Genomic DNA, 115,343 nt, shown 5'->3' with positions numbered 1-115,343 from the left:
CCAAGACCCGTTCGCTGCATCGATCGACGATCCCGGGCAGCTTACGGTTCGCCTTAGCGGACCGGTAGGCATATCGGTAGACGCCACGGACTTGTTCAAGGGCGCAGACGTATCGTTGATGATCGCTACCGTATTGCTCGTCCTCATCCTATTGCTGCTCATCTACCGGTCGCCGATTCTAGCTATTATCCCGCTTGTCGGCGTTGGATTCGCTTATTTGGTAACAAGCCCGTTGCTCGGCTGGATGGCAGGCGAAGGATATATCACGGTTGACGCGCAAGCGATCTCTATAATGACCGTACTCCTGTTCGGGGCAGGCACAGATTATTGTTTATTCCTCATTTCGCATTACCGTCAGGAGTTGACGCGCGAGAAGGATAAGGGGCTGGCATTGAAGCGTGCCTTCAAGGATGCGTCCGGCGCTATAGCAATGAGCGGTTTCACGGTCGTCTTGTCCCTGTTCGCGCTACTGGCTGCCAGGTACGGCGCTTATGACCGCTTTGCGGTTCCGTTCAGCTTATCGATTCTCATTATGGGCATCGCCAGCTTGACGCTAGTACCCGCGCTGCTCGCGATTTTCGGCCGCGCTTCCTTCTATCCGTTCGTTCCGCGCACCGAGGAGGAGCATCAAGCTCGCGCTGCAAGACGCGGCAAAACTTACATCAAGCCGGATGCAAATAAGAAGCTTGGCATGAAGGTCGGCAAGCTCGTCGTCACGAAGCCGTGGACAGTCGTCCTCGTATGTATTATTTTGCTTGGCGCGTTAGCAACGTTCTCGACTCAGATCAAGTATACGTATGATTTGCTGTCATCTTTTCCAAAGGATATGCAATCGAGGGAAGGCTTCGACGTCATCTCCGCTTCGTTCACGCCAGGCGATCTTGCTCCCGTCACCGTAGTCGTGAATACGGATGGCAAGCAGGTCGATGTCGCTTCCAAGCTGCAGTCGCTTGAGCATATCGATCATGTTGCAGAGCCGCAGGTTAGTTCGGAAGATCCGAATCTGCTTGCCTACTCGGTGGTGCTCGATATTAATCCGTATTCGCAAGAAGCGATGGCGCTCATTCCGGCCATCAAGGAAGCGGCAAGCGATGCTCTTTCCGATGCCAGTATTGGGGATTCKGGCGAAAAAGTATGGGTCGGCGGTCAGACGGCTGCCCAGCATGATTCGAAGGTGCTGACCGATCGTGATAACACGGTTATCATCCCGCTTGTGACGATCCTAATCATGATTTTGCTCCTGATCTACTTACGCTCTATAACCGCAACGCTATATCTGATTGCTACAGTACTCCTATCCTATGGAGCGGCATTAGGTCTCGGGTGGATCATCTTGCATTATTTCATGGGCGTCGACGCCATACAAGGCGCAATTCCGCTATACGCCTTCGTATTCCTTATCGCGCTTGGCGAGGATTACAATATCTTCATGATCTCGAGCATTTGGCAGAAGCGCAAGATAATGCCGCTTAAGCAAGCGATTCAAGAAGGGGTTGGCGAGACAKGGGGCGTTATTACTTCGGCTGGCCTCATACTGGCTGCAACGTTCGCTGTTCTTGCGACGCTTCCGATTCAAGTGCTTGTCCAATTTGGACTGATCACTGCAATCGGTGTGCTCATGGATACGTTCATCGTTCGTCCGTTCCTTGTTCCCGCAATTACGGTGTTGCTTGGCAAAAAAGCATTTTGGCCGGGTAAAGCAGAACTGATCGAAGAGCCGAAGACAAAATCGGCTGCGGCAACACGTCCATAAAACATATTGATGCCTCGGCAGACATTTGGTGTCGCCGGGGCATTTTCTTTTGCCAAATTCCCACTAAGAAATAGGAGCACTTGAAACAATTTTCCATACTCAAACGTTATATAGGGAATAGAGAATTGGTTTAGAGACACTAGAAAACGGGGGAGTAAAGATGAAGAGAACAAAATGGGTTTGGTTGATGTTGGTAGCAGCAATGCTTGTATCCGGCGGATTATTGTCCGCTCCGCAGATGACGTATGCCTGTTCATGCGCGGAAATTGGTGATGTAAGGGCCGCAAGTGACCGTAATGATGCCGTGTTTGAAGGAACAGCTGTGTCGGTTAAGCAATCCGGCTTGCCGTTGTTCCAATCGTCTGCAGATGCTGTCAAAACAAATTTTCATGTCAACGAGGTATGGAAAGGACTTGTAACATCCAATATTGCGGTCGTATCCGCTAACGGCAGCGATAGCTGCGGATTCGAATTCAAGAGCGGGCAGCGGTACGTCGTATATGCCCGCGATACGGGCAAATCATTGGAGGTAAGCTTATGCAGTCGAACAGCGCTGTACAGTGATGCAGGTGATGACTTAGCTGCGCTGGGCAAAGGCTCTATACCGCCAGTACCTCAGAATGGGCTTAATAACGAAGGAAGCAGCAGCTATATGATCCCGCTCATACTGCTGCTGCTCACTATAGGGACGATAGCTTTACTATACGTTAGGAAGAAGAAACGACTTAAATCAAGAACATCGCAACAATCGTCGTAACGGTAAGTCCGAGCAGTACCGGCTTTAAGTTGCGGCGAGCGAGCTCGAAGGGGCTTACGCCGCAGATGGCCGCTGCCGGAATGAGCGCCCAAGGAATGATCGTACCGCCGCCGACCCAGATGGCGGCGACTTGCCCAAGCGCGGTCAGAGTCGCTAGACCTGATCCGATCGCGTGGCCGAACAGCTGGGCGATAGAGCCGGCAAGCGAAATGCCGGAGAAGCCTGAGCCGTCGAGTCCGGTAATCGCGCCAACGACAGTCAACGTTACAGATCCCACTGCGCCATTAACGGGCATGACGTGCGCGAGAGCAAGGCCAAGGTCATTGACGATGCCTAGAGAGCCGTCAGGCAGCTTCTCGCCGAACAAGGACAGGAAGCCCGAATCGCCAAGATAGAAGAATGCGGCAATCGGAATGACAGGGCCGAATACCTTGAAGCCGAACAAGAAACCTTCTATTAAATAGCTGGTCGTCTTCTCAAGCCCTTTGCCACGATGCGACAGCATCGTGATCAGCAGCATGATCAGGATGGAGGTGCCGCCGATCAGCGCAGTAGCTTCACCGCCTTGGAGATCTAACAGGAACATCGTTATGACATCAATCGCGAACAAAACGGGAATAAGGACAGCGAGCACTTGCTTCGTACGCAGCGACAGACTGGCAGCCCCTTCGGCCTGGTCCTTGCTGTCTGCCTTGATCTCCTCCGGTGTCGCGGCGACAAGCCCGTCATTCCACTTGCCGAGCCGCTGATCGCGACGCATCATCCAATAGGCTGCAACGGTCGTCACGACGCCCATTACGATAACAAGCGGTATGCTCGCCTGCATCACTTCGCTGACTGGCAATCCTGCAGCGTCAGCTGTCAGCTTAGGCGCGCCTTGAATAATATAGTCGCCTGACAAGGCAATACCATGCCCGAACAGGTTCATAGCTACGGCAGCGCCGAGAGCCGGCAATCCGACGCGAATGGCGACTGGCAGAAGCACTGCCCCAACCAACGCGACGGCTGGTGACGGCCAGAAAAACCATGACGTCACCATCATGATGATGCCGATTCCCCAGAAAGCAAGCGCCGGCGTTTTCATGAACCAAGTGAATGGCGAGATCATGATCTCATTTATTCCGGTGCGTATAAGCACGCGGCTCATGGCAACGATGATAGATATGATGAGTATCGTGCCTATTAATTCTTTGATGGCAAAAATAAAGCTATCGAAAATACCGCTTACCGAGCCGCTTGCCGATGTGGTTGCAAGCAAACCGATGCCGAGTATGCCCGCGATACAGATTAACGTCGTATCGCGTCTCATTAGCATGAATCCAATAATGGCGACTATGAAGCCTAGATATACCCAGTGCAGCGCCGTTAATTGAATAACCATCCAAACCACCCTCTCATGGGATACACGAAACCGAGCTGTGCCGGAATCGTATTGTAATGTATGCAAGGGGCTGGATAGGCGTTCATCATGAATCTCCTATACGGTTGCAAGCTGATTAGAGGCTATGCTATTCTACTTAAGCATGGTTATAAGGAGAGGTTTACTGATGATGAGAAGGAGCTTAATGCTGATTGTAGTCGCAGCTATGGTATTTGCCGCTGGATGCGGCATTATCGAGGAAGCAACCCAAACCGTCAATTTCGCCGCAGAAACAACGACCTATTTGCAGTCGATTACGAACTTCGGACAAAACATRCAGACAATGGCAGAACAAGCAGTGAACGATTTGAATGCAAGAACCGATCTGAAGGAGCAATTGCTGGCGCTCAAGCAGCAGATCAAGGAATACGGGGCATTGACCGTTCCGGATTATGCGAAGGATCTGCATCAGTCGATTACCGAATATAATGCGCAATTGAATCTGAGCATCGATAAGGCGCTGACGAATATCGAGCAAGGCCGGGCAGCGTTCGAAGCGACAGGAATTCCTGATACGATTAATAAGATCAATGAACTGCTCAATCAATTAAATCAACTAACACCGCAATAATGACAGTTACAATGCCGAGAGGAAGACATTTGAACATGCAAATTACGATTTTGAACGCGGAGATGACGTACTCGAAGGAAGATGGGTATGTCGGCAAAGTACAGTTTGAAGCAGAAGGGCATAGCAATCAATACGAGATCACTCTTGCGAGCAAGCGCGGTACTAGAGATTGGGGCTACGGGTTGTTCTTCCTTCATGAATCGGGCAAGGAAGAAGAGCTTCTGGCCTTGGAGGATCAGCTTGAGGAAGACGATGAGCTGTTCGACCTGCTAGTCGATACGGCAAAGGCGAAGCTGGAAAAATAATGATAATAAAAAACGCGTGCACTCTGAAATCTTGATATCAGAGTGCACGCTTTTTTTATTTAATGATCACTTGATGAGGTTAAGCCCGTCCTATGAATGATCGTTTGGCTTTCTTCGTTAAGTCCGATAAACGATACTTGCTTTCCCAGCAGCTCATACTTTGCTTTCACCTTCGTCATCGCGGTTACGGCTGATTGGTCCCAAACATGCGAGCCGCTGAAGTCCAGCACAATCGCTTGCGGGTCATTCATGTAATCGAATAGGTTGACGAAGCTGGTCGTCGTACCGAAAAACAACTGACCGCGGAGCGTGTATGTCTTAACGTTCGCTCCATCCAATTTGACTGATGCTTTAATCTTAGCGATCTTCCAGGCGAAGAACAGGGCGCTAAGCACAACGCCGGCCATAACGCCTTTGGACAGATCATGTGTCACTAATACGATAATGACGGTCACGATCATAGTGAACGCATCCGTTCGCGGTGCACGATGAAGATGAAGCACCGACTTCCAATCGAAAGTGCTGATCGCTACCATGATCATGACGCCGACAAGGGCTGCCATTGGGATCGCGCGAACCATATCACTAAGCGCGAGAATGAGGAACAGCAGGAATGCCCCGGCAACAAGCGTTGACAGCCTTGTCCGACCGCCGGATTTCATGTTGACGACCGATTGCCCGATTAATGCGCAGCCTGCCATGCCCCCGAAGAAACCTGTGACGATATTCGCAATCCCTTGTCCTCTTACTTCACGGTTTTTATTACTGGTCGTATCCGTGATCTCATCGATAACCGAAGCCGTTAATAATGACTCAAGAATGCCGACAATGGCTAACGAGAACGAATATGGGAATAGGATGGCTAACGTATCGAAGGAGAGTAGGACGTCAGGCAAATGAAAGAACGGCATGACGCTCTCGATTTTGCCCATATCGCCAACGGTCTTCAGATCTGCGCCTATCGCAATCGCGATCAACGATACGATAATGATCGCCGCAAGCGGCGACGGAATGGCTTTCGTATACTTCGGTAAAATATAAATGATGAGCAGCGTCAAGCCGACGAGCGCGTACATGATCCAGCTTGCGCCTACAAAGTGAACGAGCTGCGTCGTAAATATAAGAATGCCTAATGCGTTCACGAATCCGAGCATGACGGAATGCGGAACGAACTGAATGAAGCGGCCAAGCTTAAGCGCACCCATGATGAACTGCAGCACACCTGCTAATATGGTTGCGGCGAACATATACTCGATGCCATGCTTATCAACAAGGCTAACCATAATAAGCGCCATTGCGCCAGTCGCTGCTGAGATCATGCCGGGACGGCCGCCTGCGAAAGCCGTAATAACGGCAATGCAGAACGATGCGTAAATACCGACCATCGGATCGACGCCAACCATAAGAGAGAAGGCGATCGACTCTGGAATAAGTGCGAGAGCGACTGTAATACCGGATAAAATATCGTTGCGGGTATTGGAAAACCAGGTTTGTCTAAGGTTGAAAAGCAAAACAAATATACCTCCTAGGAAAATGATAGGACTTTCCACTTTCAGAAAAGTCGGGGCCGATGTGCACTAATCGTTATTATACTTGATCGCATGAGTAGGAATCTTTGATCGCGATCATCAAATAAGCGCTTACATTAGACTAAATCTCCCTAATCCTTCTCTTTGCTTCGTAATAGGCAACAATTAAAAAAAGCATCGCTTATTTGCGATGCTTCTCCTGTGTACCACGATGTTCATGCTCACATCGTACGTTCGACGTTCTCTTTGCTCATTCTGCGCTGCTTCGTAATCCGGAATCCAAGGTAGACAGCTGCGGCTGCCGCAAGCGCAATAACAATCCATATACCATATTGATAAATCGCATTGGCGATATTTTGGACTTGCTCGCCGACTAAAGTGCCGATAATGAAATAAATGAGCGTCCAGACAAACGCCGAAGGATAAGCGAACAAGATGAAACGTTTGAACGGCATTTTGTTAATACCCATTACGTAAGGCGTCACATGTCTTAGGAATGGCAGACAGAGGCTTAGACTGATTGCATAACCGCCGTACTTGCCGCTCAGCTCTTCCGCTCGCGTAACGAAGCGATTAATATTTTTTTTGCTGCTGAACCAGTTGGACAACCGGCTGCCGGCGAACCTTCCGATACTATAACCGAAGCTCATCGCGGAGCATATGCCAAGGCAAGTCATAATAAAGGCTGGAATCGGAGAAAGGACTCCGGAAGCTGCTAATGCGCCGCCGGTCATAACAACCGCCTCGTTCGGAATAGGCAGTCCGATTAGTCCAAGACATAATACAAGAAATAAGGCCGCATAGCCAACCTGTTCAATAATTGATAATAATAAGTCATAGGCACCCATTATAAACGCATCCTATCGTTCATATATTTGTTCCAAATAATTACATCCGAATTATTCATCTAACCGTTAGCTTATCATAATGACTCATGAATGGATACCTATTATACGTTGGCAATAGAGGCAGGATTCAACTTTAACCTTTTCGTAACTAATTCCTTTCAAGACTGAGCTACAATAGTTGCAGAAGATTTTGGCAATAGGTCGAAAGGCGGCTGTTAGGATGCTTGGTTTTGAGCAAAAGGTTGAATATTTACGGCGATACGAGACGCTCGTATTTACGATATGCATCAAGCTGCTCGCTGATGAGCTTGCAGCATGCAAGGCAGCGGAGCTGCTGATGTGCCGCTTATTCCGCGATACAGGCTTCTGGGCGGCTTGCGAAGCGGAACGGGGCGATTATTTGGTAAAGGCAACGAAAGCGGAATGTCTGCGCTTCTGGAGAGAGAACCTTCTGCAAACTTCGTAATGACCATTCATATTTACGCACGGTAAAGAACAGAATAGATTATAGTATAGAGAGACGACTGGTAGAAGGAAAGGGTGAAGCATGCAAGCACAACAAAATCGAAAGCAAGTGACGATCGCTTTGTTCGTCGCTACTTTCCTTGCCGCAATTGAAGGAACGATTGTCAGTACCGCAATGCCAAGCATTACAAGCGAGCTTGAAGGGATTAGGCAGTATAGCTGGATTATTTCTATTTATTTGCTGGCAACGGTTATTACAACTCCGGTATACGGCAAGCTATCCGATCTATATGGACGCAAAAAGATTTTTATAATTGGAGCGCTTATTTTTCTAGCCGGCTCCATGCTGTCGGGCGTGGCGCAATCGATGAACCAGCTCATTTGGTTTCGCGCGCTGCAAGGACTTGGCGCCGGGGCGTTAACGACGATACCCTATACGATTATAGGCGATCTGTACCCGTATGAGATGCGGGCCAAGGTACAGGGCTGGATGTCCAGCGTATGGGGAATAGCAGGCATATCGGGACCTTTGCTTGGCGGATTGCTCGTTGATTACGTCTCTTGGAGAGCGATCTTCTACATGAACTTGCCGTTTGGTATCGCAGCGATTTATTTGCTTTCTGCAGCGCTTCGCGAATCATTCGTAAAGAAGAGACGCCATATCGATTACATAGGCATTGTATTATTCACGATTGGCATGTTCGCCTTCCTATATGGGATGACGCTGCTGCGCGATCAAGATGCAAACGGCATTTCCACGCTTGCTATCGGCATGCTGTTCGCAGCTTCGGTTGTGTTCCTGGCTTTATTYGTTGCGGCATCAAGAAGGTCGCCAGAGCCGATTATTCCCTTCGAATTGTTCAGAAGCCGCATTATTAGCGTTGCGAACTTGGCTGGCTTTCTAATTTGCGTTGTAAACGTCGTTATTATTTTTTATTTGCCGTTATGGATTCAAGGGGTATATAACAAGCCGGCAACTTATTCGGGATTAGTTATGATTCCGCTTTCTATTGCTTGGCCGCTAGGTGCTATATTGGCAGGCAATTGGATTGCAAAGCTAGGTGTCCGCCTCATTACGGTTACAGGTGCTATCTTGTTGCTTATAAGCGGGATTGGCCTGGCGTTGATGAACGCGGAGACGCCGTTCTTTTGGTTCATCGTTTACACGCTGTTGTCAGGCTTGTCATTCGGTTTGTCGCTGACTTCGTTGACCGTTACCGTATCTTCTGCCGTCGGGTGGGAGCTGCGCGGCTCGGCGGTTGCCAGCAATAATTTCATACGTACGCTAGGTCAGACGATTGGCATTACCGTATTCGGCATGCTTCTTAATACCGGCAGTACGAATAGCATCGATGCCCATCTTCTTGAAAGCAGCCTGCATACGATCTTTATTTGGGTAGCACTAATTTCGGTTGTTATATTGCTTGTCTCGACGGTATTGCCTAATCGACAATCGGCCGCAGAGCAGCAAAGCAGCGTTTCGTAGAGGAGAGTCTGAAGCAGCATGAGCATGAAATTACATAGCAGGCTTGAGTCGTTGGACGATCAGCTTCGCGCTTGGAAAATGAATACGGTCATCGTTCTTCATAACGGCGAGGCAGCAGCGGAATGGTATGAGCACGGAACGGATACAATGGGCAGTCTCTATTCATGTACCAAGAGCGTATTGTCATGTTTGATTGGCATGGCCATTGATGAAGGTCAGATTGGCAGTGTTGACGATCCAATCGCAGATTATTTGGACCATCCAGCTGCGGCGCGATTGGCGGCTTCAAGCGAGGCGGCAATACGGATTAAGCATCTGCTGTCGATGACGCCGGGATTTCAGTGGCCGGACTTCGATAAGCCGTACCGGGCTTTGCGGGCAGCCAGTGATCCGATCGGGTTTGTGCTGGAGAAAGCGATCATTTCGCCGCCTGGACAAGCCTATACTTACAATTCGGGGGCATCGCATCTGTTATCAGCCATATTAACGAAGGCTGTTGGCGTGCCTGCGTTGGATTATGCAAGCAGGAAGCTATTCCAACCGCTTGGGTTCCGCAAGGCGAGATGGACCGAGAGGGATGGAATCAATGAAGGCGGCACCGGACTAAGCTTATTTGGCATGGATTTGGCGAAGTTCGGTCTGTTGTATAAGCTAGGAGGCGTCTGGGAAGGAGAGAGGCTGCTGTCATCCGAGTGGATTGATCTCTCCACTAAGATGCATCATCGCGGTCTGCTGCATTACGAGCCGCCGATTTACGGAGAATACGGTTATCATTGGTGGCGCACTCCGGCAAGCCATAACGGAAACACGGATTGTTACTTTGCTTTTGGACACGGCGGACAATATTTGCTCGTCGCACCCGAACAAGAGCTCATTATCGTCATACGCAAAACGGTCACGAAGCGGAATGATGCCGATCTGTCGAGGCGACTCATCTTCGAGGAGCTGCTGCCTATGTTCAGCTCGATTGCTCAATAACGCGCGTAATAGAAAGGGCTTCGACTTCGGTCGAAGTCCTTTTCTATTTCTACGGCTGATCCATCGTCGGCTTCAAAATCGATCCTCATTTGGTGTAATATATGCGTGAGGTAAATCCGTCGCTTTGTCTCGATATGACCTGATTCCTAATGAAATGTATTGCCATAAGCCAAATCCTAATATATTATGTTAGATAAACTAACATAAATGCTTACGTTTTGCTTGAAAGATGGGATGCTTGAACAGGTGATAGGGAGCAGCAATCATTCGAGAGCGGGGTGTGTCGATTGCATATGACCGTCGAGCAAGCTTTATCGGTGTATCCGTTATCGGAAGGGAAACTGATTGCCGGTATCAAAGGGAAGGATAAAATTATTACATCCGTCAATGTGATGGATGCGCCCGATATTACGGATTGGATTAAGGAAGGCGAGATGCTGCTGACTACTGCGTATCTCATCAAGGATCATCCGGAGGACGCTTGTCAATTGCTGCGAACGCTGCATGAACGCGGATCGGCGGCGCTTGGCATTAAGCTGGGGAGATTCTGGACGGAGGTGCCGCAGCAGTTGATCGACCAAGCGAACGAGCTTGGATTTCCGATTATCGAGCTGCCATACCCGTTCACCTTCTCAKACCAAATGAATGGATTGTTCCGGGCAGAGATGAAGCGAAGCACCGGTGTACTGACCGATGTCGTTAATAAACAAATCCAATTGATGCGATTCGCGTTGAAGCCGAATCCGATTCAACAAATGTTCGACTCGATTGCCGAAGTAGTGGAAATTCCGCTTGCCGTGGTTGGATCGCGCGGACAGATTGTTTATAACGGCACTATATTGTCTGCCGAAGAGATCGCATGCGGGATGCAGGGGCAACGAGCAGAGGGATGGATCTCCTGCAAGCAGGTCGAGGCGCTTCGCATTCCGCTCATCAAGCATACGCCTGATTCCGGTTGCGTGTTGTTCTTCCAATCGGAGCTGCTTGTAACGCCAATTGAGGAAGGTTTATATTATCAAGCCGCTGAGCTGATTGCCTATCATATGAATTTTAGCTATGAGGATTATTTCGAACTATCGGTGCAGAAGGATTTCGGACTGCTTATCAAACGGTTTCTATTGAACGGCCTTCCTGTCGAGACAATAGAAGAGTATGCGGAGCGCTTCGAGATCGATCTGTTCCGCCCGTGGTATCGCTGTGTGCTAACGGATTTCAGTGGGCTGATCCATAAGGAGCTGCGGACGGAGAAGCTGGAGCTGCTGAAGTCGGAATATCTGTGTAATTCGAGTATTCAACAATTAAAGGGCACTCATATCGTAATGGAAGAAGGACTGCTGTCGGTGTTTCCTGCCGACGCGGACAATGGCGATGAAGCAATCGCTTCGGCGCTTGCTCCATTTTTTGCTTCGGTGAAAACGAAAGGCGGCTATGAGATCAGAGCCTCTATTAGCAGTGCGAAGAAACGTGCTAACCAGCTTGCCGAAGCGTTCGAGGAATGCAAAGAGACGAATCGCCTATCAGCGGAATGGGGCGGCGGCAGCCGAATCTTGAGCTACGAGACAATGGATCTCGCGCTTATCTTCGAGCATGTGACCAAAGAACGAATGGAGACGTTCTGCAAGCGCTGGTTGGGTTCGTTGTTGAACAAAGAACCGGAATACGCCTCCGAGATGCTGCGCACGCTTGAAGCCTACTTGGAAAACGACGGACAATTAAATGAGACGGCCAAAAAGCTGTTCATTCATCGCAACACTGCGACATACCGTATTGAGAAGATAAGCGAGCTGCTGGAAGTTGATTTGAAGAAGATGAATGATTTTATGCGTCTGAAAATTGCGTTTATTTTTCGCCGTATGCTTCATAACCAGCCTTTCGCAACGAGCGGCAGCGTTCAAGTCAAAGAGACGCTGCGTGTCGGAAAGCAATAAAGGAGAGATAGCCGTGGCTACAATATGGATTCGCAATGCCGTTATTATGACAATGAACGAACAGCATGACATTGTAGAAGGCGATCTTTTAATAGAAGGAAATGTAATAAAGCAAGTAGGCGGCGTCATCGACGCCCCGCATGCAGACCGAATAATCGATGCGGGCGGTAAAGTGCTGCTGCCGGGGTTTATTCAGACGCACATCCATCTATGCCAAACGTTGTTCCGCGGACGTGCGGATGATCTTGCTTTAATTGATTGGTTGAAGGAGAAAATATGGCCGCTTGAAGCGGCGCATAGCGAGGATTCTGTATACTACTCAGCCATGTTAGGCATCGGCGAACTCATTCGAAGCGGAACGACGACGATTCTAGATATGGAGACGGTTCATTATACGGAATCTGCGTTCCAAGCTATTATGGAAAGCGGTATACGAGCGGTATCCGGCAAGGTAATGATGGATCATGGCTCGGAAGTGCCGCTGCCGCTGCAAGAGAATACTGCCAAGTCGCTGCAGGATAGCGTCGATCTGCTCGAAAAGTGGCACGGCGCTGCGAATGGGCGAATACAGTATGCGTTCTGTCCGCGTTTTGTCGTCTCGTGCACGGAAGAGCTGCTTGTGGGTGTTCGTGACTTGTCTGCTCAATACGGTGTTATGGTTCATACTCATGCATCGGAAAATTTAGGGGAGATCGAGATGGTGGAGGCAGAACGCGGCATGCGCAATGTCGTCTATCTTGACCATATCGGTCTGGCGCGTCCTAATCTGATTCTCGCTCATAGTATATGGCTGGATGAAGAAGAGAAACGCATTATTCGCGATCGCGGCGTCAAAGTGACGCATTGCCCGGGCTCGAACTTGAAGCTGTCATCAGGTATTGCCGAAGTTCCGCTGCTCCTTGAGCAAGGAATTGCTGTAGGTCTTGGCGCAGACGGAGCGCCGTGCAACAACAACCTTGATATGTTTCAGGAAATGCGGCTGACTGCTTATATTCAAAAGGTGAAACATGGTCCGACGGTCATGAATGCGAGACAAGTGTTGCGGCTCGCAACGATCGGCGGAGCGCGAGTGCTTGGTATGGAGGAGAAGATCGGCAGCATTGAGGTCGGCAAGCTTGCCGATATACAGCTGCTTGATCTAGAGGACTTCCACGTCTATCCATCATTCGATGCGGATTGGTATTCCCGCGTTGTCTATGCGGCGACTAGAGGCGATGTCGATACGGTCATTATTGACGGTCAAGTGGTGATGGAACAGAAGCTTGTGAGGACGATTGACAAAACGGTCGTACTGAAGGAAGCGGATCAATCGCTTCGCCGTCTTATCGCTAGATTATAATCGTCTATCCATGAAGATACGGACAAATGGTCCGCTAGAATAGGAGGAACGGCATATGGATGTGCATCGGCTATTGCAATCGATTGTGGATAGCGAAGAACCGTCCGTGCTCGCTACGATTATCGATGTGAATGGACATTCCTATCGTAAGCCAGGCGCATGTATGCTGTTCAAGCTTGACGGTGAGCAGATTGGCACCATAAGCCCGGGGTGTCTAGAGCATGATTTGCTCGAACGCACAGAACGKGTATGGTTGTCGGGCGAAGGTCAATTCGAGATTGCGCAATATAATATGAACCCTGAAGAGGATGCGATATGGGGAGAAGCGCTCGGCTGCGGAGGCGAGATAAGGGTACTGCTGGAGCCGGTAACGGGCCTGCTGCGTGAGCTGCTAATAGAAGCTGCTGCCATTGTTGGCGGCGGACGAAGCGTAACCTTGGAGCGGCGGTTGGTTCATTCGGATATCACGTACCGTATTCGAGAGCGTGTGAATGATACCGCCGAGCCTATCCGCTTCACAGAGATTGATAATGTGCCTGATCGATTATTCTTTACCATCAGACCGCGGCCAAGGCTCGTATTGTTCGGTGCAGGCAAGGATGCTGAGGCTATTTATTCAATAGCTAGAAATGTCGGCTTTCAGCTTGTTATAGCAGACTGGAGAGCCGGTATATGCACGAATGAACGTTTCCCGGAGGCGCTGATTGTCATTGGCACTCCAGCGGAGATAGTGGCTGAGCTGGCGATGAGCCGCAATGATTATTTGATTATTTGCAGTCATCAGCTGCAGCAGGATAAAGAGCTGTTAGGGATCGCTCTTCCGCTTGGGTTAGCCTATATCGGTGTCATGGGATCGAAGAAGCGAATACGCATGCTGTTCGAAACCTTCTTGATGCCGTCGAACGTTAGAGCTCCTATCGGCTTATCGATCGGTGCCGACGGACCTTATGAGATTGCGGTGAGCGTTGTTGCGGAGTTAATCGCTGTGCGGGCAGGCCGAACCGAACGCGCGCGGAGAGGGGCGAGAGCTGATGGTCATATCGGCTATTTATTTGGCGGCTGGCCGGAGCAAACGAATGGGACGGCGCAAGCAGGAATTGGAGCTGATGCCGGGGATGACGCTCGGCAGCATGGCTCTTCATGCGCTGCTTCAATGCAGCGTTGAGGAAGTCGTCGTTGTTGTACATCCAAGCGATCCTCTAAATTGGTTGTCTAAGGAGTTTGATGAGAGAGTCTTGGGCCAGCCGTCTCAAGACTCTCCTTCCGTTCGGATTGTAATTAGCGAAAGAGCGGATGACGGAATGGCTTATTCATTGCGAACGGGATTAGAGGCGCTGCCATGGATTCAACCTAATGGGGAGCATGCGTTGCCGGATGCAATCCTTGTTATGCTGGCTGATCAGCCATTTGTTGATAAGACTCATTTAGAGCGGCTTATGGATCGTTATAGCAAGCAGTCTAACTTGGATTACGTTGCAAGCTCATCATGGAATGAAGAGAATGGGACCTATGCGTTGATGCCGCCTGCAATTTTGTCGAAGTCGATGTTTGCGGCTGTAACTAAGCTGGAAGGTGACACGGGGGCGCGTAAATTGTTTGCAGACGCTCGCTATCGCGGAGAAGCTGTATCTGCACGGTCGAATGGAGTGTTGCTAGATGTGGACAATCCAATAGATTTAGAGCTTGCGTTTGCGTTCAATAGGTCCGTCCGACCGTGAGACACCTCTTTTATGTAAGGTAATATAACGCAACACAATTCATTTAGTGCATGACGCACAATGGACAACGTTGTTTTTAGACACCCGACCAATATAATGTCATATATATTGACGTCATCATGACGTGAATATATATTGAAGTTACATCTCGAACAAAGTTGAGAGATGAAAAATAGAGAGTCGGGGTGGAACGCAATGAAGCAACGCAACAGAGTATTGTCCGTAAGCTTGGCCCTCATCTTAACGCTCGTACTCGTATTATCCGGTTGTTCCAGCAATAACAAAAACGATCCGGCAGAAGGCGGTAACAATGGCGCGACGAACGCACCGACCGATAAAGCTTCGGACGGAACTGCGACAGATACGCCTGCAGAGCTTCCTAAAGTTGCTTTCGTCTACATCGGCCCTCCAGGTGATGGCGGATGGACATTCGAACACGATAGAGGCCGCAAGTACATGGAGGAGAAGTTAGGCATCAAAGCGGATACGGTTGAGAACGTGCCGGAGAGCGCGGATGCAGAGAGGATCATAACAGAGCTTGCTCAGAATCACGACATCATCTTTACGACAAGCTTTGGCTACATGGACCCTACGCTGAACGTTGCCAAGAAGTTCCCAGATGTGAAATTTTTGCACGCCGGCGGCTACAAGACGAATGACAACATGAGCACTTACTTCGGCAAAAACTACGATGCCAGCTACCTAAGCGGTATTGCGGCAGGCAAAGTAACGAAGAAGAACTTGATCGGCTATGTAGGCGCGTTCCCGATACCAGAAGTTATCTATAACATTAACGCTTTCACGCTCGGCGTACAAAGCGTGAATCCGGATGCTACGGTGAGCGTCGTATGGACGAACACGTGGTACGATCCAACGACGGAACGTCAAGCGGCAGTCAGCTTGCTGGACAAAGGCGCAGACGTGCTGCTCGCTTATCAGGATTCGCCGGCAACGCTTCAAGCGGCTGCTGAACGAGGCGCAATGGCAGGCGGCAACGACTCCGATATGACACGCTTCGCTCCAGAAGCGTACTTGACCAACCCGATTTGGAACTGGGGTCCGTATTATACGCAGGTCGTACAATCGGTTATCGACGGCACTTGGAAGAGTGAGCAATTCTCCGGATCGCTCTCCGATGGCATGGTCGATCTCGCCCCGATGGGGCCTAGCGTTCCGGATGATGTGAAGAAGCTGGTTGACGAAACGAAAGTGAAATTGACTAGCGGCGAAATGAGCGTATTCAAAGGACCTATCGTTGATCCGACGGGCGCAGTCAAGGTAGAAGAAGGCAAAACGCTGACTCTCGAGGAAATTCTAGTCATGGATTGGTTTGTGAAAGGCGTAGACGGCACGATCCCGAAATAAATAGCAGCTTTGATAGCTTGTATGTTCTTAAATAACAGTCAATCAACAAATCCCTTCCCTAAGGGATTTGTTGATTTATAACCGTATTATTTTCAAGATGAGGCGATTCAAAGGAAAGATTTATTGAGAGGAAGAACGCCTATGGAGTCCATATACTCGGTAGAGATGCAGCAGATTGTGAAGCGGTTCGGCTCGGTCGTAGCCAATGACAACGTCGATTTCTATGCCAAACCCGGCGAGATTCATGCGCTGCTTGGAGAGAATGGAGCAGGCAAAAGTACGATGATGTGCATGCTGTCGGGCGTTTATCGACCTACGAGCGGAGAAATCCTGATCCATGGCGAGAAAGCTCGTATTCGCTCGCCGAAGGACGCGATGAAGCTTGGCGTCGGTATGGTGTTTCAAAACTTCCGTCTCGTGCAGACGCTGACGGCGGCGGAAAATATTATTTTGGGCGAGAAATCGTCGTTTTGGCGCGGGGCGAAGTGGCTGCGCGATAAGCAGGAGGAAATTGAAGGCATTGCAGATCGATTCGGGCTTGCATTCCCGGTTGACCGCCCGATCTGGCAGCTGTCTGTCGGCGAGCAGCAGCGCGTCGAGATCGTGAAGACGCTGTACAGAGGCGCCAGCCTTATTATATTGGATGAACCTACATCCGTATTGACGCCAGGCGAGGCGGAGCAGCTCTTCGAGACGCTGCAGCATATGAAGCGGGAAGGCAAGACTGTTATCCTGACTACGCATAAGCTGAAAGAAGTCATGGCGGTATCCGACCATATTTCGGTTATGCGTAAAGGAAAGATGATCCATTCGATGGCCAAAAGCGAGACGAATGAACGAGATCTCGCGAAGCTGATGGTCGGCAAGGAAATCGGAGAAGCTCGCCCGCTTGCGCCGCGTCAGCCAGGCAAGCCGTTGCTTACGGTTCAACAGGTTGACGTATTCGCCGATCATGGGCGCAAGACGCTTGACGGCTTCACGCTGCATGTGAATGAAGGTGAAATTGTTGGCGTTGCTGGCGTTGCCGGCAACGGGCAGAAGGAGCTGGCCGAGGTATTGACCGGGCTTCGCAGTTGGAAGCGCGGTACGATTCATTTTAATGGAGAAGCATTAAAGAATGGATCGGTCAAAGGAGCCATCGAGGCTGGTATCGCTCATGTGCCGGAGAACCGGATGAAGAGCGGGTTAGCCGGGAGTCTCGGCGTTGTTGATAATCTATTATTCAAGTCATATCGATCGGAGGAACGTTCGCGCTTTGGCTTCTTGCGCACCGGTCACAATCGCGAATGGTCGCAAAGTCTAGTGGAGCAATTCGACGTGAAGACGCCGAACCTGGACACACCGGTCCAGCAGCTCTCGGGAGGCAATCAACAGAAGCTGCTGCTTGCCAGGGAGGTTCACCAGCAGCCGCTGTTGATGGTAGCTGTGCATCCTACACAGGGACTGGACGTCGGCGCGACGGAAGGCGTTCATCGGCTGCTGACCGATATGCGTGGGGAAGGCAAAAGCGTGCTGCTAATATCGGAGGATCTGGATGAGGTTATGCAGCTGTCCGACCGGATATTAGTCATTTACAACGGACAGATCGTTGGCGAGCTTCCTCGCTCGGAAGCGAATCGCGAAACGATTGGCATGTATATGGCCGGACTGCGGGTAGTGGACGCCCAGAAAGAGGAGGCGGCAGTATGAGCGACAAAGCGGCCTTAACTAGCACGAGCGTCGGTACACCTCCACCGGGTAAATCCAGAGCACCGAAGGGCGTGAACCTGTTCGCCTATCGGATCGAGATCGATCCTTCGAAGAAAGGCAACGCCTGGTGGATCCCGTTCGCTTCTGTTCTGCTTGCGTTAATCGCCTGCGGCATCTTCATAGCAGCGAACGGCATGAACCCCATTCCTGTGTACCGCAAAATGTTCACGGGCGCTTTCGGCACCGAATACGGCATCACGGAGACGCTCGTCAAATCTATACCGCTATTGCTTTGCGGTCTCGGCGTTGCGATCGCTTATCGCATATCGGTATGGAATATCGGCGCAGAAGGCCAATTCGCCGCAGGAGCGATGGCGGCTACAGCAGTAACGATCTATATGCCGAACCTGCCGGGCATTCTGATCATTCCTGCGATGATTGTTTTAAGTATCGTCGCTGGCGGAATATGGGGACTGCTGACCGCAATTCCGCGAACGTATTTCCAAGTTAACGAGCTGGTCAGCTCCTTGATGTTAAACTATGTGGCGCTTCTCGCGATGGACTATTTCGTCTTCGGTCCGTGGAAAGATCCGGAAGGAATGAACTTCCCGGGTACGCCGATATTCACAGAGGCGCAGTCGCTGCCTGTACTCGGCGATACGAGACTTCACCTTGGTCTTGTGTTCGGTATAATCGCTGTCATTCTATACTTCCTGTTCATTAAGTACACGAGATGGGGCTACGAGCTTCGTCTGATCGGCGCCAACCCAGAGGCCGCGCGCAATGCGGGCATTCGAATCAGCAGACATATACTGCTCGTTATGCTTATTAGCGGGGGGCTTGCCGGTCTAGCGGGTATGGCAGAAGTGTCAGGTGTCTCGCATAGACTAATGTACGGCATATCGCCTGGTTACGGATATACAGCGATTATCGTTGCTTGGTTAGCCAAGCTGCATCCGGTTGGACTCATTATTTCGTCATTTCTGTTCGGCGGGTTAATTGTCGGCGGCTACAGCGTTCAGACGATAGGACTGCCGTCTTCCATATCGGAAATGCTCCAGGGAGCCATCTTATTTTTCTTAATTGCCGGCGGTACGATCAGCAAGTTCCGAATTCGCAAGAACAGTTACTAGAGGAGCGGATCAGACATGGATATTGTTATACAAATGGTGCTGGCGGCTATCTCTTCCGGTACGCCGCTCCTGTTCGCGACACTCGGAGGCATATTGATTGAACGCTCGGGTATTATCCAGCTTGGAGCTGAAGGTCTCATGCTAATGGGGGCTGTAACAGCTTGCTTGACTTATTTGCATACGGGCAGCTTGACGCTTACGCTGCTTGCAGTCTGCGGCGTCAGTATGGCGCTTGGATTCGTGCATGCATTTCTTAGCGTCTCGCTTCGAACGAATCAGATCGTGAGCGGACTTGCAATGACGTTGTTCGGTGCGGGGCTTAGCGCATACCTGGGCAAGCCGATCAGCGGTCAGCCTGTGAATGGCGCTGTGCCGAAGCTCGATATGCCGTGGCTCGAGTCCATTCCGTTCATTGGTCCCGTGTTCGCGCATCTCGATGTGCTGACTTGGTTCAGCTTCGTCCTTGTTATTGTCCTTCATCTCTACATTCATAAGACATCAGCAGGATTGCATCTGCGAGCGATCGGTGACAATCCGGCAACAGCTGACGTAATGGGCATTCGCGTACAACTGCTTAGATATGCTTATATCGTCGCTGGATCTGCACTTATTGGCTTTGCGGGTGCCGATCTGCTGCTCGTGTACTCGCCAACCTGGACGGAAGGGATGACCTCCGGACGCGGATGGATTGCGGTTGCGCTTATTATTTTTGCACGATGGAATCCGGTTCGGGCATTGTTCTGCGCCTATTTCTTCGGTGCGCTCGATATGCTCGGCTTCCGCATTCAGCTTATTGGCAGTGAAATACCTTCCTATTTCTTGAAAATGATTCCGTATATCGTAACGATTCTTGTACTTATGTACTTGGGATGGCGCAATCGCAACAAACCGTCGGGCTCGCCGGAATCGCTCGGTGCGCCGTATATAAGAGAACAACGATTCTAGCAGTAGCAGGAGGGGAACAGCATGGGTACAAACGCAAACGCACGGGCACAGGGGACCATAAATTCTCCTCTTGTATGGCATCCGCAATCTGCGGCGGATGCATGGCAATTGAAGCAAAATTACGGAGCAGACGCCGTCTATACGGCGGGAGGCACGCTGCTCCGTACGCAATGGGAATCGGGGTTGGCCAAGATGCCTGCCCATCTTATTGACGTCAGCGGAATAAGCGGACAAGCGGAGTCGATTCGAGGGAATGAAGCGGGTATCGCGATCGATGCCTCGACATCGCTGGCTGTATGCAGAAGCCATGAGCTAATCGCGCAGAAGCTGCCGTTGCTTACGGAGGCGATCAAACAGATCGCCGCCCCGTCCGTTCGTCAGCTTGCGACGATTGGCGGCAACATAAGCTCATTAGTCGGCGATTCGTTGCCTGCTCTGCTCGTCTACGATGCGCAGCTACATCTGTTCGGCGGAGCAGGAGAGCACTGGGAGGAGCTGTCCGATTGGCTGGCCGCAATCGAGGAATCAACGCCTTCTACACCAATGAGCGGTCGTCTTCTGCTTGGTATTTCCGTTCCTCAGCATGGTGCAACGGACGTTATGGATTCGAATGCGAAGCACTTCGGCGCTTATTATAAAGTCGGACGCCGCGAGGCGTTCACGCCGTCCGTCGTTACGGCAGCTGTTAGCGGTACGATTAACGCCGCAGGTGTATTGGAGCATTTGAAGCTGGCCGTCGGCGGCGGCCAAACCGTTCCTCGCCGTTTGAAGGAGCTGGAAACTTCCTTTGCGGACTCTGAGCTTAACATTGCTACTCTTAAGCGAATATACGACGGTGTGCTTGATGTCTTCGAGCCAAAAGGCGATCAATTCGCATCTGCGGACTATCGCAAGTCAACAGCCGCTAATTTGATTGTGACGGAGCTGTGGAAATCGGCGGCAGAAGCTGTTAACGGGGGAAGGTGAGGATATGCTGTTAAACCGAGACGGAAGCGGAAGCYGTTGGCGCATTAGACCGGACGGACCCGCTAAAGTAACTGGACAATTATCGTATTTGACGGATATGACGGCAGAAGGGATGCTGTATGGCTTAGTGCTTCGAAGCGAACACCCTCACGCCCGCATTGTATCGATAGATACCGAAGCGGCAAAGCAAGCGCCAGGCGTACGGGCTGTTCTTACTTATTTGGATGTGCCGGGTCTTAACGCATTCGGAATTGCACATCCTGATCAACCGGTGCTATGCGAGGATCGCGTTCGTTATGTAGGCGATGCCGTAGCGACGGTCGCCGCAGATTCATTGGAAGAGGCGGAATATGCCATAACTCTTATTCATGTGGATTACGAGTTGTTGCCCGTCGTGGACGATGCCGAAGCAGCGCTCGCTCCTGATACGGTTCAGTTGCACGATAAAGGCAATCTGCTTCATCACACTGGATATAGCAAAGGCAGCTTAGCTGAAGGATTCCCGCAATGCGTTCACATTGTGGAGGAGACATACTATACGCCGAGACAAATGCACACTTATATGGAAACAGAGGGCGGCTTGTTCATACCTGGCGAGGACGGACGGTTGACGGTATATGCGCCGACGCAGCACGGCTTCATGGATCGCATGCAGCTGTCGCGCATCCTGGATATGCCGCAGCAGCAAATTCGCATCGTATCGAGCCCTATCGGCGGCTCCTTCGGCGGCAAGGACGAGCTGAACGTTCAGCCGTACGGCGCATTGCTAGCCCTCCGAACAGGAATGCCGGTTAAGTTCCACAATTCAAGGTGGGAATCGGTACGAGCGGGATTGAAGCGGCATCCGATGAAAATAACGATGAAGACCGGCACGAATGCGGAAGGCAAGCTGATCGCGCATGAAGTGCGAATCGTGGCCGATACGGGTCCTTATTCAACGCTCGGCGCTGAAGTGCTTAACTTTGCCGTTGAGCATGTCATCGGCCCCTATGTGTATGAACATTTGGATGTGAACGGATATTCGGCTTTCACGAATAATGGAATGTCAGGAGAGTTCAGAGGATTCGGCGGCAATCAGGCGATCTTTGCCTTGGAAGGCCAATTGGATCGGCTGGCGGAGCTGCTCGGTATGGATTCCTGGACGTTCCGCAAGCTCAATATGAGACAGCTGGGCGATGCCGGTCCATTCAATCAGCCGATTGCGCAGACAGATGGCGCGGACCAGGTGTGGAACGTTATTGCGGGAAGCGACCTATGGAAAACAAAGGATGCGGTTCCTGCTGTTAACGTACCGCCTTGGATCAAGACGGGCGTCGGCGCGGCTTTCACGATGCATGGCGCCGGACTTGGCGTTGGCATCCCCGATCCGGCGGGAGGGCGTCTGCAGCTCGCGAAGGATGGCAAGATTGAAGCCGTATTCGGCTACGAGGAATTCGGTCAAGGGCTGATCGCTTCGCTGGAACTGATGCTGATCGAGCAATTCGGCTTCGCCGGCGGGGATGTCAGGATTATCATTGGCGATACGGATGTCGTGCCGGATAGCGGTTCAACGACCGCGTCGAGAGCGACAGCGATGATGTGGAAGTCTTTGCAGCGCATGCGAGCTCCATTCGAGGAGGCGATTCTCGGTCGCGCAGCGCAATCGGTGAATGTAGCTGCGGATCAATTGCGATTGGGCGAAGGCGGTGTGATGAGGAAGGACAGCGAAGTTATGGTTATCTCCTATGAGCAGCTTGCACAGCTCGATGGCGAGCCGATCAAATGCGAGACATCGTTCCACTTCCCGACATCACCGGTGGAGCGTGTTGGCGCACACTTTATGTACACGTACTCGGCCGTAGCGGTCAAAGTCGAAGTTAATACGTTAACAGGCAGAGTGAATGTATTGAATCAACTGCATGCGGTTGCTGCAGGACCGGTCGTTAATCCGCAAGGTTTCCTCGGACAGATCGAGGGCGGAAGCAGCATGGCGCTTGGCTTCACGCTTACCGAAGATGCCGTTATGGACAATGGTTATTATATGACTCGTAACCTTGACACTTATCTCGTGCCGACGATTGCAGATCAGCGCGGTGAAGTAGAGGTAGTTGCCATTGAGCAGCTGCCGGAAGGTGATACTTACGGGCCGCGCGGCATCGGTGAAGTAGGCTCCGTAACGCTTGCCCCTGCTATCGCGTCGGCCATTCGCGCAGCGACGGGCAAATGGGTGACGAAGCTTCCGGTTCAGCCGTCGTTTTTGCAGGAGCAGCCGGCATTTTTGCAGAAGGCGGTGAAGTGAAGATGGGGGAACTTAATCAAGCAGCAGAAACATCAACGGCGTATAAGCTTGCTTGTACGCTAAATGGCAGAACAACAGAAGTAGATACGGCGCCTGCTAGAAGGCTTCTCTCTATATTAAGGGATGACCTGGAGCTAACCGGTACCAAAAGATCCTGCGAGATCGGGCGGTGCGGCGCTTGCATGGTGCTTGTAGACGGCAAAGCTGTCAACTCTTGTCTGACGATGGCTTATCAGTGCGAAGGCAAGTCGATTGAAACCGTGGAAGGCGTATCGGCCGGCGGCATAGATCCGATCCAACAAGCCTTTCTAGAGGAAGGCGGTTTCCAATGCGGCTACTGCACACCTGGCATGATTATATCGGTAAAAGCTTTATTGGACAGCAATTCCGATCCAAATGATGATGAGATAGCCGAAGCGCTCTCAGGCAATATATGCCGATGTACCGGTTACGGGGGCATATGGAGAGCGGTAAAGCTTGCAGTTGAAAGGAGACGTCATACGTCATGAGTCACAATCATACGAATAGAAGCAATCCTAGTTATCATATTCCTTATTTACAAAGATGCGTAGAAATATCGGCAATGGCCCGGGGAGCAGGCAATACACCGTTTGGTGCTCTGCTCGTCAATCGCGAAGGCGAGATTGTGCTAGAGCAAGGCAATATCGAAATTACGGACTCCAATTGCACCGGGCATGCAGAAACAACATTAATGGCTGCGGCGTCCAAAAAGTTCACGAAGGCGGAGTTATGGGAATTCACGCTGTATACGTCAGTTGAGCCGTGCGCGATGTGTTCGGGTTCGATTTATTGGGGCAATGTCGGTACGGTCGTCTACGGCATCTCGGAGAAAAAGTTGGCCGAGATGACCGGTGATAACGAGCAGAATCCAACGCTCGATCTGCCGTGTCGTGTTGTTTTTGCACAAGGAAACAAACCAATTCAGGTCATCGGACCGATTCCTGAGGTGGAATCGTCCGTTATTGCCGTTCACGAGGGGTACTGGTTATGACAACGATAAATGAAATTAACGAACTTGATCGACAAGCATTCGTTGCAGTGCTAGGAGAAATTTTCGAGCATTCCCCGTGGATAGCAAGCTCGGCATGGGAGATGCGGCCGTTCGTCTCGAAGGAGGCGCTGCATGAAGCGATGGCTAACGTTGTAAGAGAAGCGTCGAACGATCAACTGATTGAACTGTTTCGAGCACATCCCGATCTAGGCACGCGGCTTGCGGTTGCGCCGTATTCGGCCAAAGAGCAGCAGGGTGCAGGACTTAACCAGCTCACTAGCGAGGAATTCGAGGTGTTCTCCGAGCTGAACCGCAAATATGTGGAGCAATTCGGCTTTCCATTCATCCTGGCCGTTCGCGGCAAGACGAAGGAACATATATTGACGGCTATGGAGTCGAGGATTCATCATAGCATGCAAGAAGAGACGACGCAGGCGTTGTCGGAAATCGAGAAAATAACGAAATTCCGCATTCTGGATCTCATCACGGGCTAGAGAAGGGACGGATGACGATGTTGAAGCTTCGAGGCGGCAGAACGCTTTATTATGGCAAAGGAGATGTGCTGAGCTATCGCACCTACGCTTCTCCGCTTGCCGTAAGCGCAATTCCTGAATCGACGTACACAGGCTGCAGCAACGTTATTTTCGCGCATAATATAAAGTTCTCGGTAAGCGGCGAGTCGTTGCTCACCTCCTTCACGGAAGGGGATAACACGCTTGTTGTAGCGACGGACTCGATGAAAAACTTCATTCTTCGGCAGACAGCCGAATACGAGGGGAGCACGACGGAAGGACTTGTCGCATTCATCAGCGAGAAGTTTCTCGAGCGTTACCCGCATTTGGATGCGGTTGAAATCAGCGCGGATCGGCTTCCGTTCGATGCCGTCACCGTAAGCGGCAGCGATGGGAGCTTCGCGCCGAGCGAGCTTGTCTATCGACGTTCACGCAATGAGCATGGGAGCGCGACGATGACGTGGCAGCGTAATGGCGAGACGGTAGAGCTTGTCGCGCATGAGAGCTCCTTATCTCATATTCAGCTCATCAAGGTGCATGGCAGCTCTTTCCACGGCTTTGTGCGGGATGAATTCACGACGCTGCCCGAGAGCTTCGACAGGCCTTTATTTATTTTTTTAACGATCAATTGGACTTATGAGGAAGCCTCGAATGCGATCAATGGCGACCGCGGCCGATACGTATCGGCTGAGCAGGTTCATGATATCGCCCACACAGTGTTTCATGCAGAGAATACACCGTCGATCCAGCATTTGATTTATAAAATCGGGCAACGAATATTGACGCTGTTCCCGCAATTAGCCGAGGTTCGATTCGAATCGAATAATCGGACATGGGAGACGATTGTTGAGCCTGCTGCGCCGACATCGGCTGGCGTGTATACGGAGCCGCGTCCGCCATATGGCTTCCAAGGCTTCACCATGACACGCGATGACTTATGAGAATAAAGGAGCGAATGATAGATGGGTGGACGGATTTCGACACATGTGCTGGACACGGCAGGCGGCAAGCCGGTAGAAGGACTTGTCCTTACATTAACCTACTTTGGCGATGGGGAGACGGACGAATACGCTAAGGTTGTGATCGGGACGTACAAGACGAATAGTGACGGTCGTGTGGATCAGCCGCTGCTGGAAGGGGAGGCATTGAAGCGCGGAACTTATGAGCTGCTGTTCATGGCCGGCGATTACTTCCGCAGCGCTCCGCATCTGTCGCTCGTGTCCGATCCGATATTCGATGCCATACCAATTCGATTCAAAGTAACTGACGAGACGGGACATTATCATGTGCCGCTGCTCGTTGCCCCTGGGGGATTCAGCACCTATCGCGGAAGCTGACGACCGCGCACCAATAAGTAAAGCAAGCTCACGTATACAAGCAGCGCAAGATGTGTATGAATAGAGCAATAAAGGGGGATTCGATGATGAATATGATTAACCAATCAGATGAACCTTCAATTGATGACACGCTGCGCCGAATGCCGAAGGTAGAACTGCACGTCCATCTTGATGGAAGCGTGAAGGCATCCACGATTCGTGAGCTAGCTGAATCAGATGACCATTCATTGCTGCCTGAGAGCGAGGATGAGCTGTTAGCTCTGATGCAAGCGGATCCCGATACGACAAGCTTGACGCAATATTTGAGCAAGTTCAGCTTTGTTCTTCCTTATATGCAGACGGCGGAGGCGATCGAACGGATCGCTTATGAGTTAGTGGAGCAAGCGGCGGAACAGCAAGTCCGTTATGTCGAGGTCCGTTTCGCTCCTTGGCTTCATACGCACCAAGGCTTGTCGATCGAAGATGCCATCCGCTGTACGGTAAACGGATTACGAAGGGGAGAAGCCGCTTTAGGTACAATAGCGAGAGTGATCGTTATCTGTATGAGAAACCATTCCTTCGATCACAACATGAAGGCTATCGAGGCAGCGTCGCGCTTCTATGCGAAGGGAGTCGTAGCGGTCGATCTGGCAGGTGACGAGGCCTCCTATCCTGCGCATCAATTCGCGCCGCTCTTCGAGAGGGCAAAGACGCTTAAGCTGCCGATTACGATCCACGCAGGGGAGGCTGCAGGCGCATTCAATGTGCGGGCAGCCATTGAAGAGTTGGGCGCGGAGCGGATCGGCCATGGCGTGCGGATGGAGGAAGACCCGGCTGTCATCGAGCTGGTGAAGGAAAAGAAGATTCCGCTGGAGATGTGTCCGATCAGCAATATCCAGACGAAGGCTGTAGGGAGCTGGGCAGCGTATCCGCTTCGGAAATATATGCAGGAAGGCGTTATCGTCACAGTCAATACCGATAATATGACGGTGTCGGATACGACGATAACAAAGGAATATTCGGCGCTTATGGAGCATTGCGGGCTGTCTCTTAACGATATTGCAGCGTTAGTCATGAATGGAGTGAAGGCTGCTTTTCTTGAGGCTGAGCGAAAGGACGAGCTTGTGAAGCAATTCGAGCATGAGCTGTCGGAGCTGGGGCTGAATTTTCGTTAAGGTGTTAGCGATTAGAAAGTCATGATTGTCTGGGGACAGGCACTCATGGCTTTTTTGTATTTTTATAATGGATTTATTTGGATAACGTTGCAACTTATCATTTATCCTGAAAGTCTATAGGTGTAAGGAACCACGACAGGAAGAACCTCGCACCGAATAAGGGGAAGGAAGTCGTAGAATGAAAACCGTTTATTATCGGGTTAGCGGAATTGTTTTGTTATGTTCGCTCATCACGTATGCGAGTTGTTCGAATGCACAGCGTTTTGAGAATAAGCTGGCAGAGAAGGAGCAAATGATTGGCGAGTTGCAGCAGCAGCTGGATACCAAGATCGTTTTAGAACCAAAACCATCAGGATTGACCTTATCCGTATTGGAACAAACGATACAACAATATGAATGGCTTCAGAAGCTGCAAGCGGATACCAAGTGGGACAAAGTAGTCGTTAGCAGAATTGTTGGCGATGCCGAAGCCGTTACGGTTACGGATCCATTATTTCTAGCGAGCGTAGGTTCGCTGCTTCATTTAAGATCACTCAGCGATTCAGATTTCCCAAGCGGCTATCAATCGGACATTGGCTCGTACGTCTATGAGCTGTATGAACAAGGCCAAGTATACACCGTTCAAGTTGTTAATCGAGGTGTCATACAGGCTGCCGCGAATGAGCTGTTGTTCGAGGTGGATAGCAATGTCCATCAGTTAGGTGCTGCATTTATGCCTAAGCCTGACTTCTTGAAGCATGACGGATTAGTAGCGAAAATGGCTTCGAGCGGCGCAGTGAAGCGAGGGGACAGCTATGTGCAGTTCGCGCCTTTTCGGGTGCAGTCRCGAGTAGCTCCGTTGGCAGAAGGGGAGCTTTTGAAGGACGAACCTGCTCAAGTTGGAGACAAACTAGACCATTTTACGTTTTATTACTATGGTGAGCTGCTTCTGATGGAGGTGTACGCTGATTACGCGCATCTATCCGGTGACGGCTCCGAGGAATGGATCAGCTTGCAGGATGCGGGTACGAAGCTGTTAGTGGAAGCAGGTTAGATTAACACCTATGTTGGATTCTTGCACTAACTTTCCTGCGGAATGCTCCATATCAGCCCACCGAGAGCAAAGGTGATGCAAATTTCCCGTATAGCTGTATGACGGGGTTTTTAAGAGGTGTCTATCCTGCAGAAATCCATTATAGCTAGCACGTTTGCACTTTTTTGGAAGGTTATTGTGCCCTGCTTGGTGAATTTAAATTGTTATGAGGGGGGATGTGTTGAACATGAAAGCGATTATATTTGATTTGGACAATACGCTGTTGGACCGTAGACTTGCTTTTCGTAGATTTACAGAGCGGTTGATAGACGAATATATGATTATTGAGCTTGAATCGGACAAACAAGTCATCATAGAAGAGATACGAATAGCGGATCGTGAGGGGTATCGGGGCAAAAGAGAGCTTTATACGGAACTGTATAACGCATACCGATGGAAGGAGGGCGTTACGCCAGAATCGCTGCTCGCTTACTGGTTTTCGGAGTTTTCCCGCTGCACCGAAGTAATGGATGGCGCCATTGAAGCACTGGATTTGGTAAGGGATAACGGTTTGAAGCTGGGACTTATCACGAACGGCTCGGTACATTCGCAGAATGCGAAAATTGATTTCGCTGGATTAAGACATTATTTTGACGCGATCATCGTGTCGGATGAAGTGCAAACGAAGAAGCCTGACCCTGAAATCTTCGCTATCGCCGTGCAGAGGCTTGGCGTAGAACCTTCTGATGCAATCTATGTGGGAGACCATCCCGTAAATGATGTATTAGGAGCGCGCCTGGCAGGACTTCAATCGATCTGGTACCGAGGTGATCAGCCTTGGGACGAACGATTGAATGAGGGAGAACCGGCACTAGGTCATTTTAGTGAAATGAAGAAGATTCTACCCTAAACGTTAACTACATCTTCGAAAGGTCAGGTTGGACATCAATGTTGGCATACACCATATGTTTCATTAAGCGAGGAAACGAAATATTACTGCTTAACCGGGAAAAGCCGGCCTGGATGGGCTGCTGGAACGGTATCGGCGGCAAGATCGAGCAAGGCGAATCGCCGAGGGAATCGATGCTTCGTGAATTAGCGGAGGAGACAGGCATATCACCTGTCAATCTGCACTTTAAAGGCATTATTTCATGGAAATCGGAGATCGGCGGCGAATATGGCGGGATGTACACGTACGTTGCCGAGGTGGATGAGGGGTTTACATTCGAAACGCCGATTAAGACGGATGAGGGAATTTTGGACTGGAAAACAATCGATTGGATTATGCACAAGGACAATGATGGGGTAGCTACGAACATCCCGTTGTTTCTTTCGAAGATATTGGAAGACCCTCATATTTATGAGCATTGCACCATTTACAAGGATGATGACTTGATCTCGCACTTTTCGTATCCTATTGATGCAGCGCTAGAACAATAGACTATCGTATTCATTATTGATAGGGGGACTTATAGATTTGGTACAAATACGCAGTTATCGACCGGAAGATATGGAAGCTATAGCAGAGTTAATGCTGGATCTAGGTTATCCGTCTACGACTGAACAGATGAAATCGAGAATGGACCGTTTGGGTGCAAGCAGCGAGAACGAAACATTCGTTGCGACGATTGAGGATCATGTTGTAGGCATGATTGGCTTTCGCAAATTGTATTACTATGAGGCTGATGGATTTGTCGTACATATTAATGTGCTCGTCACGAAGCATGAATATCAAGGCCGAGGTGTTGGCAAACAGTTAATGGCTTATACCGAGAACTGGTCCAGAGAACAGGGCGCAAACGCATTGTATTTGACTAGCGGCATAAAGCCGGAACGTGAACGAGCGCATGCCTTCTATCGAAACTTAGGCTTTGAAACAACGGGCTACCGTTTCGTCAAGACGTTGTGAAGCGAAACGAAAGGAGAGGGGAATTTAGATGGGTTCGAGAGTGATGCATTACTGTATACAAACGATATTAAGCAAGCGGCTAGATATCAACGACCCTCAGTTTTTTCTTGGTGGAATTGCTCCTGATGCCAATAAACCTCCAGGTGGGCCAAAGAGCGAATCTCATTTTCTACTTACGGATGCGGATGGTATCGTTAAGTCTGACTTACGAGCGTTCAGACAAAAGTATTTGTCGGAGCAGAAGTTGCCCTTCTATCTTGGCTATTATTGTCATCTTATATCGGATGAGGTGTGGGTAGAGGATATTTATTACCCTAAAATCAAGTATTTGCCGCAGCCAGAGAAGAAACGCGCGCAAGAGAGCTATTATCGGGATTTCGGTCGGTTGAATGGGATGCTTATTGACCATTACGGCTTAGTGCTGCAAAAGTTGGACGTTTCACCTGTCGACATAGACGAGATCGATTACCGGATGCTGCCCATGTTGGTTGATGATTTATATGGCGATTTTGAAAGAAAAGATGAGACGATGGACCAGCAGCTTGAGCTACTAACTTTCGATGAAGTTATAACTTCATTGGAGAGATCTGTAGCAGTTTGCTTGGAGCATATGCGATGAGATCACTTCATGCGAATATCTTTGTTAAAATTTCCGCACTAATATGTCTAGTCCTTATGTTTGGCGGCTGTTCGAACAATGATCATGAGGAGTCGTTTGAATTCGTACTGAAATATGGCGTCATGTACAAAAATGAGCTGAATACGAACGAAAACACGTTTACGAAGGATCTAGTGATGGATGGCGTTGTTACAACCGATCTAACACTCACAGGAGAGCAAAAAAACGATATTCGCAAGCTGATGGAGCTGATGGATATCGAGTCTTATAGAGGGATGAATGAGGGTAAAGTAATGTTGCCTTCTAGCGGGTTCCAGTTTGATATCCAGTGGAAAGGTAAGCAGCTTCTCATTGACTGGATAGGCGGGTTCGGCGACGATTCTAAAGCTGTACAAATGCAAGAACTTACGCAGCTCATCATTGAAATGGTAGAATCGAATGAAGCCTATAAGCATCTTCCGCCTATTCAGGGAGGCTATGAATAGAAAATGAAAATGATAGGCAGATGGGGGAAAAGAATGATATGCGGTGGACTGTTGGTTAGTTGCTGCATGATCGGAATACTCGGGTGTTCTGGGTTACGTACATTGCCGGAAATATCAGAACCTATTGATAGTGTAATACAACCGTTGCCTGATCAGATTGCGTTGATTTTCCAGTCGCTGGAGCTAACCGAACTGCCTAGTACTGAAACTGTGTCAGGATGGAAGGAAATCAAATCGATTCCGTTCGGATCGTTAGAAGGTAAGCCGTTTCAACTAGATGTCTACGAAGAATCGAAGTCTGACGAATCGCTGTTTACCATATATAATGGAATTCTCGAAGTCGGTGATCAGACGTATCTCATTCGCGAGTTATCCCAATCTATAACGGAATCCGATCAGAGCCATTGCACAGAGCTATGTGTTATTCATAAGCTGTTTTCCGGTCAGGAGAGGTATGAGCTAATCGGCAGCGTGCYGCTGTTCGCCAATGGACCGGGGCGTAATCTGTTTGTAGTATTCGATAGGATTGAATCAAAGCTGCTTTCATTCGAAGGTTGGGGAGCGGGCAACTTCATGGATCTCGATGCCGACGGTATGGAGGAATTTATCATTGAGTTCCCGGGTTTGCATATGTCGTGGCCGGATTTGACCGTTATTCGAGCTAAGGATGAAGGACTTGAAATCAGCTCGTCGGTTGTCGATGCGTTTGGAAGAAAACCTGGCGATTTTGCTACGCTTAAAAAGGATCAGTCGCCGCCGCTTATTCACTTTGGGAATATAGCTGACGAAAACTTGAGCTATGACTATGAATATAACAAAGGCGTTTTGCAAGCAGTCGGCAGATAATTGGGTGCACAAAAAAGAGCGAGGAAGTGAGTCAATGAAGCTAATAGCTGAATCGAATCATATGGCGAATTATTTGGCTGAACTGGATGAGGTGGATTACAGTCATCAAGAAATTCAAATGTTGGCGAAGAAGCTTTTCCAGCGGAGCATGAATGAAGTTGAAATGACTGAAACGGCATACCGTTTCGTTCGTGATGAAATATCGCATACCTGGGACATCCAAAGCGAGCGTATAACAAAGACGGCGTCTGAGGTGCTCAGATTCAAGGAAGGGATCTGTTACGCAAAGTCGAATCTACTGGCTGCGCTCTTAAGAGCTGTTGATATTCCAACGGGCTTTTGCTATCAGAAGCTTACATTAGGGGATACACCGGATACAGGCTACTGCATACATGCGCTTAATGCGGTATATTTGCGCGGTCATGGACGCTGGTTCCGGCTGGATGCGCGCGGAAATAAGAAAGGTATTGTGGCGGAGTTCAGCTTGGAGGAGGAAAGGCTGGCATTTCCGATTCGCCCGCAATATGGGGAGATCGATTATCCGGTTATATTCGCGACGCCAAGTGCAAAGACGATGGATGTGCTTGATCAACATACGAACGCCCTTCAAATGTATGCGCAAGGGTTGCCGGTTGAGCTATAGCAATACATGATCTTCGAATGGAGGCAATCACTAGATGAGCAAAGTAAAGGACGGTATTCTCGGGTTATGCCTCGGCGACGCATTAGGCGTGCCAGTTGAATTTAAGCATCGCGATACGATAGCGAGTAAACCGGTGGTCGATATGATTGGTTATGGCACTTATCATTTGCCTCCCGGCTCATGGTCGGACGACAGCACGATGACGTTCTGTCTGTTGGAGAGCTTAGCGAGCCGTAATAAAGTGGATCTCGATGATCTATCGGATCGATTCGCGAAATGGCTGTTCGAAGGCTATTGGACGCCTTATGGAGAAGTGTTCGATATTGGCAATGCAACGAAAGCGGCTATTATTCGAGTCCGTAAAGATAAGATAAGTCCTTTGCTTGCGGGAGGCAGCGACCTATCTTCTAACGGAAATGGATCGCTGATGCGCATTCTGCCGATGGCTTTTTTCATGCGAGAGGCTTCTTTGGAAGAACGAATGAAAGCAGTCGCTGACGTATCCTCGGTTACGCATCGTCATCCGATTTCGATTATCGCTTGTCAATTTTACGTGGAGATGGCCATTTATTTGCTGGAGGGTCATTCATTGGACGAAGCGCTGGCCGCTACGAGAGCCGTTATAGTGGAACAGTATCGCATTGAGCCTCATTTAAAACCTTTCGATCGACTATTGTTTGGCGATTTCCGCTTGCTCGGTGAAAGCGATATTGCGTCCAGCGGATATGTCATTCATACATTGGAAGCATCGATCTGGTGTCTGCTAACGACTAGAAGTTACAGGGAAGCGGTCATGAAGGCGATCAACTTAGGCGAGGATACGGATACGACAGGCGCCGTTACGGGTGGACTGGCGGGTCTTTACTACGGACTAGATGCAGTGCCGAACGAATGGATTGATTCTCTAGCAAGAATTAAGGAAATTAATGATCTAATTGCAAGATTCGAATCTATATTGATTAAGTAGTTATTATAGTCTTTGCAGCTTGAATGCAAAAAGTAGGTGCAGGATGATAATCGGATTGGTCAGGCATTTTAAGGTGGCCTTCAAATCGGAGCGCTCATGGTTAACTTCCGTCGAATTCGAAGACTGGATCAGTCAGTATAATACAGCAGACGTCATTCCTAATGAGATGCAATGGGATGGGACCAAGTGGGAGCTCTGCTTCAGCAGCGATCTTATTCGAGCGGAACGAACGGCTGATCTGCTGTTCCCTGGAATCGTAACTAGACTGCCTAGCCTAAGAGAAATTGGCTTAGAGCCGATGTTCCGTTCGCGAATAAAGCTTCATTATAATTTATGGCTGCTGCTAAGCCGTATAGGATGGTTTTGTTGCCATCGCTCGCAAAAGGAGAGCCGCAAGCATACGGAAGCAAGAGCGGAGCAGGTCGTCACATATCTCGAATCGCACCCGCAGTTGAATGTTCTTGTCATCACACATGGCGCTTTCATGAACGCTTTGAACAGGGAGCTTATCAGAAGAGGTTATGCAGCTCGAACGAGAATGAAGATGAAGCCGGATAACGGCGTGCTCTATAGATATGAGAAGTCGAAGCCTTGATGTACCGTGGGCGATAGGGCTGAGATGAAACGGAGAACTGGTGTAATGATGAAGCTCAAAAAGATCGCAATTATTGCGATGGTAGCAGCTGCAGTTCTAGCTTTCCTAGAATATAAGGGCTACATATGGCATACGAGTCTATTTGCATCCGGCTACGAAATTCGCGGACTTGATGCGTCGCATTATCAAGGGGAAGTCGATTGGCAGAAAGTGGCTTCAAGCGGTAAATATCAATTCGTGTATTTGAAAGCAACGGAAGGTCACGACTACGTAGACGATACGTTTAAGAGTAATTGGGAGGAAGCGAAGAAAGCCGGGTTTACGACGGGAGCCTATCACTTCTTCTCTGCCAGAAGTTCTGGCGAGGAGCAAGCCAAGTTGTTCATTAGCAACGTTCCTAAGGAAGAGCAGTCATTGCCGCCAGTTATCGATCTGGAAATAGCATTAGATCATCCGGTAGAACAGATTCAGCAGGAACTAAAGTTGTTCAGTAACAGTGTCRAAACCTATTATTCCAAAAAACCGATTCTTTATGTTACGTATGATACGTATAACAAATATGTATCCTCAGGCTTTGAGGATTACGAAATTTGGATACGCGATATCCTTAAGCCTCCATCTTTGAAAGGCGATCGAGATTGGCTGCTATGGCAATATTGCAATCGCGGCAGAGTGGATGGAATAGATGCGTATGTAGATATCAATGTGTTTAATGGAGATCAGAGCGCTTTCGACGCGAGGTTTAAGTAGCTTGGACTAAGGAAGGGGGATAGCTATGCAAACGACCCAAGTACATGATTGGATTAATCGAGATATACAAAGTTTGAGAGGATACACCGTAATCGAGCAAGTGTATAAAGGCTACTCGGGAGATATGAAGTTTATTGTCAGCAAACCGGATAAGCGTTTCTTCCTAAAATGCTTCAGCCTCAGCGAATTGGATCAGAAGCAAGCCGAATACGATGTGCTGAAGCAGTTGGAGACGCTTGGCGTGAAATGCTCGCATGCAATAGAGATCGGGCGGATGACCGTTGTCGCGCTAGGGTTTATGGTATTAACTTATGTGGAAGGTGAAGATGCTTCCGACATGCTGCCTCGCTTTTCAGATGAGGAGCAATATGAGATCGGACTGGAAGCGGGGCGACAACTGCAGCTAATACATCAGTTGAAGGCCGACAATAAGGTGGAGGATTGGTATAGCCGCAAGGCAGCTAAGCACCTCCGATATGTGGAGCAATACAGAGATTGCGGAGTGCGAATTGCTGGTGACTCTGCGATATTGTCGTTTATCGAGGAGCATCTTCATTGGATGAACAATCGTCCAAATCTGTTCCAGCATGACGATTATCATACAGCTAACTTAATTGTGCGCAATAAAGCTTTTGCAGGAGCGATCGACTTTAACCGAATGGATTGGGGCGATCCTGTGCATGAGTTTTTGAAGACTGGATTTTTCAGCGCAGAAGTGAGTATTCCATTCTCCATTGGTCAGATCAAAGGTTATCATAACTTGAATGAGCCAAGCGAAACTTTTTGGCAGCTTTACGCGCTCTATGTTGCCATGTGTACGATCTCTTCTATTGTATGGATTATGAAGGTTAAGCCGGAAGAGCTGAAGATCATGATGGCAAAAGTAGAAAGAGTAGTCGCGGATCACGATCAATTCGCAAGCATAATTCCTCGCTGGTATCAAGCATGGAACGGCCGACTTGCTTAATTGCTAGGTTCATTCTTTCCATAATGAGCGATCTGAAGTAAAATGAAAACAAATTGGTTATGCCATCTGGGCGACTAGACTACATACAGGAAATGGTGGAGACAGCTCTTGAAATTCAAGCCATGTATCGATCTTCATGACGGTAAAGTGAAACAAATTGTAGGGGAAACGCTTCATGCCGATCAAGAAGGCATCATTGAGAACTTCGTATCTACGCATGACTCCGCTTATTACGCCTCGCTGTTCAAGCGGGACAAGCTGACTGGCGGCCATGTTATTATGCTTGGCGGCGGTAATACAGAAGCAGCGATACGCGCATTGAATGAGTATCCGAACGGCATGCAGATTGGCGGCGGCATTAACGCCGAGAACGCGCAGCATTACTTGGATCAAGGCGCCTCGCATGTTATTGTGACATCGTATATATTCCGAGACGGCAAGCTGGACAAGGATAACCTCGACAACATGCTGGCAGCTGTCGGCAAAGAACGTCTCGTTATCGATCTCAGCTGCAAGGAAAAGGATGGCAAGTGGTTCGTCGTCAGCAATCAGTGGAAGCAGTTCACTGACTTCGAGGTCAATCCTGACAATATCGCGTATTTGGAGCAATATTGCGATGAGTTTCTCATTCACGCCGTTGATGTGGAAGGCAAGCAGCAAGGTTTCCAACAAAGCTTGGTGAAGTCACTCGCCGAATGGGTTTCGATTACGACAACTTATGCAGGCGGCGTTAGATCGTTTGCCGATCTGGAGCTGTTCGCTGCCTTGTCAGCGGGCAAGATCGATCTTACGATTGGAAGCGCGTTAGATATTTTCGGTGGCAGCTTGTCTTATGACGAAGTGGTTGCCTATTGCGCTAATCGATAGTCAAGATTGTATAGGTAACTACAGTCCCTCTATAGCCTGTAAGGTGTAGGGGGATTTGTATGAGCAGACTTAAGGAGGGGCGTTATGTTTCGAGTCTTGAATCTATCGTTGCGGTTTCTGTTGGAAATCGTAATTATGATTGCCTTATGCTACTGGGGATTTCATCTCGAAGCGCCATTGTGGCTTAAGCTAATCGTTGGACTTGGCGTTCCGGTGAGCGCAGCTTATGTCTGGGGGAAGATCATATCGCCGAAGGCGACAGTCAAGCTGCCGCTCTACGGAGTATTGGCGGTGGAAACGATCATCTTCGGCTTGGCAATCGCTGCTCTGTTCGAATTGGGTCATGGAACATTTGCGATTATATTTGGTATCGTTGCTATAATTAATCGTACGATTATATTGACTCGGAACATGCAGCCCTGAACGGCCGTGACTTTATTATATGAGGAGGAGTGCCTATTGAAATCCTATGAGGTGCAAGCAGAACTGCTTAAGCATGATGGCATGGATGCCGCCTATATTGAATTCCCGTACGATGTATATAAGGAGTTTAATACGATGGGACAAGTGAAAGTGAAGGCTGTGTTCCGGGATGGAACCGAGTACAGAGGTTCGCTTGTGAAAATGGGCATGGATTGCCATTGTCTCGGCATACCTAAGGTAGTCCGCAGCAAGGTTGGTTTAGCGGCAGGAGATATGGTGAATGTCGTTATCTATCCAGACGATGCGCCGCGTATGGTCGACCTTCCGGYGGATCTCATGGCAGCGCTTCGCGGCAGCGGGCTGGAAGATGCGTTCCGTAATAAGCTATCTTACTCGAAGCAGAGGGAAGCGGTTCAGCTGATCGAGGATGCGAAGAAGGTTGATACACGTGCCAGACGAGTGCAGGCTGTCGTAGAAAGCTTGCTGGCAAAGCGATAGTACGGCATTTTATATGAAACATAGGAGAGGTGCAGCAGCTTTGACGAATCCCACATTTTCTATCCAATATCGATATACGTTATCAGGCTGTTTTAAGCAAATATGGTCAGACTTGTTCGGCAAACATCCTTATCGCGTCTTGGGCAATGCAATAATTACGGTTTGCGGTATTCTGCTTGCGGTGAACACGAAGGAAATATTAATTACGATTAGTATGGTGTGCTGGCTCATATCGATTTACTTCGGACTCAAGTTGATCGTATCATTGGGACTTGTTCCGCTCTTCTTCTATCTCCGAATGAGAAAACATGGCGAGGTGCGTATGAATTACTCGCACGAAGGCGTGGAGATGACAACTAATAAGGAAAGCGGCTTCAAAGAATGGGAGCATTACAAGGAAATTACCGTGGACGAGAACAGCTTCCGAATGGTTCGGCGAGACAATGTTGATACGCACAAAATATTACGGAATGTATTCAAGGACGATGCGGAGTTCCAGCGTTTCCACACGTTCGCCCAGCAGCGTCTTCGTATAGCTGAAGTAAAACTTTCGGTTGAGGCAAAGTCGGAGGCAGAGGAGGGCTAATTCGCAAATGGAAGAGCAACGGCTATCGAACCATTTAATTGCTCGTATCGTTCAGTCGGAGACGGATTACATGACCGACCGAATGATTGCCATCCAGCAAAGGCTGGGCAATCCGGAAGGGATCGAGTTACGGCAAGCTGGGAATGCAACCTGTTACTACAGCGAGACGATGCCTTGGCCAAGCTTCAACACGGTTAAAGGACTGCGAAGCGCAGATCTGGAGCATCTGGATTCGATCATTGACTTCTATCAAGCGCGAGGTCGCAAAGCGCATTTTGAAATAATCCCGTCACTCGTCGATCAGTCGCTGCTTGGCGCGCTGGCGGAACGCGGATTCTATCAATCCGGCTTCCATACTTCAATGTATGTGACTCCTGTTCCCCAAATTTTTGCAGATGAGGACTCGCTTCGAATCCGGATGATTGAGTCGGATGAATTCGAAACGTATGCGCGTATCCACTGTCTGTCGACAGGGCTGTCCTATGACGGCATACCGCATGTCGCGCGCAATAACAAGGTGCTGTATGATCGCCCTGGTTGGTCGTTCTTTATCGCAACAATCGAGAGTGAGCCTGCTGCTGTCGGCGTCATGCATGTTAGCAATCGCATCGCTTCCTTCACTTTTGCCGCGACACTTCCCGACTATCGAAGGAGAGGTCTGCAAAGCCGATTGTTGCGAGAGCGCATTCATTATGCGGCCCAGTTAGGATGCGAGCTAGCTGTTGCACAATGCGGCTTCTTATCGTCAAGTCATCGTAATATGGAGAAGGTCGGCATGCGAATCGGGTATGTTCGAGCTTCGTGGTCGCAGCGATAAATCTTTGACTATAAAGGAGGCGTACCGTGAAGAGAGTAGTGCCTATTTTACGGTTTTTTGATGAAGCGCTAACGAAACAGTTTTATATCGACTTTCTGGAATTTACGGTGGACTGGGAGCATCGATTTGAGCCGGATATGCCTCTCTATATGCAGCTATCGAAGGATGATTGTATTCTTCATCTATCGGAGCACTTCGGAGATTGTAATCCAGGCAGCGCGATTCGGGTAGAGGTTGAAGATGCTAAGCGGCTACAAGAGCATTTGCTCGCCAAAACCTTTAAGTTCGCCCGGCCAGGCTTCGATAGCCATTGGAATCAAGTGAGCCTCACTGATCCGTCAGGTAACAAGCTGCATTTTTATACCGTGCAACCGCAATGAGATGATCCTTAAAAAGAAATTCATGTATACGATCGGTGTTTCTGAATATACAATGTAATCTCAGTCAGTAAGTCGTGGAGGTGCGATGATGGAGCAGCAAGTCGTTCGTATTGCAAGAGAGGTCGCCATATCATCGGCCTATGAAGCAGGTCGGGTCATTCGAGAACGATTCGGAATGCTGAACCAGGTTCGCGAGAAGGATGAGCACGGCGATCTGGTAACAGAAGCGGATCATATGGCCGAAGCCATTATTTTACATAAAATTCAATCGGTATTTCCCGGACATCGCATTCAGTCGGAGGAAGCAGGCGAGATTGCCTCTTCAAGCGAATGGACATGGCTGGTCGATCCGCTAGACGGGACGAATAATTACGCGGTCGGCTTACCGTTATTTGCGGTTTCGATTACACTTGTGCACCACGATAACCCGATACTTGCTGTTATCTTTGAGCCGATGACAGAACGGTTATACGTAGCAGTGACAGGTGAGGGAGCGACTTATAATGGCATACGAGTAGCGATCGGGGAGCGGGGAGCGCTAGCGAAAGCTAGAGTGGGCTGGATCCAAGGTCATCAGGTGCAGCATGATGAAACAGCCGCCAAGCTTCGTCACCACATTGATGCGTCATCGCGTAGAATGATGCGGTTATGGGCGCCGACTCTGCAATGGACGATGCTGGCTAGAGGGGATCTGGACGGCATTATCGTTTACAATTCCGAAGGCGAAGATCTGTATTCGGGGCTGCTCATCGTGCAAGAAGCCGGCGGAATCGTCATGGACTATGAGGGAAATCCTTTCACTGGGACGGGCGGTAGACCTTACTTAATCGCATGCCGCAGCGAGCATCGTTCTTATTTCTTAGACTTAGTCCGCGAAGGGCTGAATAAGCGATGAAGAGAGTGCTGATTATCGGCTCAGCGGGCGCTGGCAAGTCGACCTTGTCAAGGAAGCTAAGCCACCTCATTGAGGTGCCTGTCATTCATCTTGACCGCTATTATTGGCAGCCGAATTGGGTAGCGACTCCTAATGACGAGTGGGATGAGGTTGTGAAGTCGTTCGCCGAGCAAGAGGCGTGGATTATGGACGGCAATTACTCTCGCACGCTCGATTTGCGCATTTCTCGAGCAGATACCGTCATTTTTCTCGATGCACCGCGATTATTATGTATGTATCGTATAATTAAGCGCAGAATGCAATATCAAGGGCGTACGAGACCCGATCTGAACGAGCAATGCCCGGAGAAGCTGGATTGGTCGTTCATCGTCTGGGTATGGAACTATAGGAAACGAAACCGGCCGACGATACTCAGGAAGCTTGAAGCTATTGAAGGCGAGAAAACGATTATAATCGCCAAGTCAAGAAAAGAGGTCGAGGCACTGCTGGAGCAAATCCGCAAAGATCAGGCCGACACTGCTCCCGCGAATAGCGCTACGGGCAGCGGGAGTGGAATGCATACCTAACAGGCGACAAGGAGAATCCATAAACAACATGACAGCGGCACTTATAGGCAGCTTTATATCAGCAATGGCAACGGTGCTTGGCGCCGTACCATTGCTGTTCGTGAAGAGCTTGTCCGAGAGATGGAAGGACGTGCTCATCGCTTTTACCGCGGGCATCATGGTGTCCGCATCAACATTCGGATTAATGCCTCAGGCGTTGAATGAATCCGGCATTATCCCTCTCACGATCGGATTGCTGATCGGTATTATAGCGCTCGATCTATTGGAGAAGAACATTCCGCATATTGATGTCGAGAATGAACGGGGCATTTCCTCGTTTGATTCCAAGTCGCTACTTGTCATCATTGCGCTGTTCATCCATAACATTCCGGAAGGGTTAAGCACAGGATTCAGCTATGCCAGCGAAAATGCCGGCTTAGGGCCGATGGTTGCAATCGCTATCGGCGCTCAGAATATGCCGGAAGGGCTTGTTCTCGCCATATTCCTGATCCATTCGAAGGTAAGTAAGCTGAAGCTGATGCTTCTTGTTACGCTGACCGGCTTAATGGAGGTCGTATCGGCTATCGTCGGTTACTTCACGGCAAGCTACATACAAGAATTAATCGGCTATGGACTGGCCTTTGCTTCCGGTGCGATGCTGTTCATTGTCTACAAGGAGCTTATACCAGAGACACACGGGCACGGTTATGAGCGATCGGCTACGTATTCGTTAATTATCGGATTGCTCGTTATGATCTATATCAGCTATTTCTTCGGATAATGCGACGGACATGGAGACGGGAGAGCTCGATAAAAAGTTTTTGGCAACATTCGCCTCTATCGATTACAATGGACGTACACGAGGGAGGTTTTGTGACATGAGCAATCCATTACGTATGATATTAGATGTAGATACAGGCGTCGATGACGCTGCAGCTATATTGTTCGCGCTGCTCTCGCCAGACATTAAGGTGGAGGGCATTACGACGGGATTCGGCAATATCGACATGGAGCAAGCGACGGAAAATACGCTGCGAGTCATTAGGCTCGCCAATTGCGGCTATGAAGTTCCGGTTGCAGCAGGCGCGGCAGCTCCATTAAAGCGTGCTTTCAAAGGAGCTGTTCCTCATATTCACGGACATAACGGCATCGGCGATGCGGACCTTCCGAGATCGCCTCAGAAGCTGCTCGAGGAATCAGCGGCTGACTTCATCATCCGCATGGCATCCGAGAATCCGGGCGAGCTGACGCTCGTTACGGTCGGAAGACTGACTAACCTGGCGCTTGCGCTGATGAAAGATCCGTCTGTGGCGGACAAGCTGAAGCGAGTGTTCGTCATGGGCGGTACGGTATTCGCGCCGGGCAATGCGACGCCGGTCAGTGAAGCGAATCTGCATGGCGATCCGGAAGCGGCAGCCCTTGTATTCGAATCAAGCGTGCCGCTTACTGTCGTTGGTCTTGATGTAACGCAGAAGACAAGACTATCCCGATCGCATCTGGCCTACTTATCGCAGCATGCGTCAGAAGAGAGACAGCCGATCGTTAAGTTTCTAACGGAATCGATGGAGGTTTATTTCGATTTCTACAATAAGTCCAACAACTTCTTGGGTGAATGCCCGATGCATGATCCTCTCGCAGTTCTCGTTGCGCTGAATCCATCGCTTGTTCAAGTCCAGACGCTGCCAGCCGTTATCGATTGCGGCAGCGGATTGACGGCAGGGATGATTATAACCGATCGACGAGTGAAGCCAACGGTGGGGCGGGCGGTCGAGATCTGCGTAGAGGTGGATTCAGAGAGAGCGATACAGCAATTGCTGTCCGTATATAGTAGAGGGGAAAGATAAAGATGGAACAACGTTTTTCTAGAGAATCGAAATGCTTCAAAACCGCTCGCGTATTTCCGACTGACGTCAACAACCACAACACGCTGTTCGGCGGCAAGCTGATGGCTTATATCGACGATATTGCTTCGATTGCGGCAACGAAACATTGCAGACGTTCCGTCGTAACGGCATCAACAGATTCGGTTGACTTCCTGCATCCGATTCGTCCATCCGACTCCGTATGTCTAGAAGCGTTCGTGACGTGGACAGGCCGATCGTCCGTCGAGGTGTTCGTCAAGGTCATCAAGGAGGATTTGCTTAGCGGCGATCGAATCATAGCGGCTACTTCCTTCCTAACCTTCGTTGCGCTGAATGCGGATCGAAAGCCAGTCCCGGTACCGGGCGTAACACCGGAGACCGAGGAAGAAAAGAAGCTTTACGAGACTGCCCCGCAACGCGCGGATATGCGCAAAATGCGCCGCGAAGAGAGCAAGAAGCTGGCGGATTTCCTAACGGTTACACATCCATGGGATTAAGGTAACCTTAGGGTCTCGTGATTAATAAAGAGCCGTATCGGGAATTCTAGGCTGGATCGCATGCTCTTGCGTACGTAATTACGTCCATATATGCATACATGCGAATCGAGATCGAGGAGGTCTGCACGATGGCTCGGAATAAACATCGCTCTTTCCAGGGCGAGCAGCAAGCGCTGGCGGCTAAGTCGAAGCAAGCGGAGGATAGTGTCGCGGCATCGAYGGACGAGAATCGAAATCAGAAGGGGCATGTGCCAAACAGCCCGTCTACGGGTTAGCTCCGCAATAGAGAGCTGCAGCTGCCATCTGAACGGCGACAAAAAGCATGTCTATGTCGATCATTTTCGGCGTAAGCATGCTTTTTTTCGTTGCGCATACATATGGATTAATGGGTATGACTTTGCCGGCGGCAAATATGCGTTTTTTTGTTACTCTTCTGTAACGACATTTTCATAAATGAGCTATATAATTAACCCTATAAACAAGAAGCAACTAGAAAGGGCTGTGCACCATGTACGACAACCGCCGAAGCAGGAGAGCAACACACACATCAAGAAGAAAGAGAAGTCATTATGGCGTTCCTTTAAAGAAAGGAAATGACCATTATGCCTAAACCAATCGGTAACAGCTCCCGTTATATCCCTGGCCTTGATGGCCTTCGAGCGATCGCCGTTCTTGCGGTAATCGCTTACCATGTAAGCTTTGATTGGACACCTGGCGGTTTGTTAGGAGTAACGATGTTTTTCGTCTTATCCGGCTATCTCATTACGGATCTGCTGCTTGCGCAGTGGTCCGAGCACAAACGAATTGATTTCAAAACCTTCTGGTTTCGAAGAGCGCGCAGATTGCTCCYGGCTATGTTCATTATGCTCGCCTTAGTGTCACTATGGTTATTTTTAACCGATACGGGCAGGCTTTACTCCATTGGAGGAGATATTGGCTCGGCGCTGCTCTATATAAGCAATTGGTGGCTGATCTTTCACGACGTATCGTACTTTGAATCTTTTGGACCTCCATCACCGCTTGGTCATTTCTGGTCATTGGCGGTAGAAGAGCAATTTTATCTCCTATGGCCTCTTTTGCTGTTAGGGGGGCTGCATATCGCGCGTATGCGCGGTCAACTGCTATCGTGGACGATCGCTGCAACAGCTATATCGGCTTGTCTGATGACGCTGCTCTACTCGCCGGGCGAAGATCCTAGCCGTGTATATTACGGAACGGACACAAGAGCGTTCTCGCTGCTGATCGGCGCATCGCTTGCTATTGTATGGCCCAGCCGAAGACTTGCGGTCAACATTTCCATGAGATCGCGGGTCGCTCTGAATACGCTTGGTTCGATCGGACTCGGTATTATGATCGCGATGATTGTAATGACGAAAGAATATGATTCTTTCTTATATCAAGGCGGTATGGTTGTCGCTTCCATAGCGACAGCGGCCGTTGTGGCCGCAATCGTGCATCCTGCCGTGAAGCTCGGCAATCTTATAGGATTTAAGCCGCTGAGGTGGCTTGGCGTTCGTTCCTACGGCATTTATCTCTACCATTATCCGATTATCGTACTTAGTACGCCGCAAGCGCAATTCGGGGAATTCCACGCGGTAAGAGCGTTGCTCCAGGTAGCAGCAACACTGGCAATTGCCGAATTGTCATGGCGTTATATCGAAGAGCCGATTCGCAGAGGTGCGCTCACGAAGCTGTTCGCTGAGCTCAGAAGCAACGCGATGCTGCTAAGCTTTAACTTCCGCAAAATGATGATGTTACTGCCTACCGCGTTGTTAGTGACGGTGTCGGTATCCTACGCTAGTCATGCAGAGCTGCTGCATGAGGCTGCACTGCCTGCTGGCTCGATACCAGAACCGCCGTACAGCGAAGTAGTCAACACGCCGATGCCTAGCCTGCCGCCCAATGAGCCGGGAGACGGAACGCATGCCGGTTACAAGCCTGAGCCCACAAGCAAACCTCCTGCGGAGCAGCCTACGGAGAAGCCGGTACCGACGACGAAGCCTACAAGCACACCGCAGCCGGATGCAACAGACCCTTCGGATCATCCAGCTACTGAAGCTCCGCCGCTTACGCAGCCGACGACTACGCCGAACGGTTCTCAGCAGGAGCAGGTTGTGAAGGACGATATCACGATTATTGGCGACTCGGTTATTCTGAATGCTGCACCTTATTTGGAGAAGCAATTCCCCAACTTAACGGTCGATGGCAAGGTCGGGAGACAAATGGCGCATGCATCCGAGGTCATCGATGCTTTCATCCAAAGCGGCAGACTAGGTGATATCGTCATTCTTGAGCTAGGAACGAATGGCTCATTCAAGCCGAAGGTGTTGAACGCTTTGCTGGACGCCATCGGTTCGGAACGCCGTATTATGCTCATTAATACACGCGTACCGCGCGAGTGGCAGGATGATGTGAACAAGACGCTCGCAGAAGCTGCCGAGAAATACGATAATGTATCGCTGATTGATTGGTATTCGGCAAGCAAGGACAAGGAACAATTGTTCAATAAGGACGGCGTCCATTTAGGCAAGGAAGGMGCAATCTATTTCGCCGAGATGATCGCCAAAGCGATTAAAGGCTAGTTGTTCAGAAACGAGACGAAGGCTATCATGCAAAGTCCTAACAGACTTTGCATGATAGCCTTTTCTTATTTCTAAATCGTGATTTAGTCCCGGCCTGCCTCATACAGCTTCCAAGCAACTTGCTTCGGTTGTGTCTTAGGTGTCGTCATATGATCGCCAGGCATCTTAATGAGCCTATGCAGACCGAGTCTGTTCGACATAAGCGGGTGGAAGCTGTATTGGTCGGTCTGGGGAAGTAGATTGTCCGTGGTTAAATACAAATAGCTCTTAGGCGTAGGGAGACTGTAAAACTTCTTGAGATCAAGCTTCGTGAAAGCAGGGACTGCTGGCTCGGGAGTAGTTGTGCGATACAGCTGTTCTGCGAGCTGGAGACTGGCTAAGTTCGTGAAGTTTTCCCGGAAGAGCGGGAAGGGGAGTGTAATCGTGTCGTCTTTGGAGCTCTGTCTAAGCTGCTCGAACAGCGCAAGCGCCTGAGGTGGGAATTGTTCGGACAAGCTTTGGCCGTCCTCCAAGACGAAGGCGTTCATGAAGACAAGCCGCTTAAGCCGATCTGGAATTCGTTCGGCTACCTTCTGGATAACTGTCCCGCCGAAGCTATGGGCAACGAGAACAATATCCTTCAGTTGATGCGATACGATATCGTTCGTCACGGAGTCGATAATCATCTGATGCGTGACATTTTTATTGGGATCAGAGCCGTGACCCGGCAAATTCGGCGTATAGACGGCGTGGCCCATTCTTCTTAACTGCTCGGCAATGGGATGCCAGAAGGTGGCATCTGCCCAGGAGCCGTGCACAAGCACGAAGGTTAGCCGCTGGATGTGCTCATACCCGATGCTTGTATCCGATACTTGAGCATTTGTTGGCCAGGCTAGTAGAGGTAGCATGGGGTAACGATTGTGTAACGGGTTATGCACGTAGCCAACATTAGAGTAGCCATATGGATATGAATATGGATGCATGTTCATTATTCCTTCCGCGTGTAGATGCTCCACTATATGCCTAGTTGTGCGGATAGGTAAATGATTTCACGCAAATGATTACAAAGAGGCTTCATTACTCATGAAACCCTTGTCGTATTTTCTGGAGCAGAGAGATGATCTGATCTTCCTCTTCGTTATTCAAATGCGAAAGCATCACTTTGTTCGTTTCGTCCAAAATGCGCTGCAGCGTAGGCCGAAATTGCTCAGCCTTAGACGTAGGGTATACAAGCAGCGATCTTCGATCGTTAGGATCTGGCTTCCGCTCGATATATCCCTCCGATTCCAAATGCTTGAGCGATCTAGCGGTTGTCGCCTTATCGAAATTCAATTGTTGGGTCAATTGATCCTGATTTACCCCCGGTGTCCCAAGAACTGCTTTCAAGAAGCTATACTGGCCGCCGCTTCCGATCCCGTAGGGAGTAAAATGCTTATTAAGCTCCTTCTGATTTTGCCTGTGAATATAAGAAATTAGCTTGCCGATCGGTTCATTTTTCAACTTGACACCTCATTCCACTAACGTCTGCCGTTAGTTTAACTGAATTTTGTTGCGCGCGCAACTAACTGGTGATACAATAACGTCGATAATAGTTGCGCACGCAACAAATTGCGAATCACATATAGGAGGCGTTTTAAATGAAGACGAATATGAGCACTTATCAAGAGGACGCCGCCGTTCAGAAGAAACGGTGGATTATCCTTATCGTCCTTAATTTATTCACGTTTATGGCGACGTTGGACGGCAGCATCGTTAATATTGCATTGCCGGCGTTATCGGATGACCTCGGTCTGCCTATTGCCGAGATTGAGTGGGTAACGACAGCTTATCTCATGGCGATATGTGCGGCGATCCTTTTCTTCGGCAAGCTTGGAGATATGATTGGCAAAATAAAAGTGTTCAAACTCGGTACGGTCATCTTCATCATTGGATCGCTGCTCTGCGGATTCAGCGAGTCGCTGCCTTTCCTTATTGTATCCAGAGTTATTCAAGCAATAGGCGCTTCGATGACGATGGCAAACAGCCAAGGCATTGTTACTGATATTTTCCCAGCTAAGGAACGCGGCAAGGCGCTTGGATTAATAGGCACTTTCGTCTCGCTTGGCAGTATTGCGGGACCGAGTCTAGGTGGCATTATCGTTTCCTCGATCGGGTGGGAATATATCTTTTGGGTTAATGTGCCGATCGGCCTTATTGCACTCGTAATGGGCTGGAAGGTGCTGCCTGTCGACTTGGTCAAAGTAAAGTCCAAGATCGACGTTCCTGGCAGCTCCATGTTCGCGCTCTTCATCCTTACCTTGTTCGCCGGTCTATTGCTTGGGCAGCAGACAGGTTATGGAAATGCATGGATTATTATATCGTTAGCCGTTGCAGCAATTGCATTCGTGGTATTCTTACGGATCGAGGCAACGAGGGAAGAGCCGTTGCTTCAATTGTCTCTGTTCAAAAACCAGATGTTCTCGGTCAGTATTCTATGCGGTTTCCTTGTTTTCGCTTCGAACTTCTGCGTGAACATCATTGCACCGTTCTATACGCAAAATATGTTGAACTTATCGCCATTCGAGGCAGGACTGCTTCTCATGCTGCTTCCAATATGCATGGTTGTCGTTTCTCCCCTAAGCGGGGCGTTGTCCGACAAGATCGGTTCGGAGCTGCTCACTTTCGCCGGGCTTATCGTAATGTTCATCGCTCAGTTTGGCTTGGCTAGACTGCATGAACGAAGCTCCATTTTATTAGTAGGACTTTGGATAGGAATGATCGGCATCGGAAGCGGCTTGTTCCAATCGCCGAACAATTCGCTTATTATGTCGCAAGTTCCGCGTACGCAGCTCGGATCGGCTGGCAGCGTCAATTCGCTTGTACGCAATGTCGGCATGGTTGTAGGCATAACATTAGCAACTTCTATTTTATTCCACGTCATGAGCAGGGAAGCCGGATACCGGGTTACAGGTTTGGTCCCGGATCGTCCGGAGCTGTTCTTAAGCGGCATGCACACCGTATTCACCGTGTCGGCATGTATATGCCTCGCAGCAGCATTGCTGACTGGTTGGAGAATGTACAGCTCTTATTCGGGCAAGCGGTCGTTGTCCAGAGCTAAAGGATAAAAGTCAAGTCGAATCCACACTAATCTTGTAGGAAATGGCTAGATTACAGCAGCAGAATGTAGTAGGATGTAGTAGTGAAGTCGGATAAGAAGAAACCGCTGACGGCGTCCTTTCTATAGACGCCAGCGTTTCGTCGAAACGTATAGAAAATATATGAGAAAATCATATACTTTCCTGTACGTCAAGGAATGGGGAATAGTCGATGTGCAGAAATATTAAGACGTTATTCAACTTTGAACCTCCGGTCGCTGATTCAGAAATTCATGAAGCTTCGCTTCAATTCGTTCGGAAGCTGTCTGGCTTTCATACGCCTTCCAAGGCGAACGAAGAAGCATTTCATAAGGCAGTCGATGACATAGCAGTCATAGCGCGGCAGTTAATGGATTCTCTCGTTACGAGCGCCGAACCGCGCAATCGCGAGGTCGAGCAGGAGCGTGCGCGCGAGAGAAATCTGAAGCGTTTTGGACCGCAAGCGTAACCTTCCATTTGAAGGGAATTGCCTTTTATCAGAATAACTAATAATAGTTATAAATTCATTTAAATTGCCCGCATAGCGATAGTTATGGTACGGTCATGTAATGAAAGATTCAATGCGATTAATGTCGAATAATGAAAAAAATGAAGCAATTCTAAACAGGAAGCTGCGCGAGGTGGATACTATTGGAAATCCAGGCAACAAACAGTCCGTTTAATCAAGAGCAATCAGATTGGCTTAACCGTCTTCTGCCGACTCTGACGGATTATCAACGTATTTGGTTAAGTGGTTATTTATCGGCTGCGCAAAGCGCTGCCTTGGTCTCGGCGGGTTCGGCTGTTGCGATAGCAGAAGCTCCGCAAGCTGCAGGCCAAGCTCAAGTACAGGCACTCGCACCCGTTGCCAAAGACGTGACGATCTTATTCGGCTCGCAGACGGGCAACAGCGACAAGCTGGCGAAGAAGATGGCGAAGCGTTTGGAAGGCGAAGGCTTCGAAGTAACAACGGCTTCGATGAACAGCTTCAAGCCTAACAATCTGAAGAAAATCAGTCATTTGCTGATCGTCGTAAGTACGCACGGCGAAGGCGAACCGCCCGATACGGCAATTTCATTCCATGAATTCCTGCATTCCAAGCGCGCTCCGCAATTGGAAGGTTTGCAGTATTCGATACTAGCGCTAGGCGATACGTCTTATGAGTTCTTCTGCCAAACCGGCAAAGACTTCGACAAACGCCTCGAGGAGCTAGGCGGTACAAGACTTGTCGAACGTGCGGATTGCGATGTTGACTTCGATGAGACGGCTACGGAATGGATGTCTCAAGTATCTGGCGCATTAGCGAAGCTAGTGCAAGCGCAATCTGGCGTTGCAACACAAGCGGCGGGCAGTGCAGTCGGTCAACCGGCAGCGGTTGCAGTTGAATCGGAATATTCGAGAGCGAATCCGTTCCAAGCGGAAGTGCTTGAGAACTTGAATCTGAACGGGCGCGGCTCCGACCGTGAGACTCGCCATGTTGAAATATCGCTGGAAGGCTCCGACTTGACTTATGAGCCGGGCGACAGCATCGGCATCATACCTGAGAACGACTCGGCTCTTGCCGACGAGCTAATCGCTTTAATGGGTTGGAAAGCTGACGAGAAGGTAACCGTCAACAAAAATGGCGAGCAGCGTGCATTGCGTGATGCGCTGATCTCTTATTATGAAATTACTGTATTGACGAAGCCGCTGCTTAAGCAGTTCGCTGAGACAACTTCTAATGCAGAGCTGACAGAACTCGTTGGCGAAGGACAAGAGCAGAAGCTTAAGGCATACCTTAATGGACGCGACTTGATCGATCTTGTGAAGGATTATTCGCTTAAGGGATTGTCTACACAGTCATTCGTCTCCTTGCTTCGCAAAATCCCAGCTCGCTTGTATTCAATCTCAAGCAGCTTGAACGCAAACCCTGAAGAAGTGCATATTACCGTTCGTTCGGTTCGTTATGAGGCGAACGGAAGAGAGCGCAACGGCGTCTGCTCGGTACAGCTTGCAGAACGTGTAGCTGCGGGCGACAAGCTCCCGATCTTCATTCAGAACAATCCGAACTTCAAGCTGCCGGAGAGCACGGACACGCCGATCATTATGATCGGACCTGGTACAGGCGTCGCTCCGTTCAGAGCATTCCTTGGCGAACGCGAAGAGGCAGGGGCAGAAGGCAAATCGTGGCTGTTCTATGGCGATCAGCATTTTGCGACGGATTTCCTATATCAAGTGGAATGGCAGCGTTGGCTGAAGGACGGCGTATTGACGCGAATGGACGTAGCATTCTCCCGCGATACGGCAGAGAAGGTATACGTTCAGCATCGGATGCTCGAGAAGGGCGAAGAGTTGTACAAATGGCTTCAAGAGGGCGCTCACGTCTACGTATGCGGCGATGAGAAGAGAATGGCGCATGACGTACATGCAGCCTTGCTTGAGATCATCGGACGTCACGGCGGGTTAAGCCCGGAACAAGCAACGGAATATATGGCACAGTTGCAACAACAGAAACGTTATCAGCGGGACGTCTACTAGACGTTTCCTGATCGCGAGGGGAGAATAGCAAGCATGTCGAAAAAAGAGTTTTATCCTCCGCACGATGCTCCGCATAGCGACGTCGAGCATATCAAAATTCGAAGCAATTACTTGCGGGGTAGTCTTGAAGAGACGCTGAAGGACCCGATTACCGGTTCGATTCCTGAGGATGACAACCGTCTCATGAAGCATCACGGCAGTTATATGCAGGATGACCGCGACTTGCGGAACGAGAGAGCAAAGCAGAAGCTTGAGCCGGCGTATCAGTTCATGCTGCGCGTACGCGCTGCAGGCGGCGTTGTTACACCGGAGCAATGGTTGATGATGGATACCGTTGCACACAAATATGCTAACGGAACAATCCGTCTAACGACGCGCCAATCGTTCCAACTGCATGGCGTCCTGAAATGGAATCTCAAGAACACGATTCGCGAAGTGAATGATTCGCTGCTAAGTACGCTTGCGGCTTGCGGCGACGTTAACCGTAACGTCATGTGCAACCCGAATCCGTATCAATCCGACATTCATGGCGAAGTGTACGAGTGGGCGAACAAGATCAGCACGCATTTGGATCCGCGTACGAGAGCATACCATGAGATTTGGCTTGACGGCGAGAAGGTCGTAGACAGCCTTCAAGACGGCGAAGAGCAAGAGCCGATCTACGGCAAAGTGTATTTGCCGCGTAAGTTCAAGATCGGTATTGCCATTCCACCGTCCAACGATGTTGACGTTTACTCGCAGGACCTTGGTTATATTGCGATCGTCGAAGACGGCAAGCTGAAGGGCTTCAATATTAGCGTTGGCGGCGGCATGGGGATGTCCCATGGCGATCCGAAGACGTATCCGCAAGTGTCGAAGGTCATCGGCTTCTGTACGCCGGAGCAGGCTATTGACGTTGCAGAGAAAACCGTTACGATTCAACGCGATTATGGTGATCGCGCCGTTCGTAAGCACGCGCGCTTCAAATACACGATCGACGATCGCGGTCTCGACTGGTTCGTTAATGAATTGCATGAGCGTCTTGGCTGGAAGCTTGAAGAAGCACGTTCGTTCGAATTCGATTCCAACGGCGATCGTTACGGCTGGGTCAAAGGCAGCAACAACAAATGGCATTTGACGCTGTTCATTCAGAACGGTCGTGTCATGGATAACGGCGACAACCGTCTGATGACAGGCTTGCGCGAAATTGCCAAGATCCACACCGGCGACTTCCGCTTAACGGGTAATCAGAACTTGATTATTGCCAATGTCACTACGGCGAACAAGAAGAAGATTAAGGCGCTGGCTAGCGAATATGGCTTAACAGACKGCCTTCACTTCTCCGCGTTGCGTAGAAATTCAATGGCATGCGTGTCGCTTCCGACTTGCGGACTTGCAATGGCGGAGTCGGAGCGTTACCTTMCGACGTTGATGGATAAGCTCGATCCGATGCTGGAGGAGCTTGGCCTTAGAGATCAAGAAATCGTCATTCGTATGACGGGCTGCCCGAACGGCTGCGCTCGTCCGATGTTGGCTGAGCTTTCGTTCATCGGCAAAGCGCCAGGCAAATACAATATGTATTTGGGCGGAAGCTTCACGGGTCATCGTTTGAACAAGCTGTACAAAGAGAATATCGGAGAGGCTGAGATTCTCGATTCCCTGCAGCCGATCTTTGCTAGATACGCACAGGAACGCAAAGCCAACGAGTACTTCGGCGACTTCGTTATCCGTGCCGGTTATGTACCGGAAGTGCTGGATGGGCAGCAGTTCCATGCTTAATCAATAAGCTTCACCTCTGAACCCGTGAACGATATGCTTCACGGGTTCTTTCTGTATAATAGAAGCTATAAGGAATAGAAAGGAAGATAAGCATGAAACCGATTATTGGACAGCATCATGTATCGATGTTTACGAAGAACGCTTCAACGAACGTGGCGTTCTATACGAAAGTAATGGGCTTGCGATTTGTGAAAAAGACGGTTAATCAGGACAATGTGGGGATGTATCATCTATTCTACGGGGATAAGCTCGGATCGCCGGGGACGGGGGTTACTTTCTTCGAGCTGCCAAATGCCGGGCATGCACGCAAGGGGACGAACAGCATATCCTCTATCTCGCTAGCGGTACCAAGCGATGATGCGCTGTCCTTCTGGAAAGCTCGTCTTGAAAGCAGCCAAGTGTCGGTTGGCGATATCGTTCATGAGGAAGGACGAGCTTCGCTGACGTTTTCTGACCCCGACGATCTCACCGTCCATCTCGTCTCGGTCCAAGGCGACAAGCCTTACCCGGCATACGCTGCATGGCAGGTTGAAGATATTCCTGCTCATAATGCCATAATTGGCCTTGGTCCGGCCGTATTGAGCGTGAGCGAAAGTGCTAAGACGATTGATGTGCTGGAGCGGCTATTAGGATACAAAAAAACCCGCAGCGCAAAAGCGTTGGGGGATGGGGGGCATGATGTATCGATCTTCGAGACAGGTAAGGGCGGTCTCAGCACGGAAATTCACGTGAAGGAATCGGCGCTCGAAGACAAAGCAAGGCCGGGACGAGGAAGCGTGCATCATGTTGCGATTCGAATAGCCAATAAGGAAGAACTGGAAGGATGGGCATCCCGCATAGCGGCTGAAGGTTTCAAAAACACAGGAATTCTCGATCGTCATTTCTTTACTTCGTTCTACTTCTGGGATCCAAACGGCATCGTATTCGAGCTTGCTACAGACGAAGGTCCAGGCTACGAAGTGAGCGATGATACCAACGTATTGCACGAGCCGTTATCGTTGCCTCCGTTCCTGGAAGGAAGGCGCGAAGAAATCGAAAGCAAGCTGCGTCCAATTATTGAGTTCTAGAACCTTCGAAGCGTGTGCCGAATGGCTCAATGACTCCACTTCCCGCACTAACAACCGCAAGTACGGCAACGCGTTCGCCAGCTCTGAGATTCGCTATGCCAGCTACGTCCAATTGATTGCCGTTGATTGGATCAATGGGTTCCGAGTCGAATTGAATGTCTCGACTTCCTGCGACAATAGCTAGTGATACGACACCAGCATCTTCCGTTGAAGGCCGATAATTCATGCTTGCGAAGAAGACGTAAACGCCGCTCCGCTTCGGAGTGAAAATGGAGGTTGCTGGATTGTATTCGTTCGCAAGGTCGAACAGCTCTCGATCAAATAACACTTGAACTACACCTGTGCTACCGATGGGTTGTGCATCGGTTGCGATCGCCGAGAAGGCAGACCCTTTCCTTCTGCACAGTACGGGGCGCTTCGTGTGCCTTTTTGGCCCGCATTTTTTCTTCAACCCGCTCGTCAGCATTTTTTTGCGCAATGCTTGCTTGTTGATCATAAACATTCCTCCCATATGATAGTTGCTATTTCTAGCAATGCTATATGATATGAAAAAATGATAGACTAGCTTGGGTGTTCCTATGAAAAACGCAAAAAAACATCGCCTATGTATTAGGCGATGTTTTTTTGATATTGACTGCTTTTAGCAGCAGAAAGGCTTCTGCCTGGCTTATTGACGAATCGTCTTGAGAGCGCCGCTCCATGCAAGCACTTGATCGAGCATGCCGTTCACGTTCGTTAGATGCAGATCGGCAGGCTTGAATACCGAGCCGTTCTCGAAGTCGGTGAAGAGGGAAAGAGCCGGATGAACGCGAACGTCCGCTACGGAAAGCTCGCCAAGGATGCCTCTCAAATGTTCAGCAGCGCGAGCTCCGCCAACAGAGCCATAGCTCACAATGCCGGCAGCTTTATTGTTCCACGCATCGCGCGCGTAATCAAGCGCATTCTTGAGCGCTCCTGTTATACTATGGTTGTATTCCTGAACGATGAATACGAAGCCGTCAAGGCTGGCTAGCTTCGTATTCCAAGCTGTCGCTTGCTCTGTAGCGTCTTCTTCGCCCAAGAGAGGGAGCTTGTACTCAGCAATATCAACAATCTCATAGTTCGCGTCGCCGCGTTGGTCGGCAATGCTCTTCACCCATTCGCCTACTTGAGGACTGACGCGTCCTTGGCGTGTACTGCCTAGAATAATACCGATATTGAGTTTAGACATCGTTACTCTTTTCCTCCTCGATTGGCTTCATTTTGTTATTCATCCGATGATCACGCTTATAGCCGACTCATCTAGTATGAATAAACTCATTATATCATCATGCCTTGTAAGAAGGAAATTATTCATGTTTTATATTAAAATCCCAACTTTCTGAAGCAGACGTACAGACATAACAGGTATCGGCTCCATAACATGAATGAAGAGAACGCGATTGGAGGAGATGCCGTTTTGATTACGATAAGCTTATGCATGATCGTTCGTAACGAGGAGCAGAAGTTAGGCAGATGCTTAAGCACGGTTGCCAACGCGGTCGATGAAATCATCATCGTGGATACGGGCTCCACGGACGGCACGCTAGCAATAGCAGCACAGTATACGAAGCGTATTTATCACTTTGAATGGATTAATGATTTCGGCGCGGCTCGCAATGAATCGTTTCGTTACGCAACAAAAGATTATATATTATGGCTTGATGCGGACGACTGGCTGGATGAGAGGGAGCGAATCAAGCTTGAGTCGCTTAAGGAAGAGCTGGATTCAGCTGTCGATGCCGTAATAATGGATTATTGGCTGGATTTCGATCCGCTTGGGCAGCCGACAACGGTTGTTAAGCGACATCGGCTTGTAAAGAGGTCTCGGCAATTCAAATGGYATGATCCCGTGCATGAGCAATTAGCAGTTCAAGGTAATGTTATATTATCAGATATCGCAGTCTGTCATGGACGGGTTCATTCGAATAGTGATCGGAACTTGCTTATCTATGAAGCCTTGCTTGAGAAGGGCACGAAGCTAAATAGCAGGCAAACGATGCAATATGCGATGGAGCTTATGGCTAATCACCGTTATGAGCAGGCAATCGCAAGCTATGATTCTATTCTTGGGGATTCATCAGGTCACCATGTAATAAAGCTGGAATGCTGCGGTAGAATGGCACATTGCTTCCATGAGCTTGGTCTAAAGGAACAGGAACTAGAGGCGTTGCTAGCATCATTCAAGTACGATCAGCCGCGCGCGGATTACGTATGCCGTATCGGATATTTTTATCAAGAAAACGGACACTATGAAAAGGCTGTTCGCTGGTATCAAATAGCGCTAAATTTAGAAATGCCGGAAGGCAGGTTATATAGTATGAATCTAGCGGCATGGACTTGGCTTCCGCATCTTCAACTCGTCTATTGCTATGGCAAGCTCGGGCAATTGGCGCTCGCTTATGAGCACAATGAAATCGCATTATCTTACTCGCCGAAGGATCCGAATCTGCTAACTAATAAGGAACTCCTGATGAAGCACATGAGCAAGTAAGTTCATATCCGATGGATCAGACTCTATGACTCTATTAATATTACGACCAATTAGACGAATGCCGTCTCTATGAAATGCTGATCTCCATATGATATAGAAAGCTAGATCTATTATGCTTTCAAGGAGGAGTAGGCATGACTTTCAAAGGAGCAGTGAAGTCAAAGCCCGCCTGCAAAACAATCGTCGTCAAGAAGACGACGAGCAAGCAGGTCATTCGCAAAGGGTGCGGCGGCAAAAAGTTCAGGGGACGTAAATCTGCCTTTATTGCGGTTTCAGGTGCCGATCAGCAATTAAACATGGGGCCATTCACGCAGGTGCAATACCAAGTCGAAGAAGTCGATCTGAACAACGAGTACAACCCTGCGACATCGACGTTCCGTCCGAAACAAGCAGGCATTTATTCGCTAGTGGCAAGTGTAGCACTCTCCGTCATCACGATGATAGACATTGAAATGACCTTGGAAATCCGCGTGAACGGACTCGCTAGAATATCTGACCGCGAACATTTCATCCAAGGGGATAATCTGATCGATGCTTCAGGGCTTGTGAAGCTGGAAGCTCGCGACAGCGTTCAAGTATTTGCAAGGGCAGTCGGTAATAACGGCATAATCAGCAGAGGCGTGGAGACACATTTTCAAGGCGTTAGAGTTTAATGAATAGGTATGAAAGGAAGACGGCTGCCGTGATGGCAGCCGTCTTTGTCATTATTCCTCATCCTCCGGTATGACAAGTACCGATGCTTCGGCTTCTTTCGGACCGGCATTTTCTGCTATGCCTCTTGCCGGGCTAACGATGAGCAGATCATCCTCGACAAAAGGAGTCGTGAACGGCACTCGTATTTGTATGACATTCCCAACGTGAAATTTTCTCGATCTTAATACAAGTTCAAGCAGCGGAGCGGTCAAAACGAAATTTACAAGCGTAACGTTGCCGATATTCGTTACCGTAATGGTGAAGTAGACCGTCTCTTCCGACTTGACGACCTTTCTGTCGACGGTTTCTGTGATGGTGAAATCGGCAATCGTCTCCGTAATGACGGAAGCTGGCGCTTGCTCGAAAGGCGTCTCATCGGAGAATGCTGTTGCCGTGTCCGTATATAGATTTCCGCTAACGGCATTCGCGGGAATAAGGAAAGGTCTGACGAATACACGGCTCTCGCCAGGGGCCAGCTCGTCGAACGATATTTGCAAGTCGGTTAAATCGTCATACACGCGCACGTTATGCAGCGTAAAGCCGGAAGTATTCGTGACCGTAATCGTGAAGAAGACGGTCGTCCCTGGCGGCGCGACTGGTTGATTAACGACATTCGTGAGCTGCAGAAGGAAATGCGGCACTGCAATTCGAACATCTGCCTCGGCGCTAACCGGATTCGCTTGAGGCGATGTGACGACAACCTCGTTGCGGATCACGGTTCCTTGGTTTGAATCAACCGGAACGGTATATGAAATGGCAAACAGTTCTCTTTGTCCAGGAGCAAGCGCATCCAGATTTTGAACGGTGCCTGTCAAGCTGTCTACGACCATAATGTTCGTCGCTGAAGAGCTGCCGATATTCGTTACCGAAATGGAATAGATGATCGTGCTTCCTGGCGTAGTCACATTGCCGTTAGGAATTTTCTCGACGCGCAGAATCGTTCCCGTAAGCTCCGGTTCAACGACGACATCCGCTTCGGCCAACTGGGTCGGTGATTGATCCGACGAGCAGGAGCAAACATTATGAATGACCGTGCTGGTAGTTACGTTTGGCATCGTCTGTGCGATATTCCGAGTGATGGTGGCGCTTCCTGGGAGCTCGGCAATGATTTCATTCAAACCTAACGCGTTGTCAATCAGATGAACGTTCGTTTGCGCTGTGCCAAGGGGATTCGTGACGGATATCGTATAAATAACGGTGTCCCCTGGAAATGCGAACGACAGATCCACGGATTTTGCAAGCAATAGACCGGAAGCGATGACGGTTACGATCGCTTCGGCTTGAACGGTACCTGCTTCGGGAGATTCAGCGGTAATCAGATTGTCGATGATGGAACCGATCCTAGCATCCAATGGGACGGCATAGGAGGTGGTGAACGTAATGATTTGCCCTACCGCGAGCGCTTCAATCTTCGTGTCTATTCCGAGCAATGGATCGGATAGCCTTGTCGGACTAAGCGGAACATTGCCAAGATTGGCGATCATTATTTCATATTGGATTGTACCTCCGGGTACGACAGTCGGGCGGTCGGCAATTTTGCGAAGCCCTAAACCGGGAGTAACAATCACTTCAATCTCAGCGCTGGAGCGCACGGAATCCGTCTGATCGGAAACAGCCGTCGCCGTGTTTGTATACCGATCAGGCGGAAGCTCCAGCGGAATCAGAAACGGATATACGATCGTCGTCGACTGCCCTGGCATCAATGAGGGGATTGTCGTATCTAGACCGATAATGGGGTCTGCAACTTTAATATTCGTTAAAGTTATATCTCCCGAATTCGTAACAAGAAAAGAAAACTCAAGGGCTGTGCCAGGTGTAATCCTGCTTTGGTCAACGGTTTTCGTCAGCGACAGTCGCGGTACGCCTTCAACGAGAACGGACACCGCAACCGTTATAGGCGGCAAGGAGTCAGCTTGTGTCGTTGCCGTATTCAATATAGTGGAGCCGATAACTGYATTGTCTGGAATGACGTAAGGAAAGTCCGATGTGAGCGTTGCTCCAACAACAATTCGTTCAATCGTTGTATGGATGCCTAGCAGTTCATCCGTAACGAGCACATTGACAAGGTCGACATTGCTATCGTTCACGGCAGTTAAAGTGAAAATGACCGTCTCGCCTGGACGAGCAACGTTTTTGTTGACGGTTTTGCTGAACTGCAAGGACGGCGTTCTCTCGATCAATACCGTTGCCGTAGCGGTTAAGGGATCGGGGAAAGCGGCGCTTGTTAAAAATACGACGTTTTTGAAAGGACCTTCAGCCGTGCCAGCCGGTATAGTAAATAGGGAGGGCATCGTAAATTGCTGTAGAGGTTCTAGCTCTTTAATTACGAACTCAATGCCAAGAAGCGGGTCTTTGACGATAAGGTCCGTTAAGGTTAAAGTGCCTGTATTCGTTACGACCACGAAATAAGTGACTTGATCGAGCGGTTTGGCTGTGGATCTGTCGGCGAATTTGTCGATGGTTACTCCCGCTATGGGTGCGCACTTGCACGCAACGATCGGCGTTTGGAAGAAAAGCGATTGCGGTGCTGAGCTATAATCGATCACGGCCGTTGCGCTTTCGTAATGGTTAGGAAGAGTATAAGAAATAGAGGTCTGAGCGTCCGTATTGGTGTGCAGATGGTCACCATTAGCGAACCGATTGAACGTAATTTTGTAGCTTAACGTAACGGTCGTTGTACTGTCTTGAGCCAGCAAACCAAGCGGATATGTCCCGAAATTGAGCGCAAAGCCGCCATTTACGAAAATATTATCGCCTACATCCGGCAGCAGGGGAGCTTTAGGATAGACGGTATAATCAGGGTTGCCGGGGTCAATGATAACGGGCTGATTAGGCGATCTCAGCTTCAAACCGTCTCTCGTGCCGCTTATGACTATTGAGCCCGGCACGTAGTCGAATAAAGCCGTGTTGATGAGGTCGTAGACGGTGAGTAGACTTCCCGCATACAAATTCAAAATATCTTGTACGAGAAAGGCAAGCTCGGCAGCAATCTGCGATTCGGGATCATCCGTATTGGCTTCACGGAAGAAGGAAGGGGCGGTTACCCAGCTTTTCATAAGTTCGATGACATTTTGCCTCGTATACGGTCCAGGTGTCTGCGCATCAATGTTAATGCCTAAAGCATATAGCTTCACATTGCCATCGCCTGAGTCTGTGAGCTTGGAGGATATCGCTTGCGACCGCTGAGAGGCCAGAATGATTTCATTGAAGGTCGCCGAACGATTCGAGACTTCAGCCACCAGCGTTGGCAGCGTCTGCTCTAAATAAAGAAAATATCTCCATGGCTCGCCCGGCACGGCAGGAAAGAAGGTGGCGTCCGTATTACCGGGCGCCGCATACACCCCCGGATAGGCTGGGTTGAGGGAGCGGTTCGCCTGACCATCCGTTATGAGAATGACGACTCGCCGGTTAATATCGTCGGATTGTGCGAATCCAGGTGTTTGGAATAGCTGGTAGGAAGCCTGAAGTCCGGCCTCCGTATTGGTGTCTTCAGAGTACGGGATTGCCCAAACAAGATTTTGGAGTATCGAATTGTTCGCGTAGCCGTCCTCGTCCATGCTGTATGTTAGTTGGATCGGAGTTAGCGGCGTGCCGCTCGCAACGGCATTTATTTGATTGTTCGTGTATGCCGTAGGTTGAGGCGTGTAGACATTCGTGATGTAACTGGACAATACGGTRTCTGGAAGCGGATTGCCGTCGTCATCGTAAATGTCGCTGTATCTGATTTGGTAGTAATTATAATAGTTATAGAGACTGAGCTCTGCGCTTGCAGCCAAAGGTGCCGTCTGGGTAAGGAATGCGCTCATTTCCGTCACGGAGACAAACGATTGGTTGCGGTAGCCGAGAATTTGACCGATGTAATGGGTGCTGCCCGGGGGAGGTCCCGAGCTCCTCCTCCAAGTAAATAAGGTGCCTTCGTATTCGTAGCTTAGTCCGGTTGACGGGCTAGGATTGGGACGGAAAGCGTCGCGCCCGTAAGGTATGATTGTAATTGTCGTATCGCGATTGGCTGCCCACATTTGATTAATGGTATTAATCATCGCTCGCTTAGCTTGCACGAATTTCRTGCTGGCGGCAGACATCATGCTTGAAGTGACATCCAGCACGAAGATGACATCCAAGGAATGCGGCGGAAAATATTGAAAGGCGGCAGGATGTCCTTCGATGTCAAGTGTGACAGTAGCCGTACAATCGCACTCTTCCGAGCTATCCAATACCGCTCCTTTGGAAATACGGAGCAGGTTATTGAATGCGATGTTGCCGCCAACGCCTCTATTAAGCGCTGCATCGTATACGATCGACTCTCCCGAGCCTATCCAATAACCGGCATCCGCGGGGGTGTCGGATTCCCGGAAGTTGTCGTACCCCCCGACGTTCACTGGATTTTGCTTGCCTGGACCTTGGAAGGGACATGGTTCCATCGTTTCACATCCTTTCTAACTGCTTCAGATCTCGATCCTAGCGTAATGGCGTCACACTCTGACCGTCCGTTCGTGCTTTTCTACTTACCATTTCTATGAACGAGGAACGATTTCAATTCATCATGGACAACGCGAGAGGAGAAAAATGTAGAAATAAAGAGGCTGTCCCAAAAGGTCATGAAAGACCTGAGAGACAGCCTTTTTTTTGCTCTAGATAAACAAAAAGAAATCGCATTTTGGTAAAATGGAGGTACCACCCAACCATTCCAAAAGGAGCGATTTCTTTGTACATTCAATATACCATGGACCAACTGACCCTGCCAATGGATTTGGAAGATGACATTCCTCAAAATCACCTCGTACGTATTGTAAATGCCGCTGTGAACCGACTCAGCGACAGCATCTTCGCCTCTGCATACCCTGGTGGCGGCCGAGATAGCTACCACCCCAAAATGCTCACCAAAGTTATTGTTTATGCCTACGCCCAGCGGATCTACTCGTCTCGGCAAATCGCTAAAGCGGTCCGCGAAAACGTCATGTTCATGTGGATTGCAGGCAGACAACAGCCGGACTTCCGTACAATCAACCGCTTCCGTTCTGAACGAATAAAGATGGTGCTCGAGACCGTATTCACCGCCGTTCTGCAGTTTTTGGCTGAGGAGAAATACGTGCGGCTTGAACACTACTTTGTCGACGGCACTAAGATCGAAGCTAACGCCAACCGCTATACGTTTGTCTGGGGCAAAGCCGTGGTGAAACAGAAGGCGAAGCTGCAGGAGAAAGTCCAGACTTTGTTCGCCGCCATCGAAGAGTCCGAACGCCAGGAAGAGCAAGAACATCACGGACGGGATCTTTCGGAACTCGGCGAGACCGCACAGATCACCGGCGAAAAGCTGGAAGAGGCCGTCAAACGGTTAGAGGCACAACTACAAGAAAAACCAAAGGATAAGCCGATCAAGAAAGCCGTTCGGACAATCCGCAAAGACCTCCTCCCCCGCCTGCAAAAATACGAATCCCAGCAGAAGGTTCTCGGAGATCGGAACAGCTTCAGCAAGACCGATACCGACGCTACCTTCATGCGAATGAAAGAAGATCACATGCGTAATGGTCAACTCAAACCTGGCTACAATGTGCAGATCGGAACGGAAAACCAGTTCATTATCGGATATAGTTTGCACCAACGCCCGACAGACACACGTTGCCTCAAGCCCCACTTAGAGAAGGTCAAAGCAGCTCTTGGAAAGATACCGAAAACAGTCATCGCGGACGCAGGGTATGGCGGGGAAGAAAATTATGCATACTTGGAAAACGAACAACTAGATGCCGTGGTGAAGTACAGCACGTACCACAAGGAAAAATCGAAGAAGTGGCAGGAAGATATCAGCAAGTTGGATAACTGGCAGTTTGACGAAGCCGAAGACAAATGGACGTGTGCTGCTGGGCGTAGCCTGCTATTTCGCTATGAAAGTAAGGAAACGACAGAAAGCGGATATGAATTACGAAAGCGCCACTACCGAAGCGAAAACTGCGAAGGCTGCCCGCTCAAAGAAGCTTGTACAAAAGCCAAAGGGAATCGGGAAATCAGTGTGAGCCTGAAGTATCTTCGTTACAAGAAACAAGCTCGTGAGAAACTCATGAGCGAAGAGGGGTATGCGCTGTCGGTTCGAAGGATGATTGAACCGGAAAGCGTATTTGGACAACTGAAGAACAACCGGGGATTCCGGCGTTTTCTGCTTCGAGGCCTGCCGAAAGTAAGCCTGGAGGTCGGGTGGCTTTCACTCGCCCACAATCTGCTTAAGAAGGCGGCAATAGACCAAAAACCAGAAATGGCGGTGCAGGGATAAACTCCCCAGCACCGCCATTTTCTTATTTTCACCTATTTTTTCATCAAGTGAACTGTTTCATCAAGCGAGCCTTTATACTTTTGAGACAGCCCCTTTAATGAATATCAAACAATTACAAGGTAGCTGTGAAGCAGAGTTCGTATATTGTCTTTAGCGAAAGCAACATGTTTATTGTCGCGCGTCAGTCTGCTTGCCATGATTCCGCCCTCGATTGCCGTGAATATGAATGAGGCCATCGACTCCGTTTGCAAATCGCTGCGGAATTCGCCATTATCAATGCCTTGCTGCAGTAATCCTTGTATGAACGACATCATCTGATCGAATGCCTGGGTAGCCTTTTCCCGAAGAATGGGGAAGGAATGGTCGCTTTCAACAGCTGTATTGAGAAACGGACAACCGCCCTTAATTGGCGGATTATTGACCGTATCGCTATATACGTCGCACATCGCTGTGACCTTGTCGATCACCGTTGTCGCGCCTTCTATAGCTGCTGCAAAATGCCCCCACAGCACTTGTCCCGCATAGGCAAACGCCTCTAGCGCGATCTCATCCTTATTCGCGAAGTTGCGGTAGATGCCGCCTTTCGTAAGGCAGGTTGCATCCATAATATCTTGAATAGTCGATCCGGCATAACCTTTATCGTTAAACAACTCTGCCGATTTCATAATAATATGCAGTTTTGTTTTATCGCTTTTTCGCATAATAGGTGTCCTTTCGTAGAAAAATTGAACAGGCTCATTATATTGTAACATTTTGTGCGTGAGTTGGAGTGGTATTCATAGTATGATTATCAAAAAAAGAGACCGTACGGTTCGGTCTCAAAATTGCGGAAAGGGGAATCACAAGGTTTGAGAAAGCAAGGATACAAGGTGTTTGTGATTGTTTGTCTCATATATGTGTTCTATGTTGCAATCGTAAATTTAGTATTGAATCCGGATGCGGGGGAGTTTTTAGCACATAAGGTCAACCAACTGAAGCAGCCTAATCTATCGGTATGGCTAACCGTATTGCATATTCATGTGTGGTTTAGTTGTCTCGCTATGCTCAGCGGGGCGATTAATTTCTCGTCCTTCATGTACAACAAACACCGCAAATATCACAAAAAAAATGGCTATGCCTTTGTGTTCTTTGTAGCAGGCGTGAGCTTAACCGCTGGATATATGGCTCCTTACTCTACAGGCGGCAAGCTTAGCAGCATCGGATTCAATTTAACGAGCATTATCTGGTTGACGATTACGGTATTGGCTATCGTGCATGTTAGGCGCAAAAGGATGGATCAACATCGCGGCTTTATGATTCGAAGTTATGCGTTCTGCTTCACCAATCTGTTCGTTCATTTCATAACTAAGCTATTAAACGACGGCTTCGGAATGCAATATGAAACAAGTTATACAGCGGGGGTATATGGAGCTATCATAGCCAATCTCCTAGTTGCAGAGGTCGTCATTCAATATGGAAAAAGGAGGAGCGCACATTGAGCAGCATGCATGTACAAATCGTTTTATTCGACGGTTTCGATTTGATGGACGCGATCGGGCCTTACGAGGTTTTCTGCGCAGCGGAGATGTATTCGGGAGGAGCTTGCAGCGTCGAATTGGTGACAGCCGAAGGGCCGAGGCTTGTTAAGAGYGGCATGAACGGGCTGCCGCTTCAAGCTAGCGGAACGCTTGATCCTTCAAGGGCGGGTATTATCGTTGTACCTGGGGCATCAGGCAATATGGCTGGAGAAGGGGATCAATCCGTCCCGGCTATTCTAGCGAGAGCGGCGAATACCGAGCTAACGAGCTTCGTAAAGGAAGCAATGGACCGCAGTGACGTAACGATCGTCACCGTATGCGGAGGATCCTTAGTGCTTGCAATGAGCGGGATGTTGGAAGGTCGCTATGCTGTAACGAATAGGTACGGCATGGACGCGCTTGGGGCGACAGGCGCAATCCCCGTGAACGCTCGAATCGTTGTTGACGGCAATCTGGTGTCCGGGGGCGGCGTCACTTCCGGCCTAGACATTTCGTTGTACATAGTGGAGCGTAAGTTAGGACCTCGAATTGCGCATGCCATCGAAATGTTGTTCGAGTTCGAGAGACGAGGAACGGTATGGGAAAATAAAGGACTCGATCCAGTCGTCGACAATAGTCAAGGCGACGATGAAGTTCCAATCGAAGACCTGCCGCGGCAGGCTGCCGCTTCTACGGACGGTACTTTGTTCGATGGAGTATGGGAAGCAACGATTGCGACGCCGGTTGGCAAGCTGGCAGTTACGTTTCATATAGCTACCCGTGACGGAGGAATCATCGGAACAGCGAAGCAAGGCGATGAAGCTGCTGTCTCGTTCGTCGATCCTGTTCTAATCGGTAATCGTCTTAGTTGGACTCAGCGCGTTACGAAGCCGATGAAGCTGAATTTGAAGTTTATCGTTGAGATGGATGGCAGCAACCGATTGATCGGTACTGCCAAAGCAGGTGTTCTGCCGGCTTCGAGGGTAGTTGCCGTGAAAACGGCTGATCGAGATTGAATTAGGGTGTAATTAGCCGTTGACAAAGGAAATCATATCCAGTACTATTCATAATAACTTGAATATTCAGAACAAAAGCGATGAAGAGAAAGAGTATCGAGGCAACGTCTTTATACAGAGAACCTCGGCAGCTGAGAAGGGGCAAAGAATATCCTTGAGAATATGGTCTCTGAGCTGCGCATCGAACCCTTAACCGGAAGTAGGCTGCGCCGGAACCCGCACCCGTTAACGTGCTAGGGTATAACCGCCAATGGCGGCGTACCTGACAAGGTTAGTGTCGCAAGGCATTAATGAAACCGGGTGGTAACACGTGAGCACAGCTCTCGTCCCTTATGGGATGTGAGCTTTTTTGCGTTGAAACAAAAGGAGGAGTTAAACGATGGCAGCAGTATTTATTGGAGGAGCTTGGCCTTATGCGAATGGTTCGTTGCACTTGGGAAGAGTWGCAAGCTTGATACCAGGCGATGTCATCGCTAGGTACTACAGAGCCAAAGGAGAGCAAGTATTGTATGTCTCGGGCAGCGATTGCCATGGTACGCCTGTTGAAGTGCAAGCGATCCAGGCGAATGTCGCACCGGGAGAAATAGCAGATCGTTATCACAACGAGTTCGTTGAGTGTTTTCGGCAGATGGGTTTCACGTACGACTTATACACAAGAACAGATGATGCTAATCACCATCACATCGTTCAGGAGATCTTCTTGAAACTGTTGGATAATGGTTATTTATACAAAAAGACCGTCCAGCAAACGTATTGCGAGACAGATAAACGTTTCTTGCCCGATCGTTATGTGGAAGGAATATGTCCGAATTGCGGAAAACAAGCACGCGGCGATCAATGTGATTATTGTTCATCTCTTCTTGACCCAACCAATCTGATCGATAAGAAGTGCAAAATATGCGGCAATTCTCCGATAGAGAAGTCTACCGAGCATTTTTACATTGAATTATCCCGATTCCAGAAGGAATTGGAGCAATATGCGGAACAAGCGAAGGGCTGGAAGGATAATGCCGTGCAAATGACTGCTAGATATTTGACCGAAGGGTTACGGGATAGGGCAGTAACTCGCGATCTGACATGGGGCGTCGACGTACCGGTGGAAGGATTCGAAGGTAAAAAGATTTACGTATGGATTGAAGCGGTCAGCGGATACTTGTCGGCTAGTAAACAATGGGCTGCGAATACGGGCGGTAATTGGGAAACGTTTTGGACGAAGGACCATGYGCACATAACGGCTTATTATGTTCACGGGAAGGACAATATTCCATTCCATACGGTGATATGGCCTGCGCTGCTCCTKGGTTTAAGGGGACTTCATCTGCCTGACCGTATCCTTTCTAGCGAATATATGACCTTAGAGGGGAAGAAGTTCTCCACGAGCAATAATTGGGCGGTATGGCTGCCGGATGTATTAAGCCGTTATCATCCTGATTCAATCCGGTATTTTCTTATCGCGAATGGCCCGGAGAAGAGGGATACGGACTTCTCGTGGAGGGAGTTCATTCATAGCCATAACGGAGAGTTGCTTGGCGCATTCGGTAATTTCGTCAATCGCAATTTAGCTTTTATAGTAAAGTCGTTTGATGGCCGAGTTCCCGAAGGGGGATTAACCCTTATCCAAACGAATGAGCTGCATACGTTATATGAAAAAGCAGGCGCATTGATCGAAGCCGGACAGCTTAAGGAAGCGTTAGAGCTCATTTTTCAATATGTGAGGTTATCAAACAAATTTTTTGATGATTATAAGCCTTGGGTCTTATGGCATGAGAATCGCGAAGCTTGTGGTCATACGCTGCATGCATGCGTTCAGATGATAGCTAATCTAGCTCAATTATTACAGCCTTTCATTCCATTCTCATGTGACAAAATCAGAGAATTTTTCGGGCTCGGCCAACCCGAATGGCAGTTGATCTTCGTTCCTGCTAACCGTCAAATCGAAGGTTTGGAGCTATTGTTCGAGCGAATCGACACGGGTAGGATTGAGGAGGAAATAAAACGGTTGGAACAGAACAAGCCATAACAAAGTCCAGCTCAATAGGTTGACTTACTGGGGCTTGCCMCATACAATCCACTTAATACGTTAAATGATAGGAGTAAGGGAATGACGCTGCAGCAATTGAAATACGTAATTGAGGTCGCTAACCGCGGCTCTATTAACGAGGCCGCCAAAAGGCTGTTCATCTCCCAGCCCAGCTTGTCCAATGCGATTAAGGACCTGGAAGAGGAGATGGGGATTGCCATATTCGATCGTTCCAACAAAGGTATTTCACTGTCGAAGGAAGGGGTCGAATTTCTAAGCTATGCAAGGCAGGTCGTCGAGCAGATGGAACTGCTGGAGGGAAGATACATGAATGCGAAGCCTTCTCCGCAGCATTTCTCCGTGTCTACCCAGCATTATGCGTTCGCCGTTAATGCCTTCGTTAGCCTCGTTCAAGAATACGGACATGAGGAATACGAGCTGGCGCTTCGGGAGACGAAGACGTATGAAATCATCGAGGACGTTCGAAGCTTGCGGAGCGAGATCGGTATCCTATACCTGAACGAATTTAACGGGAAGGTCATTAACAAGCTGCTGAGCAGCGCGAATCTTCAGTTCCACAGCTTGTTCACGGCGAAGCCGCATATTTTCATCAGCATCAACAATCCTCTGGCAGGCCAATCGATCGTAACCATCGATCAACTGCAGCAATACCCGTATTTGTCGTTCGACCAAGGCGAGTATAATTCTTTCCATTTTGCCGAGGAGATTCTAAGCACGTTGTCTCATAACAAAAGCATTCGGGTCAATGATCGCGCCACGTTATTCAACCTTCTGATCGGACTGAACGGATATACGATTTCGACGGGAGTTCTGAGCGCCGATCTGAACGGCAACGAGATCATTCCAGTGCCTCTTGATTGCGAGGAAACCATTAATGTCGGCTGGATTTCTCATAAAAATGTTGCATTATCGAAGCTTGGAACTGCCTATATAGAGGCGTTACAGCGTGCAACAGGCCAATGATATCTAGGTATAGCTTAAAGCTATATCTAGATATAGTATTATACAGTTACACTATAACTCTCTATCCATGATATCTTTTGTTTAACAAATGGCATAGGAGTGTTGCAAGATGGCAAAGAGCAGTGTACTTGGTTATCCGCGAATTGGTGCAGATCGGGAATGGAAGAAGGCTTTAGAGGCGTTCTGGGCAGGCAAGCTGGAGGAATCGGAGTTTCAGCAGAAGCTTCAGGATATCCGCTTCACTCATTTGCGCAAGCAACAGGAGAAAGGGATCGACATTATCCCCGTTAATGATTTCAGCTATTATGACCATATCCTCGATACGGCAACGATGTTCGGAATCGTTCCGAAACGTTTCTCTTATACAGGAGGCGCCGTACCTCTGTCGTTGTACTACGGCATCGCCCGTGGAACAAAGGATGCAGCAGCAAGCGAAATGACAAAATGGTTCAATACGAACTATCATTATATCGTTCCTGAATTGGACGGCGCTTCGCCGACAGTGACTGAGAACAAACCGCTAATCGCTTATCGCGAAGCAAAAGAAAAGCTAGGTATCGAAGGCAAGCCCGTAATCGTAGGTCCGCTTACTTTCCTTAAGCTGTCCAAGGGTTATCAAGCATCGGAAACGGACGTATGGCTGGAGCGCTTGATTCCTCTCTATGTTCAAGTGTTGCAAGAGCTGGCAAATGAAGGCGTGCAATGGGTGCAAATCGACGAGCCAATCGCCGTAACGAAATTAAGCGATGCGGACTATGGACGGCTTCGTTCGATCTACGAGACGTTCGCTGCTGCTGTACCGGGTCTTAACATTTTGCTGCAAACGTATTTCGAATCGGTTGAAAGTTACGAGGCTATCGTTAAGCTTCCGGTACAAGGTATCGGTCTTGACTTCGTACATGGCGGATCCGCAAATTTGGCATCGATCAAAGCTGCTGGATTCCCGGCTGACAAAGTTCTTGGAGCAGGCATTATTGACGGCCGAAGCATCTGGAAAGCATCGCTTCAAGAGAAGCTGTCCGTGCTGGAGCAATTGACGGAAATCGTTTCGGCTGATCGCTTAATCGTACAATCGTCATGCAGCTTGTTGCATGTACCGGTTACAACAGCTAATGAGTCAAAGCTGCTTCCCGAGCTGAAAGGCGCACTTGCCTTCGCCGATGAGAAGTTGGACGAGCTTGTCCTGTTAACGAAGGCTGTCGTATCCGGCAAAGCAACAATCGCTAATGAGCTTGAGCAATGCGAGAAAGCTCTGCAAGCGCTGAGCACGTCCAGCACCCGCAACCGCGGCGATGTTCAGCAAGCGGTGGCTGCACTTAGCACGCAGCAGCCGAAACGCAGCTCGGCATTTGCTGTGCGTCATGCCGCACAGCAGAATAAATGGCAGCTTCCGATCTTGCCTACTACGACGATCGGCAGTTTCCCGCAATCTGCCGAAGTGCGTAAAGCCCGTCAATCGTGGCGCAAGGGCGAATGGAAAAACGAGCAATATGAAGGCTTCATCCGCGACCAGATCGATCTATGGATCAAGCTGCAGGAAGAGATCGGACTCGACGTACTCGTACATGGCGAATTCGAGCGTACGGACATGGTTGAGTTCTTCGGCGAGAAGCTTGCCGGCTTCGCTTTCACGCAATACGGCTGGGTGCAATCTTACGGATCGCGCTGCGTGAAGCCGCCGGTTATTTTCGGAGATGTAGCTTTCGAGGAAGCGATGACCGTCGAAGAAACGAAATATGCGCAGTCGAAGACGGATCGTCCCGTCAAAGGGATGTTAACCGGCCCGATTACGATTATGAACTGGTCGTTCGTTCGTGACGATATCGCTCGCGAGCAAATCGCTTACCAATTGGCTTATGCGCTAAGACAAGAGGTAGAGGCGCTTGAAGCAGCTGGAATCGGCATGATTCAAGTTGACGAGCCAGCCGTTCGTGAAGGGTTGCCGCTTAAGAAAGAAGAGCAAGCTGCTTATCTTGCATGGGCGGTCAAAGCTTTCCGTATGACGACTTGCACGGTTCAAGATACGACGCAAAWCCATACGCATATGTGCTATTGCGAATTCCACGACATGATCGATTCCATCGAAGCCATGGATGCCGACGTGATATCGATCGAGACATCCMGCAGCCATGGCGAGCTTATTCATAGCTTCGAGCTGAACACGTATAAGCTTGGCATTGGACTCGGCGTATACGATATTCATAGTCCACGCATTCCGCAAGTGGAAGAAATGACGAGCATGATCGATCGCGCGCTTCGCGTGCTTGATCCGAAGCTGTTCTGGATTAACCCGGACTGCGGCCTTAAGACACGCGGCACGGAAGAAACGGTTGCAGCTCTGCGCAACATGGTGCAAGCAACGCAGATCGCCCGCAGCAGCTATACGCTTAACGTCTGATTTTCATCTGAGAGCAACTCATCCCGAGAGGGAGTGGTTGCTTTTTTCGTTACCATTTTTTCCAATAGCAGATATAATTGAAGCATACGAATTCTACTAAATATACGAACAGATTGTGAGGCTGAGAGATGGACGGCATCAATGAGCTCACGACTAGCCAATCGATCCGCGCGCGATGGTATGATGTGTATTTATTTCTCATCTCGGCGCTGGAATGCGACTATCGGAAGTACCCCGATCGCGGAGTCTACAATTGGGCCATCGGGATGATCAAGGAATGTACGGACGTTATTAAGGGTACTGAGGAGTTTAAGTCTAATTGAATAAGAAGCTGAAAAAGGGAATTCTGCTTTCGTGCAGGGTTCCCTTTTTTGTTATAACTCGATGCATAGTTGGTGAAAAAAGGGAAAACATAACAAGAAAATGTTGAGGGGATTTTAGTTGAAATTAATAGATAAGATCATAAAGCGGTTAGGCCAAGACTCCGATTTTTTCCGATACAAAATCTTGCTGTCGAACGAACAGGTCGTCTTGCTTGGCTACCAGTCGTTCGTGAGCGTTGCCGAATCGATGAATGAGCTCCATGCGCAAGCAGCCAGGTTCGTTCCCGATGAAAGCGAGTACCGATTATGCGAAAGTATCGGCCAAATGATTGAAGATCCGAGCGAGGATTCGATCGTCTCGCTGCTGTTGCGAGGGCAGCTTGTTATTTGGTTCGAATCGGAGGAGGTATTCGTTGACTACCATCCTTATTCCAAAATATTGTCCCGTTCGATCGAAGCTCCTATTACGGAGAACGTACTCCGGGGATCGGTTAGCGCATTCGTAGAAGATATCGGAACGAATATCGGATTGATACGGAAGCACGTTGCTTCCGAGGATCTGCGAACGCAGTCCTACGGCGTCGGCCCCGACCGGCAGAAGYAGATCGTTGTTATTTATAAGCAAAATCAAGTCATTCCCAAGCTATTGGAGTCTGTCGTAGAGAAGATTGAAACGAATATTAGCATGAACGTGCAAAACTTGCAGCAATTGAGCAGTATGCTCGGCTTTAGCAAATGGTCAACCGTCACGAAGTTTAATTCGACGGAATTGCCTCAGGAGGTGGAAAGGGCGCTGCAGAAAGGAAAAGTCGTGCTGCTGCTGGACCGGTTTCCTTTCGCCCTTATTTTGCCGAGTCTTCTAACCGATATGTTCGCCGTAGAGAATGACCGGAACTTTCTGACCGTCTTCACCTACCTGACGCGGTTGCTTCGTATTCTGGGTGTCTTGACCAACATCATTATACCTGGCTTATACGTCTCGCTCGTTTCCGTGAATCCGGATATGCTCCGTATTGAGATCGCGCTTACGATAGCAAGAAGCCGACTGGACGTTCCATATCCTTCATTGGTGGAGACGCTGCTGCTGCTGCTCATCTTGGAGCTAATCTTCGAAGCAAGCATTCGTCTGCCTAAGAGCATCGGTCCGACACTCACGATGGTCGGCGGAATTATACTCGGACAGGCCGTCGTCAGCGCCAAGCTGGTCAGCAATCTACTCATTATCGTGCTGGCGGCAACGACGATATCGAGTTCAACCGTCGTGGGCTTCCATAACTCATTGTCTATTCGTCTGTTCAAGTATTTGATCCTTATCCTATCTGCTGGTTTCGGTTTGTATGGCCTTGTGGCAGGACTGGTCGCCATTTGCGCCTATATGGCAAGCCTTAATTCTTTCGGAATCCCTTATGTGCATATTATGAAGACAAGAGGAGATGCCAATGGCTAAAACTACGCAAGTCACGTCGCTGTTCTTAATTGGCCATATGGGGCTGATCTTCTTCTTCTATCCTGGTCAAATTATCGAAGGCGCAGAGAGCAGCCATTGGATTCCGATCATGACCGGTTTCCTATTCTACTTCGCCATAATAGCGGTCTATACGAAAGGAATCAGTTACTTCGAAAACCTTAACGTGATACAGATATTGCAGCAATTAGGGAAGCCGTTAGCGATCATCCTGCTGCTTCCGCTTGCCGTGTATTTAGTTAGCGTGAGTATCGTCACGTTCCGAGCGTATGCCGAGGTCATAAGACTGATCTTCCTTACAAGTACGCCAACCTGGGCCATATTGCTTTTGCTTGTCGCCATTTCGTCCTATATTGCTTTGCTCGGCGTGGAGGCGATATTCCGCACTTCCATTTTGCTTATCATTATGGGCACCCCGCTCGTTCTGTTCGTCCTTGCAAGCGCATTTCAAAATGTGGATTGGCATTATTTGTTTCCCTTACTGGACAAAGAGGTCGTCAACTTCTCTTTCCTGTTCACACCTGGGTTTGCGAAGAGCTTCTTCGCTTTCGGAGGAGGTTTTCTATACCTTGGTTTCATCCAGCCCTTTGTAACCTACAAACCTTCGAAGCTGCTCCGAGCTTACTTTATTCTTCTTCCTATGTTTCTAATCTCGGTCTATATCCCGCTTCTGACTTTCGGTCGAAACACGGCGGTATTATTTAGTTTTCCGTTTCTTGAGACGGCGGAAACGATCGAAATCAATTGGCTAATGTTCGATCGGATATCGATGTTTTTTCTAATATGCTTAATTTCGTTCGTCATGTTGTTCCACGCGATGCTGCTGTGGAAGACAGCACTTATTATACGCGTCGCCATACCTGTAAAGCAGGTTACAATGCTAATCCCTTTGGCAATTCTCGTTTATTCACTCAGTGTGCTTATTCCGGATTGGCATGCAGTCGACCATTTATTCTGGATGAATACGATCCTTCGCGTGTACGTGATGCTGTTCATCCCTGCGCTCATGCTCTTTCTTGGCATTCGACATTCGAAGAAGGCAGGGGTTATGACATGAGAATAGGTCGTCAGCGAGTTTTGCTTCTTCTCGGAATATCGACTCTATTGTTAACGCTAACCGGCTGCTGGGACAATAAAGATATTAATCATCGTTCACTCCCAATTGTGATGGGCGTTTCGAAGGTAGACCAGCAATACCATATCGTTCTGCAAATTCCGGAGCCGCTCCAATCGCAGGGGACCGAGTTCCGTCTTGTCCAAGGTTCTGGCGCCACGATCAACGATATTGTAGACCGAATCGGCTCGAACATGGAGACGCAGATGGATCTGCTGCATCTGAAAGTGATCCTGTTCGATAAAGCTTATGCGACTAGCGGCTTGAACGACGCTGTTACCGCATTTATACGCTCGAATGAGATATCACCCAAAACAATGGCGGTCATATGCGACGAACCGATCGATCAGTTTTTCGAGAATATAAAACAATACAGCATGAATAACGGAACGCTGCTTGATGATTTCTTTAAAGTGAACGCAGGGTGGAGCCCGCAAGTTGCGACGTCGAGAATCTGGGAGTTATTTCGCAGCATTCACTCTTATACGCTTGATGAAGCCATACCGATCATTAAATCGGGGAAGGGCACGATCATAGAGACCAAAGGCAGCGCCATTATACGCAACGGTAAAATGGTAGGCCGTCTTACGCCGAATGAAACGCTGATTGCCAATATATTCAGCGGCTTGGACGTAAAGGGCAAGATCGAGGTGATGGATAACGCCACCGTACAGATTGTGAATAATCGTATTACGCACCATGTCTCGATCGTCGACGGCAAACCGGTGCTGAATTGCCAAATCAAACTTAGAGTCGCATTGCTGGAAACGAAAGGCCATCCGACGCAAGATAGGATCAAGCAGGATCTTCAAGCTCTGCTGACTGAAAGACTTAATCGCGTCTTGATGAAAATGAAGGAGGAGCAAGCGGATATACTAGGAATCGGCCAGCTCTTCCGCAACAGGTTGAAACGCGACGAGCTCCGGATGTGGCGGGTCAACTATTTGCCTAACTTAAAAGCTGTCGTCAAGTTCAAAGTATACATCGATAATGAAGGGGATTTGAAAATGGACGTTTAGTTCGGTTTGTACGGAATGAATGGCGAATAGGGGGAAATACATTTCCTAATGCTGCCTATGACGATATAATCATAGAATCATTGTATCGAGCAGAGGAGGGCTTACCCATTCATCATTCAACTGAACTCTCTCAGTCCTATACGGTATCTCCCGAAAAGCAGCAGCAGATATACAAGCGAACGTTGATCATTGTCGTGCTAGCTCAGCTTTTCGGAGGAGCAGGGCTTGCGGCCGGGGTTACTGTCGGAGCGTTGCTTGCCAAGGATATGCTGGGGACGGATAGCTATGGAGGCGTGCCTGTGGCGCTTCTCACGCTTGGTTCGGCCGCCGGCGCTTATCTCATCGGAAGATTGTCCCAGCGTAGCGGGCGACGGATCGGACTGGCAGCCGGATTCCTGACCGGCGGCATCGGCGCTGCGGGCATTGTCTTCGCTGCCGTCGCGGACAGTCTTGTCTTATTGTTCCTCTCGTTTGTTATTTATGGGGCGGGTACCGCCACGAATCTGCAGGCGAGATACGCGGGAACGGATTTGGCGATGCCATCGCAACGGGCTAAAGCGATTAGCGTTGCGATGGTAGCGACGACGTTCGGAGCGGTTGCGGGGCCGAATCTAGTGCCGGTCATGGGCGATTTCGCGGAGGCCAACGGCATTCCCGTACTTGCCGGACCTTTCATTTTATCGGCTGCCGCATTCATCGTCGCGAGTTTGGTTCTGTTCGTGCTTCTTCGTCCTGATCCGCTGCGGATCGCCAAAGCCATCGCGGAGTCGCAGAAGGCAAGCTCCGACAGCCATCCGTCTGCCTCGCGCCAGTCGCTCGCTGATGGCCGCAAAGGAATCGTTGTTGGCGCGACTGTAATGGTATTAACCCAGGTGGTCATGATTGCGATCATGACCATGACGCCAATCCATATGCAGCATCATGGTCACGGCCTTGGAGCGGTAGGACTCGTAATCGGCATCCATATTGGCGCTATGTATTTGCCGTCGCTCTTCACCGGTATACTTGTGGATAAGTTCGGGCGAATTCCAATGGCCTTTGCGGCAGGCGTTACTTTATTGATTGCCGGCTTTATTGCTGCCATTGCGCCAGCAGATTCTTTGACACTGCTGATCTCAGCATTGACGTTGCTCGGGCTTGGTTGGAACTTCGGACTTATTAGCGGAACGGCCTTGGTCGTCGATGCAACGACAATCGAGAACAGAGCCAAGACGCAAGGCGCTCTTGACGTATTCATTGCTATCGCCGGTGCTTCAGGCGGCGCATTATCCGGTATGGTCGTAGCAGGGTCAAGCTACGCTGTACTTGCGATATCCGGCAGCGTTCTGTCGCTATTGCTCATTCCCGTTGGTCTATGGTATAGAGCAGGTAAAGTAAAAATCTAATGTTCATAAAAAGAAAATCAAAAACAGGCTAACCATTTTATGAACGGTTAGCCTGTTTTTTTCTTTGTCTCTCATTTGATTTTTTTATTCTAGCGGGTTGTAAAATTTGCGGCAAATAAAAAAGACACCGCGAGGTGTCGCTGTTTATTTCTGTGTGGGTTCAAATAAAGCATGCCGTCCGCTGCTTCTTATAATAGTAGTATAACCTGAGGGAATTTATAAGTCTATACTTTTTATGGAAATTCCGGTATCTTTAACGATGCGGTTTGAGTAGAGAGGCATAGGCGGTGAATGGTCATTCATTATTGGAAATGCTTTCGTAATGCAGCATTTATTTTATATCACATCGAGAAGAGATACGTACTCATCTTAGCGGCAGCACTCCTCATTTCGGTGCCGATTATGCCGCTTGAGCTTTTGCTTGTCAAAACCATCATTGATCGAATTCAGGCATGGTCGGCTTCAGCACCGATAAGTCCCATTCTATGGGCATCTGGGTGGCTTGGTTTACTGATGTTCGTTAACAGTGTTGCGCTAGGAGCGCCGATTCCACTTGCCATGACCCGCCTTAATGAGGTAGGAACGCTTGAGGAACAGCGCCTCATCATGCGCAAAACGTCAAGGCTTCCATTAGCGACAATCGAATCTGCGAAGGTGAAGGATATGCGAGAACGCGCGCTTCGAGTATCGGTATACGAGATCTATCATACAGGGGCAGAGTTGCTTCAACTGTCTATGCAATTATTGGTGCTCATCATCGTTATCATCCGATTGGGCCAATGGCTTCCGGTCATTGCAGTTATTGCTTCCGTTCTCTTACTTGTATATATATCCGGCAAATCAGCTGGCAGCATCGAGCGAATGACGCGAGAGCAAAGCTCTGATCGCAGATTATTGCGCCATTACTCTGAGCTGATGACGAATCGCATTGCAGCAAAGGAAGTGAGGTTGTTCGACTTAGGGAGTCTCTTAAGCGATAGATGGACGGTACTAATGGGGCAGACTTCTAAGCATACGTTGAGTGCTGTTCGTTCAGCTGAAGGCCGGAAAGTCGCACCTGAGCTGCTAATGGCACTGCTTACCGGGCTGCTGCTAGCTTTAGTCGTATTAATGCCCGGACAGAAATTGCTGTCCGCGGGACATTTTGCTTTCCTATTCTTGGCGTTGACGACATTATTATCACAATTGCCAAGCTTAATCAGGCAAGGCGTCGCAATGCGAACACATTATATGAAGTGGGAGGACTTCCAAGCTTATTTAAACCTTGATGAAGTACAACCTAATCGATCAAACAGAGAGGCATCGGCAGCATTTGAAGAAAAAGTAGCAGAAGGGAAGCAGCCTGGGGGCTTGCAACTGCAAGTGAGTAATCTCCATTTCGGATATCCCGGCAATAATCGCGATGCCATTCGCGGCGTTTCTTTTGTCATTCCTCCGAATAGCCGTGTCGCATTAGTCGGTGAGAACGGATCAGGCAAATCGACATTGGTCAAATTGCTATTAGGACTCTATTCTCCAACGACAGGGGAAATCGTATGGAGCCGTTTAAAGGCTGGCCGGATTGTGCCTACATCAGCCGAAGGAAATGTATCCGTCGTCTTCCAAGATTTCACCCGCTTGTTGTTGACGCTCCGTGAAAATGTTGCATTAGGTCAAATATCAGCACTCATGGATGATAAGCGTTTGCATCAATCCTTGCAGGCAGCGGGCAGTCGGTTCGAGGATTTGAGCATGCAGCTTGGCGTTCCATTCGAGGGCATCGAGCCCTCCGGGGGGGAGTGGCAGAAGATCGCGACGGCTCGAGCTATCCTTAATGACGCTGAGTTTGTATTATTCGATGAGCCGACGGCAGCTCTAGATCCAAAAGCAGAGAAGGATGCATTCGAGCTTTTCTTGCGTGCTTCGGAGGGGCGTTCAGCTTTGCTCGTCACGCACCGGCTGGGTGCGGCGAAGATGGCTGACATTATCCTCGTTTTGAAAGAGGGGCAGCTCGTGGAGCAAGGCACGCATCAACAATTAATGGAGAGGGACGGCCTATATAGCCATATGTTTCAATTACAGGCGTCGTGGTATGTAGGATGAAACAAATGAATATAAAAAAAATCATTCCATTATTTTATCTCGTATGGCGTCATATGCCTCTCCTGTCCCTGGCATGGCTGACTATTCCTATTGTGCTTGGTATGCTTGTCGTTCCGGGATTAGCGGCGCAGCGTGAGCTCGTTGACCTGTTCRTCCATGAGAGTGCTGCCGATCCGGTGGGGCGTCAGATGAGCGAGTGGATAGGACACGCTTGGGAGCCTTTAGCTATTTTTACAGCAGTGTCACTCTTTCGGGTAGGTTTATCTGCCCTCCATAACATCATCGATGCCCAATTCCGCGACCAAGCAACGATGAAGATTCAAGCAGCGGTCTATCATAAAGCCGTAAGCGTACCGTTAGAGATGATGGAGCAAACCGAATATTATGATCTGCTGCAAAGAGCGAAGAGCGTGGCGGGAACGGATTTATTCGGAGTGTTGCAAAATGTGATCGCTTTTCTTCGTTTGTTTTTCGAACTCATCGGACTCATTCTCGTCGCGTGGTTCGCCCATCCCGTAATCGGATTCGTACTCGTTGTTGTATTTATAATCTCGTTCGTAATCCGGCTGGAGTCAGATCTTGTTGTCCGTAAGCAGAATCGCGACTTAACCAGGTCTGGGAGACAGTCTGATTATCTGAAGGAGGAGCTCACGAAGCCGGAAACCGTTCGAGAAATGAGGCTCTTCGGTTCACTTGAGTATTTGACCGACAAATGGAGTAGTATGATGCGCGACTCACTCTCCCTGCGAATGGGAGCGCGCAGGAGAGAAATAAAACGCGGCATGCTCGTATCGACCGTGCAGATCATAGGRTTATTCGGAACGGTCACATGGATGTTGTCTCAGTTAAAATCGGGGAACTTTACGGCGGGTACGTTCGTTATTGTTTTTCTAGCTATGCGGCAAGCTTACGGCATATCCGGAAGAATGGCTTTTCCAATCGGCAAGATCGTTATTCAAAGCGATAAGATTAATGATCTGGCAGTCTACTTATCTATGAATCAGAAGTCGGATTCACGAGGTGCGGCACCGCTTGCTAACGAGCCGCTAAAGCCAGGGAAAATTATAATTAATAACGTTAATTATCGATATTTGAACAGTAACGAATATGTGTTGCGAGACATTAATCTGAGGCTCAATCCGGGCGAGACGGTTGCACTGGTCGGAGAGAACGGGGCTGGTAAATCCACGCTTGTGAAGCTGCTTCTTGGTTTATATGAACCGACTTCGGGTTCTGTAACGTGGGATGGCATTGATTATAAGCATTTAGACTGCTCGAGGCTGCGGAGATCCTCGTCGGCGGTCTTCCAAGACTATGTTCGGTATGAAACGACTTTGCGTGATAATGTTGGCTTCGGTGCAACAGCGTTTCTACACAATGACTCAGCGATTAATCATGCCTTGGAAGCCGGAGGTCTAGTCGATTTGAATCATTTTGAAGGCGGGTTAGAAACTTCGTTAGGCTTGTTGTCCGCCGGCGGCCGTGAGTTAAGCGGCGGTCAATGGCAGCGGCTGGCGATTGCAAGGGCGGCCATTCGAAATGCGGGACTGCTCGTCCTTGATGAACCGACCTCTGCGATTGATCCGGTGCATGAGACCGAGCTGTATCGCTCCTTCCAAGCGCTTGCAGCAGGCAAGACGGTGCTGTTCGTCTCGCATCGTCTAGGCTGGGCCCGTTATGCTGATCGGATCGTCGTTCTTAAAGGTGGAGAGATCGTGGAGGAGGGCGATCATGGGTCGCTGATGGCTGCCGATGGCGTCTATGCCGTGATGTTCCAGGCACAAGCTTCATTGTATCAGGAGGCTTAAGTCGAATGTTGCACCCCTTCGGATATCGCTGTAAAATGAATTTTATGCAATCGGATAATGGATTATTGAACTGGAGGACATAGGATGAGCAAGCGTTATCGAGTGACAAGAGAATATCAACAACATAGAAGTGCAGAGGAGCAAGCGATATCGTTAGAGGAATGCAAACGATATTTTGCGACGAAGCCTGATTTCACCTATTCGCCCGTGTTCATCGCTCATGGCGAGACGACGATGACGATTGAAGGGGATTTCTTCATGTGGAGCCACGGAGATGCATTAATCCCATTCCGTCATTACGGCGGAGATATTTATGTCTCAGGAAGCAATGATGCCGTTATACCCGTGATGATGGAAGTGGCAAGTGAATTGACGGCGGATGTCGAAGAAGGATAGTTGCAAGAGTGGAGGCTGATCTCATATGTATACGCTCGCGAAAGAAGAAATAAAGGCTTACTTGCAGCGAATTGGAATCGCGGAACATCAGCCGCCAACAAAAGCTTACTTGGTTGCTCTTCATGAGGCGCATGTTCGAACACTTACTTGGCAAACCATAGATATTTTTACAAGRAAACCGGCTATGATCGGATTTAAGCCTTCCGTACAGCTGATTCTAAGCGGCAGAAGCGGTTATTGCTTTCATCTGAACGGGGCGTTCAGCGCGCTTCTTCATTCATTGGGTTATCAGGTTAACCTGCATCGCGCTGGCGTTCAGCCATTGGGTTTAGAACCGCGAGTCAACTCGTTCCATTTGGGACTCAGCGTCGATTTTAATGATGAACAATCGAAGCCTGAGAAGTGGATTGTGGATGTAGGACTCGGGGACATGCCCTATCGTCCTCTGCCCATGCAATACGGATCATATGAGCAAGGCCCATTGCGTTATCAGGTGACGGAATCAACGGTCGTGAAGCCAGGCTGGAGGCTTGAGCATGATCCGAACGCTTCTTTTGTTGGCGTAGATATTGATGCTGAAGTGCTGAATGGGCTGGATGAGTTCTATCCGAAGCATGAGCATTATAGCCGTTCACCAGAATCTCCATGGATGAATATATTTCTAATAAGACAACGCGATGCGGAGGAAAGCARTGAGCTTCGCGGCTGTATCTGGAGCAAGCGAGACCGTAATGGAGTGTCAAAAACCGAATTGGTTAATGAGTCGCAATGGCTTAGCGTGCTAGCAGACGTGTTTGGAGAAAAGCTCGTTCACTACGACAGCATCGAACGAAACGTTTTATGGAAAAGGGTTGAAGCTGACCATCAAGCATGGAAGGCTTCTAGGGCTGACGAAATTAATTAATTTATTTTCAAAAAAAATGTTTACCTTTGAAAAGTAATTTGATAATATAATCGCATATGAAATGCTATGAAGAGACGAGTAAATAAAGGGATACTTTCACAGAGAGCTCCGTCCGCTGAAAAGGAGCAAAGCGTACTTTATTGAACAAAGACTCAGAGCAGCGCATGGGAACTGTGAACAACGGGGATCATGTGCCAGGAGCTCCTGTTACAGAGCTAGAGTATAAGCATTAATTGACAATGTCGTACTCGAAGAGGCTAATATGGCGACATATTGGCGAATCTGGGGTGGTACCGCGAGTATAATAATCTCGTCCCTAAGACATCAGTCTTGGGGGTGGGATTTTTTTGTTGCCTTTATGGAAAGGATAGCTTGCAAGTAACATAGTATAGGTTGCCCATTCATATTTCATGCGAAAGGATTTGAAGAGCAAATGTCACAATTACTCAAAGTTGCTATCGTCGGAGGAACAGGCATGGTTGGCCAACGCTTCGTTCAATTGCTCGACGGTCACCCATGGTTCAAAGTAACAGCAATCGCTGCCAGCGCCAGCTCGGCCGGCAAAACATATGAACAATCCGTACAAGGAAGATGGAAGCTAGCTACCCCAATTCCTGAAGAAGTGAAACAAATCGTCGTTCAAGACGCTTCCAAAGTGGAAGAGGTTGCGGCTGACGTAGACTTTATCTTCTGCGCGGTCGATATGAAGAAAGATGAAATTAAAGCGTTGGAAGAAGCTTACGCGAAGACAGGAACGCCGGTAATCTCCAACAACTCGGCGCATCGCTGGACAGCGGACGTTCCGATGATCATTCCGGAAATCAACCCAAGCCATATGGATATTATCGCAGCACAACGCAAACGCCTTGGAACTTCGACCGGCTTCATCGCCGTGAAGCCGAACTGCTCTATCCAAAGCTATGTGCCGGCCCTTCATGCGCTTCAGGATTTCAAACCGACGACAGTCGTGGCATCGACTTACCAGGCGATCTCCGGAGCAGGCAAAAACTTCACCGACTGGCCGGATATGCTCGACAATGTTATCCCGTATATTGGCGGCGAAGAAGAGAAAAGCGAGCAGGAGCCGCTTCGAATCTGGGGCAGCATCGAGAACGACCAGATCGTGAAAGCAAGCGCTCCATTGATCACGACGCAGTGCATCCGCGTACCGGTAACGGACGGACATCTCGCAACGGTATTCGTATCGTTCGAGAACAAACCTTCGAAGGAAGAAATTCTTGCTCGTTGGCAGAACTTCAAAGGCCGTCCTCAAGAGCTGGAATTGCCTAGCGCGCCTAAGCAATTCATTACGTATTTCGAGGAAGAGAACAGACCGCAGACGAAGCTGGATCGCGACATCGAGAACGGCATGGGCGTATCGGCGGGCAGATTGCGCGAGGACTCGTTGTATGATTTCAAATTCGTAGGCTTATCGCACAACACGCTTCGCGGCGCGGCTGGCGGCGCAGTACTGATCGCTGAACTGCTGAAAGCGGAAGGTTATATTCAAGCGAAGTAAGGGTATAGAAATCAAAAAAAACAAGAGCGCAGATCTAACTGCACTCTTGTTTTTTTGTTCATAATAAGCCAACATAAGGAATGAGCTCAAAGTGCTCCGTAACCGGGATCATTTTGACGCGTATTATTGTTTTATCATAAACAGAAGGTGAGTTAATCTATCGTATGAATGTGGGAATATCCGAACGTTCCGATACATGGTATAACAATGCTGAGGTGAAGGCGGCTCAGTATTTTCATTCGCTTTCGGCGCAGGTTGCAAGCAAGTCCTATGTGGCAACCTTGACGGAAGACATTCGATTATGGCAAAAGGTTCATGTCAAACCTCACTCTTTGCTTACGATGCTTACGCGATTAAACAAGAGACCGGAAGCTCATGATTACAGCAGATATATCCGCTGGTTGAGCGACAATGGGAAGCTGGATAGTTATTTGGATCGAAGCGTGTCGTATATTTATATGAGGGATTTGGGCAAAGCGCTGCATTCTTCCGAGGCAAAGGACCAAATAAGAGATATAGTTAACGACGTTAAGAAACACTTGTTGCGCGGTTCCCATACGAAGCAAAACGAGCAGCCGCAATTAATGAACATGCACGGTCTATATCGTTGGGCCCAGAAGGAAGGCATCGAAAACGCCGCTATTTGGGTGATCGGCAAGATAAGGGCCGTAACCTCGATTATTCCGGATGGAATGAATGCGGAACAAGCTGTCCGCAAGCTGATCAAGCTTATTGTTGGTGTCGTCATGCATGTCATGGACGACATGGACAGTTCCGTATTGCCAGCAGATCGTGCTAAGCGATTGGATGAAGCGATCAGACTCGGTTATTCCTACGGCCTGACCTATCCATTCATTGATGATCTGCTCGATTCTAGAGTGTTGGATCATGAAGAGAAAAAACAATATTCCCAAATGATCCGTGCGACGCTTATGGATGGAGCCGTACCGGATATAGAAGAATGGAACGGCAACAATAGAGAACTAGTGCATTTCGTGCACGCAGAGCTGCGCGACGCATTCGAATATATTAAGCGGCGCCAATTGCCGGATACGATGCAAGCCTTCACAGAACAGTCCTATGTATTTTTTCATTCCCAGGATCTAGACCGAATGAAGGAGCTTCACAATTCAAGCTACACGAATGAGGAGCTATATTTGCCTGTTATCATTAAGTCGTCCTCTTCACGGCTGATTGTTCGTTCCGTTATCGGGTCTGATGCAGATGACGGTTTCGATCAACGAACCTTTTATTACGGAATTTATAATCAGCTTGCTGATGATTTTGCCGATATGTTCGACGATATGAGGGACGGAGCGGTTACGGCTTACACTTATTATTTAACCTATCGTGACAGCCGTCCAGATCTCATTAATCCGTATGAATTGTATTGGGCGGTCATCGCTTACTTGATTCATAATGTATATGACTCCGATGCCAAGTCTCGTGAGGTGCTGTTGTCGCGTGCCATTAACGGTCTTAAGCGATGCAAGCAACGTGTCGGTGATGTGAAGTATAACGAGATCATGGACATATTTGCTTCGGGAAATCCGGTGTTCAATCGACTTATTGGGCGGGTGGTAGGCCGAGCTGACAACGTTGATTTCTATGATAAGCTGCTGCGGGATCAGATGGTGGACGTTCTTAGAAACGACAGGCAAGAGAAGGAGCAGTTTCTAGAGACGATCAAAAATGTACGGGATCAGATCAATAGCCATCTGCCAATCTCTAAGCCAAACGGGATTCCCGCCATGAAAGAAACGCTGATTGACGCTGCCAACTATAGTCTGAACGGGGATGGCAAGCGAATTCGTCCTATACTGACTTGGGTCATGGGCGTTAATGAATACGGATTGAGTCCTACGGGGATATTGCCGCTTCTTAGATCGCTCGAATATATGCATACCGCTTCGTTGATCTTCGATGATTTGCCGTCGCAAGATAATTCTTCTGCCCGCAGGGGGCGTCCAACGCTGCATCAGCTTCATAATAGCGCTACAGCGGAATTAACGGGACTGTATCTCATACAAAAAGGGATTGAAGAGCAAGCGTCGCTTGTCGCGTTCGATGCCAATAACGTGCTTGCAGTGATCCGCTATTCCTCTCAGAAAGCTGCCGATATGAGCGCGGGCCAGGCAATGGATTTGAATGCCAGAGGCAAAGAGCTTACGCTTGAGCAATTGAACACGATCAGTTATTACAAAACGGGAATTGCTTTCGAAGCTTCACTCGTCATGCCGGCCATTCTTGCCCAAGTAGGGGATTCAGAGATACAATCGTTGAAGAAGTTTTCGTATCATGCGGGAATCGCCTTCCAAATTAAGGATGATTTACTTGATGCGGAAGGGAATATTCAAGTGCTTGGCAAGCCTGCAGGTCAAGATATTGCCAACAACAATTCGACCTTCGTAACCGTTCTTGGCGTGGAGGATGCGCGTAAGACGATGTGGGATCATTATTGTCTAGCGATGGAAGTACTGAGAGATATTCCTCGCAATACGGCTTTCTTAAAGCAATTATTGAATTATTTAATTACTCGTGATAAATAGGTAGTAAGACGTAGGAGTGGAGACGCTATGGATATCAGAGTGGATGATTTATCCGATTCCAAAGTGATTGCTTTGGTTAATTATCATCTTCAAGGGATGTACGACAATACGCCGGCTGAAAGTGTGCATGCGCTGGGACTTGCTGAACTCAGAAAGCCGGATATTACGTTTTGGAGCGCTTGGGAGGGAGAGGAGCTGCTTGGTTGCGGTGCAATCAAGCAGCTGGATCCGAAGCACGGAGAGATTAAGTCCATGCGCACGGCTGCCGAGCATCTTCGAAAAGGCGTAGCCAAAAAAATTTTGCTGCAAATGCTCGAGACAGCGAAAGCTAGAGGGTATGAGCGTTTGAGCTTGGAAACGGGGAGCACGATCGATTTCGAGCCAGCGAGAATGCTTTATGAGCGACTGGGCTTCGCCTACTGCGGGCCGTTCGCGGACTATACCGACGATCCGCTTAGCGCCTTTATGACGAAGGAATTGTAGGTCCAATTAGAGAAAGCGGGGATAGCGATGACACAAAACTTCAGCATCGGAAAAGCGACCCTCCTGAACGGGACATTTACGATTGGACAAGCTAGGCAAGAGGACACGGATGCGATTCTAGCGCTCTTGCTGGAAACGGCGAAGTGGCTGCAAAGCAAAGGCTCAACCCAGTGGAGCGCACTGCTAAGCGGGGAAGACTCGCATGATACAGCCGGGGCGATCAGAAGAGGCGATGTCTTCATTGCCAAGGACGGAGAGACAGCGGCAGGTATCGTTATTCTGATGCGCGAGCCAAGCGAGTGGGATCTTTGTCTATGGGAAGATGCAGCGAGTTCATACGATCGCGCCATCTATCTGCATCGCCTTGCAATCAGCCGTAGTTATGCGAAGTCGGGGCTTGGCGAAGCCATTCTGCAATGGTCCAATTCAGGCATATTGTTCGAAGGCAAGGACGTTGTTCGCTTAGACTGCATAGCTGACAATCCGACCCTAAATGATCTATACAGCCGGAACGGTTATGTGAATAAGGGACTAACGGATGGCTTCAACCTATACGAGAAGCCGGTTGAATTAAGAAATAAGGTATGGTAAGATACTTGTAATTTTAACGATTGGGGTTGAACGGAATAATGTAATATTTCTTGCAGCGAGTATACATGGATAAAACGATCAAGGCGAGTTATTTCGTCTGTTTTATTTGTTATATGCAAGAAAGTTACAACGTTCTTCATGACTCAATCTAAATATCCTTATCCTAATCCGCTTAGCGGGTTGGATTTGCTGTATTTATTTGAGCTACAAGAAAGTAACTTTCTTGTAGCTCTTATTTTTTTACTTACAGGAGGATATTATTTATGTCATTAATAAATGTGTCGAATTTGACGTTTGCCTACGACGGCAGCTATGATTTTATATTCGAAAACGTAAGTTTTCAGATTGATACCGATTGGAAATTAGGTTTTACGGGAAGAAACGGCAGAGGGAAAACAACCTTCTTGAACTTGCTGCTAGGTAAATACGAGTTCAGCGGCAGCATTTCGGCCAAGGTCGGCTTTGAATATTTTCCGTTCCCCGTTGCGAACAAAGAGAATAATGTGTTGGACGTTATCGACGAGATTATACCGGATTATGAGCACTGGGAATTGATGCGCGAACTTTCTTTGCTTAAAGTAACCGAGGATGTGCTATATCGGCCATTCGATTCCTTGTCGAACGGAGAGCAGACGAAAGTGCTGCTGGCGGCGTTATTTCTGAAGGAAAATAGCTTTCTGCTCATTGACGAGCCGACGAACCATTTGGACATGGAGGCTAGGAGGCTTGTCAGCCGGTATTTGAGTTCGAAAAGCGGTTATATACTCGTGTCGCATGACCGTTCCTTCCTTGATCGCTGCGTCGATCATATTCTTTCGATCAATAAGACGAATATCGAGATACAGAAGGGAAACTTCTCCGACTGGTGGGAAAATAAGCAGCGGCAGGATCACTTCGAGCTCGCCGAAAACGACAAGCTGAAGAAGGACATTCATCGCCTGTCGGAAGCGTCTAAACGTACGAGCAATTGGTCGCATGAAGTGGAGAAGACGAAAAACGGAACAAGAAATTCTGGTTCTAAGGTCGATAAAGGTTATGTTGGCCATAAGGCTGCTAAAATGATGAAACGCTCCAAATCGTTAGAGCACAGGCAGCAATCGGCCATTGATGAGAAGTCGCAACTGCTCAAAAATATCGAGAGCTCCGAGAAGTTGAAAATTGCTCAGCTTGCTTATCATAAGAAACAGCTCGCCGAGCTTGAGCATGTCTCGATCCAATATGGGGAGAAGACGGTCTGCTCGGACATCAGCTTTACGATTGAGCAAGGGGAGAGAATCGCATTAACGGGCAAAAACGGGTCCGGAAAGTCAAGCCTCATCAAGCTCATCTGCGGCGAGGATCTATCGTATACCGGAACCTTCAGACGGGGCAGCCAGCTAAAAATATCTTATGTGTCACAGGACACCTCGCATTTGTATGGCAATCTGACAGATTACGCAAGGCAAAGCGGCATTGATGAAAGCTTGTTCAAAGCGATCTTACGGAAGCTGGATTTCGCCAGAGTGCAATTCGAGAAAGATATATCGTCATACAGCGGCGGTCAGAAGAAGAAGGTGCTCATTGCCAAGAGTTTGTGCGAGAATGTCCATTTGCTAATCTGGGATGAACCGCTTAACTTCATCGATGTCATTTCCCGGATGCAAATCGAGGAGCTGCTGCTGGAATACGAGCCGACCATACTGTTCGTAGAACATGATAGCGAATTCTGCAGCAACATTGCGACGAAGACGATTGCACTGAAGTAGACTTTCGCTCGGGAACTACTTCAGCAAACCGCTTCCCGTAATATGGATGATGAACTCAGGCTCGATTTGCACGTTGCGGTACTCTTCATCCCAGTTCATTTGCTTACTCAACTTTGGATGGAAGGCCGACAAATGACCCTCAATACCAAAAACGTCACTATTCGCGGCCAACAGTTTCTTGGTTATGGCTTTTGCCTGATTATTTAGAGACAGCGCAATTTCATGGCTTAACGCTTCCTTATCCTTCTCTACCCCCGAGATATGAGGATAATTGACGATTTCACCGTATAAATGTACCTTGATGGAGCAAGTAATGGCTTGACTTGCTTCATCAACGTTTACTCGCATGTTCCGTTTCATTTTCATGGTGCTGAATGAAATCATTTCTTTGTTTGATTCATCTTGTTTTTTCGTTGTGCGAATCGGCTCTATCTCCACATTCATGATTGCCGTCTTAGCCATTTGATCCATTAAAAGCAGCAGCAACGTTGTGTCTTCACCGGATATAATCTCCCCTGTGAATCGATCGCCGTGAAACAAAGCGGCACTATCGAGAATCAAATTATTCGGTTCTTTCAATCTGATCAACGGAAGAATCGTATCCTGATGGGTGTCGAACATCTTGGACCAAAGGCTGTACAGCGATTGTTCCGGGATGACGGTGCTAATTTCAGCCGCTGTGATCGTTTGGAGAATATCGAACGAAATGGGGCTTTTCTCAAGCTTATCAACCGTTAATACGCTCGCTGCGGGATCTAGACTGATAATTACCTTGGAGGCGATGTAGCTTTTGGAGTTGCGATAAAAAAATTCCAACGGCTCGTATATGCCTTGCTTGGCTACTTTTTGATTGATTATAATGATATGTGTTTTATTACCGACGGTTTTGCCAGCAAGCATATTATCCAACTTAATACCGACTTCGAGCAGCGATTTTCCCGAAGATTGAACGAGCTCGTCTTGCAATAGAAATTGACCTCCTCCTTGGCTCTGGAGGCGCAAAGCTCTAACGGTACCTGCGAGATTATTGTTTTGATCCAAGTCCAACCCTATTCCGCTAATGATTCTTTGATCAACGATATGATTGGTATCCCAACAACCGGACAGCGGCATAGACATAAGCAGGAAAACAACGACAGTGACAAGCCTCACTCTCATGACGGACACCTTTTGGAATGTTTTTTGAAACTATACGACAGCAGCAGCATGAGAGCAGGCACTACGCCGATGACCACGAAGTAACTATTCTGAATCCATTGGCTGACTTGATCTAGTTGCTCCAGCGTCGATAAATATTGACCTACAATTACGATGACAACGCTGCTAAACATAATTGATTTCCGATACGAGCGCTGATCATGGCTTAAGCTTTTGCCGGCCATATAAAGATAGGCAATGATGGAAGTCGTCATCGGGACGATCCATAACGATAGGAAGATAAGGTCCAAACGTTCGACCATTCGATAGTCAAACCCTTTGAACATGAACAGGATAGGCGATTTTAGCTGCTTCAACGCATTCGGACTGAAGCTCACCAGACAAATAAGGACGAAGTAGGTGTACAATATCGTAACGAACAGGTTCGCGAATGAAATGACCTTCAATAATCCCCTCGTATCACTCTTCACATAGGAAAATGCAAACAAGACGATTTCAAACCCGATCATGGAAAGAAAGGTATGGTGACTTCCCTTAACGATATCGAGGAGGCCGGATTTACCAATAGGAAGCAGGTAAGAGAAATGAAGCTCTTTCGTCCAATCGAGAAAGCTCATCAAAATTAATATTACAAAAAGGAAGGAAGTAACGACCAAAAAGCGGGAAATAATTCGGATATCCTCAAGCACCAAGAACAGGCAAGTCKCAACGATGAGAATGAGCAACGCCCAATTAGGCGTATGCGGCAGCAACCACATATTTATCATTTCGATGTACAGCGTAGAGGAAAGGCCCGCAATGATCAAACAGCAGACGCCAAAAAAGATGTTATACGCTTTGCCTGCGATATTTCCGAATAGCTTAATTGTCATCTCGGGAAAATTGTAATTCGGCAGCCTCTTGTACAACAGCCAATAGATAATTAGCAGCAGTTGAACGGCAGCTCCGGCGATTAAAGTAGAGATCCAACCATCCCCGTCAACCGATTGCTGCATGTCGGATGGCAAAGACAATAACCCAATTCCGATCTGACTTTGGATAATCAAATAAAACAATTGAAATTTCGATATCGATGCACGCGCAGCGCTCAACTTTTTTTCCACCTTTTGAAAAATGACATGTGACCGCTCTCGAAACCGGGCTTACTATGCCGCTTCCACTCAGGCAATCTCAATAATGAATCTCTAATTCGCTTTGGACGATAGTTCGTAAACGGATAGAAATACGGCTCGCCAAACGTTTCCAGCTTGCATAAATGCATGACGATAACCATTAACATAAGCACAATTCCGAAAAATCCGAATAGTGACGCTGCTATAATCATCGGAAATCCCAATATGCGTAGACTTGTTCCGAATTCGCTTAGCGGTGTGACGAATGAAGCTATGGCGGTCAATCCGATAACGACAATCATCGTATTGGAGACCAGATGAGCTTCTACAACCGCTGTTCCGATTACGAGACCGCCGACAATGCCGATGGTTTGCGAGATGGGCGACGGCAGACGAATGGAAGCCTCCTTTAAGATCTCGAGCGTGATTTGCATAACGAGCGCCTCTAAGATAGGAGGAAACGGAACGTACGTCAATGAAACCTTGATGGAATAAAAAATACCTAAAGGAAGAACCTCTGCGTGAAACGATACAATGGCAATGTAAATGGCAGGCAATGTAATGGCGAATATAAAGCTGAGCAGACGAATCAAACGGAAAAAGGTACCTGATACCCATCTGCTAGAAAAGTCATCTGGAGATTGATAGAAGGAAAAAAAGTTGATCGGAACAACTAATACGTTCGGGCTTCCGTCAACGATAATACATAACTTGCCTTCCATTAAGTAGGAGATCACTCGATCGGGCCGTTCTGTTTTGAGCGACTGGGCAAAAGGGGATAGAGGATGCTCCTCGATCCATTCTTCTATATTTTCAATGGAATAGAGATGATCCGTTTCGAACGCGGCCAACCTCTGGGTGCATTCGGCGACAATGTCCGGGTTAATGAGCCCATCCATATATAACATAGCGATGTTCGAACTCGTGATTTTGCCTATTTGTTGATACTTGACTTTCAGCTTGGTGCTTCTTAGCCGCTTTCGGATCAGATAGATATTGGTATCAACACTTTCAATGAATCCCTCATGCGGACCAATTACGGTCTGTTCTTCTTTCGGCTCCTCTATGGAACGGCTTAAATTTTCTGCAACGCATATAAGTGTAGCTTTGGGATCGTTATCGGATAAGAGGATGCACGAGCCATCGAGCAAAGCGTCGACAATGAGAGCAAGATCGGTTGTCCGATTAACGACGGCAGATGAAACGGTATCATCATCTAAATCAAGATTGTTAACCACTAGCGGTTCGATGAGGCCGGTATGAATCAGATCTGTCTTCACAAGCGTATTCAAGTAAAGGATCAGGCAGATTTGGTTATGCACAAGCATTTTTTTTGTAGACAAATCCTCTGTATCCGTGAACTGATGCTGAATAAGGGCAGCATTGCGATCAATATCGTTGGTTAACTCGTTTACGCCAGAAGACATCTTTCACCTCGGAACACATTTTATTTCAATATGCCCAATTCGTACGGATCGTATCAACCGATATAGTAAAAGGACCTCAAACTCCGCTGGTAGGCGTGGAATGAGGTCCTTGCGTTATTTTGGATGATGATTAAGTCATATCGACTATCACTTTAACCGTTCCTTTAGCTTCGATCGCTTTGTTGAAAGCCTCCCCGATATCGTCAAGCTTGAACACTTGCGTGATGAGTCCGGATAACTTGTCTTTATAACGGTCAAGATGCTCGACGACCTTCGAGATATCTTCATGCGTATAGCCGCTTGCGCCTTTGATCTGTACTTCTTTGGACATGACATGAGCAAGGCTAACGGGAACATCGCTCTTATAAACGGCAATAACCGAAATTTTCGCATGAGGTTTGGTGATTGTCAGTACGTTCTCGAATAATGACGGTGCACCAGCAGCATCGATGAATACATCGACATTCGGCACGTTCTGGCGGTACACGCTCGTCTCGCCAAAATGCCGGGTCAGCCCTTCTTGTAGGCTTTCGGTGCTTGTATTGACGGTAAGGGCGCCTAGCTCGGCTGCCTTGCTTAAGCGCCATTCATCCATATCGACCACGCAAAYCTTCGTCATGCCTTCCGCGATCAAGCTTGCCGCAGCCGTAAGACCGATAGGTCCGGCGCCTAGAACGACGATGTTATCGGTCGACACCGGATTTGCGCTGAATGCGCCGTGACGGCCTACGCTCATCGGCTCCATCAGAGCTGCGACCTCTAGCGGTATGCTGTCTGCCATTGCATACAAGTTATAATCGAGAGCCGCATCTTCTACAACTACATATTGCGAGAAGCCGGAGCATTCCAATGATTTGTACCTTCCGACTTTTTTCGCCGTGATCGGATTTATTCCAACATGCATGCCGATTGCCAGACTTGACGATACTTCTGCACCGACCTCGACCACTTCGCCTACCATTTCATGTCCGAACTCGGAACCCAAGCTAATGCCCATATTGCCGGCGCCGGTCTTCACTATATTAATGTCTGTGCCGCAGATGCCGCTTCGCAGGTTACGAACTAAGACGTCCTTTGGCCCAATGCTGGGAATGGCTCGTTCTTCCACTCGAATATCGTTTTTTCCATAATAAATCGCTGCTTTCATCGTATAAAGTCACTCCTTCTAGTAATAGGAACTGACAATATCGTAATCGTTTTCAAACCCTTGAGCAAACGACAACAGAGGCCGTTTCGTCATATAAGCTACACAATGAAAGCATGTGTAAATTTAGAGCCTACATGTTAGACAGAAAAGAGCTGATTTTTTTTGCGTGGCAGCTAGAGATTGAACTTGATAATCTGCGATGCCAAATAATGCGGTGAATACGGCATATCATTGCCAAGCCACAGCGATATGGTGCCTACGAGTGCAGAAGCGCCATACCATGCCGTAATTTCTCTTGGGACAGTGCTAATTGGATTTTGTGCATTGGATTCCGAAGGTGACTTATATTCGTTGTTTTTCAATATGAGTTGAACCATTAATTCAAGAAATTTTGGCGTGAATACAGGTATTTTTTTGGAGACTAATAACACTTTATATACTTTAGCATGGCTTGCGATATACTCCATTAAGTTCACGAGTGTCGAGCGCACATAATCGTTTATATTTTGTTCCTTTTGCTTCTCTAGTAAGATAGTCTCGATCTCATTGATCATTTCGTTCACGAAGCTGTCGATCATATCCTCTATATCCTTGTAGTGGAGATAGAAGGTTACGCGGTTGATTCCCGCTCTGGTCGTTATGAGGTTCACGGATATTTTTCTGAATTCGACCTCTTGAATCAATTCGAAGAAGGCGTCATGAATCAATTGTCTTGTTCGAATAATCCTTGGGTCTAAGATATGGGTGTTGTGCAAAGGATCACCTCATTCGTGTAGATAATTTACATGTGTATATTATACTACAGCTGTAAGTCTTGTGAAACAAATGGACATTGACAAGCTCATACAAAAATCTCTATAATTTTATTGTACAGTTGTTCAATAAATCGCTGGAGGGATTCATTATGCGTTTAGAAGGTAAAGTAGCGGTTGTAACAGGCGCCGCATCCGGTATGGGGAAAGCTATTGCGGAGTTGTATGCAAAAGAAGGAGCAAGCGTCGTCGTCTCGGATTTGAACATCGAAGGCGCGGAAGCGGTTGCAGCAGGCATTCAGTCAAACAGAGGCAAAGCTATTGCCGTGAAAACGAATGTAGCCGACCTGAACGATGTGAATACAATGATCGATACAGCCGTTTACGAATTCGGCACGCTCGATATTTTGGTCAACAATGCCGGCATTATGGATAACATGGCTGCTGTGGGCGATGTGAATGATGATAAATGGGATCTTATCTTTGATGTGAACACGAAGGGCGTTATGCGCGCGATTCGCAAAGCGCTTCCGATCTTCTTGGAGAAGGGCAAAGGCGTTATTGTGAATACTGCTTCTACGGGCGGCTTCAGCGGTGCTCATGCGGGCGCTGCTTATACGGCTTCCAAGCATGCGGTTGTCGGCATTACCAAAAACACAGGTTATATGTATGCTCAAAAAGGTATTCGCTGTAATGCGATTGCTCCAGGCGCGACGATGACGAACATCACTTCTTCCATTAACAATATGGACGAGTTCGGCGCTTCGCGTACGAGATTGACGCAAGGGGTCATTCCTCGTTTGGGACAACCGGAAGAAATCGCACAAGTCGCTCTGTTCCTGGCATCGGATGAATCCAGCTTTGTGAACGGCGCAATTATTGCGGCAGATGCAGGCTGGACGGCTGGCTTCTAATTCATCTATCTAATATCAAGTAAATCCAATCCATAGACTACAAGCAGCGATCGCTGCCTGTAGTCTATTTTTCTTTTCAGATCGCTGCTTACACCTTATAATTATTGAACAGATACGTATGAAATCGTATGATAAACGAATAATAGCGTTGCATGATAAGAGGGGAACAGAGGAAATGAACGAGAACGACCTAAGAGTCATTAAGACAAAAAAAGCGCTGCATCAAGCGCTGCTGGCATTATTGAAATCCAAAGCGCTCGAATCGATTTCCGTCTCCACCTTATGCAGGGAAGCAGCCGTGAATAGAGGAACGTTTTATTTGCATTATAAGGACGTCGGAGCATTGTTCGACGAGCATCTCCATCATTTGCTTAAGGATCTGGAGGAGTCCTTCTATGAGCCTTACCGGCTTGTGCCGGATCTCATTTCGAGAGGGCTTGATCCTTCGACGATTCGGATCTTTCACCATGTGAAAAAATATCAGCCGTTTTACGAGATCGTTTTCGATAAAAAATCGTCGTTGTCTTACTATTATTCGTTGCTGGACAAAATCAAAAGCCTCATCACGGACAGTTCCCCGATTGCTAAAGTCGCAGAAGGAGACATTTCCATGATGGTTACCTATCAAGCTAATGCGATTATGGGGTTGCTCATTCAATGGAGCATGGAGGGCTTTGCCCGCAGCCCGGAATCCATGAGCGAGCAACTCACCTATTCCTTGAAGCTGCAGCAGAAGGGGCTAACCTTTGAGTAGGCTAGCTGATATGTAATGGCAGACTTGAAAATTTCACAAACTGTTCACTTATGCGGACACTTCCTCTTTTTTTATAATGGGTAAAGTAAAAGAGAGGATGATGGAGAGTGCCAGAAACAAAAAGAGAAGATTTTTATTTTGGGATGATGATGTGTATCGGGATGGTCATATTCATGACGAGTTACAATTTGATTCGGAATGATCTGATTGGGACGATTTCATTCACAGGCGTTATCATGCAACTTGTTTTAGGTTTTATTGTCGCATTCCTAATTGAATGGTTTGTGGTAGGTCCGATTGCCAAGAAGATTGCCTTCTCATTGCCTTATGACAAATCCAAGAAGGTGCTTGTGATCGTTTCGTTAGCCTTCTTTATGGTAAGCGGCATGGTGCTGTGTATGTCTTTTTTTGGACTTGCAATGACATACTTTGCTGACCAATTAGACGGGCATTCGCTATTCCAAAGCTATGTCTCGAATGTTTGGCACAATTATGTATTTGCTTTCCCGCTCCAGCTCATCGTTATGGGACCTCTGGTTCGCTATCTGTTCGTCAAATTCGTGAAAAATAAAATGTCCGCGCAACCCGTTGGATAATATCGGAAATAACTGCTAACAAATAAGCCGCTCTGGATTGAGCGGCTTATTTGTTGTTTGGATCCCAATCAAAAGCTTGACATCAATCGATAGCATCGTATACATTTGTATACATAAAGTGAGTTGTATACATATGTATACAYAACACAACGATGAGGAGGAAAGTCAATGCGTGAAGGACATGGACATAGAGGCAGACATGGTCAACGGGAGCATGGAGAGCACCGGGAGCACGGCCATCATCACCACAAGAGCGCTCAAACGTTCCGGAGAGGCAGAGCACTCGCCTTTCTGGAGAAGCTTCAGGTAACTCAAGCGACGCTTAAGCGCCAGTTGAACGACCCTGAGCTTGAAAGCATTAAGGGCGTCATTAGCGGTGAGTTAAAGGCAACAGAATCGATTATGGATGAGTTTATTCATATGTTCCAGCTCCATGAGACTGCAGCTGAAGAGCAGGCTGCTGATGTGAATCCAAACGATGAAAGGGCATGAAGGTGACTGAATGTGGAAGCTTAAGCGATTTTTGAAGCCGTATTGGCTGTGGTGCTTACTAGCACCGCTGCTGATGGTTGTCGAGGTGGCAATGGATTTGCTGCAGCCGTCTCTTATGGCAAGCATTGTGGATAATGGAATTATGAGTAATGACCTTTCCCATATTATGAAGACTGGATTGCTGATGATCGGCGTCGCCTTAATCGGTTTAATCGGCGGGGTTGGTTGCACCATATTCTCCAGCATTGCCTCTCAAAATGTCGGCAATGATTTGCGGATTCGGTTGTTTGAACATATCCAGACGTTATCGAATCGGAATTTGGATCAGTTAAAAACGGGATCTCTAATCACTCGTTTAACGAATGATGTGGTGCAGTTGCAAACATTCGTGCAGATGATTCTTCGAATGATCCGGTTTCCGTTGCTTTTCATTGGCAGCTTGGTGATGGTTTTCCGAATCAGTCCATCGCTAGCCCAGATTCTCGTTGTCGCCGTACCGATTCTATTCATAATCTTGTTTGGACTCATCCGGTTATCTTTTCCTTTGTTTGAACGTATGCAAGCTAAGCTTGACGGGGTAAACGTAGTTCTGCAAGAAAATTTGACTGGTATCCRTGTCGTTAAGGCATTCGTCCRCGCCAAGCATGAACAGCAGCGATTCAATGCAGCGAATAAGGACTATACAGAAACAGCAATAAAAGCCGTACGATTAATGGCGTTAAATATGCCGCTTATGATGCTTGTGCTGAACGTAAGCATTGTTGCCGTCCTATGGTTCGGCGGCTTGCAGAGCTGGAACGGCAAGCTGACGGTCGGTGAGCTGGTCGCCTTCATTAACTATGTTACCCAGCTGCTGATGTCCATGCTCATGCTGAGTACGATGCTGACTTTCGTCTCGCGGGCGAAGGTTTCCGCTTATCGGGAAAACGAAGTGTTTGATTCGGTAAGCGAGATTACGGAAAATTCAAATGCGAGCGGTGACGCCATTCACACAGGACTGATCGCATTCAATAACGTATCGTTCACCTATGATCAGAGCGATGAGAACCTCGTGCTGGAAGGCATTGATTTCACCGCGAAGCCTGGAGAAACCGTTGCGATATTGGGAGCTACGGGAGCTGGCAAGTCAACGCTTGTTAGTCTCATTCCGCGGCTTTACGACGTGTCCTCCGGCTCGATTACAATTGACGGAACAGACACGCGTTCGATGAGCCTTGATCATTTGCGCAGCCGAATCGGATTCGTCATGCAGCAGACGATTCTGTTCAGCGGCACGATTCGCGATAATATACGTTACGGACGGCCCAATGCATCTGACCAAGAGGTTGAGGAAGCCGCGCAAGCCGCACAAGCTCATAACTTCATCACTGAGCTTACGGCAGGGTATGACACTTTGCTCGGTCAACGTGGCATCAATCTGTCCGGCGGACAGAAGCAGCGGTTATCGATCGCGCGCGCTTTCTTAAGCGATCCAGCCATTCTGATTATGGATGACAGCACAAGCGCGTTGGATGCGGCAACGGAGTCAAGGCTTCGGCAGCATATGAAATCGCAACAACGCCGCAGCACCAACATCATCATTACGCAACGGATTTCGTTTGTCATGGACGCAGACCGTATATTAGTTCTAGATAACGGCAAGATCGTTGCACAAGGCTCGCATGAGCAATTAATGCACAGCAGCGAAATATACCGGGATATTCGCCAATCACAGTTGAAAGGAGAGGAAGAGGTATATGGCCATGCTAACTAAGAGCAAGGATGCTGAATCTCCCAACAGGTCGACAGAATTATTCGGAAGAATGCCAGGTCATGGCCCGGGTCTAGGACGCGGCGGCCCCGTACCGAAGGCGCGCGCCAAAAATCGAGGAGCAACGATCAAGCGTATCTGGGCGTATATGAATCGCCAGCGTTCCGGTCTAATGATCGTGTATGTGTTCACCGTATTGGGTGCGATTCTTACTTTGATCGGTCCGTACCTTATGGGTCAAGCGATTGATCATGCGGTCATACCGGCCGACTATGACGGACTTATCCGTTATTGCTTGCTTATACTAGGAATTTATGTGCTGGGAAGCGTCATTGCGTGGGTGCAAGCGTATGTTATGACCTCCGTTTCGCAGAAAACGGTATTCGAGCTGCGTCGTGATTTATTCGGCAAATATCAGGAGCTGCCAGTTCCTTTTTTTGACACGCATGCGAACGGGGAACTCATGAGCCGGGCTACGAACGACATCGAGAACGTGTCCAATACGCTGAATCAAAGCGTGACGCAACTGCTGAACAGTCTGATTACGCTAAGCGGTTCACTCGTCATTATGCTCATGCTGAATGTTCCCTTGACCGTTGTATCGCTCATCACGATTCCGTTAGTCCTTATCGCCAGCCGCAAAATCATTGGCCTCAGCAGTCAATATTTCAAAAAGCAGCAGCGGCATTTGGGCGAACTGAACGGGTACATCGAGGAGACGATCAGCGGACAGAAGGTAGTTAAGCAATATCGCAGGGAAGAGCTTGAAGTGAAACGGTTCCGGGCGATCAGCGGTGAGTTGAACAAGGTTGGTATCCGAGCGCAGATCATGTCGGGTCTTGTAGGTCCGGCCATGAACATGATCAATAATCTCGGCTTCGCCATCATTGCCGGCGTTGGCGGCTGGATGGCTTATCACGAGCTGGCTACGGTAGGAGCGATCGTCAGTTTCCTTAACTACTCGAGGCAATTCGGCAGACCGATCTCGGAGCTTGCCAATCAATACAATCTGATTCAGTCGGCTATCGCGGGCGCTGAAAGGGTATTTGAAGTGATGGATAGGTCTTCCGAATACGAGCAAGCTACTCCTATGGAATTGCCAAGATTGACTGGAGAAGTTTCATTTCGCGATGTGTCCTTCGGTTATAAAGCAGACGTTCCGATTCTGAGCGGAGTAACCTTCGACGCGAAGCCAGGCGACAAAATAGCGCTCGTTGGTCCAACGGGCGCCGGCAAGACGACCATCGTTAATTTGCTGATTCGGTTTTATGAATTGAGCGGAGGCTCTATTCTTATTGACGGCAATGATATCCGAAAGCTGGACAAAAACGCTTTGCGCAGTCAGGTGGGGATGGTGCTGCAGGATGCGCACTTATTCTCGGGGACCGTTCGGGATAACATTCGCTTCGGAAGACTGGACGCATCCGACAAGGAAGTGGAGGAAGCTGCCAGGCTGGCGAATGCAGAAGGGTTCATAACCAGGCTGCCGCACGGTTACGACACGACGCTAAGCTCGGAAGGCGGCAATCTGAGCCATGGACAACGGCAACTGCTGACCATTGCGCGAGCGATTCTCGCCGATCCGGCCATTCTCATTCTAGACGAAGCGACAAGCAGTGTGGATACTCGTACCGAAATGCATATCCAGCAAGCGATGAAAACGTTGATGAAAGGGCGTACCAGCTTTGTGATCGCTCATCGATTAAGTACGATTCAGGATGCGGACCGGATTCTCGTCATACAGCAAGGGCGGATTGTCGAGCAAGGCAATCATGAACAGCTGCTGGAGCTCCAGGGCGTCTACTGCGACCTCTATAATAGTCAGTTCATGCAGGCTATTTAGAAGATAAGCCATGAATGACGATATTATTTCTCGCCCTTGACTAATTGAGTAATTTGATTGGCCATATAAATAGGACTGTACGGCGTTTTTTCCTTCAGCCACCAGGTTACGATTCCTAATGTCGATGAGGCTAAAACCTCGTTAAGCACATGGAATTGTCTGCCTTTCGATCTTCTTTCCTCCCCCCACTCCGTGATAATGCCCATCAGCATAGCGAACACGCGATCGTGGAACGCTTTGTTGTCCAACATTACCGTATATAATCCGGCATTGCGATAAAAGTGTTCCAAAAATGAAGTAAGCGCCGGATGCGACGAGGGGGTAGGGGGAGACTTCTTGATCGCCTCGATTGTAATCGTCTGGTACATCTCACCCAGCACATCCTCAATCATGTGCTCCATCAGATCCTCAATGCTGTCGTAATGCAAATAGAACGTTGCACGGTTCAATTCAGCCCGATCGGCGATCGATTGGACGGTCAGCTTGCTCTTATCCGGATCTTCTTGAATTAATGCGATAAGCGCTTCCTTAAACATTTTCCTCGTCCGTTTGATTCGAGGATCTATTTTGTCGTTCTCCGATTTCATCGATTCTCATCCTTATTTTCTATTTTGCGGTCAAACTTTAATCATGCTAGTATCTTATCAGCACTGTATCTTTTAATCAACAATACGTCTATTACGCCGTTCGTAATAAAGTATTTTCAAGAAGGTGTTGACTTGGAGTTAACTCCAAGGTGTACACTTCAGTAGTCGGCTGGCAGGCAGCTTTAGTTAGATGAAGGAGGTGAACCCGCATGCTGACCATTGCGGAAGTGAGCGACAAATTCGAGCTTTCTCAGGATACGCTCCGTTATTATGAACGAATAGGTCTGATTCCGCGCGTCAATCGCAAAAAAAGCGGATTCCGAAGTTATACCGAAGAAGACTGCAGATGGGTTGAATTCATTAAATGCATGCGTAACGCAGGTCTGCCTGTTGAGGTGTTAATCGAGTACGTGGCATTGTTTCAACAAGGGGATGAAACGCTCGAGGCAAGGAAAGAGCTGCTTATTGAGCAACGAAGGCTGCTAAACTCGAGAATTGAAGATATGCAAAGTACGATGGAGCGGCTGGATTATAAGATCGAACGGTATCAAGAAGCAGTAGTGGACAAATAGATAAGGAGAGAAAACCATATGTGCAAAACCCATGTATTAAGCGTACCAACTGCAAAAGCGCCTTTTGAGAAAACGACGATCGAGCGGCGAGAGCTCCGGCCTAACGACGTCTTAATCGATATCAAGTATTGCGGTATATGCCACTCCGACATCCATAGCGCTTACGATGAATGGGGAGGCGGCATGTTCCCTATGGTTCCGGGACATGAGATGTCCGGTGTGGTAACGAAGGTAGGAACGGCCGTAACGAAATTTGCTCCAGGCGATCRCGTTGGCGTCGGATGTTTCGTTGATTCGTGCGGCACATGCGAATATTGCTTAAGCGGTGAAGAACAATATTGTACGAAAGGCGTTATCAATTCGTATAATTCACTAGACTACGATGGCAATCTCACCTACGGCGGTTACAGTGAGCATATCGTCGTAAAGGAAGAGTTCGTTGTCCGTATACCTGACAAGCTGGACCTGGATGTTGCCAGTCCGCTATTATGCGCAGGCATTACGACGTACTCTCCTTTGAAAAAATGGAACGTCGGTCCGGGCAAGAAGGTTGCCATCGTAGGAATGGGCGGGCTTGGACATCTTGCTGTCCAGTTCGCGCATGCACTGGGAGCGGAGGTAACGGTACTCAGCCAGTCCAATTCCAAACGAGACGAAGCGATGGAGCTCGGTGCAGATCATTATTATGCCACAAGCAATTCAGCTGTGTTCGCTGAGCTTGCTAACCGATTTGACCTTATCCTTAATACCGTATCTGCAAACTTGGACGTAGATGCGTACTTATCTACGCTGCGAATTGACGGAACGCTCGTCAACGTCGGAGCGCCTTCCGAGCCGGATTCGTATCAAGTGTTCTCGTTAATCATGAGTCGCCGCAGCATAGCGGGTTCACTTGTAGGCGGCATTCGTGAAACGCAGGAGATGCTTGATTTCTCCGCTCAGCATGGCATCGCCCCGAAAATCGAAGTAATTCGCGCAGAGCAAGTAGATGAAGCTTTCGAGCGCATCCTTTGCAGCGATGTGCGTTATCGCTTCGTGATTGATATGGCGACCTTGTAACTGTATTGTGAAATTAAAAAGCTGAAGCCCGCTATATGCGGGCTTCAGCTTATTTGTTTATTGAACCGATTGAGCAAGGTTCATCTCAATGCACATGAGAATGAAAGCGCCTGCGCCATGCAGGTCATTCTCGCTGGTCGGGCGGGCAATATAGTGGGCATAATCGCCGATCCCCGTGCCAATGCATATTTGACCGATGATAACATTGCCGTTCTCGTCGAATTTCAGCGTATCAATGACGCCTTGATAACCCTTCCATGCATATTGCAGGTAGCTGGCGTCTAGATGACCCAATCGCACAGCCTTGGCAATCGCGTGAACGTACAACGAGGAACAGGAGTTTTCCAGCCAGTTATCGGCCAGGTAGCCTTTATCCACAACCTGATACCATAAGCCGGTAGCCGAATGCTGATAGGCAATCAGTGCGATAAGCAGATCTTGCACGATCGTTATGAGCGCAGCTTTATCCTTATGGTCATCGGGCATATGCTCGAACATTTCGAGCAGAGCGACGGGATACCAGCCGATCGCGCGTCCCCAGAACTGTGAAGCTTGGCCCGTGTCCGGGTCAGCCCAGCTTGCTGACTTGGTTTCGTCCCAGCCGTGGTACAGCAAGCCGGTTACGGGGTCCTTCGTATGCTTCTCCATCAATAAGGCCTGATGGGTCATCCTATCAAAATATTCGCTCTCGCCAAACGTCTTCCCGAATTGTACAGCAATCGGTCCGGCCATATACAAGCTGTCGAGCCACATTTGATTCGGGTAATGTTCTTTGTGCCAGAATCCTCCTGACGGATTCGTCTTCCATGTTTTGAAAAGCGGAACAAGGTTGTATAACGCTTTCTTGTACTTTTCATCTTTCGTTTGCTCGTAGAGGTTAAAGAGCAGGACACCTGGTTGAATATCGTCCAACTCATCAGGCTTATGTTTCTTGAAGCTGCCATCCTCAAGAACTTGGCTGTCCACCCAGCGCTTAATATATTCGTAATAGCGATGGTTGTTAGTCTGCTGCCAACATTTCTCCATGCCGGACAGAAATACGCCTTGATGATAATGAAAGCGATCGGGCGGCAGCGACTCCGGCTCATATTTGAACATTAAAGCCTCGCAAGCTTTCTCGGCCCATTGTATGGGGGTCAGTTCCGCTTGTAATTCCGCTTTCACATTAGATGATGATGCACTCATATTCTGTATGCCTCCTTCATCAATTTATAAAACTATAGTAGCATGATGAATATGTACATTTTTTGCTTAAATCGTTTGTTTCTTCTCATATCTTGCGTCCGTGAATTGAAATCGTATAATAGAGAGACAATTGGCGGGGAGGAGAGCGGCGTTTCATGGACGATTTTTTATATGACAACGGCGAGGGCAGCTTTTTGGTGTCGTATCGGAAAGCTTTGAGCCATCATATGCCGATCAGCCATTTCCACAGTACGTATGAAATCTTTTATCTGATGTCGGGCAACCGGGAGTTTTTTATTAAGGATCGAACGATGCAGATTGACGAGGGGGATGTCATTATTATCTCTCCGAATATTTTGCATCGCACGATCAATGCGGCAATGCCTAAGCATGAGCGGCTTATCGTGAATATTTCCGAGAGCTATATGGCAGCGGTTAATCGTTCTTATATGGAGCTGCTTCAGCCGTTGTTGTCAAAAGAATACATGGTCATCAAATGTTCCTTGCACGATCAGCTCTCCATTAAGTCGCTGTCGCATCAGATCATGCAGGAGATGCAGGATCAGAAGCCGGGCTTCGAGATGTATATGCAGACGTTGGTTATACAGCTGCTCATCATATGCTGCCGGCATGTTAGGCAAGACAGCAAGGGACATTGGGAGTCTCCAAGCCTCATGCACGAAACGATCTCGAATATTGTAAAGTATATCAACAGCCATTATGGGCAGGAGCTGTCGCTGCATTTGCTAGCCGAGAAATTTTACGTCAGTCCTTATTATTTGAGCCGTACCTTCAAGGAGGCGACCGGCTTCACGTTCGTGGAGTATTTGAACAGCGTAAGGGTGAAGGAGGCGAAGAAGCTTCTTGAGCAATCAGGGATGAAAGTAGGCATGATTGCCGCTAAAGTAGGCTTCGGAAGTGTTACTCACTTTGGCAGAGTGTTCAAGTCGGTGACCGGTTATGTACCTTTGCATTACAGGAAAGGAAAGAGTTAGAGGGGATTGGGATGACCTGATAGGTGAAAACCTTGATTGTTAATCCCCTCTAGAAGCAGCTGCATTTATTTAATGACGCGTCTAGCGACTACAAATCTTTGTTTGTACCAGTTGTTCGTATAGATGTTCGTAATGACTACGTCGCGTTCTGCTGTAAGATTGTGAATCATTTTGCCGTCGCCTATGTAGATGCCTACATGACCGACGTCGCTTTTGTTCTTGCTGTTAAGCCAGAAAAATACGAGATCGCCTTTCTGAAGATTGCTCCACGATACTTTCGTGCCCACTTTAGCTTGATCGTCATCGTCTTTGTTTACGAGCGATACCCCAATATTGGCAAGTCTATAAGTTAGGTATGTGAATCCAGAGCAGTCTGTTTTGTAAGGGGGCTTCACTTCTTGTCTTTGTTTCCAGTTCACATACTGTACTTTGCTCTGCAGCGAGAGTGCAGTTTGAACCACTTTATTTTGTTTCGCCGTTACGGATGCCGAGGCAGCATCTACATTGGCAGTTGCAAATAAGGAAGTGGCAGGTAAGCTGACGGCTAACATTAACATGGCTAATTTTGTTTTAAAGCCTTTTTTCATGATCGATCATCTCTCCTCGTTGTTCGTCTCCCTTGTATTATAAAGACCCTTCGGAGGAGTAAAAAACCTGCAAAAATTGGCATGTAAACGCGACAATTACATAATAGGGTTAGAAAAAGTCAGTGTTTATACGGGTTTTTGGCATCATAAACGTACTGGAATAATTGGGATGAATAATTTCTTTCTTGTTGATCAATAGCGACTATGTTATAATGCTTGATTTTTGAATAATGGATCGTTTTTGAGAGTTCAAAAGATCCTTCTTACGTACAGTTAAGGAAATATAAGCTGGACGGACACGACGACGCTTTGCGGGGCGTAGGCGTGCATGATTTGATCTCGCAGCAGCGATACGGCGGCACGTGCCATCTCCCGTTCGTCCTGCTGTACATATGCGACGTTCGGTATGCCCGGATCGTCGAAAGAAATCAGCTCCACATTAGTCTGCCCTTCGATGCTTTGAAGAGCTTGCGATGTCAGTTGGGCAATTTCCTCCGTTAATGTAAAAGCTGCCGTGATCGACTTGTGTCCTTGAAGGAAGTCCGTAATGTAAGCAAGCGCGCGGTCGCTGCGGAGAATATCAAGCGGTACATGGCACCATAGATTCTTATCGATAGAAATTTCTTGGTCGATGTATGCTTTCTCGACCCCGGTCGTCCGATCCTCGACGGCCGTATTTGCGTTCTCCGGAGAAATGAGCGCAATATGGCGATGTCCTTTCCCAAGCAGATACGACACTGTATCATAAGCCCCGCCTAGATTGTCTGATGTAATCGTATAGGTCTCGATATTGCGAAGATAACGATCAATAAAGACGAAAGGGAACTTATCAAGCGACAATCGCAGCAACGATTCGTTATATTTCTCATCCTCGGTAGGGAAGACGATCAAGCCTTGAACGCCGGCATCGACTAAATCACGGATGGATTTGGATTCCTCTGCAGCCGATTCGCGCGTAATGCTCAATATCATTTGGAAGCCGGCTTCCTTTAAGTGAAATTCCATGTAGTCGACGAGCTTCTGGATGACGCGGGTTTTCATGGTTGGAATAGTGAAGCCGATTAACGGAAGGGCGTTAGGCGCAGCAATCCGCATCGACGAAGTGCCGGCTAGCTTTACATCCGCCGCGACGAACGTTCCTTTGCCTTGAATGCGGGTGACCAGTCCTTCATCGGCCAGTTCGGTAAGCGCGTTCTTGACCGTGATTTTGCTTACCTTGAATTCATCCATTAATTCTTGTTCCGAAGGAATGCGATCGGAAGGTCGAAGCCTTCCCGAAATGATTTTCTCGCGAATCTGTTGTTGGATTTGTTTGTAGAGAGCCGTTTTCTTTATCAAGTCATCCACTCCCAATAAAAAATATGATTTTATACTCAATTGGTTATATAAATAATAATTAATAGCTATTATAATCCAAAGAGTAAAGCGCTTTCAAGCTTGACATTAAAGCGATTAAGCGCGTTAACCAAATTTTCAAGGGGGATTATCCGAATGAAAAAAGCGCTTCATTATTCGCTTGCTTTGGCACTGGTCAGCTCAATGGCATTAACTGGTTGCAGCTCGGGAAACAACGAAAATAATGCTTCTTCCGGATCCAATTCGTCTAAATCAACGTCCGGAACAACTACGCTTGAATTTTGGACCTTCAACGAACTGCATCAGAAGTTTATGGAAAGCATGACCGAGAAGTGGAACGCTGCTCATCCGGATACGTTGATCAAATTGACCGCGACGACATTCCCTTATGACGACGCTCACAACAAGCTGCTCTTGGCGCTTCAATCCGGCAAAGGCGCACCGGATCTCGCGGATATCGAGATCAGCAAAATCGGCAACTATCTGAAGGGTGATCCGCAGTTCGTAGAGCTTAACGACATTGTTGAACCTGCGAAAGACAAATTAGTGATGTCCCGTCTCGACAACTATGCCAAAGACGGCAAATATTACGGCATTGACTATCATGTCGGAGCGCAAGTCATTTATTACAATAAAGAAATTCTGGATGAAGCTGGCGTAAACGCGGATAACATCATTACATGGGATGATTTTGAAGCGGCAGGCAAGCAAGTGCTTGAGAAAACCGGCAAGCCGATGACGACTGTGGAGACGACAGACCAATGGTCGTACTGGCCGATGGTCGTTCAGCACGGCTCAGACTTCCTTGATAAAGACGGCAATGTGACGTTGAACGATCAGGCTAACGTAGATGTCCTGACGTATCTGCAAAAGCTCGTGAACGAGAAGGTTGCCATCGCTGCTCCCGGCGGCTTCCATCATGCCGAAGAGTATTACGGCTTCATGAACGGCGGAGGCGCCGCTTCGATCTGGATGCCGATGTGGTATATGGGACGATTCACTGACTATATGCCGGATCTGAAAGGCAAAATCATCATTAAGCCAATGCCTGTATTCAAGCAAGGCGAACTGCGCTCCTCTGGTATGGGCGGCACAGGTACAGTGATTACGAATCAATCCAAAAACCAAGATATCGCGAAGAAATTCCTGGAGTTCGCGAAAATATCGAAGGAAGGCAACATCGAAATTTGGAAGCAGCTTGGCTTTGATCCAATCAACACAGAGGCTTGGACGGATCCTGCGATGAACGAGTCTAACAAATACACAGACTACTTCGGCACGGGCATCTTCACCTTCCTCGACGGCTTGAAGAGYGAGATCGCGCCTACGAACATTAAGGAAAGAACGCCTTCCGTATCCGACGTCATCAAGACGAAGGCCATGTTCCAAGCGCTTAATGACATGAAAGATCCGAAGCAAGCGCTCGACGAAGCAGCAGAAAGCATTAAGTAATATAAATCGAACAGGGAGCTTTGCCGAAGAATCGACTTCTTCGGCAAAGTTTCTCCTGCCAGGAAAGGAGCGAATGGGCGAAATGAGATGGATGTATAATCAGCGGCTCGCGCCTTATGTATTCGTGCTTCCGTTCGTGCTCTCGTTGGCGGTATTTTTTGTCTATCCCGTCATGTCGACGATCATCATGAGCTTTCAGGAAGTACTTCCGGGACAGACGCATTTCATCGGATGGACGAATTACAAGGACTTATGGACGGATGATTCCTTCTACACCGCAATGTGGAACAGCTCGAAATACACCTTTTGGACACTCGTCGTCTTAATTCCGATGCCGCTTGTACTGGCCGTATTCCTTAATTCCAAACGTATGAAGTGGAGTTCGTTTTTCCGCTCCACCTTGTTTGTTCCGGCCTTAACGTCGGTTGTTGTAGCAGGTATCGTATTCCGCCTCGTATTCGGTTCGCTTGATGCTTCCGTCATGAATACGTTCCGCCACATGCTCGGCTTCGAGACAATCAATTGGCTCGGMAATGGCATGACGGGCATGCTCGTACTCATCATATTGGCAACTTGGCGTTACGCGGGCATTAACATCGTCTACTTCATGTCGGCCCTGCAGTCCATACCGAATGAGCTGTACGAATCGGCAGATATTGATGGCGCGAATACGTGGCAGAAGTTTCTGCGTATCACGCTTCCGTTATTGAAGCCGATCGCGATTTACGTGATTACAATTAGTATTTATGGCGGTTATGCCATGTTTACGGAAAGCTTCATTTTATGGAGCGGCAATCGTTCGCCGAACGACATCGGTCTCACGATGATTGGACTGCTCTATCGTCACGGCATTGAGAAGAACAGTCTAGGGCTCGGCTCCGCAATCGGAATCGTTCTTCTGACGTTTACGATGATCTTGAATGTGATTCAACTTCGACTATTCGGCTTGTTCAAGAAGGAGGATTGATCATGAAGACCAAGCGATTCCATCCGCAAACGATCCTTCTGATCGTCCTGTTCCTAATATTCGCCGCTTTGGCATTGTTCCCGTTCTATTGTTTGGCGCTCGCTTCACTGAAGCCGTCCAAAGAACTGCTCCGATTCGGGCTCAACATTCGTCTGCAGCCGGAATTGATTTCTTTCGATAATTACTCTTTCATGTTCTCGTCGGGTGCCGCCAAGTATGCGAATTGGTACAAGAACAGCTTGATCATAACCGTCTTCTATACAGTGGGCTGTATGCTGCTATCATCCATGGTTGGTTATGGACTCGCGATGTACCGGTTCTTTGGACGAAATCTCGTTTTCCTATGCGTGCTTCTCGTCATGATGGTGCCGGTAGAGATTATTATGCTGCCGTTGTACAAGCAAATGATCGCACTTGATTTGATCGATCGCTTCAGCGGTGTCATATTGCCATTCGTCGTCTCGCCGCTGCCGATTTTCTTCTTCAGACAGTATGCATCCAGCTTGCCGAAAGATTTTCTTGATGCCGGGAGAATAGACGGCTGCTCGGAGTACGGTATTTTCTTCCGGATCTTCGTACCGCTTATGACGCCTGCGTTCGGCGCAATGATCATCGTTCAGGCGTTAGCCAGCTGGAATAGCTTCGTGTGGCCGTTGCTTGTGCTGAACTCGGCCGAGAAGCTGACGCTCCCAATCGGTCTATCCAGTCTCGTAACGCCGTACGGCAACAATTACGATATTTTGATCGCAGGATCTGTGCTTGCGATTGTACCAATCATGCTCATATTCGTTTTTTTCCAACGTTATTTCGTATCCGGTCTAACTGTGGGCGGCGTTAAAGGCTAATCATTAAATAACATAAAAGCAGGTGACAGGATGGGAGTCCAACAATCAAAGCTAGACGGCGTAAAGCCATTAATCGAACAACGCGCTGATCCGCATATTTTCCGCCATTCCGATGGCTATTACTATTTCGCAGCCTCCGTGCCCGAATACGACCGCATCGAGATTCGAAGAGGGAGGACAATCGAAGAGCTTTCTCGCGCGAATCCGGTTGTAGTCTGGAGAAAACATGAATCGGGCCAGTTAAGTGCAAACATATGGGCTCCCGAAATTCATCATATCGACGGCAAATGGTATATCTATTTCGCCGCCGCCCACACAACAGAGACGATTGAAGGTTTGTTCGATCATCGGATGTTCGTACTGGAGAACGGGAATGCAAGTCCACTGGAAGGGGAGTGGGAGGAGAAGGGGCAAATTCGCACTGCTTGGGAAAGCTTCTCGCTAGACGCTACGACTTTCGAGCACCGAGGAACTAGGTATTATGTCTGGGCTCAGAAGGATCGGCAAATAGATGGCAATTCCAATCTCTACATTTCAGCTATGAGCAATCCATGGACGCTGACCGGGGAACAGACGATGATATCGATGCCGGAATACGACTGGGAAACGATCGGCTATAAGGTGAACGAAGGCGCCTCGTTCCTCCGCAAGGACGGCTTGTTATTCCTCTCTTATTCGGCAAGCGCGACCGACTTTAACTATTGTATGGGACTGCTTGAGGCAGACGAAGACGCCGACCTGCTAGACGCCGCGTCTTGGCGTAAGTCGCTTGTGCCGGTCTTGACGACCGAAGAGAATCTTGGATTGTACGGGCCTGGACATAACAGCTTCACGCTAACGGAAGACGGCACGAATGCATTGCTTGTCTTTCATGCGAGAACGTATAAAGATATTTCAGGTGATCCGCTATACGACCCGAATCGGCATACATTCGTTGCGGAGCTCCAATGGAGTAGCGACGGAAGGCCGGATTTTCGCAGTTCAGTCGCTATGCTTTCGCGTGTCTGATCTTAATCATATAAAAGAGACTACTTTCCTTCTATGAGGGAAGTAGYCTCTTTTATATGATTAATTATTTATGCAATTAAGCTTCTTTGAGGACGGATTTCTTCAAGGCTACTGCAGGTTCTTCATCTGGAGCTTGAGGAACGCGCTTAATGAAGAAGGAAAGCAGCAATGCGATGACACCGATTCCTACAATGACGAGGTAAGCATCGTTGATCCCTTGAATAGATGCTTCCATAAGCAGATGCTCTTGAGTAGCGCCTTCGCCAGCACCTGATGTAACCATATCCTTCATATGTGTCGCCGTACGGTTAGTCATGACCGTAATAAGAAGGGAAGTGCCTACCGCGCCTGCAACCTGCCGAACGGTATTGGAGATCGCCGTACCATGCGCATTGAGTCTATTAGGCAATTGATTCAGACCTGCGGTTTGAACCGGCATCAGCAGCAAGGCCATCCCGATTCGACGTCCCGTCGACATAAGCAGGAGATACGTATAGCTGGTCGAATCCGTTAAGTTGATAAAGCCAATCGTAGTAGCAATCGTAATAATCATACCGACAATGGACAGCCACTTCGCTCCGAATTTATCGAACAGCTTGCCTGCAACCGGCATTAGGAAGCCCATCAAAAGCGCACCAGGGAGCAGCAGCAAGCCGGATTCTAATGCCGTGTAACCACGGTTGTTCTGAAGATAAAGCGGAAGGAGCATCATATCCGCATACATAACCATCGTAACCGCAATATTAATAACTGTTGTTAGCGAGAACATGCTGTACTTAAAAGCTCGAAGATCGAGCAATGGATTTTTGTTTTTGGCCATCAGCTGTCTCCAAGTGAATAGAGCAAGAGCTATGACGCCTGCCACAATGGACTCGATAACTTCTGCGCTTGACCAGCCCGCACTGCCTGCCCGGCTGAAGCCGTATAGCAAGGTGCCGAATCCAATAGTGGACAGAATAACGCTGACTAGATCGATTTTGGTATTCCCGCGTTCAGATACGTTTCGAAGGAAAATAAATCCGCAGACGATAACAATGACCGCAAGCGGGATCATGCCATAGAACATCGTTTGCCAAGCGTAATTTTCAAGAATATAACCGGCTAGTGTAGGTCCGATTGCTGGGGCGAAAATAATAGCCAACCCCATCATGCCCATCGCTGCTCCCCGTTTCTCAGGAGGGAATAGCGTAAGAATAACATTCGTAAGCAGCGGCATGATGATACCCGCGCCAGCTGCCTGGATCATACGGCCTGTTAACAAAATCTCGAATGTATGCGCGAGCGCAGATACGATTGTACCGACAAGGAAAATGATCATGGAAGCTTGGAATAACTGCCTAGTCGTAAATCGCTGCATGAAGTAGGCCGTAATCGGAATTAGCACCCCGTTCACGAGCATGTAACCCGTTGTCAGCCACTGTGCGGTTGCGGCCGTGATGTTGAAATCAATCATGAGCTCTGGGGTAGCGACACTCATGATCGTTTGATTCAACGTCGCTAGAAAGGCGCCCAAAATCATAATGATTAAGATTGGCCCTTTTTGTATGGAACTGCTGTTTGGTATCTTGCTTTTACTCAACTTACTCCATCCTCTCCAACATTTCTTCTAATCTATTTTACAATGTGTAAAATACTCAACATCGTATAAAGTAGAATATAATAAGAAAGCATGGTCTTACAAGCAACGCATCTTGACGAAATGTAAACTAGTTGTCACTATTAATCAAAGTGTCGTTTATCTCTAAAATATAAGACAAAATTTCAAATATTGTAGATTAACAAAATGTAGGAGATGAATCAAGAAATGACAGATCGTAATAAACCAAGGATTGATCCTCGGAAAATTCGTACTCGAATGCTGCTAAAGGATGCTTTCATTGATCTTTTGCAGGAAATGGATATCGGAAAAATTTCCGTTAACCGAATTGCGGAGCGCTCCGGCATTAATCGCGTCACTTTCTATCTGCACTATCATGATATCTCGGACATGATGGAGAAAATGGCGGACGATATGGAAGAAGACATTCGAAATGTATTAAATCAATTACCGGTGGGTAGCAATCAATCGTTATTAGATTTCGATATGGTAAATTTGGTAAACTTGCTTGAACATATTGCGGCTAACGCCAAGTTTTATAAAACGATTTTAAGCTCGAAGCAAACATCAATCTTTACAGACCGTTTATTGAAAATCTTGACCGAAATGATTGCCTCCCGAATAGAGCAGGGAGCAGGCGCGAGCAATAGAATCATTTCGGCATCAGGCGCGCCGAAGGATATTGCGATTTGGTATGGATCGGCAGCTTTAATCGGAACGATCGTGCAGTGGCTAAGAAATGATATTCCGTATACACCGCTCTTCCTTGCGCAGAACTTCTCTGCATTAACGCGGAGAAATTACATAGTACAAGGACATTAATCTTGCCTTTCCTGTCGCGGAAACAGAAGAGGCGAAGGCCTTCCATGTCAAACATACAATCGTATTGTTAATCAATGAATACAATATGATGTATTCCAATAACAGGAAGGGGATAGTTACTTTGAATCGCAATTACTATAATATGAGTCAAGCAGGTAACAACATGAATCAAGTAGCAGGYGTGAGTGACGCTGAATTTTGTCCCGATTGTCCAACCCAAACTATTTTTGATCCTCCAATTACGCAATACGAGAACTACTACCATCCGCAGCTTGTAAATGTCGTTCAAAATATTGAAACAATCAAAMAGCATCACTGCTGCCCAGTCTATAAGCACCAGTACACGTATTCTGAAAAAAATGTGATGGTTTCAAGCGCAAAGCGCGGAAAACGCGCCAAAACATCTTCCAAGAAACGTTCGAAATAATAATGTGATGTGAATGACGAAGACCCGCAAGATGGCTGCTTCCCTAACGAAGCTGCCGTCTTGCGGGTCTTATTGTTAAACCTAAACGTATTCTAGACGAAAAATGTATTTGCCGCTCTGTGGATGATGCTTCCATCTGACATGCGAACGGAGTCTTCGTTGTATCCAATGATGGTTGAGGCAGGTCTAATTTGCATGCCGTTTTGCATCGGTTTAATAATTTTCTTTTGAGCAATCGCTACTTCAAAGTCTTTGTTCGTGATCAATTTTTGACCTTCTTGAAGTGTAATTTTTTGTTGCATATCGTATGCCCTCCACGGTTCTAATTGTTATCTACGCTAAGTTCAAATGATACACTAATTTCTTTATATAATGCAATGGAATAGACCGTAATTTTTCAAAAAGTTCAATTATTTTTTAATGTTTATAAATCATTGTTTTTTAAAACCGGATTATGATGTTTCATTATGCATATTGTGTTTTGCACAAGTATGCGATATATTGC

Annotated in this window: 110 protein-coding genes and 1 other annotated feature (1 of these 111 running past the window's edge); of the genes, 90 read left to right on the top strand and 20 right to left on the bottom strand. The window is 48.4% G+C overall.

The window, feature by feature from the left end:
• On the top strand, positions 1–1,753 hold the 3' portion of the coding sequence (locus AB4Z33_RS06385) for an MMPL family transporter (protein ID WP_442049118.1). The gene continues 482 nt to the left of window position 1, outside the view; 1,753 of the gene's 2,235 nt are visible here — the last part of the coding sequence; its start codon lies beyond the left edge, outside the window; its stop codon occupies positions 1,751–1,753.
• A 160-nt stretch (positions 1,754–1,913) separates the two neighbouring features.
• On the top strand, positions 1,914–2,510 hold the full coding sequence (locus AB4Z33_RS06380) for a hypothetical protein (RefSeq protein ID WP_442049117.1): 597 nt from the start codon (positions 1,914–1,916) through the stop codon (positions 2,508–2,510).
• On the opposite strand, the gene AB4Z33_RS06375 is transcribed toward AB4Z33_RS06380, so the two are convergent.
• Entirely contained in the window at positions 2,479–3,891 is a 1,413-nt protein-coding gene (locus AB4Z33_RS06375) for a hypothetical protein (RefSeq protein WP_442049116.1), read from the bottom strand. The two genes, AB4Z33_RS06380 and AB4Z33_RS06375, sit on opposite strands and share 32 nt — an antisense overlap.
• Before the next feature lie 166 nt (positions 3,892–4,057).
• Here AB4Z33_RS06375 and AB4Z33_RS06370 point away from each other — a divergent pair, with 166 nt between their 5' ends.
• Positions 4,058–4,501 (top strand): DUF6376 family protein, encoded by a 444-nt coding sequence (locus AB4Z33_RS06370; protein WP_442049115.1) that lies wholly within the window; start codon positions 4,058–4,060, stop codon positions 4,499–4,501.
• Between the two features lie 35 nt (positions 4,502–4,536).
• The gene (locus AB4Z33_RS06365; protein ID WP_442049114.1) at positions 4,537–4,806 is read left to right on the top strand and encodes a hypothetical protein; all 270 of its coding nucleotides are present in this window, start codon (positions 4,537–4,539) and stop codon (positions 4,804–4,806) included.
• Between the two features lie 59 nt (positions 4,807–4,865).
• On the opposite strand, the gene AB4Z33_RS06360 is transcribed toward AB4Z33_RS06365, so the two are convergent.
• Positions 4,866–6,317, bottom strand: a complete 1,452-nt coding sequence (locus AB4Z33_RS06360) for a SulP family inorganic anion transporter (RefSeq protein WP_442049113.1) — start codon at positions 6,315–6,317, stop codon at positions 4,866–4,868.
• Positions 6,318–6,556: 239 nt separating this feature from the next.
• On the bottom strand, positions 6,557–7,183 hold the full coding sequence (locus AB4Z33_RS06355; protein WP_442049112.1) for a DedA family protein: 627 nt from the start codon (positions 7,181–7,183) through the stop codon (positions 6,557–6,559).
• Between the two features lie 220 nt (positions 7,184–7,403).
• Between AB4Z33_RS06355 and AB4Z33_RS06350 the strand changes: the two genes are divergently transcribed.
• From AB4Z33_RS06350 to AB4Z33_RS06135, 44 genes are all read left to right on the top strand, one after another.
• A complete protein-coding gene (locus tag AB4Z33_RS06350) occupies positions 7,404–7,649 on the top strand; it encodes a hypothetical protein (RefSeq protein WP_442049111.1) in 246 nt (81 codons plus the stop codon).
• Between the two features lie 81 nt (positions 7,650–7,730).
• On the top strand, positions 7,731–9,134 hold the full coding sequence (locus AB4Z33_RS06345; RefSeq protein WP_442049110.1) for an MDR family MFS transporter: 1,404 nt from the start codon (positions 7,731–7,733) through the stop codon (positions 9,132–9,134).
• Between the two features lie 18 nt (positions 9,135–9,152).
• The gene (locus AB4Z33_RS06340; protein ID WP_442049109.1) at positions 9,153–10,112 is read left to right on the top strand and encodes a serine hydrolase domain-containing protein; all 960 of its coding nucleotides are present in this window, start codon (positions 9,153–9,155) and stop codon (positions 10,110–10,112) included.
• A 293-nt stretch (positions 10,113–10,405) separates the two neighbouring features.
• Positions 10,406–12,040 (top strand): PucR family transcriptional regulator, encoded by a 1,635-nt coding sequence (locus AB4Z33_RS06335; RefSeq protein ID WP_442049108.1) that lies wholly within the window; start codon positions 10,406–10,408, stop codon positions 12,038–12,040.
• Positions 12,041–12,053: 13 nt separating this feature from the next.
• On the top strand, positions 12,054–13,379 hold the full coding sequence (locus AB4Z33_RS06330; RefSeq protein ID WP_442049107.1) for a 5'-deoxyadenosine deaminase: 1,326 nt from the start codon (positions 12,054–12,056) through the stop codon (positions 13,377–13,379).
• 55 nt (positions 13,380–13,434) lie between these two features.
• Entirely contained in the window at positions 13,435–14,544 is a 1,110-nt protein-coding gene (locus AB4Z33_RS06325; protein WP_442049106.1) for an XdhC family protein, read from the top strand.
• Positions 14,456–15,097 (top strand): nucleotidyltransferase family protein, encoded by a 642-nt coding sequence (locus AB4Z33_RS06320; RefSeq protein WP_442049105.1) that lies wholly within the window; start codon positions 14,456–14,458, stop codon positions 15,095–15,097. Before AB4Z33_RS06325 ends, AB4Z33_RS06320 begins: the two co-directional genes overlap by 89 nt.
• A gap of 195 nt (positions 15,098–15,292) precedes the next feature.
• Complete coding sequence (locus AB4Z33_RS06315) at positions 15,293–16,462, top strand: BMP family ABC transporter substrate-binding protein (RefSeq protein WP_442049104.1); 1,170 nt, start codon at positions 15,293–15,295, stop codon at positions 16,460–16,462.
• Between the two features lie 141 nt (positions 16,463–16,603).
• Positions 16,604–18,151 carry an ABC transporter ATP-binding protein gene (locus tag AB4Z33_RS06310; protein WP_442049103.1) on the top strand — a complete coding sequence of 516 codons (1,548 nt, stop codon included), beginning with the start codon at positions 16,604–16,606 and terminating at the stop codon, positions 18,149–18,151.
• Positions 18,148–19,284 carry an ABC transporter permease gene (locus AB4Z33_RS06305; protein ID WP_442049102.1) on the top strand — a complete coding sequence of 379 codons (1,137 nt, stop codon included), beginning with the start codon at positions 18,148–18,150 and terminating at the stop codon, positions 19,282–19,284. The genes AB4Z33_RS06310 and AB4Z33_RS06305 overlap by 4 nt, the downstream gene beginning before the upstream one ends.
• A gap of 15 nt (positions 19,285–19,299) precedes the next feature.
• Entirely contained in the window at positions 19,300–20,229 is a 930-nt protein-coding gene (locus tag AB4Z33_RS06300; protein WP_442049101.1) for an ABC transporter permease, read from the top strand.
• A 21-nt stretch (positions 20,230–20,250) separates the two neighbouring features.
• Complete coding sequence (locus AB4Z33_RS06295; RefSeq protein ID WP_442049100.1) at positions 20,251–21,195, top strand: FAD binding domain-containing protein; 945 nt, start codon at positions 20,251–20,253, stop codon at positions 21,193–21,195.
• 4 nt (positions 21,196–21,199) lie between these two features.
• Positions 21,200–23,473 carry a xanthine dehydrogenase subunit D gene (gene pucD / locus AB4Z33_RS06290; protein WP_442049099.1) on the top strand — a complete coding sequence of 758 codons (2,274 nt, stop codon included), beginning with the start codon at positions 21,200–21,202 and terminating at the stop codon, positions 23,471–23,473.
• Positions 23,474–23,475: 2 nt separating this feature from the next.
• On the top strand, positions 23,476–23,982 hold the full coding sequence (locus tag AB4Z33_RS06285) for a (2Fe-2S)-binding protein (RefSeq protein ID WP_442049098.1): 507 nt from the start codon (positions 23,476–23,478) through the stop codon (positions 23,980–23,982).
• Entirely contained in the window at positions 23,979–24,485 is a 507-nt protein-coding gene (locus AB4Z33_RS06280) for a nucleoside deaminase (RefSeq protein ID WP_442049097.1), read from the top strand. The genes AB4Z33_RS06285 and AB4Z33_RS06280 overlap by 4 nt, the downstream gene beginning before the upstream one ends.
• A complete protein-coding gene (gene uraD / locus AB4Z33_RS06275; protein WP_442049096.1) occupies positions 24,482–24,979 on the top strand; it encodes a 2-oxo-4-hydroxy-4-carboxy-5-ureidoimidazoline decarboxylase in 498 nt (165 codons plus the stop codon). The genes AB4Z33_RS06280 and uraD overlap by 4 nt, the downstream gene beginning before the upstream one ends.
• 17 nt (positions 24,980–24,996) lie before the next feature.
• A complete protein-coding gene (pucL, locus tag AB4Z33_RS06270) occupies positions 24,997–25,938 on the top strand; it encodes a factor-independent urate hydroxylase (protein WP_442049095.1) in 942 nt (313 codons plus the stop codon).
• A 21-nt stretch (positions 25,939–25,959) separates the two neighbouring features.
• On the top strand, positions 25,960–26,334 hold the full coding sequence (gene uraH / locus AB4Z33_RS06265) for a hydroxyisourate hydrolase (RefSeq protein ID WP_442049094.1): 375 nt from the start codon (positions 25,960–25,962) through the stop codon (positions 26,332–26,334).
• Between the two features lie 83 nt (positions 26,335–26,417).
• Positions 26,418–27,488 carry an adenosine deaminase gene (gene add / locus AB4Z33_RS06260; protein WP_442049093.1) on the top strand — a complete coding sequence of 357 codons (1,071 nt, stop codon included), beginning with the start codon at positions 26,418–26,420 and terminating at the stop codon, positions 27,486–27,488.
• Between the two features lie 178 nt (positions 27,489–27,666).
• Positions 27,667–28,521, top strand: a complete 855-nt coding sequence (locus AB4Z33_RS06255; protein WP_442049092.1) for a hypothetical protein — start codon at positions 27,667–27,669, stop codon at positions 28,519–28,521.
• A 226-nt stretch (positions 28,522–28,747) separates the two neighbouring features.
• The gene (locus tag AB4Z33_RS06250; protein ID WP_442049091.1) at positions 28,748–29,410 is read left to right on the top strand and encodes an HAD family hydrolase; all 663 of its coding nucleotides are present in this window, start codon (positions 28,748–28,750) and stop codon (positions 29,408–29,410) included.
• 38 nt (positions 29,411–29,448) lie between these two features.
• Complete coding sequence (locus tag AB4Z33_RS06245; RefSeq protein ID WP_442049090.1) at positions 29,449–29,940, top strand: NUDIX hydrolase; 492 nt, start codon at positions 29,449–29,451, stop codon at positions 29,938–29,940.
• 37 nt (positions 29,941–29,977) lie between these two features.
• Positions 29,978–30,409: a GNAT family N-acetyltransferase gene (locus AB4Z33_RS06240; RefSeq protein ID WP_442049089.1), complete on the top strand. Its 432-nt coding sequence runs from the start codon at positions 29,978–29,980 to the stop codon at positions 30,407–30,409.
• A 28-nt stretch (positions 30,410–30,437) separates the two neighbouring features.
• Complete coding sequence (locus AB4Z33_RS06235) at positions 30,438–31,028, top strand: hypothetical protein (RefSeq protein ID WP_442049088.1); 591 nt, start codon at positions 30,438–30,440, stop codon at positions 31,026–31,028.
• Positions 31,025–31,513: a hypothetical protein gene (locus AB4Z33_RS06230; RefSeq protein WP_442049087.1), complete on the top strand. Its 489-nt coding sequence runs from the start codon at positions 31,025–31,027 to the stop codon at positions 31,511–31,513. The genes AB4Z33_RS06235 and AB4Z33_RS06230 overlap by 4 nt, the downstream gene beginning before the upstream one ends.
• A gap of 144 nt (positions 31,514–31,657) precedes the next feature.
• Positions 31,658–32,359 (top strand): hypothetical protein, encoded by a 702-nt coding sequence (locus AB4Z33_RS06225; protein WP_442049086.1) that lies wholly within the window; start codon positions 31,658–31,660, stop codon positions 32,357–32,359.
• A gap of 34 nt (positions 32,360–32,393) precedes the next feature.
• A complete protein-coding gene (locus AB4Z33_RS06220) occupies positions 32,394–33,002 on the top strand; it encodes a transglutaminase-like domain-containing protein (RefSeq protein WP_442049085.1) in 609 nt (202 codons plus the stop codon).
• A 34-nt stretch (positions 33,003–33,036) separates the two neighbouring features.
• On the top strand, positions 33,037–33,969 hold the full coding sequence (locus AB4Z33_RS06215) for an ADP-ribosylglycohydrolase family protein (RefSeq protein WP_442049084.1): 933 nt from the start codon (positions 33,037–33,039) through the stop codon (positions 33,967–33,969).
• A gap of 55 nt (positions 33,970–34,024) precedes the next feature.
• Positions 34,025–34,564, top strand: coding sequence for a histidine phosphatase family protein (locus AB4Z33_RS06210; protein ID WP_442049083.1), 540 nt, complete (start codon positions 34,025–34,027; stop codon positions 34,562–34,564).
• Positions 34,565–34,609: 45 nt separating this feature from the next.
• Positions 34,610–35,314 carry a GH25 family lysozyme gene (locus AB4Z33_RS06205; protein WP_442049082.1) on the top strand — a complete coding sequence of 235 codons (705 nt, stop codon included), beginning with the start codon at positions 34,610–34,612 and terminating at the stop codon, positions 35,312–35,314.
• A gap of 25 nt (positions 35,315–35,339) precedes the next feature.
• Positions 35,340–36,281: an aminoglycoside phosphotransferase family protein gene (locus AB4Z33_RS06200; protein WP_442049081.1), complete on the top strand. Its 942-nt coding sequence runs from the start codon at positions 35,340–35,342 to the stop codon at positions 36,279–36,281.
• A 108-nt stretch (positions 36,282–36,389) separates the two neighbouring features.
• Positions 36,390–37,148 carry a phosphoribosylformimino-5-aminoimidazole carboxamide ribotide isomerase gene (gene hisA / locus AB4Z33_RS06195; protein ID WP_442049080.1) on the top strand — a complete coding sequence of 253 codons (759 nt, stop codon included), beginning with the start codon at positions 36,390–36,392 and terminating at the stop codon, positions 37,146–37,148.
• A gap of 84 nt (positions 37,149–37,232) precedes the next feature.
• Positions 37,233–37,571: a YrdB family protein gene (locus tag AB4Z33_RS06190; protein ID WP_442049079.1), complete on the top strand. Its 339-nt coding sequence runs from the start codon at positions 37,233–37,235 to the stop codon at positions 37,569–37,571.
• 36 nt (positions 37,572–37,607) lie between these two features.
• Complete coding sequence (locus AB4Z33_RS06185; RefSeq protein ID WP_442049078.1) at positions 37,608–38,069, top strand: YdeI/OmpD-associated family protein; 462 nt, start codon at positions 37,608–37,610, stop codon at positions 38,067–38,069.
• A 40-nt stretch (positions 38,070–38,109) separates the two neighbouring features.
• A complete protein-coding gene (locus AB4Z33_RS06180; RefSeq protein WP_442049077.1) occupies positions 38,110–38,655 on the top strand; it encodes a hypothetical protein in 546 nt (181 codons plus the stop codon).
• Between the two features lie 7 nt (positions 38,656–38,662).
• On the top strand, positions 38,663–39,472 hold the full coding sequence (locus AB4Z33_RS06175) for a GNAT family N-acetyltransferase (protein WP_442049076.1): 810 nt from the start codon (positions 38,663–38,665) through the stop codon (positions 39,470–39,472).
• Between the two features lie 26 nt (positions 39,473–39,498).
• Positions 39,499–39,852: a glyoxalase superfamily protein gene (locus AB4Z33_RS06170; RefSeq protein WP_442049075.1), complete on the top strand. Its 354-nt coding sequence runs from the start codon at positions 39,499–39,501 to the stop codon at positions 39,850–39,852.
• An 85-nt stretch (positions 39,853–39,937) separates the two neighbouring features.
• Positions 39,938–40,747, top strand: coding sequence for an inositol monophosphatase family protein (locus tag AB4Z33_RS06165; protein ID WP_442049074.1), 810 nt, complete (start codon positions 39,938–39,940; stop codon positions 40,745–40,747).
• On the top strand, positions 40,744–41,313 hold the full coding sequence (locus AB4Z33_RS06160; RefSeq protein WP_442049073.1) for a DNA topology modulation protein: 570 nt from the start codon (positions 40,744–40,746) through the stop codon (positions 41,311–41,313). The genes AB4Z33_RS06165 and AB4Z33_RS06160 overlap by 4 nt, the downstream gene beginning before the upstream one ends.
• A 28-nt stretch (positions 41,314–41,341) precedes the next feature.
• Positions 41,342–42,073, top strand: coding sequence for a ZIP family metal transporter (locus AB4Z33_RS06155; RefSeq protein ID WP_442049072.1), 732 nt, complete (start codon positions 41,342–41,344; stop codon positions 42,071–42,073).
• A gap of 97 nt (positions 42,074–42,170) precedes the next feature.
• A complete protein-coding gene (locus AB4Z33_RS06150) occupies positions 42,171–43,136 on the top strand; it encodes a nucleoside hydrolase (RefSeq protein ID WP_442049071.1) in 966 nt (321 codons plus the stop codon).
• 2 nt (positions 43,137–43,138) lie between these two features.
• The gene (locus AB4Z33_RS06145; protein WP_337101222.1) at positions 43,139–43,651 is read left to right on the top strand and encodes an acyl-CoA thioesterase; all 513 of its coding nucleotides are present in this window, start codon (positions 43,139–43,141) and stop codon (positions 43,649–43,651) included.
• Between the two features lie 128 nt (positions 43,652–43,779).
• Positions 43,780–43,926 carry a hypothetical protein gene (locus tag AB4Z33_RS06140; RefSeq protein ID WP_442049070.1) on the top strand — a complete coding sequence of 49 codons (147 nt, stop codon included), beginning with the start codon at positions 43,780–43,782 and terminating at the stop codon, positions 43,924–43,926.
• A 327-nt stretch (positions 43,927–44,253) separates the two neighbouring features.
• On the top strand, positions 44,254–46,233 hold the full coding sequence (locus AB4Z33_RS06135; RefSeq protein ID WP_442049069.1) for an acyltransferase family protein: 1,980 nt from the start codon (positions 44,254–44,256) through the stop codon (positions 46,231–46,233).
• An 83-nt stretch (positions 46,234–46,316) separates the two neighbouring features.
• Here the strand turns inward: AB4Z33_RS06135 and AB4Z33_RS06130 are convergent, their stop codons facing one another.
• A complete protein-coding gene (locus tag AB4Z33_RS06130) occupies positions 46,317–47,195 on the bottom strand; it encodes an alpha/beta fold hydrolase (RefSeq protein ID WP_442049068.1) in 879 nt (292 codons plus the stop codon).
• 94 nt (positions 47,196–47,289) lie between these two features.
• Positions 47,290–47,712, bottom strand: a complete 423-nt coding sequence (locus tag AB4Z33_RS06125; protein WP_442049067.1) for a MarR family winged helix-turn-helix transcriptional regulator — start codon at positions 47,710–47,712, stop codon at positions 47,290–47,292.
• A gap of 137 nt (positions 47,713–47,849) precedes the next feature.
• Here AB4Z33_RS06125 and AB4Z33_RS06120 point away from each other — a divergent pair, with 137 nt between their 5' ends.
• From AB4Z33_RS06120 to AB4Z33_RS06100, 5 genes are all read left to right on the top strand, one after another.
• Positions 47,850–49,316: an MFS transporter gene (locus AB4Z33_RS06120; protein ID WP_442049066.1), complete on the top strand. Its 1,467-nt coding sequence runs from the start codon at positions 47,850–47,852 to the stop codon at positions 49,314–49,316.
• Between the two features lie 202 nt (positions 49,317–49,518).
• Positions 49,519–49,794, top strand: coding sequence for a DUF2277 domain-containing protein (locus AB4Z33_RS06115; protein WP_442049065.1), 276 nt, complete (start codon positions 49,519–49,521; stop codon positions 49,792–49,794).
• Positions 49,795–49,976: 182 nt separating this feature from the next.
• A complete protein-coding gene (locus AB4Z33_RS06110; RefSeq protein ID WP_442049064.1) occupies positions 49,977–51,842 on the top strand; it encodes an assimilatory sulfite reductase (NADPH) flavoprotein subunit in 1,866 nt (621 codons plus the stop codon).
• A 33-nt stretch (positions 51,843–51,875) separates the two neighbouring features.
• Complete coding sequence (gene cysI, locus AB4Z33_RS06105; protein WP_442049063.1) at positions 51,876–53,600, top strand: assimilatory sulfite reductase (NADPH) hemoprotein subunit; 1,725 nt, start codon at positions 51,876–51,878, stop codon at positions 53,598–53,600.
• Positions 53,601–53,692: 92 nt separating this feature from the next.
• A complete protein-coding gene (locus tag AB4Z33_RS06100; RefSeq protein WP_442049062.1) occupies positions 53,693–54,667 on the top strand; it encodes a VOC family protein in 975 nt (324 codons plus the stop codon).
• On the opposite strand, the gene AB4Z33_RS06095 is transcribed toward AB4Z33_RS06100, so the two are convergent.
• The gene (locus tag AB4Z33_RS06095) at positions 54,654–55,163 is read right to left on the bottom strand and encodes a C1q-like domain-containing protein (RefSeq protein WP_442049061.1); all 510 of its coding nucleotides are present in this window, start codon (positions 55,161–55,163) and stop codon (positions 54,654–54,656) included. The genes AB4Z33_RS06100 and AB4Z33_RS06095 overlap by 14 nt on opposite strands.
• A gap of 171 nt (positions 55,164–55,334) precedes the next feature.
• Positions 55,335–55,877, bottom strand: a complete 543-nt coding sequence (locus tag AB4Z33_RS06090; protein WP_442049060.1) for an NADPH-dependent FMN reductase — start codon at positions 55,875–55,877, stop codon at positions 55,335–55,337.
• Between the two features lie 192 nt (positions 55,878–56,069).
• Between AB4Z33_RS06090 and AB4Z33_RS06085 the strand changes: the two genes are divergently transcribed.
• Positions 56,070–57,179 carry a glycosyltransferase gene (locus AB4Z33_RS06085; protein WP_442049059.1) on the top strand — a complete coding sequence of 370 codons (1,110 nt, stop codon included), beginning with the start codon at positions 56,070–56,072 and terminating at the stop codon, positions 57,177–57,179.
• Between the two features lie 134 nt (positions 57,180–57,313).
• Positions 57,314–57,832 (top strand): hypothetical protein, encoded by a 519-nt coding sequence (locus AB4Z33_RS06080; RefSeq protein WP_442049058.1) that lies wholly within the window; start codon positions 57,314–57,316, stop codon positions 57,830–57,832.
• A gap of 51 nt (positions 57,833–57,883) precedes the next feature.
• Here AB4Z33_RS06080 and AB4Z33_RS06075 read toward each other — a convergent pair whose 3' ends face one another.
• A complete protein-coding gene (locus AB4Z33_RS06075; RefSeq protein WP_442049057.1) occupies positions 57,884–62,293 on the bottom strand; it encodes a DUF7507 domain-containing protein in 4,410 nt (1,469 codons plus the stop codon).
• Positions 62,294–62,577: 284 nt separating this feature from the next.
• On the opposite strand from AB4Z33_RS06075, the gene AB4Z33_RS06070 reads away from it, so the two are divergent.
• A complete protein-coding gene (locus tag AB4Z33_RS06070) occupies positions 62,578–64,137 on the top strand; it encodes an IS1182 family transposase (protein ID WP_442049056.1) in 1,560 nt (519 codons plus the stop codon).
• Positions 64,138–64,241: 104 nt separating this feature from the next.
• Here AB4Z33_RS06070 and AB4Z33_RS06065 read toward each other — a convergent pair whose 3' ends face one another.
• Positions 64,242–64,838, bottom strand: coding sequence for a TetR/AcrR family transcriptional regulator (locus AB4Z33_RS06065; RefSeq protein WP_442049055.1), 597 nt, complete (start codon positions 64,836–64,838; stop codon positions 64,242–64,244).
• Positions 64,839–64,985: 147 nt separating this feature from the next.
• Between AB4Z33_RS06065 and AB4Z33_RS06060 the strand changes: the two genes are divergently transcribed.
• The 19 genes from AB4Z33_RS06060 to AB4Z33_RS05970 all read left to right on the top strand — a co-directional run bounded on the left by AB4Z33_RS06060 (position 64,986) and on the right by AB4Z33_RS05970 (position 89,434).
• Complete coding sequence (locus AB4Z33_RS06060) at positions 64,986–65,615, top strand: DUF2306 domain-containing protein (protein ID WP_442049054.1); 630 nt, start codon at positions 64,986–64,988, stop codon at positions 65,613–65,615.
• A 5-nt stretch (positions 65,616–65,620) separates the two neighbouring features.
• On the top strand, positions 65,621–66,649 hold the full coding sequence (locus tag AB4Z33_RS06055) for a DJ-1/PfpI family protein (RefSeq protein WP_442049143.1): 1,029 nt from the start codon (positions 65,621–65,623) through the stop codon (positions 66,647–66,649).
• Between the two features lie 379 nt (positions 66,650–67,028).
• On the top strand, positions 67,029–68,669 hold the full coding sequence (gene metG / locus AB4Z33_RS06050; protein WP_442049053.1) for a methionine--tRNA ligase: 1,641 nt from the start codon (positions 67,029–67,031) through the stop codon (positions 68,667–68,669).
• Positions 68,670–68,750: 81 nt separating this feature from the next.
• Positions 68,751–69,653, top strand: a complete 903-nt coding sequence (locus AB4Z33_RS06045) for a LysR family transcriptional regulator (RefSeq protein ID WP_337101203.1) — start codon at positions 68,751–68,753, stop codon at positions 69,651–69,653.
• A 109-nt stretch (positions 69,654–69,762) separates the two neighbouring features.
• Positions 69,763–72,051, top strand: a complete 2,289-nt coding sequence (gene metE, locus AB4Z33_RS06040) for a 5-methyltetrahydropteroyltriglutamate--homocysteine S-methyltransferase (RefSeq protein ID WP_442049052.1) — start codon at positions 69,763–69,765, stop codon at positions 72,049–72,051.
• 128 nt (positions 72,052–72,179) lie between these two features.
• Entirely contained in the window at positions 72,180–72,374 is a 195-nt protein-coding gene (locus AB4Z33_RS06035) for a hypothetical protein (protein WP_442049051.1), read from the top strand.
• A gap of 118 nt (positions 72,375–72,492) precedes the next feature.
• Positions 72,493–73,821, top strand: a complete 1,329-nt coding sequence (locus AB4Z33_RS06030) for a spore germination protein (protein WP_442049050.1) — start codon at positions 72,493–72,495, stop codon at positions 73,819–73,821.
• Complete coding sequence (locus AB4Z33_RS06025; protein ID WP_442049049.1) at positions 73,814–74,896, top strand: GerAB/ArcD/ProY family transporter; 1,083 nt, start codon at positions 73,814–73,816, stop codon at positions 74,894–74,896. Before AB4Z33_RS06030 ends, AB4Z33_RS06025 begins: the two co-directional genes overlap by 8 nt.
• Positions 74,893–75,972: a Ger(x)C family spore germination protein gene (locus AB4Z33_RS06020; RefSeq protein WP_442049048.1), complete on the top strand. Its 1,080-nt coding sequence runs from the start codon at positions 74,893–74,895 to the stop codon at positions 75,970–75,972. Before AB4Z33_RS06025 ends, AB4Z33_RS06020 begins: the two co-directional genes overlap by 4 nt.
• 107 nt (positions 75,973–76,079) lie before the next feature.
• Entirely contained in the window at positions 76,080–77,357 is a 1,278-nt protein-coding gene (locus AB4Z33_RS06015) for an MFS transporter (RefSeq protein ID WP_442049142.1), read from the top strand.
• Positions 77,358–77,648: 291 nt separating this feature from the next.
• Complete coding sequence (locus AB4Z33_RS06010; protein ID WP_442049047.1) at positions 77,649–79,439, top strand: ATP-binding cassette domain-containing protein; 1,791 nt, start codon at positions 77,649–77,651, stop codon at positions 79,437–79,439.
• 5 nt (positions 79,440–79,444) lie between these two features.
• Positions 79,445–81,247: an ABC transporter ATP-binding protein gene (locus tag AB4Z33_RS06005; protein ID WP_442049046.1), complete on the top strand. Its 1,803-nt coding sequence runs from the start codon at positions 79,445–79,447 to the stop codon at positions 81,245–81,247.
• A gap of 84 nt (positions 81,248–81,331) precedes the next feature.
• A complete protein-coding gene (locus tag AB4Z33_RS06000; protein ID WP_442049045.1) occupies positions 81,332–81,643 on the top strand; it encodes a hypothetical protein in 312 nt (103 codons plus the stop codon).
• 25 nt (positions 81,644–81,668) lie between these two features.
• On the top strand, positions 81,669–82,547 hold the full coding sequence (locus AB4Z33_RS05995; protein ID WP_442049044.1) for an arylamine N-acetyltransferase family protein: 879 nt from the start codon (positions 81,669–81,671) through the stop codon (positions 82,545–82,547).
• A gap of 57 nt (positions 82,548–82,604) precedes the next feature.
• Positions 82,605–82,868, top strand: a binding site (T-box leader).
• A 112-nt stretch (positions 82,869–82,980) separates the two neighbouring features.
• Complete coding sequence (asd, locus tag AB4Z33_RS05990; RefSeq protein ID WP_337101194.1) at positions 82,981–84,066, top strand: aspartate-semialdehyde dehydrogenase; 1,086 nt, start codon at positions 82,981–82,983, stop codon at positions 84,064–84,066.
• 164 nt (positions 84,067–84,230) lie between these two features.
• Positions 84,231–86,615: a polyprenyl synthetase family protein gene (locus tag AB4Z33_RS05985; RefSeq protein WP_442049043.1), complete on the top strand. Its 2,385-nt coding sequence runs from the start codon at positions 84,231–84,233 to the stop codon at positions 86,613–86,615.
• Between the two features lie 27 nt (positions 86,616–86,642).
• Positions 86,643–87,098 (top strand): GNAT family N-acetyltransferase, encoded by a 456-nt coding sequence (locus AB4Z33_RS05980; RefSeq protein WP_442049042.1) that lies wholly within the window; start codon positions 86,643–86,645, stop codon positions 87,096–87,098.
• Positions 87,099–87,125: 27 nt separating this feature from the next.
• The gene (locus tag AB4Z33_RS05975; protein WP_442049041.1) at positions 87,126–87,689 is read left to right on the top strand and encodes a GNAT family N-acetyltransferase; all 564 of its coding nucleotides are present in this window, start codon (positions 87,126–87,128) and stop codon (positions 87,687–87,689) included.
• A gap of 263 nt (positions 87,690–87,952) precedes the next feature.
• Positions 87,953–89,434, top strand: a complete 1,482-nt coding sequence (locus AB4Z33_RS05970; RefSeq protein WP_442049040.1) for an Lsa family ABC-F type ribosomal protection protein — start codon at positions 87,953–87,955, stop codon at positions 89,432–89,434.
• Between the two features lie 15 nt (positions 89,435–89,449).
• On the opposite strand, the gene AB4Z33_RS05965 is transcribed toward AB4Z33_RS05970, so the two are convergent.
• The 5 genes from AB4Z33_RS05965 to AB4Z33_RS05945 all read right to left on the bottom strand — a co-directional run bounded on the left by AB4Z33_RS05965 (position 89,450) and on the right by AB4Z33_RS05945 (position 94,985).
• On the bottom strand, positions 89,450–90,592 hold the full coding sequence (locus tag AB4Z33_RS05965) for a Ger(x)C family spore germination protein (RefSeq protein ID WP_442049141.1): 1,143 nt from the start codon (positions 90,590–90,592) through the stop codon (positions 89,450–89,452).
• Positions 90,589–91,683 (bottom strand): GerAB/ArcD/ProY family transporter, encoded by a 1,095-nt coding sequence (locus tag AB4Z33_RS05960; RefSeq protein WP_442049039.1) that lies wholly within the window; start codon positions 91,681–91,683, stop codon positions 90,589–90,591. Before AB4Z33_RS05960 ends, AB4Z33_RS05965 begins: the two co-directional genes overlap by 4 nt.
• Positions 91,680–93,131 carry a spore germination protein gene (locus tag AB4Z33_RS05955; protein ID WP_442049038.1) on the bottom strand — a complete coding sequence of 484 codons (1,452 nt, stop codon included), beginning with the start codon at positions 93,129–93,131 and terminating at the stop codon, positions 91,680–91,682. The genes AB4Z33_RS05960 and AB4Z33_RS05955 overlap by 4 nt, the downstream gene beginning before the upstream one ends.
• 130 nt (positions 93,132–93,261) lie before the next feature.
• Positions 93,262–94,278 (bottom strand): zinc-dependent alcohol dehydrogenase, encoded by a 1,017-nt coding sequence (locus tag AB4Z33_RS05950; RefSeq protein WP_442049037.1) that lies wholly within the window; start codon positions 94,276–94,278, stop codon positions 93,262–93,264.
• Between the two features lie 173 nt (positions 94,279–94,451).
• Positions 94,452–94,985 carry a TetR/AcrR family transcriptional regulator gene (locus AB4Z33_RS05945; protein ID WP_442049036.1) on the bottom strand — a complete coding sequence of 178 codons (534 nt, stop codon included), beginning with the start codon at positions 94,983–94,985 and terminating at the stop codon, positions 94,452–94,454.
• Between the two features lie 197 nt (positions 94,986–95,182).
• Here AB4Z33_RS05945 and AB4Z33_RS05940 point away from each other — a divergent pair, with 197 nt between their 5' ends.
• From AB4Z33_RS05940 to AB4Z33_RS05915, 6 genes are all read left to right on the top strand, one after another.
• Positions 95,183–95,944: an SDR family oxidoreductase gene (locus tag AB4Z33_RS05940; RefSeq protein WP_442049035.1), complete on the top strand. Its 762-nt coding sequence runs from the start codon at positions 95,183–95,185 to the stop codon at positions 95,942–95,944.
• Positions 95,945–96,119: 175 nt separating this feature from the next.
• Positions 96,120–96,698 carry a TetR/AcrR family transcriptional regulator gene (locus AB4Z33_RS05935; protein ID WP_442049034.1) on the top strand — a complete coding sequence of 193 codons (579 nt, stop codon included), beginning with the start codon at positions 96,120–96,122 and terminating at the stop codon, positions 96,696–96,698.
• Between the two features lie 107 nt (positions 96,699–96,805).
• Positions 96,806–97,294 carry a hypothetical protein gene (locus AB4Z33_RS05930; protein WP_442049033.1) on the top strand — a complete coding sequence of 163 codons (489 nt, stop codon included), beginning with the start codon at positions 96,806–96,808 and terminating at the stop codon, positions 97,292–97,294.
• Between the two features lie 168 nt (positions 97,295–97,462).
• A complete protein-coding gene (locus AB4Z33_RS05925) occupies positions 97,463–97,786 on the top strand; it encodes a hypothetical protein (protein ID WP_442049032.1) in 324 nt (107 codons plus the stop codon).
• A 10-nt stretch (positions 97,787–97,796) separates the two neighbouring features.
• Positions 97,797–99,539 carry an ABC transporter ATP-binding protein gene (locus AB4Z33_RS05920; protein ID WP_442049031.1) on the top strand — a complete coding sequence of 581 codons (1,743 nt, stop codon included), beginning with the start codon at positions 97,797–97,799 and terminating at the stop codon, positions 99,537–99,539.
• The gene (locus AB4Z33_RS05915) at positions 99,529–101,379 is read left to right on the top strand and encodes an ABC transporter ATP-binding protein (protein ID WP_442049140.1); all 1,851 of its coding nucleotides are present in this window, start codon (positions 99,529–99,531) and stop codon (positions 101,377–101,379) included. The genes AB4Z33_RS05920 and AB4Z33_RS05915 overlap by 11 nt, the downstream gene beginning before the upstream one ends.
• 23 nt (positions 101,380–101,402) lie before the next feature.
• Here the strand turns inward: AB4Z33_RS05915 and AB4Z33_RS05910 are convergent, their stop codons facing one another.
• Positions 101,403–101,966, bottom strand: a complete 564-nt coding sequence (locus AB4Z33_RS05910) for a TetR/AcrR family transcriptional regulator (protein ID WP_442049030.1) — start codon at positions 101,964–101,966, stop codon at positions 101,403–101,405.
• A gap of 209 nt (positions 101,967–102,175) precedes the next feature.
• On the opposite strand from AB4Z33_RS05910, the gene AB4Z33_RS05905 reads away from it, so the two are divergent.
• Positions 102,176–102,538, top strand: coding sequence for a MerR family transcriptional regulator (locus tag AB4Z33_RS05905; RefSeq protein ID WP_442049029.1), 363 nt, complete (start codon positions 102,176–102,178; stop codon positions 102,536–102,538).
• Positions 102,539–102,556: 18 nt separating this feature from the next.
• Positions 102,557–103,597 carry an NAD(P)-dependent alcohol dehydrogenase gene (locus AB4Z33_RS05900; RefSeq protein WP_442049028.1) on the top strand — a complete coding sequence of 347 codons (1,041 nt, stop codon included), beginning with the start codon at positions 102,557–102,559 and terminating at the stop codon, positions 103,595–103,597.
• A gap of 57 nt (positions 103,598–103,654) precedes the next feature.
• Here the strand turns inward: AB4Z33_RS05900 and AB4Z33_RS05895 are convergent, their stop codons facing one another.
• Positions 103,655–104,782 carry a glycoside hydrolase family 88/105 protein gene (locus AB4Z33_RS05895; RefSeq protein WP_442049027.1) on the bottom strand — a complete coding sequence of 376 codons (1,128 nt, stop codon included), beginning with the start codon at positions 104,780–104,782 and terminating at the stop codon, positions 103,655–103,657.
• 155 nt (positions 104,783–104,937) lie between these two features.
• Between AB4Z33_RS05895 and AB4Z33_RS05890 the strand changes: the two genes are divergently transcribed.
• Positions 104,938–105,777, top strand: coding sequence for an AraC family transcriptional regulator (locus AB4Z33_RS05890; RefSeq protein WP_442049026.1), 840 nt, complete (start codon positions 104,938–104,940; stop codon positions 105,775–105,777).
• Positions 105,778–105,842: 65 nt separating this feature from the next.
• Here the strand turns inward: AB4Z33_RS05890 and AB4Z33_RS05885 are convergent, their stop codons facing one another.
• Both AB4Z33_RS05885 and AB4Z33_RS05880 read right to left on the bottom strand, forming a co-directional pair.
• Positions 105,843–106,364: a C40 family peptidase gene (locus AB4Z33_RS05885; protein WP_442049025.1), complete on the bottom strand. Its 522-nt coding sequence runs from the start codon at positions 106,362–106,364 to the stop codon at positions 105,843–105,845.
• A 273-nt stretch (positions 106,365–106,637) separates the two neighbouring features.
• Positions 106,638–107,702: a GntR family transcriptional regulator gene (locus AB4Z33_RS05880; RefSeq protein ID WP_442049024.1), complete on the bottom strand. Its 1,065-nt coding sequence runs from the start codon at positions 107,700–107,702 to the stop codon at positions 106,638–106,640.
• A gap of 153 nt (positions 107,703–107,855) precedes the next feature.
• Here AB4Z33_RS05880 and AB4Z33_RS05875 point away from each other — a divergent pair, with 153 nt between their 5' ends.
• The 4 genes from AB4Z33_RS05875 to AB4Z33_RS05860 all read left to right on the top strand — a co-directional run bounded on the left by AB4Z33_RS05875 (position 107,856) and on the right by AB4Z33_RS05860 (position 111,992).
• Positions 107,856–109,172 carry an ABC transporter substrate-binding protein gene (locus AB4Z33_RS05875; RefSeq protein ID WP_442049023.1) on the top strand — a complete coding sequence of 439 codons (1,317 nt, stop codon included), beginning with the start codon at positions 107,856–107,858 and terminating at the stop codon, positions 109,170–109,172.
• 82 nt (positions 109,173–109,254) lie between these two features.
• The gene (locus tag AB4Z33_RS05870) at positions 109,255–110,139 is read left to right on the top strand and encodes a carbohydrate ABC transporter permease (RefSeq protein WP_442049022.1); all 885 of its coding nucleotides are present in this window, start codon (positions 109,255–109,257) and stop codon (positions 110,137–110,139) included.
• A gap of 2 nt (positions 110,140–110,141) precedes the next feature.
• The gene (locus tag AB4Z33_RS05865) at positions 110,142–110,984 is read left to right on the top strand and encodes a carbohydrate ABC transporter permease (protein ID WP_442049021.1); all 843 of its coding nucleotides are present in this window, start codon (positions 110,142–110,144) and stop codon (positions 110,982–110,984) included.
• A 30-nt stretch (positions 110,985–111,014) separates the two neighbouring features.
• A complete protein-coding gene (locus tag AB4Z33_RS05860) occupies positions 111,015–111,992 on the top strand; it encodes a glycoside hydrolase family 43 protein (RefSeq protein WP_442049020.1) in 978 nt (325 codons plus the stop codon).
• A 76-nt stretch (positions 111,993–112,068) separates the two neighbouring features.
• On the opposite strand, the gene AB4Z33_RS05855 is transcribed toward AB4Z33_RS05860, so the two are convergent.
• Positions 112,069–113,511, bottom strand: coding sequence for a DHA2 family efflux MFS transporter permease subunit (locus AB4Z33_RS05855; protein WP_442049139.1), 1,443 nt, complete (start codon positions 113,509–113,511; stop codon positions 112,069–112,071).
• 285 nt (positions 113,512–113,796) lie between these two features.
• Between AB4Z33_RS05855 and AB4Z33_RS05850 the strand changes: the two genes are divergently transcribed.
• Positions 113,797–114,411 carry a TetR-like C-terminal domain-containing protein gene (locus AB4Z33_RS05850; RefSeq protein ID WP_442049019.1) on the top strand — a complete coding sequence of 205 codons (615 nt, stop codon included), beginning with the start codon at positions 113,797–113,799 and terminating at the stop codon, positions 114,409–114,411.
• A gap of 142 nt (positions 114,412–114,553) precedes the next feature.
• Complete coding sequence (locus tag AB4Z33_RS05845) at positions 114,554–114,838, top strand: hypothetical protein (RefSeq protein WP_442049018.1); 285 nt, start codon at positions 114,554–114,556, stop codon at positions 114,836–114,838.
• A gap of 92 nt (positions 114,839–114,930) precedes the next feature.
• On the opposite strand, the gene AB4Z33_RS05840 is transcribed toward AB4Z33_RS05845, so the two are convergent.
• A complete protein-coding gene (locus AB4Z33_RS05840) occupies positions 114,931–115,140 on the bottom strand; it encodes a hypothetical protein (RefSeq protein ID WP_337101165.1) in 210 nt (69 codons plus the stop codon).
• Positions 115,141–115,343 lie beyond the last annotated feature (203 nt).

This window comes from Paenibacillus sp. 2TAB19, from assembly GCF_052115185.1.
Classification (GTDB): Bacteria; Bacillota; Bacilli; order Paenibacillales; family Paenibacillaceae; genus Pristimantibacillus.
The sequence above is the reverse complement of the archived record's forward strand: the minus strand, read 5'-3'. Positions and strand labels throughout refer to the sequence as shown.

Excerpts from the sequence above, each read along its gene's own strand:
- AB4Z33_RS05940 (WP_442049035.1), top strand. The coding sequence starts at position 95,183 with ATGCGTTTAGAAGGTAAAGTAGCGGTTGTAACAGGCGCCGCATCCGGT.
- AB4Z33_RS06000 (WP_442049045.1), top strand. The coding sequence starts at position 81,332 with ATGAGCAAGCGTTATCGAGTGACAAGAGAATATCAACAACATAGAAGT.
- AB4Z33_RS05910 (WP_442049030.1), bottom strand. The coding sequence starts at position 101,966 with ATGAAATCGGAGAACGACAAAATAGATCCTCGAATCAAACGGACGAGG.
- AB4Z33_RS05860 (WP_442049020.1), top strand. The coding sequence starts at position 111,015 with ATGGGAGTCCAACAATCAAAGCTAGACGGCGTAAAGCCATTAATCGAA.
- AB4Z33_RS06035 (WP_442049051.1), top strand. The coding sequence starts at position 72,180 with ATGGACGGCATCAATGAGCTCACGACTAGCCAATCGATCCGCGCGCGA.
- AB4Z33_RS05925 (WP_442049032.1), top strand. The coding sequence starts at position 97,463 with ATGCGTGAAGGACATGGACATAGAGGCAGACATGGTCAACGGGAGCAT.
- add (WP_442049093.1), top strand. The coding sequence starts at position 26,418 with ATGATGAATATGATTAACCAATCAGATGAACCTTCAATTGATGACACG.
- uraH (WP_442049094.1), top strand. The coding sequence starts at position 25,960 with ATGGGTGGACGGATTTCGACACATGTGCTGGACACGGCAGGCGGCAAG.
- AB4Z33_RS06175 (WP_442049076.1), top strand. The coding sequence starts at position 38,663 with ATGGAAGAGCAACGGCTATCGAACCATTTAATTGCTCGTATCGTTCAG.
- AB4Z33_RS06315 (WP_442049104.1), top strand. The coding sequence starts at position 15,293 with ATGAAGCAACGCAACAGAGTATTGTCCGTAAGCTTGGCCCTCATCTTA.
- AB4Z33_RS05965 (WP_442049141.1), bottom strand. The coding sequence starts at position 90,592 with ATGAGAGTGAGGCTTGTCACTGTCGTTGTTTTCCTGCTTATGTCTATG.
- AB4Z33_RS06300 (WP_442049101.1), top strand. The coding sequence starts at position 19,300 with ATGGATATTGTTATACAAATGGTGCTGGCGGCTATCTCTTCCGGTACG.
- AB4Z33_RS05895 (WP_442049027.1), bottom strand. The coding sequence starts at position 104,782 with ATGAGTGCATCATCATCTAATGTGAAAGCGGAATTACAAGCGGAACTG.
- AB4Z33_RS06165 (WP_442049074.1), top strand. The coding sequence starts at position 39,938 with ATGATGGAGCAGCAAGTCGTTCGTATTGCAAGAGAGGTCGCCATATCA.
- AB4Z33_RS06190 (WP_442049079.1), top strand. The coding sequence starts at position 37,233 with ATGTTTCGAGTCTTGAATCTATCGTTGCGGTTTCTGTTGGAAATCGTA.
- AB4Z33_RS06320 (WP_442049105.1), top strand. The coding sequence starts at position 14,456 with ATGGGACGGCGCAAGCAGGAATTGGAGCTGATGCCGGGGATGACGCTC.
- AB4Z33_RS06280 (WP_442049097.1), top strand. The coding sequence starts at position 23,979 with ATGAGTCACAATCATACGAATAGAAGCAATCCTAGTTATCATATTCCT.
- AB4Z33_RS06230 (WP_442049087.1), top strand. The coding sequence starts at position 31,025 with ATGAGATCACTTCATGCGAATATCTTTGTTAAAATTTCCGCACTAATA.
- AB4Z33_RS06305 (WP_442049102.1), top strand. The coding sequence starts at position 18,148 with ATGAGCGACAAAGCGGCCTTAACTAGCACGAGCGTCGGTACACCTCCA.
- AB4Z33_RS06160 (WP_442049073.1), top strand. The coding sequence starts at position 40,744 with ATGAAGAGAGTGCTGATTATCGGCTCAGCGGGCGCTGGCAAGTCGACC.
- AB4Z33_RS06150 (WP_442049071.1), top strand. The coding sequence starts at position 42,171 with ATGAGCAATCCATTACGTATGATATTAGATGTAGATACAGGCGTCGAT.
- AB4Z33_RS06245 (WP_442049090.1), top strand. The coding sequence starts at position 29,449 with ATGTTGGCATACACCATATGTTTCATTAAGCGAGGAAACGAAATATTA.
- AB4Z33_RS05890 (WP_442049026.1), top strand. The coding sequence starts at position 104,938 with ATGGACGATTTTTTATATGACAACGGCGAGGGCAGCTTTTTGGTGTCG.
- AB4Z33_RS05840 (WP_337101165.1), bottom strand. The coding sequence starts at position 115,140 with ATGCAACAAAAAATTACACTTCAAGAAGGTCAAAAATTGATCACGAAC.
- AB4Z33_RS05865 (WP_442049021.1), top strand. The coding sequence starts at position 110,142 with ATGAAGACCAAGCGATTCCATCCGCAAACGATCCTTCTGATCGTCCTG.
- uraD (WP_442049096.1), top strand. The coding sequence starts at position 24,482 with ATGACAACGATAAATGAAATTAACGAACTTGATCGACAAGCATTCGTT.
- AB4Z33_RS06375 (WP_442049116.1), bottom strand. The coding sequence starts at position 3,891 with ATGGTTATTCAATTAACGGCGCTGCACTGGGTATATCTAGGCTTCATA.
- AB4Z33_RS06115 (WP_442049065.1), top strand. The coding sequence starts at position 49,519 with ATGTGCAGAAATATTAAGACGTTATTCAACTTTGAACCTCCGGTCGCT.
- AB4Z33_RS06090 (WP_442049060.1), bottom strand. The coding sequence starts at position 55,877 with ATGTCTAAACTCAATATCGGTATTATTCTAGGCAGTACACGCCAAGGA.
- AB4Z33_RS06220 (WP_442049085.1), top strand. The coding sequence starts at position 32,394 with ATGAAGCTAATAGCTGAATCGAATCATATGGCGAATTATTTGGCTGAA.
- AB4Z33_RS06100 (WP_442049062.1), top strand. The coding sequence starts at position 53,693 with ATGAAACCGATTATTGGACAGCATCATGTATCGATGTTTACGAAGAAC.
- AB4Z33_RS06285 (WP_442049098.1), top strand. The coding sequence starts at position 23,476 with ATGGGGGAACTTAATCAAGCAGCAGAAACATCAACGGCGTATAAGCTT.
- AB4Z33_RS05915 (WP_442049140.1), top strand. The coding sequence starts at position 99,529 with ATGCTAACTAAGAGCAAGGATGCTGAATCTCCCAACAGGTCGACAGAA.
- AB4Z33_RS06355 (WP_442049112.1), bottom strand. The coding sequence starts at position 7,183 with ATGGGTGCCTATGACTTATTATTATCAATTATTGAACAGGTTGGCTAT.
- AB4Z33_RS06025 (WP_442049049.1), top strand. The coding sequence starts at position 73,814 with ATGGCTAAAACTACGCAAGTCACGTCGCTGTTCTTAATTGGCCATATG.
- AB4Z33_RS05980 (WP_442049042.1), top strand. The coding sequence starts at position 86,643 with ATGGATATCAGAGTGGATGATTTATCCGATTCCAAAGTGATTGCTTTG.
- AB4Z33_RS06235 (WP_442049088.1), top strand. The coding sequence starts at position 30,438 with ATGGGTTCGAGAGTGATGCATTACTGTATACAAACGATATTAAGCAAG.
- AB4Z33_RS05955 (WP_442049038.1), bottom strand. The coding sequence starts at position 93,131 with ATGTCTTCTGGCGTAAACGAGTTAACCAACGATATTGATCGCAATGCT.
- AB4Z33_RS06380 (WP_442049117.1), top strand. The coding sequence starts at position 1,914 with ATGAAGAGAACAAAATGGGTTTGGTTGATGTTGGTAGCAGCAATGCTT.
- asd (WP_337101194.1), top strand. The coding sequence starts at position 82,981 with ATGTCACAATTACTCAAAGTTGCTATCGTCGGAGGAACAGGCATGGTT.
- AB4Z33_RS05905 (WP_442049029.1), top strand. The coding sequence starts at position 102,176 with ATGCTGACCATTGCGGAAGTGAGCGACAAATTCGAGCTTTCTCAGGAT.
- pucL (WP_442049095.1), top strand. The coding sequence starts at position 24,997 with ATGTTGAAGCTTCGAGGCGGCAGAACGCTTTATTATGGCAAAGGAGAT.
- AB4Z33_RS05935 (WP_442049034.1), top strand. The coding sequence starts at position 96,120 with ATGAACGAGAACGACCTAAGAGTCATTAAGACAAAAAAAGCGCTGCAT.
- AB4Z33_RS06340 (WP_442049109.1), top strand. The coding sequence starts at position 9,153 with ATGAGCATGAAATTACATAGCAGGCTTGAGTCGTTGGACGATCAGCTT.
- AB4Z33_RS06145 (WP_337101222.1), top strand. The coding sequence starts at position 43,139 with ATGGAACAACGTTTTTCTAGAGAATCGAAATGCTTCAAAACCGCTCGC.
- AB4Z33_RS06010 (WP_442049047.1), top strand. The coding sequence starts at position 77,649 with ATGGTCATTCATTATTGGAAATGCTTTCGTAATGCAGCATTTATTTTA.
- AB4Z33_RS05850 (WP_442049019.1), top strand. The coding sequence starts at position 113,797 with ATGACAGATCGTAATAAACCAAGGATTGATCCTCGGAAAATTCGTACT.
- AB4Z33_RS06250 (WP_442049091.1), top strand. The coding sequence starts at position 28,748 with ATGAAAGCGATTATATTTGATTTGGACAATACGCTGTTGGACCGTAGA.
- AB4Z33_RS05970 (WP_442049040.1), top strand. The coding sequence starts at position 87,953 with ATGTCATTAATAAATGTGTCGAATTTGACGTTTGCCTACGACGGCAGC.
- AB4Z33_RS05985 (WP_442049043.1), top strand. The coding sequence starts at position 84,231 with ATGAATGTGGGAATATCCGAACGTTCCGATACATGGTATAACAATGCT.
- AB4Z33_RS05855 (WP_442049139.1), bottom strand. The coding sequence starts at position 113,511 with ATGATTTTGGGCGCCTTTCTAGCGACGTTGAATCAAACGATCATGAGT.
- AB4Z33_RS06065 (WP_442049055.1), bottom strand. The coding sequence starts at position 64,838 with ATGCGAAAAAGCGATAAAACAAAACTGCATATTATTATGAAATCGGCA.
- AB4Z33_RS06310 (WP_442049103.1), top strand. The coding sequence starts at position 16,604 with ATGGAGTCCATATACTCGGTAGAGATGCAGCAGATTGTGAAGCGGTTC.
- AB4Z33_RS06045 (WP_337101203.1), top strand. The coding sequence starts at position 68,751 with ATGACGCTGCAGCAATTGAAATACGTAATTGAGGTCGCTAACCGCGGC.
- AB4Z33_RS06365 (WP_442049114.1), top strand. The coding sequence starts at position 4,537 with ATGCAAATTACGATTTTGAACGCGGAGATGACGTACTCGAAGGAAGAT.
- AB4Z33_RS06215 (WP_442049084.1), top strand. The coding sequence starts at position 33,037 with ATGAGCAAAGTAAAGGACGGTATTCTCGGGTTATGCCTCGGCGACGCA.
- AB4Z33_RS06350 (WP_442049111.1), top strand. The coding sequence starts at position 7,404 with ATGCTTGGTTTTGAGCAAAAGGTTGAATATTTACGGCGATACGAGACG.
- AB4Z33_RS05975 (WP_442049041.1), top strand. The coding sequence starts at position 87,126 with ATGACACAAAACTTCAGCATCGGAAAAGCGACCCTCCTGAACGGGACA.
- AB4Z33_RS06295 (WP_442049100.1), top strand. The coding sequence starts at position 20,251 with ATGGGTACAAACGCAAACGCACGGGCACAGGGGACCATAAATTCTCCT.
- AB4Z33_RS05885 (WP_442049025.1), bottom strand. The coding sequence starts at position 106,364 with ATGAAAAAAGGCTTTAAAACAAAATTAGCCATGTTAATGTTAGCCGTC.
- AB4Z33_RS06130 (WP_442049068.1), bottom strand. The coding sequence starts at position 47,195 with ATGCATCCATATTCATATCCATATGGCTACTCTAATGTTGGCTACGTG.
- AB4Z33_RS06020 (WP_442049048.1), top strand. The coding sequence starts at position 74,893 with ATGAGAATAGGTCGTCAGCGAGTTTTGCTTCTTCTCGGAATATCGACT.
- AB4Z33_RS06200 (WP_442049081.1), top strand. The coding sequence starts at position 35,340 with ATGCAAACGACCCAAGTACATGATTGGATTAATCGAGATATACAAAGT.
- AB4Z33_RS06095 (WP_442049061.1), bottom strand. The coding sequence starts at position 55,163 with ATGATCAACAAGCAAGCATTGCGCAAAAAAATGCTGACGAGCGGGTTG.
- AB4Z33_RS06120 (WP_442049066.1), top strand. The coding sequence starts at position 47,850 with ATGAAGACGAATATGAGCACTTATCAAGAGGACGCCGCCGTTCAGAAG.
- AB4Z33_RS06080 (WP_442049058.1), top strand. The coding sequence starts at position 57,314 with ATGACTTTCAAAGGAGCAGTGAAGTCAAAGCCCGCCTGCAAAACAATC.
- AB4Z33_RS06155 (WP_442049072.1), top strand. The coding sequence starts at position 41,342 with ATGACAGCGGCACTTATAGGCAGCTTTATATCAGCAATGGCAACGGTG.